This is a genomic window from Bacillus sp. SN32, from assembly GCF_002837495.1.
Lineage (GTDB): Bacteria > Bacillota > Bacilli > Bacillales > Bacillaceae > Bacillus > Bacillus subtilis.
Genome location: NZ_PJCT01000007.1, coordinates 1 through 92977, shown reverse-complemented (window position 1 = coordinate 92977; position 92977 = coordinate 1). Strand labels below are relative to the sequence as shown.

The 92977-nt window shown below is 44.1% G+C and carries 80 protein-coding genes, 2 tRNA genes, 1 rRNA gene, 2 pseudogenes and 2 riboswitches; of the genes and pseudogenes, 19 read left to right on the top strand and 66 right to left on the bottom strand.

The genetic code is table 11. The features are described 5' to 3' along the window. The 6 genes from CW370_RS21635 to srfP form a co-directional block, all read right to left on the bottom strand. On the bottom strand, positions 1-544 hold a 544-nt coding region (locus CW370_RS21635; protein ID WP_234398245.1), incomplete at its 3' end, for a hypothetical protein. Positions 545-560: 16 nt separating this feature from the next. After that, complete coding sequence (locus tag CW370_RS19620) at positions 561-1382, bottom strand: hypothetical protein (protein WP_024572636.1); 822 nt, start codon at positions 1380-1382, stop codon at positions 561-563. 97 nt (positions 1383-1479) lie between these two features. Further along, positions 1480-1863, bottom strand: coding sequence for a hypothetical protein (locus tag CW370_RS19615; RefSeq protein WP_024572635.1), 384 nt, complete (start codon positions 1861-1863; stop codon positions 1480-1482). Between the two features lie 397 nt (positions 1864-2260). Then, entirely contained in the window at positions 2261-3640 is a 1380-nt protein-coding gene (gene rlmD, locus CW370_RS19610) for a 23S rRNA (uracil(1939)-C(5))-methyltransferase RlmD (RefSeq protein ID WP_029946479.1), read from the bottom strand. A 309-nt stretch (positions 3641-3949) separates the two neighbouring features. After that, the gene (locus tag CW370_RS19605) at positions 3950-4861 is read right to left on the bottom strand and encodes a diacylglycerol kinase (protein ID WP_003233894.1); all 912 of its coding nucleotides are present in this window, start codon (positions 4859-4861) and stop codon (positions 3950-3952) included. A gap of 151 nt (positions 4862-5012) precedes the next feature. Further along, positions 5013-8171, bottom strand: a complete 3159-nt coding sequence (gene srfP, locus CW370_RS19600) for a surfactin resistance protein SrfP (RefSeq protein ID WP_024572745.1) — start codon at positions 8169-8171, stop codon at positions 5013-5015. A 131-nt stretch (positions 8172-8302) separates the two neighbouring features. Here srfP and CW370_RS19595 point away from each other — a divergent pair. After that, positions 8303-9173 (top strand): annotated as a pseudogene (locus tag CW370_RS19595) (TetR/AcrR family transcriptional regulator). A gap of 14 nt (positions 9174-9187) precedes the next feature. Here CW370_RS19595 and gatB read toward each other — a convergent pair. Genes gatB through gatC form a run of 3 tightly spaced genes read right to left on the bottom strand, consistent with a single transcriptional unit; the run spans position 9188 to position 12395 of the window. Continuing rightward, entirely contained in the window at positions 9188-10618 is a 1431-nt protein-coding gene (gene gatB / locus CW370_RS19590; RefSeq protein WP_003219444.1) for an Asp-tRNA(Asn)/Glu-tRNA(Gln) amidotransferase subunit GatB, read from the bottom strand. A 13-nt stretch (positions 10619-10631) separates the two neighbouring features. After that, the gene (gatA, locus tag CW370_RS19585; RefSeq protein ID WP_003242878.1) at positions 10632-12089 is read right to left on the bottom strand and encodes an Asp-tRNA(Asn)/Glu-tRNA(Gln) amidotransferase subunit GatA; all 1458 of its coding nucleotides are present in this window, start codon (positions 12087-12089) and stop codon (positions 10632-10634) included. Between the two features lie 15 nt (positions 12090-12104). Continuing rightward, positions 12105-12395, bottom strand: a complete 291-nt coding sequence (gene gatC, locus CW370_RS19580) for an Asp-tRNA(Asn)/Glu-tRNA(Gln) amidotransferase subunit GatC (protein ID WP_003219442.1) — start codon at positions 12393-12395, stop codon at positions 12105-12107. A 413-nt stretch (positions 12396-12808) separates the two neighbouring features. On the opposite strand from gatC, the gene opuE reads away from it, so the two are divergent. After that, on the top strand, positions 12809-14287 hold the full coding sequence (gene opuE, locus CW370_RS19575; protein WP_003233905.1) for a proline transporter OpuE: 1479 nt from the start codon (positions 12809-12811) through the stop codon (positions 14285-14287). Positions 14288-14393: 106 nt separating this feature from the next. Next, the gene (locus tag CW370_RS19570) at positions 14394-15092 is read left to right on the top strand and encodes an MgtC/SapB family protein (RefSeq protein WP_010886431.1); all 699 of its coding nucleotides are present in this window, start codon (positions 14394-14396) and stop codon (positions 15090-15092) included. A 37-nt stretch (positions 15093-15129) separates the two neighbouring features. Here the strand turns inward: CW370_RS19570 and CW370_RS19565 are convergent, their stop codons facing one another. From CW370_RS19565 to CW370_RS19545, 5 genes are all read right to left on the bottom strand, one after another. Beyond that, the gene (locus CW370_RS19565) at positions 15130-16140 is read right to left on the bottom strand and encodes a phosphotransferase enzyme family protein (RefSeq protein ID WP_101169925.1); all 1011 of its coding nucleotides are present in this window, start codon (positions 16138-16140) and stop codon (positions 15130-15132) included. Between the two features lie 161 nt (positions 16141-16301). Beyond that, positions 16302-17492: a CamS family sex pheromone protein gene (locus CW370_RS19560; protein WP_076458660.1), complete on the bottom strand. Its 1191-nt coding sequence runs from the start codon at positions 17490-17492 to the stop codon at positions 16302-16304. A gap of 15 nt (positions 17493-17507) precedes the next feature. After that, a complete protein-coding gene (gene ligA, locus CW370_RS19555; RefSeq protein WP_024573222.1) occupies positions 17508-19514 on the bottom strand; it encodes an NAD-dependent DNA ligase LigA in 2007 nt (668 codons plus the stop codon). Positions 19515-19537: 23 nt separating this feature from the next. Then, positions 19538-21757: a DNA helicase PcrA gene (pcrA, locus tag CW370_RS19550; RefSeq protein WP_101169924.1), complete on the bottom strand. Its 2220-nt coding sequence runs from the start codon at positions 21755-21757 to the stop codon at positions 19538-19540. A 61-nt stretch (positions 21758-21818) separates the two neighbouring features. Then, a complete protein-coding gene (locus CW370_RS19545) occupies positions 21819-22505 on the bottom strand; it encodes a heptaprenylglyceryl phosphate synthase (protein WP_015715449.1) in 687 nt (228 codons plus the stop codon). Between the two features lie 264 nt (positions 22506-22769). On the opposite strand from CW370_RS19545, the gene CW370_RS19540 reads away from it, so the two are divergent. After that, on the top strand, positions 22770-24347 hold the full coding sequence (locus CW370_RS19540) for an FMN-binding glutamate synthase family protein (protein ID WP_047182215.1): 1578 nt from the start codon (positions 22770-22772) through the stop codon (positions 24345-24347). 37 nt (positions 24348-24384) lie between these two features. Here the strand turns inward: CW370_RS19540 and CW370_RS19535 are convergent, their stop codons facing one another. Genes CW370_RS19535 through CW370_RS19525 form a run of 3 tightly spaced genes read right to left on the bottom strand, consistent with a single transcriptional unit; the run spans position 24385 to position 27466 of the window. Beyond that, positions 24385-24699, bottom strand: a complete 315-nt coding sequence (locus CW370_RS19535; RefSeq protein ID WP_003219429.1) for a YerC/YecD family TrpR-related protein — start codon at positions 24697-24699, stop codon at positions 24385-24387. A gap of 2 nt (positions 24700-24701) precedes the next feature. Beyond that, the gene (locus tag CW370_RS19530; RefSeq protein WP_101169923.1) at positions 24702-25697 is read right to left on the bottom strand and encodes a DUF3048 domain-containing protein; all 996 of its coding nucleotides are present in this window, start codon (positions 25695-25697) and stop codon (positions 24702-24704) included. 26 nt (positions 25698-25723) lie between these two features. Then, positions 25724-27466, bottom strand: coding sequence for an adenine deaminase (locus tag CW370_RS19525; RefSeq protein ID WP_101169922.1), 1743 nt, complete (start codon positions 27464-27466; stop codon positions 25724-25726). Positions 27467-27594: 128 nt separating this feature from the next. Between CW370_RS19525 and CW370_RS19520 the strand changes: the two genes are divergently transcribed. Further along, positions 27595-27822: a YgaP family membrane protein gene (locus CW370_RS19520; RefSeq protein WP_077671604.1), complete on the top strand. Its 228-nt coding sequence runs from the start codon at positions 27595-27597 to the stop codon at positions 27820-27822. 14 nt (positions 27823-27836) lie between these two features. On the opposite strand, the gene CW370_RS19515 is transcribed toward CW370_RS19520, so the two are convergent. Beyond that, on the bottom strand, positions 27837-29111 hold the full coding sequence (locus CW370_RS19515) for an APC family permease (RefSeq protein WP_101169921.1): 1275 nt from the start codon (positions 29109-29111) through the stop codon (positions 27837-27839). A 143-nt stretch (positions 29112-29254) separates the two neighbouring features. On the opposite strand from CW370_RS19515, the gene CW370_RS19510 reads away from it, so the two are divergent. Next, on the top strand, positions 29255-29674 hold the full coding sequence (locus CW370_RS19510; protein ID WP_101169920.1) for an Lrp/AsnC family transcriptional regulator: 420 nt from the start codon (positions 29255-29257) through the stop codon (positions 29672-29674). A 39-nt stretch (positions 29675-29713) separates the two neighbouring features. On the opposite strand, the gene purD is transcribed toward CW370_RS19510, so the two are convergent. The 22 genes from purD to mneS all read right to left on the bottom strand — a co-directional run bounded on the left by purD (position 29714) and on the right by mneS (position 53964). Further along, positions 29714-30982: a phosphoribosylamine--glycine ligase gene (gene purD / locus CW370_RS19505; RefSeq protein ID WP_024572878.1), complete on the bottom strand. Its 1269-nt coding sequence runs from the start codon at positions 30980-30982 to the stop codon at positions 29714-29716. Positions 30983-30997: 15 nt separating this feature from the next. After that, positions 30998-32536 carry a bifunctional phosphoribosylaminoimidazolecarboxamide formyltransferase/IMP cyclohydrolase gene (gene purH / locus CW370_RS19500; RefSeq protein ID WP_032722973.1) on the bottom strand — a complete coding sequence of 513 codons (1539 nt, stop codon included), beginning with the start codon at positions 32534-32536 and terminating at the stop codon, positions 30998-31000. Continuing rightward, positions 32533-33120 carry a phosphoribosylglycinamide formyltransferase gene (gene purN, locus CW370_RS19495; protein ID WP_021481301.1) on the bottom strand — a complete coding sequence of 196 codons (588 nt, stop codon included), beginning with the start codon at positions 33118-33120 and terminating at the stop codon, positions 32533-32535. Before purN ends, purH begins: the two co-directional genes overlap by 4 nt. Then, positions 33117-34157, bottom strand: coding sequence for a phosphoribosylformylglycinamidine cyclo-ligase (purM, locus tag CW370_RS19490; RefSeq protein WP_101169919.1), 1041 nt, complete (start codon positions 34155-34157; stop codon positions 33117-33119). The genes purN and purM overlap by 4 nt, the downstream gene beginning before the upstream one ends. Before the next feature lie 101 nt (positions 34158-34258). After that, positions 34259-35689, bottom strand: coding sequence for an amidophosphoribosyltransferase (purF, locus tag CW370_RS19485; RefSeq protein WP_003233947.1), 1431 nt, complete (start codon positions 35687-35689; stop codon positions 34259-34261). Continuing rightward, the gene (gene purL / locus CW370_RS19480) at positions 35665-37893 is read right to left on the bottom strand and encodes a phosphoribosylformylglycinamidine synthase subunit PurL (protein ID WP_101169918.1); all 2229 of its coding nucleotides are present in this window, start codon (positions 37891-37893) and stop codon (positions 35665-35667) included. The genes purF and purL overlap by 25 nt, the downstream gene beginning before the upstream one ends. After that, positions 37877-38560: a phosphoribosylformylglycinamidine synthase subunit PurQ gene (gene purQ / locus CW370_RS19475; protein WP_014663062.1), complete on the bottom strand. Its 684-nt coding sequence runs from the start codon at positions 38558-38560 to the stop codon at positions 37877-37879. Before purQ ends, purL begins: the two co-directional genes overlap by 17 nt. After that, on the bottom strand, positions 38557-38811 hold the full coding sequence (purS, locus tag CW370_RS19470) for a phosphoribosylformylglycinamidine synthase subunit PurS (RefSeq protein ID WP_003219409.1): 255 nt from the start codon (positions 38809-38811) through the stop codon (positions 38557-38559). Before purS ends, purQ begins: the two co-directional genes overlap by 4 nt. Beyond that, positions 38804-39529, bottom strand: coding sequence for a phosphoribosylaminoimidazolesuccinocarboxamide synthase (gene purC, locus CW370_RS19465; RefSeq protein ID WP_015252656.1), 726 nt, complete (start codon positions 39527-39529; stop codon positions 38804-38806). Before purC ends, purS begins: the two co-directional genes overlap by 8 nt. 73 nt (positions 39530-39602) lie before the next feature. After that, positions 39603-40898 carry an adenylosuccinate lyase gene (purB, locus tag CW370_RS19460; RefSeq protein ID WP_015715438.1) on the bottom strand — a complete coding sequence of 432 codons (1296 nt, stop codon included), beginning with the start codon at positions 40896-40898 and terminating at the stop codon, positions 39603-39605. Beyond that, positions 40895-42037, bottom strand: a complete 1143-nt coding sequence (gene purK, locus CW370_RS19455; RefSeq protein ID WP_024571649.1) for a 5-(carboxyamino)imidazole ribonucleotide synthase — start codon at positions 42035-42037, stop codon at positions 40895-40897. The genes purB and purK overlap by 4 nt, the downstream gene beginning before the upstream one ends. Next, the gene (gene purE, locus CW370_RS19450) at positions 42030-42518 is read right to left on the bottom strand and encodes a 5-(carboxyamino)imidazole ribonucleotide mutase (RefSeq protein WP_003244134.1); all 489 of its coding nucleotides are present in this window, start codon (positions 42516-42518) and stop codon (positions 42030-42032) included. Before purE ends, purK begins: the two co-directional genes overlap by 8 nt. Positions 42519-42659: 141 nt before the next feature. Beyond that, a riboswitch (purine riboswitch) is annotated at positions 42660-42761 on the bottom strand. A gap of 79 nt (positions 42762-42840) precedes the next feature. Beyond that, a complete protein-coding gene (locus tag CW370_RS19445) occupies positions 42841-43038 on the bottom strand; it encodes an NETI motif-containing protein (RefSeq protein ID WP_003219403.1) in 198 nt (65 codons plus the stop codon). Continuing rightward, positions 43038-43592, bottom strand: a complete 555-nt coding sequence (locus CW370_RS19440) for a DUF2179 domain-containing protein (protein ID WP_015482896.1) — start codon at positions 43590-43592, stop codon at positions 43038-43040. The genes CW370_RS19445 and CW370_RS19440 overlap by 1 nt, the downstream gene beginning before the upstream one ends. 213 nt (positions 43593-43805) lie before the next feature. After that, positions 43806-43973, bottom strand: a complete 168-nt coding sequence (locus tag CW370_RS19435) for a Fur-regulated basic protein FbpA (protein ID WP_003244066.1) — start codon at positions 43971-43973, stop codon at positions 43806-43808. Between the two features lie 158 nt (positions 43974-44131). Then, positions 44132-44935 (bottom strand): hypothetical protein, encoded by an 804-nt coding sequence (locus CW370_RS19430; protein WP_014479057.1) that lies wholly within the window; start codon positions 44933-44935, stop codon positions 44132-44134. A gap of 210 nt (positions 44936-45145) precedes the next feature. After that, entirely contained in the window at positions 45146-46468 is a 1323-nt protein-coding gene (gene pbuG, locus CW370_RS19425) for a hypoxanthine/guanine permease PbuG (protein WP_003243780.1), read from the bottom strand. Positions 46469-46603: 135 nt separating this feature from the next. Beyond that, a riboswitch (purine riboswitch) is annotated at positions 46604-46705 on the bottom strand. A gap of 143 nt (positions 46706-46848) precedes the next feature. Next, a complete protein-coding gene (gene guaA / locus CW370_RS19420; protein WP_024571783.1) occupies positions 46849-48390 on the bottom strand; it encodes a glutamine-hydrolyzing GMP synthase in 1542 nt (513 codons plus the stop codon). A gap of 162 nt (positions 48391-48552) precedes the next feature. Further along, entirely contained in the window at positions 48553-50760 is a 2208-nt protein-coding gene (locus tag CW370_RS19415; protein WP_101169917.1) for a DUF4129 domain-containing transglutaminase family protein, read from the bottom strand. Positions 50761-50781: 21 nt separating this feature from the next. After that, entirely contained in the window at positions 50782-51978 is a 1197-nt protein-coding gene (locus CW370_RS19410; protein WP_101169916.1) for a DUF58 domain-containing protein, read from the bottom strand. Beyond that, the gene (locus CW370_RS19405; RefSeq protein ID WP_024571786.1) at positions 51978-52940 is read right to left on the bottom strand and encodes an AAA family ATPase; all 963 of its coding nucleotides are present in this window, start codon (positions 52938-52940) and stop codon (positions 51978-51980) included. The genes CW370_RS19410 and CW370_RS19405 overlap by 1 nt, the downstream gene beginning before the upstream one ends. A gap of 151 nt (positions 52941-53091) precedes the next feature. Then, positions 53092-53964 (bottom strand): manganese transporter MneS, encoded by an 873-nt coding sequence (gene mneS, locus CW370_RS19400; protein ID WP_015382984.1) that lies wholly within the window; start codon positions 53962-53964, stop codon positions 53092-53094. Between the two features lie 73 nt (positions 53965-54037). Here mneS and CW370_RS19395 point away from each other — a divergent pair. The 7 genes and pseudogenes from CW370_RS19395 (at position 54038) to CW370_RS19365 (ending at position 60021) form a co-directional block, all read left to right on the top strand. Next, a pseudogene (locus CW370_RS19395) lies at positions 54038-54325 on the top strand (hypothetical protein). 37 nt (positions 54326-54362) lie between these two features. Then, positions 54363-55772, top strand: coding sequence for a GABA permease (gabP, locus tag CW370_RS19390; protein ID WP_024571787.1), 1410 nt, complete (start codon positions 54363-54365; stop codon positions 55770-55772). A gap of 151 nt (positions 55773-55923) precedes the next feature. Then, entirely contained in the window at positions 55924-57465 is a 1542-nt protein-coding gene (gene cotA / locus CW370_RS19385) for an outer spore coat copper-dependent laccase CotA (RefSeq protein ID WP_024571788.1), read from the top strand. A 98-nt stretch (positions 57466-57563) separates the two neighbouring features. Then, positions 57564-58553 (top strand): DUF4003 domain-containing protein, encoded by a 990-nt coding sequence (locus tag CW370_RS19380; RefSeq protein ID WP_024571789.1) that lies wholly within the window; start codon positions 57564-57566, stop codon positions 58551-58553. A 12-nt stretch (positions 58554-58565) separates the two neighbouring features. Further along, on the top strand, positions 58566-59381 hold the full coding sequence (locus CW370_RS19375) for an alpha/beta fold hydrolase (protein WP_024571790.1): 816 nt from the start codon (positions 58566-58568) through the stop codon (positions 59379-59381). A gap of 82 nt (positions 59382-59463) precedes the next feature. Continuing rightward, the gene (locus CW370_RS19370) at positions 59464-59673 is read left to right on the top strand and encodes a cold-shock protein (RefSeq protein WP_003234008.1); all 210 of its coding nucleotides are present in this window, start codon (positions 59464-59466) and stop codon (positions 59671-59673) included. A gap of 189 nt (positions 59674-59862) precedes the next feature. Continuing rightward, complete coding sequence (locus CW370_RS19365) at positions 59863-60021, top strand: hypothetical protein (RefSeq protein WP_003243985.1); 159 nt, start codon at positions 59863-59865, stop codon at positions 60019-60021. Between the two features lie 33 nt (positions 60022-60054). Here CW370_RS19365 and CW370_RS19360 read toward each other — a convergent pair whose 3' ends face one another. Further along, positions 60055-61101: a PD40 domain-containing protein gene (locus CW370_RS19360; protein WP_024571791.1), complete on the bottom strand. Its 1047-nt coding sequence runs from the start codon at positions 61099-61101 to the stop codon at positions 60055-60057. Between the two features lie 65 nt (positions 61102-61166). Next, on the bottom strand, positions 61167-61538 hold the full coding sequence (walM, locus tag CW370_RS19355; protein WP_003234013.1) for a cell wall metabolism protein WalM: 372 nt from the start codon (positions 61536-61538) through the stop codon (positions 61167-61169). A gap of 437 nt (positions 61539-61975) precedes the next feature. Here walM and bdhA point away from each other — a divergent pair, with 437 nt between their 5' ends. After that, positions 61976-63016: a (R,R)-butanediol dehydrogenase gene (gene bdhA, locus CW370_RS19350; protein WP_029946299.1), complete on the top strand. Its 1041-nt coding sequence runs from the start codon at positions 61976-61978 to the stop codon at positions 63014-63016. A 47-nt stretch (positions 63017-63063) separates the two neighbouring features. Here bdhA and iolT read toward each other — a convergent pair whose 3' ends face one another. After that, positions 63064-64485, bottom strand: coding sequence for a myo-inositol transporter IolT (gene iolT, locus CW370_RS19345; protein WP_019712787.1), 1422 nt, complete (start codon positions 64483-64485; stop codon positions 63064-63066). Positions 64486-65068: 583 nt separating this feature from the next. Here iolT and CW370_RS19340 point away from each other — a divergent pair. Further along, the gene (locus tag CW370_RS19340) at positions 65069-66094 is read left to right on the top strand and encodes a potassium channel family protein (RefSeq protein ID WP_019712786.1); all 1026 of its coding nucleotides are present in this window, start codon (positions 65069-65071) and stop codon (positions 66092-66094) included. Positions 66095-66140: 46 nt separating this feature from the next. Here CW370_RS19340 and CW370_RS19335 read toward each other — a convergent pair whose 3' ends face one another. The 7 genes from CW370_RS19335 to gutB form a co-directional block, all read right to left on the bottom strand. Beyond that, positions 66141-67112: an SPFH domain-containing protein gene (locus CW370_RS19335; RefSeq protein WP_003234032.1), complete on the bottom strand. Its 972-nt coding sequence runs from the start codon at positions 67110-67112 to the stop codon at positions 66141-66143. Positions 67113-67141: 29 nt separating this feature from the next. Beyond that, positions 67142-67906: a TPM domain-containing protein gene (locus CW370_RS19330; RefSeq protein WP_024573130.1), complete on the bottom strand. Its 765-nt coding sequence runs from the start codon at positions 67904-67906 to the stop codon at positions 67142-67144. Continuing rightward, complete coding sequence (locus CW370_RS19325) at positions 67906-68931, bottom strand: TFIIB-type zinc ribbon-containing protein (protein ID WP_024573129.1); 1026 nt, start codon at positions 68929-68931, stop codon at positions 67906-67908. Before CW370_RS19325 ends, CW370_RS19330 begins: the two co-directional genes overlap by 1 nt. Before the next feature lie 65 nt (positions 68932-68996). Next, entirely contained in the window at positions 68997-69680 is a 684-nt protein-coding gene (locus CW370_RS19320) for a PspA/IM30 family protein (protein WP_024573128.1), read from the bottom strand. 195 nt (positions 69681-69875) lie between these two features. After that, positions 69876-70838 (bottom strand): carbohydrate kinase family protein, encoded by a 963-nt coding sequence (locus CW370_RS19315; RefSeq protein WP_024573127.1) that lies wholly within the window; start codon positions 70836-70838, stop codon positions 69876-69878. A gap of 94 nt (positions 70839-70932) precedes the next feature. Beyond that, positions 70933-72324, bottom strand: coding sequence for an MFS transporter (locus tag CW370_RS19310; protein ID WP_024573126.1), 1392 nt, complete (start codon positions 72322-72324; stop codon positions 70933-70935). Between the two features lie 73 nt (positions 72325-72397). Then, positions 72398-73459 (bottom strand): sorbitol dehydrogenase, encoded by a 1062-nt coding sequence (gene gutB / locus CW370_RS19305; RefSeq protein WP_024573125.1) that lies wholly within the window; start codon positions 73457-73459, stop codon positions 72398-72400. 201 nt (positions 73460-73660) lie between these two features. On the opposite strand from gutB, the gene gutR reads away from it, so the two are divergent. Next, entirely contained in the window at positions 73661-76138 is a 2478-nt protein-coding gene (gene gutR, locus CW370_RS19300) for a glucitol operon transcriptional regulator GutR (RefSeq protein ID WP_029946300.1), read from the top strand. A gap of 196 nt (positions 76139-76334) precedes the next feature. Here the strand turns inward: gutR and CW370_RS19295 are convergent, their stop codons facing one another. The 4 genes from CW370_RS19295 to groES form a co-directional block, all read right to left on the bottom strand. Further along, the gene (locus CW370_RS19295) at positions 76335-76724 is read right to left on the bottom strand and encodes a hypothetical protein (protein ID WP_024573002.1); all 390 of its coding nucleotides are present in this window, start codon (positions 76722-76724) and stop codon (positions 76335-76337) included. A gap of 1667 nt (positions 76725-78391) precedes the next feature. Continuing rightward, positions 78392-80707, bottom strand: a complete 2316-nt coding sequence (locus CW370_RS19285) for a glycoside hydrolase domain-containing protein (protein WP_024573000.1) — start codon at positions 80705-80707, stop codon at positions 78392-78394. A gap of 336 nt (positions 80708-81043) precedes the next feature. After that, positions 81044-82675 carry a chaperonin GroEL gene (groL, locus tag CW370_RS19280; RefSeq protein WP_024572999.1) on the bottom strand — a complete coding sequence of 544 codons (1632 nt, stop codon included), beginning with the start codon at positions 82673-82675 and terminating at the stop codon, positions 81044-81046. 46 nt (positions 82676-82721) lie between these two features. Then, positions 82722-83006 carry a co-chaperone GroES gene (gene groES, locus CW370_RS19275; RefSeq protein WP_003155970.1) on the bottom strand — a complete coding sequence of 95 codons (285 nt, stop codon included), beginning with the start codon at positions 83004-83006 and terminating at the stop codon, positions 82722-82724. A gap of 238 nt (positions 83007-83244) precedes the next feature. Here groES and CW370_RS19270 point away from each other — a divergent pair, with 238 nt between their 5' ends. Beyond that, on the top strand, positions 83245-83979 hold the full coding sequence (locus CW370_RS19270; protein WP_003234069.1) for a CPBP family intramembrane glutamic endopeptidase: 735 nt from the start codon (positions 83245-83247) through the stop codon (positions 83977-83979). After that, positions 83976-84167, top strand: coding sequence for a YdiK family protein (locus CW370_RS19265; protein WP_003225680.1), 192 nt, complete (start codon positions 83976-83978; stop codon positions 84165-84167). Before CW370_RS19270 ends, CW370_RS19265 begins: the two co-directional genes overlap by 4 nt. Positions 84168-84399: 232 nt before the next feature. Here CW370_RS19265 and tatC read toward each other — a convergent pair whose 3' ends face one another. Genes tatC through moaC form a run of 4 tightly spaced genes read right to left on the bottom strand, consistent with a single transcriptional unit; the run spans position 84400 to position 86522 of the window. Next, positions 84400-85164 (bottom strand): twin-arginine translocase subunit TatC, encoded by a 765-nt coding sequence (tatC, locus tag CW370_RS19255; RefSeq protein WP_080262683.1) that lies wholly within the window; start codon positions 85162-85164, stop codon positions 84400-84402. Between the two features lie 6 nt (positions 85165-85170). Continuing rightward, positions 85171-85344 carry a sec-independent protein translocase protein TatAY gene (gene tatAY / locus CW370_RS19250; RefSeq protein WP_003234072.1) on the bottom strand — a complete coding sequence of 58 codons (174 nt, stop codon included), beginning with the start codon at positions 85342-85344 and terminating at the stop codon, positions 85171-85173. Between the two features lie 21 nt (positions 85345-85365). Next, positions 85366-86013 carry a redox-sensing transcriptional repressor Rex gene (locus CW370_RS19245; RefSeq protein ID WP_003234073.1) on the bottom strand — a complete coding sequence of 216 codons (648 nt, stop codon included), beginning with the start codon at positions 86011-86013 and terminating at the stop codon, positions 85366-85368. Then, positions 86010-86522: a cyclic pyranopterin monophosphate synthase MoaC gene (moaC, locus tag CW370_RS19240; RefSeq protein WP_003243499.1), complete on the bottom strand. Its 513-nt coding sequence runs from the start codon at positions 86520-86522 to the stop codon at positions 86010-86012. Before moaC ends, CW370_RS19245 begins: the two co-directional genes overlap by 4 nt. 125 nt (positions 86523-86647) lie before the next feature. Between moaC and CW370_RS19235 the strand changes: the two genes are divergently transcribed. After that, positions 86648-88576 (top strand): ABC-F family ATP-binding cassette domain-containing protein, encoded by a 1929-nt coding sequence (locus CW370_RS19235; RefSeq protein WP_024572619.1) that lies wholly within the window; start codon positions 86648-86650, stop codon positions 88574-88576. A 229-nt stretch (positions 88577-88805) separates the two neighbouring features. Here the strand turns inward: CW370_RS19235 and tsaD are convergent, their stop codons facing one another. The 8 genes from tsaD to rrf all read right to left on the bottom strand — a co-directional run bounded on the left by tsaD (position 88806) and on the right by rrf (position 92967). Continuing rightward, the gene (tsaD, locus tag CW370_RS19230) at positions 88806-89846 is read right to left on the bottom strand and encodes a tRNA (adenosine(37)-N6)-threonylcarbamoyltransferase complex transferase subunit TsaD (protein ID WP_003234076.1); all 1041 of its coding nucleotides are present in this window, start codon (positions 89844-89846) and stop codon (positions 88806-88808) included. Continuing rightward, positions 89839-90294, bottom strand: coding sequence for a ribosomal protein S18-alanine N-acetyltransferase (rimI, locus tag CW370_RS19225; RefSeq protein ID WP_003243019.1), 456 nt, complete (start codon positions 90292-90294; stop codon positions 89839-89841). The genes tsaD and rimI overlap by 8 nt, the downstream gene beginning before the upstream one ends. 9 nt (positions 90295-90303) lie before the next feature. After that, positions 90304-90993, bottom strand: a complete 690-nt coding sequence (gene tsaB, locus CW370_RS19220) for a tRNA (adenosine(37)-N6)-threonylcarbamoyltransferase complex dimerization subunit type 1 TsaB (RefSeq protein WP_003234078.1) — start codon at positions 90991-90993, stop codon at positions 90304-90306. Further along, positions 90974-91450, bottom strand: coding sequence for a tRNA (adenosine(37)-N6)-threonylcarbamoyltransferase complex ATPase subunit type 1 TsaE (tsaE, locus tag CW370_RS19215; RefSeq protein WP_015715341.1), 477 nt, complete (start codon positions 91448-91450; stop codon positions 90974-90976). Before tsaE ends, tsaB begins: the two co-directional genes overlap by 20 nt. 14 nt (positions 91451-91464) lie before the next feature. Continuing rightward, positions 91465-92442: a thiamine-phosphate kinase gene (gene thiL / locus CW370_RS19210; RefSeq protein ID WP_024572620.1), complete on the bottom strand. Its 978-nt coding sequence runs from the start codon at positions 92440-92442 to the stop codon at positions 91465-91467. 181 nt (positions 92443-92623) lie between these two features. Beyond that, a tRNA-Asp gene (locus tag CW370_RS19205) sits at positions 92624-92700 on the bottom strand. Positions 92701-92760: 60 nt separating this feature from the next. Further along, positions 92761-92837, bottom strand: a tRNA-Met gene (locus CW370_RS19200). A 14-nt stretch (positions 92838-92851) separates the two neighbouring features. Continuing rightward, positions 92852-92967: ribosomal RNA gene (rrf, locus tag CW370_RS19195) — 5S ribosomal RNA — on the bottom strand. Positions 92968-92977: the final 10 nt, after the last annotated feature.

Genomic DNA, 92977 nt, shown 5'->3' with positions numbered 1-92977 from the left:
TCCCTTTTATAAATTCTGGAACTAAAAAAACTATGTAAAGACTGGATATTAATATTATCTTGTTTTTTAATATAATTTCAAGAAAAAGTATAATCTCTCCTATTAAATAAAAACCTATAGTACATAAAACAAAACCAAGAATAATCAAACTAGTTTCTTCTAACAAAGAATTAAAATTGTTTAAGATTAAATATAGAAACATTCCAGAGTGTAGTAGGAGGGTAAACAAAAAAGAGAGACCTAGTAAAACTATACTTTTTTGAACTCTCCATGGCTTACCATTTTTAAATCTAACGAAAACCAACAAGTAGTTGAATTCCCCGAATAATTCCATAACAAAATACATATATATTGGTAAGATTAAAATAAGTAATAGAGAACTATTAAATAAAGAATGGTGTATTAAAAGATAATCATAAGAGTAATATTCTTGATTTACTTTCATAGTATTGTATAGCTGCAAAAATAAAATACCTAAAAAGACCATTAAATTCTTTTTATTATTTAGAAAATTAATAATGATTTGTTTAGTGAATCCATTCATTCATTTTTACCTCCAATTATAACTCCCATTCTTTTCTTACGCCCTTGGAGATAATTAAGGATGATGATAATACTAATAAAAAAATGAACCAAAGTATTAATCCAACCGAATCACCTATGTGTCCAGGTTTAATTTGGTCATAAAGTGAGAAACCATCCAACCTTATAATACTGAATAATATAGTAGATACAATATAAGCTCCGAATACTAGAACAATTCCTGCTATTCGATTTTTTTCTAGAGTAAAAAAGTAGACAGAATATGTTAAAACAGCTACAGCACTAGCAAAAAGACTAATTAAAAAAGCAAAAAACAAATTATAAATAATTGGGTGTTGAACTCTTAAGAAATCAAATAAATACTCGTAATGAAAATTTTGAAACCCTATATCATAAGGTGGGAGTGAATAAATATTGTCATATCCCTCAATCGGAAAGAATAGGGTACAAAGTAACTGATTTACTATAAAAGGAATAAAGAATACAAAAAATGTAGTAACGGAAATTACAACTGCCTTAGTTAACACATAAGTTTTCTTAGGGACTCTAGTTAAGATACTCTTATAAACACCAGATTTAAATTCAGTATGTATTGAATCCGAAAAAATAATACCACTTAAAATTGGTAACATAATCAAAACTGTTCCCATTATTGATACTGAATAAGTTCCCTGTATTAAACTCGATTCTGCCGAAGATCTCAGAAAAGACATTTTCTTATTATATACTGCAATGCATTCCATTAAAAACCCTATAATAGAAAGAATCATTAACAAATTAAAAATAAAATGTATTTCTCTTCTAGCTAAACAATTTTTAATCTCATATTTAAATTTCATCCCTATCTTCCTTCTTTTTCAAGTTAAATTTTCTAATAATAAAATAACATAAAGCACTTTATGAATAAAGTGCTTTAAAGAAAATTTAATAAATTACTTATCTAAAATCAGCTCGTCCAGCTACAAATGCTCTAGAACCCCACCAGTTTGCGTTTTCCATTGCTAATCTAACTTGTTTGCCTTTATTAACTGTATCATCGAATTTAATTTTAGTTGTATTGCCTTTTTTCTGGTTGTATTTAGAAGAAACAGTATCTGCACCGCTTCTTTGCGCCCAAAAATTGGCTGAAGAAGCATTTTGGAAATTTTCTACAGTATTCATAATATGTTGGTTAGAAGTTCCTTTTGTATGATATGATGTATAGTTATTTGTACTATGGGCTCCTAAAACATATCCTGTATAACTTTTGTAAGCAGCTCCAGCCCCAAGAGGCATTAATAATGTTAATCCTAAAACACCAGCTACAATTTTCTTTTTCATCTAAATTCCTCCTTTTATTTTACAATGGTTATTATTGCATATAATTCTTTTAATTTCAAGATTGCTTTTTGTATTTTCTTCAAAAAATACGAAACTATTCTCTCTTTTTCTATCCCTATGGTCAAATAGACTTCAATACGAAGGATAATATATCCTATAGTCTTTACCTAATAAAATACTACAACTTAAAATCATTTTATCGTTGATCAATAAATACACCCTGTGAGCATATATCAACTTTTGCTTTTATACTAGTTTACATTCATACTCTACATTACTTCAGTAGGTACAGCTTTTGAGGATTACCTGAATTTTTAATAAAATAAACAAACCTTAGTTTATATAAACTAAGGTTTGTTTATTTTATTATTATGTCTTTGTACTTAACAGAGTCACTTCATTGTCTGATTTTCAGCACAGCCACACACTCCACATGATTCGTATGCGGAAACATATCCACAGGCTGCACTTCGCGCGTCACGTACCCGCCATCCTCAAGCACCCGCAAATCTCTCGCAAGCGTCCCCGGATTACAGGACACATACACCACCCGCTTCGGCTTCATCTCCACAATCGTCCGCAGGAGGGCTTCGTCGCAGCCTTTTCTTGGCGGGTCGACGACTAGCGTATCTGCTGTGATGCCTTCTTCGTACCACTTTGGAATCACGGTTTCCGCTTCTCCAACAGCAAACTCTGCGTTTGTGATGCCGTTTAATTCTGCGTTTCGTTTCGCATCTTCAATTGCTTCCGGTACAATCTCTACACCGTACACTTTTTTCGCCTGCTTTGCCAGAAAGAGAGAAATTGTACCGATGCCGCAGTAGGCGTCAATGACGGTTTCTTCGCCTTTCAGTTCCGCGTACTCAAGCGCTTTGTCGTAGAGCACTTTTGTTTGCTCGGGGTTGACTTGGTAAAACGATCTGGCGGAGATGGCGAATTTGACGTCTCCAATGAGGTCGTAGATGTATTCTTCGCCCCAGATGACGTTTGTTTCGTTCCCGAAGATGACGTTTGTTTTGTTCGGGTTGATGTTTTGCACGATTGATTTAACGTGCGGGAATTGCGCTGTGATGTCTTCGATGATCTTCGCTTTGTGCGGGAAGTCGCTTGTTCTTGTGATGAAGACGATCATCATTTCGCCCGTAACAACGCCGTATCTGACCATGATGTGGCGGAGCCAGCCTTTGTGGCGTTCTTCGTTGTAGGCTTTGACACCGTAGTTTGCGCAAATGTCTTTGACAGCTTGAACGGCTTCGTCGTTTTTGGATTGCTGGATCAGGCAGGCGCTCATGTCGATGATGTCATGGCTTCTTTGCTGATAAAATCCCGCGACGAGTCCGCCTTCCCGTTCTCCTACCGGCACCTGTGCTTTGTTTCTGTAGTTCCAAGGGTCTTCCATGCCGAGTGTCGGGTGCACGGTGACGTTTGAAAGGTCCAGCTTGCCGATGCGTTCTAAGACGTCTTTGACTTGTTTCTGTTTAAACAGGAGCTGGCCTTCGTAGGTCATGTGCTGAAGCTGACAGCCTCCGCATTGCTTGTAAATTGGGCATGGGGCTTCCGTTCTATGCGGGCTTTCTTCCTTCAGCTCAATCAAGCGTCCGAAAGCAAAACCTTTTTTGACGCGTGTTACTTTGATTTGCGCTTTTTCCTCGGGCAGGGCATTCGGCACGAAGATCGGAAAGCCTTGGACCTTTGCTACGCCCGCTCCTTCATGCGTCAAATCCTCAAACGTCACGTCATAGTATTCGTTTTTTTCTACTGGGGGTTTCATTTTCATGTATGTTCACCTCTTGTTTTAAGCGAAAGAAAAACTTGGCCTATTCAAGCCAAGTTTCAGCGTGTAGGCAAACCTTCGCATTCGTTGTCAGTCCTGTGCTTCGGTGCTCACGTAAAAAGACCAGCGGCTAAAAACTAGAGCGTCCTGCTCAAACGCCGCTGTCACCGCATCCTGCGGAAGTACGCTCCAATGCTTGTCCTTCCTAGACTTCAAAGGTTTTCAATCACGCTGAAAAGATGACAAAATCCTAAAACGAAAACTGTTTTAGGATTTTGTCAACATTCTGAGCTTGGCTTACAAAGCCAAGTTTTAGTCATCCAGCTGTTCCGCTTTCTCCTTCGGCATGACGACGTGAATGTGCCGATACAGATTCACGAATTCGCCCGGCAGCATGCCGCCGTACTCGCCGTCCAGGTTCAGCTGCATCTTTTCTGATACATTGACTTTCACGCGGTTCGCTTTTGTATAAATAATGTGCTGGTCGTTGATGTGTTCGCCGCGAAGCGCCATCGTGGCGACCCTGATAAATTCAGCAAGGTTTGCTTTCTTTAGTATCATCAAATCAAACATGCCGTCATTCAGGCTGGAATCCGGCGCGAGTTTTTCGAACCCGCCGACGGAATTTGTCAGCGTGACCAAAAACAGCATGATTTCACCTTGAAACAGCTTGCCGTCATATTCAATCTCGACTTCTGTCGGACGAAGTGAAGGCAGCATTTCCATTCCTTTTAAATAATAAGCAAGCTGGCCGAGCATTGTTTTGAGTTTGCTTGGCACGTCGTACGTCAACTCGGTCAGACGGCCTCCTCCGGCGATATTAATAAAATACTGGCCGTTGACCTGTCCGATATCAATCGGGCGGGCGACGCCGTTAATGACCGTATCTGCTGCTTTTAAAATATCCTCTCGCGGAATGCCGAGCGCTCTGGCGAAGTCGTTCGTTGTGCCGACTGGAATCACACCAAGTGTCGGACGATTGTCTAAAGGCGCAAGCCCGTTGACGACCTCGTTGATCGTTCCGTCTCCGCCTGCCGCAATGATCAGGTCAAACTCACGCAATGCCGCTTCCTTGGCAGCGTGTGTAGCGTCTCCTGCGCATGTCGTCGCATGGGTGGAGGTTTCATAGCCGGCTTGTTCAAATTTTTGCAGGACCTGGGCAAGATGCTTTTTAAAGATCTCCCGTCCTGAAGTCGGATTGTATATTATGCGTGCACGTTTCATTATCTCATCATCCTACTTAAGAGTATCCGATCCATTTTTACACTAACAACCTTTAATTATACTATGAGTTAAAAAAATCGCAACAAAATGTACATAATCTTACAGGTGAAAACGCACAAAAGCCTCAGCAGAGCTGAGGCTTTTAGTTTTTTTACTCTTCTTCCGTTCCCGGTTTTTTCTTGCGGAACTTCGCCAATACTTCATATACGATTGGCACGATCAGGAGTGTCAGAAGTGTTGAACTGATTAAACCGCCGATAACCGTGACGCCGAGTCCTTTTGAAATGACTTGGCTTCCGCCTTCGAAGCCGAGTGCTAATGGAATCAAGGCGCCGATTGTCGCAATGGCTGTCATCAGGATCGGACGGAGTCGTGTAGAGCCGGCTTCCAGGAGCGCTTCTCTCGTAGACAGGCCTTCCGCTTCCTTATGAATCACGCGGTCAATTAAGACAATGGCATTCGTGACAACGATACCGATAAGCATGAGCATACCGATCATTGCGTTCAGACTGATCGTTTCACCTGATACGTAAAGTCCGACCAGGGCACCGATGACTGTGAACGGCAATGAGAACAGAATCGCAAATGGCGCTAGCGCTCCGCCGAAGGTAATCACGAGCACAAGGTAAACGATCGCTATTGCTGCCAGCATCGCTAAACCGAGCTTCGTGAAGGAATCAGCGATATCCGCTGATACGCCGCCTGTATCAATCGATACGTTATCAGGATGGTCAAGCTTATCAATTTTCTTCTGGATAGCAGCTGATACGGCTGTGACATTGTCAGATGTAACCTCACCTGTGACATCCGCATAGACTTTTCCGTCACGTTTTGACACGGTATCTGATGTTGATCCTTCTTTCACTTTTGCCACATCGCCGATTTTGACTTCCTGGCCAGTCGCGGAAGTGATCTTTTTATTCTCTAAATCTTTCACACTCTTATACTCGTCTTTTTCTGTCTTAATGTTCACATCAAGCTCTTTGCCGTCTTTTTTCACTGTGGTGAGCGGTTCTTGCGATGTTTGTGACATTAAGGCCTGAGAAATTTGAGACGCAGTTAAACCGAGTTTGCTTAGTTTTTCTTGGTCAGCGACAAATGTGTACTCATCATATGTGCTGGAAAGGCCTGAATTTACGTTTTTCAGATCCTTTTCATCTTTCATGATTTTTTCAATGTCTTTGACCGTGTCTTTAATATCGTTTTCAGAATCGCCATACACATAGTATGTTAATTCGTTGTTATTGCCTGAAGAGCTGAAGTCCTGTGACTTCCATTCTCCGCGGTCAGATTGCTTTTGGATTTCCTTCAGAACGTTATCTTTTTCTTTATCAAAGTCAGGCGTGTCGCTTTCATATTTGATATAGAATAACGCACCGTTAGAATCTCCTCCGGCAAGCGGGCTGCCAGAGCCTAATGAATACTGAACCGTATCGACATGCTTGCGGTCAAGCAGGATTTTTTCCGCTTTTTCAGCTTCATTTTCGGCTTCTTTTTTCGTTTCACCCGGTTCTGGGCTGTATGTGAGCTGCATCGTTTTTTCTTCCTCGGACGGCAGGTAGCTGGCACCGATTAACGGTACGAGGAACAAGCTTCCAAGGAGCATCAGAACAGCGATGATAGACGTGATCCATTTGTGGCTCAGCGCCCAGTTCAATACTTTTTTATAGATGTTTGCAAGTCTGCCAGGTTTGTGTTCTTTCGCTTTAACCGGCGCACCGGTTAATGATTTTTTGAACAGGCTGTGTGCGAGCATCGGCACAAGCGTGATTGAAATCACCAGGGATGCGGCAAGCGCAAAAACAATCGTTAAGGCAAACGGAATAAACAACTCACCGATTTGTCCGCCTACAAGTGCGAGCGGCAGGAATACCGCAATTGTCACAATCGTTGATGACATGATCGGTTTAAACATTTCCTTCGTCGCTTCACGAACCAAGGCTTTTCCGCGGAGCGGCTCGTCTTTGAGTCTCATTCGGCGATAAATGTTCTCGATCACAACGATGGAGTCATCGACTACACGTCCGATGGCAACGGTCATTGCGCCGAGCGTCATAATATTCAATGTGATATCAAGCTGCTGCAGCACAAGGAGTGCGATCAGCAATGATAATGGAATTGAAATTACCGAAATTAATGTTGATTTGATATCTCTTAAGAATAAGAGAATAATCACAATCGCAAAAATAGCACCGAAAATGGCTTTGCTTAACATCGTGTCAACTGACTGTGTGATCGGCTCCGCCATGTCGAGAGTTGCGCTGTAATTGAAGCCTTTATGGTCTTCTTTGAACTTTTTCAGCTCAGCTTTGACATCGTCGGCAACCTCTACCGTATTCGCATCGTTTGCTTTGACGATGTTGATGCCGATGCTGTCTTTGCCATTTGTGCGTGAAACGGATTCAGCTTTTTTCACATCTTTAATTGTGGCAATGTCAGAAAGCTTGACCGTCGGCACTGCTGTGCTTGCGCTTTGCTGCGCCTGTGCTGCCGCTTGTGCGCTTTGGGCTGCCTGTGCACTCTGCGCCGCCGCTTGAGATGCTGCGCTGCTTCCTGCACTTGAAGCAGATGCCGTCGGGATTCTCATATTCTTCAAATCTTTAATTGTTTCAATATCGCCGCTAACGACGACAGATTTTTCTTCATTTCCGAATGTGTACAATCCAAGCGGAGTTGTCACATCTGAACCTTGAATCACTTGCTTGACTGTATCTTCATCAAGGCCGTATTCCTTCAGTTTGTCTTCTTTGAAAGAGAATTCAACCTCTTCCACCTGCTGGCCTGATACTTGGACGGACGCAACGCCTTCTAAGCCTTCAAGCTTAGAAACGAGGCTGTCCTCCACTTGTTTCGTTAGCTCTTGCAGGTTATCTTTATCACTGGACACACTCAGCGTCAGAATCGGGAATGAATTCAAGCTGTAGCGTGAAATCTCCGGATCCTTCGCGTCATCAGGCAGGTTGACGTTTTCTAACGCTTCAGCTGCTTCTGTTTTCGCTTTGTCCATATCTTTCTCATAATCATATTCAATCATGACCGACGATGCGTTTTCATAGGACGTCGAAGTCACAACACTGACACCGTCCAAGTTCTGCACGGCTTGTTCAACCGGTTTGGTCACTTCATCAGCCACTTGGCTTGGTGTCGCACCCGGATATGTCGTGCTGATCGTCAAGTAAGGCATGTTCACGTCAGGAATAGACTCTTGCTTCATATTCATACCCGCATACAAGCCGGCTGCCGTTACAATAATCGTCATCAGCCATACGGCGAATTTGTTTTTCAGAACGAAATTAATAACGTGATTCATCATATCCTCCATTACATTTTTTATTGACTGACTGGTCATTCTATATAATACTAAACGTTATAACGCAACAACGTCAACTCATATACCAGAAAATTTTACTAAATTTTTCAAGGATTAAGGGGAAGCACGTCATGAATGAAAAAAAAGAGAGAATTATAAAAACCAGCATTCGTTTATTTGCGAAAAAAGGATTCGCAGCTACGACGATCCAAGAAATCGCCAGTGAATGCGGCATTTCGAAGGGCGCTTTTTATTTGCACTTCAAATCGAAAGAAGCGCTGCTGTTATCTGCCTGTGAATATTATATCGGTATGTCTATGAACAAAATGAAAAATATAGAAGAAGATCTTGCTGGAAAGCCGCCTAAAGAAGTTTTGAAAAAACAAATTGGCGCTCAATTTGAGGATTTTCGTGATCATAAAGATTTTATCGTACTTTTGCTTACCGAAAATATCATTCCGGAAAATCAAGAAATCAAGCAATATTTTTACAAAGTAACCATGGAGACGGATAAGCTGTACCGGAACGCCTTGCTGTCGTCTTATGGAAAAGGAATCGAGCAGTACATCGCAGATCTGTCCATCATGGCAAGAGGCATCGTGCATTCCTATATGAATGTGATGGTATTTAATAGTGAGCTTAATATCGGTGCAGAAGAAATCTCAGCCTTTATCATCGAGAGACTGGATGATCTTGTACAGGGACTGAGCCGTTCTGCACTCAATCCGATTGTGTCAAAAGACATTTTCAACCCGATGCCTGCGGAGAAAGACCAGTTGCTTGAGGACATTCAGAAAGTGAAAGAAAACAGCACGCTGCCCGAGGATATCACCGTGTCACTTGATGTTATCGAGGAAGAATTGACTCAGGATAAACCGCGCAAACCGATTATTAAAGGCATGCTGTCCAATTTGACCGGAACCAACGACAAAGAAGTTGAAAGGCTTCGTGCTCTCATCTCTGTCTTTATCTCAATTTGACCATAAAAAAAGCAGCCTCTAAGGGCTGCTTTTTTATTAGCGTTTTTTAATTTCTTCAAGCAGAATTTTGTTGACCATCGGCGGGTTGGCTTGTCCTTTGGACGCTTTCATAATCTGTCCGACTAGGAAGCCGATCGCGCGGTCTTTTCCGTTTTTAAAGTCTTCGATTGATTGAGGATTGTTGTCAAGCGCCTCAGTGACAAGCTTCAGAAGCACGCCTTCGTCAGAAATCTGAACAAGGCCTTTCTCTTTCACAATCTTCTCAGCGTCGCCGCCTTTTTCAATCAATTCTTTAAACACTTTCTTCGCGATCTTAGAAGAAATGGTTCCTTTTTCAATCAATTTGATCATGCCGGCAAGGCCTTCAGGTGTGAGGGCAACGTCGGCAAGCTCTTTTTGCTCTGCGTTTAGGTAAGCTGACACTTCACCCATCAGCCAGTTAGACGCTTGTTTAGCTTCAGCGCCTTTTTGAACGGTTTCTTCGAAGAAATCAGCCATTTCTTTTGTCAGCGTCAGAACCATCGCGTCATATGCAGGCAAGCCAAGCTCTTCGATATAACGCTTGCGGCGCTCATCCGGAAGCTCAGGAATGCTTGCTTTTACGCGTTCCTTCCATTCATCATCAATGTAGAGCTCGACTAGATCCGGCTCTGGGAAGTAACGGTAGTCGTCAGATCCCTCTTTGACACGCATAAGAATGGTTTTCTTCGTTGCTTCATCATAACGGCGAGTTTCTTGCTGGATGACGCCGCCGGAAAGAAGAACCTGCTCCTGGCGTTTTTCTTCATGCTCAAGGCCTTTTTGAACAAACGCAAAGGAGTTCAAGTTTTTCAATTCCGTTTTTGTGCCGAATTCCTCTTGGCCGATCGGACGAAGAGAGATATTGGCGTCACAGCGAAGTGAGCCTTCTTCCATTTTACAGTCAGAAACGCCTGTATATTGGATGATGGATTTCAGCTTTTCAAGATACGCGTACGCTTCTTCCGGCGTGCGGATGTCCGGCTCTGATACGATCTCAACAAGCGGCGTTCCTTGACGGTTGAAGTCAACAAGAGAATAGCCGTCGCCCGTATGCGTCAGCTTTCCAGCATCCTCTTCAAGGTGAAGGCGCGTGATGCCGATGCGTTTTGTTTTGCCGCCGACTTCAATTTCGATCCAGCCGTTTTCACCGATTGGCTTATCAAATTGAGAAATCTGATACGCTTTCGGGTTGTCAGGATAGAAATAGTTTTTGCGGTCAAACTTCGTATCCGTTGCGATCTCACAGTTGAGCGCCATAGCGGCTTTCATTGCGAATTCAACGGCTTCTTTGTTCAGAACAGGCAGGACGCCCGGATATCCGAGGTCAATGACGCTTGTCTGCGTATTCGCCTCCGCGCCGAATGGCGTTGGAGAGCTTGAGAAAATTTTTGATTTTGTTTTTAACTCAACGTGGACTTCAAGTCCGATTACCGTTTCAAAGTTCAATTCTTTTCACCCCTTACAGTTCAGGTTTTGCTTTATGATGGTCTGTCGCTTGTTCAAATGCATGAGCAACGCGGTATACAGTGCTTTCATCAAAGTGTTTTCCTATGATTTGCAGGCCGAGCGGAAGTCCGTCTGCTAATCCGCATGGCACGCTGATTCCCGGTACGCCGGCAAGGTTGACCGGAATCGTTAAGATATCGTTTGCGTACATTGTGAGCGGATCCTTCGTGTTTTCACCGATTTTAAACGCAGGTGTCGGTGTAGTCGGTCCAACAATAACATCATATTTTTCAAATACGTCCTCGAAATCCTTCTTAATCAACGTACGCACTTTTTGCGCTTTTTTGTAGTACGCATCGTAGTAGCCTGAGCTTAAAGCAAACGTTCCGAGCATGATGCGGCGTTTGACTTCATTTCCAAAACCTTCAGCGCGTGTTTGCTTGTAAAGGTCGATCAGGTTATCCGCGTTGTCTGTGCGGTAGCCGTAGCGGATGCCGTCAAAGCGTGCAAGGTTCGCTGACGCTTCAGAAGATGACAGCAGGTAATATGTCGCAAGCGCGTATTTACTGTGCGGAAGAGACACTTCTTCCCATGTAGCGCCGAGACCTTCAAGGACTTTCAGCGCTGCCAAGACAGATTCTCTCGCTTCTTTGCCGACACCTTCACCAAGGTATTCTTTCGGAACGGCGATTTTCAGTCCTTTGATGTCGCCAGTTAATGAAGAAAGAAAATCAGGCACGTCCACATTTGCACTCGTGGAGTCCATTTTATCTACGCCAGAAATCGCTTGAAGTAAAAACGCGTTATCCTCAACCGTACGTGTAATCGGCCCGATTTGGTCTAATGAAGACGCAAATGCGACCAGTCCGTAACGAGATACACGTCCGTATGTAGGTTTTAATCCGACAACGCCACAGAAAGAAGCCGGCTGACGGATGGAGCCGCCTGTGTCAGATCCAAGAGAAAACGGAACTTCTCCCGCAGCAACCGCAGCCGCAGATCCGCCGCTTGAACCGCCGGGAACTGTATCCAGGTTCCAAGGGTTTTTCGTCAGCTTGTAAGCTGAGTTTTCTGTAGATGACCCCATGGCGAATTCGTCCATGTTCAGTTTTCCGATTGTGACCGCTTCAGCGTCTTGAAGGCGCTGAACGACAGTAGCATCGTAAATCGGATCAAAGTTTTCGAGAATTTTGCTGGAGCATGTTGTGCGCAGCCCTTTTGTTACGATATTATCTTTTACGCCGATCGGCATACCGAAAAGAAGACCGTGCTCAGAACGGCCGTCAACCGCCTCATCAAGCTCCTTCGCGTATGCGCGCGCTCTTTCTTCATCTAATGCCAAAAAGGCTTGTACCTTATCATCAACCGCTTGGATGCGTTTATAAGATTCGTCAACCAGATCAGAAATCTTAATCTCTTTTTTATGTATGAGCTGTTTTAATTCTGTGATTTTATGATCAAATAATGACATTCTTGTGTCCCTCCTTTAGTCCAGAATTGATGGCACACGAATATAGCCGTCTTTATGGTCAGGCGCATTTTTCATGACATCCTCAACCGGAAGACCTTTACCCGCTTCATCTTCTCTCATGACATTTTTCATTTTCAGCACGTGAGTTGTAGGCTCCACATTGTCTGTGTTAACCTCATTAAGCTCCTCGGCAAATGAAATGATACTGTCGAGCTGTTCAGTGAACATTTTTGCTTCTTCTTCAGTAATCGCAAGTCTTGCAAGGTGCGCAACGTGCTTTACTTCTTCTATTGAAATTCGTGACATATGATCCACCTCCACATATTTCTCCGTTAAGTCATATAATACTGATCATATCAAAAACAAGCCCTTTAAAGCAACAAAACGCCTTAAGACAGGCCTGTGTTTTCGAAACAATACCCTATATATTTTATACTAAAATGAGGCGAAGGAGAAACGAAATATTTTTCTGAATATTTTTACTTTAATTATTTTTTGAAAGCGTTTTATTCTTTATTCCCTTCTAGGTTTGCAACGGTATTTCCAGCTTATGATCAATGTTTCATCGCTTGAATGGCCGGGAATACTTTGTTAGGTTAAGTTACCAAGTGCACCCGCAAAAGAATTTCTTTTGATTTGCACTTACGCCAGGCTGCTTAACTGGCACCATCAATTTGAGAGGTGATGCAACATTATTAGAAATGAAGAGAGGGTAAAACGTGAGTATTGAAATTATTATATCTTTAGGAATTTACTTTATTGCCATGCTGTTAATCGGCTGGTATGCATTCAAGAAAACCACTGACATCAATGATTACATGCTTGGAGGAAGAGGCCTCGGACCATTCGTTACTGCTTTGTCTGCCGGCGCGGCCGATATGAGCGGATGGATGCTGATGGGTGTTCCCGGCGCAATGTTTGCGACAGGGCTGTCCACCTTATGGCTTGCTTTAGGTCTTACAATCGGGGCGTACTCAAATTACTTGCTGCTGGCTCCAAGGCTGCGTGCTTATACGGAAGCGGCGGATGATGCGATTACGATTCCTGATTTCTTTGATAAACGATTCCAGCATTCTTCATCACTGCTGAAAATCGTATCTGCATTGATCATCATGATCTTTTTCACATTGTATACCTCTTCCGGTATGGTATCTGGCGGACGGCTGTTTGAATCTGCTTTTGGTGCGGATTACAAATTAGGCTTGTTTCTGACCACCGCAGTTGTCGTATTATACACACTGTTTGGCGGTTTCCTTGCTGTCAGTCTGACTGACTTCGTGCAGGGTGCGATCATGTTTGCAGCACTAGTGCTTGTGCCGATCGTTGCTTTTACCCATGTGGGCGGCGTTGCTCCGACTCTCCATGAAATCGGCGCTGTTAACCCACACTTATTGGATATCTTTAAAGGCGCGAGCGTCATTAGCATTATTTCCTATTTAGCCTGGGGGTTGGGCTACTACGGCCAGCCTCATATCATCGTCCGATTTATGGCGATTAAAAACATTAAAGATTTGAAGCCTGCACGCCGAATCGGCATGAGCTGGATGATCATTACAGTTCTAGGTTCCGTGCTGACGGGTTTAATCGGTGTTGCATACGCCCATAAATTCGGAGTTGCTGTAAAAGATCCGGAGATGATTTTCATTATCTTCTCTAAAATCTTGTTCCACCCATTAATTACAGGGTTCTTATTGTCAGCTATTTTGGCTGCCATCATGAGTTCGATTTCCTCACAGCTCTTGGTCACAGCAAGTGCTGTAACAGAGGATTTATACCGGTCATTTTTCAGACGAAAAGCTTCTGATAAAGAATTGGTCATGATCGGGCGATTGTCCGTCTTAGTCATTGCCGTTATCGCGGTACTCTTGTCATTGAACCCGAACAGCACCATTCTTGATTTGGTCGGATACGCTTGGGCCGGCTTCGGTTCAGCTTTCGGACCTGCGATTCTGCTCAGTCTGTATTGGAAGCGAATGAACGAATGGGGCGCGCTTGCTGCCATGATTGTCGGGGCTGCGACCGTGTTGATCTGGATTACAACCGGCCTGGCAAAATCAACCGGTGTGTACGAAATCATCCCTGGGTTTATTCTCAGTATGATTGCCGGCATCATTGTCAGCATGATCACAAAACGTCCTGCAAAAGCCTCTTACCGATTATTCGGTGTCATGGAAAAGCTGTTAAAACGCAAAAAGTAAGCAATAAGCCATCAAGCGCAGCTTGGTGGCTTTTGTGCCCTTGTTTTGCTATAAATACTGTGAGAAAATCATATTTATTTAAAAACACCATAGAGAAGGGGGAAGTTTGCTGTTGAGCTGGTATATTGATCCTGATATTTTATTGAAATTGGGCATTGCCACATTGATTGGCATGGTCATCGGGCTTGAACGCGAATTAAAAAATAAGCCGCTCGGATTAAAAACCTGTATTGTCATCGCAGTCAGCTCATGCATGCTGACGATCGTCAGTATTAATGCGGCATATCATTTCCCTAAATACTACCGCATCATGATGGATCCGCTTCGTCTGCCGGCACAAATCATCTCCGGCGTCGGGTTTATCGGAGCCGGTGTCATCCTGCGAAAAAGCAATGATGTCATTTCCGGCCTGACGACATCGGCCATGATCTGGGGGGCAGCGGGGCTCGGGCTGGCTACGGGAGCCGGTTTTTATAAAGAAGCGTTTGCCAGTCTTCTGTTCATCCTGATCAGCGTGGAATTTCTCCCATGGGTGGTCAGAAAAATCGGCCCCGACCGCCTGCAGGAAAAAGACATCCGCATCAGAATGTCACTTTCTGATAAAGACAAAATGACAGAGATTTTAAAAGAAATGAAAAGAAGAGATATCAAAGCACACTCCGTTCGGATCGACGACCTAGGCGAAAAGGATTTTCCAATTATGGAAGTGAAGGTCCGCGTCCATAAAAACAGATACACGACCGACGTCTACTATGACATTAAAGCCATTGAAGGCGTAGTCGGCGTGAAGTGTGATACATTATAAAAGCCAATGGGACTGGAATCCCATTGGCTTTTTCTATCTACACCAGTGCTGAAAAATCAAATGCTGTAATCGGCGTGCCATTCTCTATATCGTTTCTGAAACCGGCCAGCATTTCTTTTTCCTCTTCTCCTATTGTGTTAAGGTCAAACATCTGGTGCAGCAATCCGTAAATCAGCATATGGCGAAGGCGGAGGAAATCAGGTATTATCATCAGCCATGCAGGGTCAAGCTCATTTTCCTCCCAGTACCCTTTCATAAAATGCGTCATAAATTCTTCTGTAAACGCAGCTTTATCATCATATGGCACAACAGGATACCACAGGACATTGTAGAGAAGAATGCTAATATCGTTAACAAACCAGTTGTAGCCGATATCATCAAAATCAAATGCCGTGATTTTGCCATGATCCCAGTTAAAATTGCCATGGTGCAGGTCCGCATGCACCAAGCCGTAGCTGTCCTGGCTTTTCGGGAGCCTCCGCAGTTCATTCATCAAAGAATCGGCTTGCTGAAACACCTTTATCTGATCTTCAGGCACATATTTTCTCAGCTTTAATTGCTCCTCTTCATCCCATTCCTGTCTTTTGAAAGCGGGATTGCTCAATTTGTAGCTTTTTGTCAGGCTGTGCATGCTGCCTGTGTATCTGCCAAGCTCATAAAATAGCGTTTCATTCCAGTCCGATTCATCCACTTTTTGCCCTGGCGCTTTCTCATACACTCTCAATAAAAATGACCCGCCGTTTCCGTCCGGCACTGCTTCTACGTCTTTTCCGTTCAGCGACGGGAGCGGTTTGGCTACTGAAATTCCCCCTATTGCAAGGTGACGGAGCCATTCCATCTCTCCCATTATATAATCAGAAGATCTCCGAATCGTATGGGTAATCTTTAAAATATAAGGTTGATTGTCTTTCATGCATTCATATACATAGTTTTCCGCATCAGCCAGAAAACGCACCTGATCTTTTGAGAAACCGTATTTCGCTGCAGCTTCTGCCAAAACCTGCTCTTCATGAAATATTTTTTTGATATCTTTATGCACGTCTAACATCCTTTCACTGCTATAGATTTGATAATGATTGTTTTCACACGATTTCCAGCATCAACATACCTCCCCTTGATTTGTGTTTCGGCAGAAGCGGAAATATTTTCCCTTTTCCTGTTAATTGTAACATAAAAACCCTTGTGCCAATATGGCACAAGGGTTTTCTATCAGTCATAAATGTGAACAGTCGGCTCTTTATCTCCGGCATTGCGGATAATGACCGCTTCCTGTCCGTCTGAGGACGTGATATTGACTTCGACATCAACTGAGCTCTTAGAGTAGTAGTCCATCACTTCACCCGTTAAGAACTGGGTAAACGCGACAACTTCACTTTTTCCGTAGAATTGCATTGGTATGTCAATCTTCATTTTCTTCATTTCATCATTATCATACAGCGCTGTACCGACAACGCCTGTATAGTTCGGGAAATATTCTTCAATTGAATTTTTAAACCGCTTAAAGACCTCGGTGTCATCCGGGTATTTTTCTGCTGTGGTTGTATCCGCCGGATAGAATACATATTTTTCATTGATGTCATCCCAATTTGAGATATCAGTAGAGCCTGCTTTGACCTCTGTTTTGGCGATGAAGTTCCCCGGCACAATCGATGTTTTTGACGCCTGCTTGTAGAGCGCGACGGTAATCGGCACATTCTTCAAGTTATCTTTTTTACGAAGGCGGTTAATAACCTCCTGTGCGATTTTTTCTCCCTGCTGACGAAGCGTGCTGTCCTTAATCTCCACTTCTTTTTGCGGGTCGCCAGTTTTTTCACGATAGTAATACACGGAGTTTAACGCCAGTCCGATCATGACGCCGCCAAGCTGGATAGAATTCTTATCTTTTCTGACTAAATAATCGTGCTCAAGCATGGATGCTAAATAAATCGGGCTGCTTTCGTTCTTTTCTTCTGTTGAACCAGAGCTCGGGAGCGCTGGATTCAAGCCTTCATTTTTGAAGTTTTTATCTTCTTTTTCGGCTTTTTTCAAATCAGAGCCCGTTTTTTTCCGTGCCAGCCAGCTTAATACTGTATCCTCATCTAAATATTGTCCTTCTTGGAACAGATAATCGTCAGTCGAGAAAGAATCTTGGGCAAGACGCATCAGCCCTGTTTCAAACTCGTCAATGTCCAGCCTTGTGTTCAGCTGTTCCGTTGTTAAGCCGCGCGCTTTGCCTGCCTTAAACGGCAGCACCATTTTGTAATAGGAGTCAGAGATATTATATTTCGGGACAATCGCTTTTTCTGACGATTTCGCCGTCTTTTGCGTAATCTCTTCCTCCTTCTCCCCCCCGAAACCTGACGAGCAGGCAGACAGCATTAATACTGCTGCCGTTGCCGCCAATGCCAACGTCTTTTTCAATAGAAAACACTCCTCTTATTTCTTTAGCTCTCCCATTAACTGTTCTTCATTCCACACTTCAATGTTCAGCTCTTGTGCTTTTGTCAGCTTGCTTCCCGCCGCTTCTCCGGCGATGACTAAGTCTGTGTTTTTGCTGACGCTTCCAGTCAGCTTTCCGCCCAGCGCTTCGATTTGCGCTTTGGCTTCGTTTCTTGACAGCTCTTCCAGCTTTCCTGTCAGAACAATTGTTTTACCGGCAAAGTAAGAATCGCTGTCCTCTGCTTTTACTTTTTTCGGGCCTTTGTAGAGTGTGTTTACGCCCAGCTCCTGAAGTTCATTCAAGAGTTCAAGCATTTCTTCTTTATGAAAATAGGTGATCACAGCATCAGCCATTTTTTCACCGATTTCATCTACCGCGAGAAGTTCCTCTTTAGAGGCTTTTTTCAGGTTCTCCAAGCTTTCAAAATGCATGGCAAGCGTCTTTGCGGCCTTTGATCCGATAAAACGGATGCCAAGCCCAAACAGCAGGCGCTCTAACGAATTTTCTTTTGATTTTTGGATGGAGCTGATCAGGTTTTCAGTGGACTTTTCGCCCATGCGCTCGAGCTGGATGACTCGTTCCTTCGTCAGCTTATATAAATCTGCCACATTGCGGACAAGGTTTTCCTCAAACAGCTGTGTGATCACTCGTTCGCCGAGCCCATCAATGTTCATGGCATTGCGGGAAACGAAATGGATCAGCCCTTCCCGGATTTGCGCCGGACATTCAGGGTTAATGCAGCGAAGCGCCACTTCTCCTTCGATCCGGACGAGCTCACTGCCGCATTCAGGACATTCCGTCGGCATGCTGAATTCCTTTTCTTCTCCTGTGCGCTGTTCAACGAGGACATTCACAACTTCCGGGATGATATCGCCCGCTTTTTTGACGACAACCTTATCCAAAATCCGAATGTCCTTCTCTTTAATTAAATCTTCGTTATGAAGGGATGCTCTTGAGACCGTTGTGCCGGCAACTTTTACCGGCTCAAGAATCGCGGTCGGCGTGATCACACCCGTTCTGCCGACATTTAATTCGATATCGAGAAGCTTCGTCACGACCTCTTCAGCAGGAAACTTATACGCGATGGCCCAGCGCGGGCTTTTCGCCGTAAAACCGAGCTCCTCCTGTTGATCGAGAGAATCGACTTTAATGACAATGCCGTCTATTTCATACGGCAGGTCAGCGCGCTTCGCCTGAAACTCATCGACCAGCACTATGACTTCTTCTATGCTGCCGCATTTTTTTCGTTCCTGATTCGTTTTAAATCCGAGTTCGTCGAGAAAATCAAGCCCCTGGCTTTGCGTTTCAACACCCATCTCGTCAAGCTCCGCTATACTGTAGACGAAGATATCGAGGTTTCGTTTCGCTGCAATTTTCGGATCAAGCTGCCTGAGAGATCCCGCCGCGGCATTTCGCGGATTGGCGAACGGTTCTTCCTCATTTTTAATTCGTTCCTCATTAAGAGCTTCAAACGAACGCTTCGGCATATACGCCTCGCCGCGCACTTCGATTGACAGCTCACGGTTCATTTTAAGGGGGATATTGCGGATCGTCTTCAGATTCTCCGTAATATCCTCTCCCGTCGTTCCGTCACCTCTTGTGGCCCCTCTGACAAAATAGCCGTCTTCATAACGGAGAGAAACAGCAAGACCGTCTATTTTCAGCTCCACATTATACGCCACATCGTCGCCGACGGCTTGGCGCACACGGCGGTCGAAATCACGAAGATCATCAGCATTAAAGGCGTTGCCCAGACTGAGCATCGGTGTGCCGTGGGTGACTTTCTGAAACGCTTCAAGCACGGCTCCGCCGACGCGCTGCGTAGGAGAGTCAGGCGTTCTGAGGTCTGGGTGCTCATCCTCGATCGCAATCAGCTCCTGCATCAATCTGTCGTATTCGGCATCTGGGACGCTCGGTTCATCTAAGGTGTAATATTCATAGCTATACTTGTTGATGGTGCGGCGCAGTTCTTCTGCCCGCTGCTTCGCTGTTTCTTTGTCCATCTGCTTCTTCCTTTCCTCTTCAATTACTGCTTTTCAATAGGAGCAAATGCTGCTAACAGGCGTTTCACGCCGACAGGGCTCGGGAAGGCAATATCAAGCTCTGTCCCTTCTCCTTCGCCTTTCACGCTGACGACAGTTCCTGTTCCCCATTTTTTATGGCCCGCCTTATCTCCGACTGCCCAGTTCAAGGTGTCGCCGCCTGTTTTGCTGGCGTAGGATACCGGGCGTGAAACAGGGCCGCGTCTCGGCTGCATTTTTCTCGCAGACGACGCTCTCGTTTCTTTTTTCTCATTTAGGTTTTCCAATAAATCATCCGGTATTTCAGCAATGAAGCGAGATTCCGGGTTCATATTTGTCCGGCCAAACAAGGTGCGCATTTTGGCATTGGTCAGATAAAGCTCCTGTTCCGCCCTTGTAATCCCAACGTACGCAAGGCGGCGTTCTTCTTCCATTTCCGCTTCCTCCATGAGAGAACGGCTATGCGGGAAGACTCCTTCTTCAAGCCCCATCAAGAAAACAACCGGGAACTCCAGTCCTTTCGCGGCGTGCAGTGTCATCAGGGTGATCGCATCCTTGCCGCCTGACTCTTCCTCCTTCTGATCGAGCTGATCAATATCTGCGATCAGCGCCAAGTCTGTCAGGAACGCAACGAGTGTCTTGTCTTCACTTTTCTGTTCAAAGTTTTTCGTAACAGACAGGAACTCGTCGATGTTTTCTAAACGGCTTTGGGCTTCGATCGATTTCTCAGCCTTCAGCATTTCTCTGTACTCGGTCTTATCAAGAATTTCTTCTGTCAGCTCTGTAATGGATAAGTAATCCTGCATATTGGTCAGGTTTTCAATCATCTGTCTAAAGCTGTCAAGCGCGTTTGCCGCTTTGGCACTGACGCCGATAAAATCAACCTGCTGAATCGCTTGGAAAAATGACAAGCCGTTTATGGCCGCATACGAAGCGATTTTTTCAAGTGATGTCGCGCCGACTCCGCGCTTCGGCACATTGACAATGCGCGTGAAACTAATATCGTCATCCGGATTAGATACGAGGCGCAGGTACGCAAGAATGTCTTTAATTTCTTTTCTGTCATAGAACTTTGTGCCGCCGACAATGTTATAGTTCAAGCCCGCTTTGAGAAGCGTTTCCTCAATCACACGGGACTGCGCGTTTGTCCGGTATAAAATGGCGATATCAGACAGCTTCCGCTTGCCTGAGCTGTGAAGCTGATGAATTTTACCGGCCACAAACTGCCCTTCACCGAATTCATTATCACCGCGATAATAGGAAATTTTGATGCCTTCATCGTTTTCCGTCCACAAATTTTTCGGTTTGCGGTTAGAGTTGTTTTTAATGACCTCGTTTGCCGCGCGCAAAATCCGTTTCGTTGAACGATAGTTTTGTTCTAGCAAAATCACGCTTGCATTCGGATAATCTTTTTCAAATGAAAGGATGTTGGTGATATCCGCGCCGCGCCATCTGTAGATTGACTGATCAGAATCCCCCACAACGCAAAGGTTCTGGAAACGCTCGGCAAGCTGCTTAACGAGCATGTATTGCGCCCTGTTCGTATCCTGATACTCATCAACGTGAATGTACTGGAATTTGCGCTGATAAAATTCAAGCACTTCCGGCACTCGGTCAAACAATTTAATCGTCGTCATAATCAAATCGTCAAAATCGAGCGACTGGTTTTTCAATAGCTTCTTCTGATAATCAGCATATACATCGCTGACCACCTGATCGTAGTAGCCGCCAGCAACTTTAGAGAATTCCTCCGGTTCGGTCAATTCGTTTTTTGCACTGCTGATCGTGCCGAGGATGCTTCTCGGGTCAAACTTCTTCGGATCAAGATTGCGCTCCTTCAAAATCCCCTTGATCACTGAAAGCTGGTCCGCCGTATCAAGAATGGAGAAATTTCGGTTGATCCCGATCCGGTCGATATCTCTGCGCAAGATCCGCACGCACATGCTGTGGAATGTGGAAATCCAGATATCGTCCGCGCCGGGTCCGAGGATGCTTTCCACACGTTCTTTCATTTCGCGTGCCGCTTTATTTGTAAATGTGATCGCCAGAATGTTCCACGGCGCCACATGCTTTTCTGCCATTAAATAAGCAATTCTATGGGTCAGGACACGCGTCTTTCCGCTTCCCGCTCCCGCCATCAGCAAAAGAGGCCCGTCCGTTGTTTTGACAGCTTCCTGCTGAACGGGGTTTAAACCGCTTAGTAATTGATTGCTAATATAATTCAAAATTTGTTCACCCGCCTATACAAAACATATGTTCTATCATAAACCAAATCCGTACAATTTACTACTCGCCTTTCACAGCCGCTACTGTTTTCAAAGCCCTGTCAAAATCTTCATACACCGCATTGCCTACAACGATCACGTCCGCATGCTCTGCATACTGTCTGGCCGTTTCCGCATCCTTGATGCCGCCGCCATAAAACAAGGTTGACGTTTCCAATACAGCCTTCGTTTTCTTGACAGCTTCTATGTCTCCAATCATGCCGCTGTATTCTAAATAAAAAATCGGCAGTTGCAGCAGCTCCGACACACGCGCATAGGCGACAATATCATCCATATTCAGATCGGCGTCCGCTTCAGTCAGTGCCGCGGCTTTGCAATCTGGATTTGCGATGCAGTAGCCCTCCGCCACGATTTCTTCCATAGACATCAGTTCTCCGTATTCCTTCATGGCTTTCTGGTGCATTCCGACAATCCAATCCGCGTTTTTGCTGTTTAATACACTAGGAATAAAATATAAGTCAAAGCCGGGAACGATCGCTTCAATCGCTGACACCTCTAGGACACACGGCACCAAAAACCGTCTTACCTTAGACATCATCCGCAGGACATTATCCTCTGTTACACCATCGCTGCCTCCGATAATGACCGCATCCGTTCCTGATTCGCAAAGAATCTCCAGCTGTTCGTCAGGCAAATCTTTATTTGGATCGAGTTTAAAGACATGCTTCCACTCCGTTACATCGTACACGTCATACGTTCCTCCATTCGTTTGTTACCATTTAAACATTATAACAAATTCACATAGCGCGGAAAAACGGAAAAAGCCGTTAATCTCGTTATTCACTGAAAAAGGTGTTTTGATTCTTTTTTCATAAAAAAAGAGAGCATATGGCAGTACCTGCTTGCTGAGTCCTGTATCGGCAGAAGCACATATTTTTCACCAGATTCCTTCTGCTATTGTTTGGAAAGTGTTCAACTGTGGAAATGGTTACATAAAAAGGGAGGCTGAGAGATGGAAACCATCATAATAGCACTCATCGCATTTATCATAGGGATCATCGCTATCCCGATCGTCTTGTTTGCCTGGATCTACATAAAGGATGAAAAACAGCAGGAGCACTCAATCCTTCGCAACTATCCCGTCATTGGAAGGTTTCGGTATATCCTTGAAAAAATCGGGCCGGAGCTCAGACAGTATTTATACAGCAATGACAATGAGGAGCAGCCTTTTTCACGAAAGGAATATGAGCAAACCGTCATCTCCGGCAAATACAAAAGCAGAATGATGGGCTTTGGATCTGTAAGAGATTTTGATAAACCTGGCTATTATATCCGTAACGCTATGTTTCCAAAACAAAGGGAAGAAATGCATGTAAATCAAACGCCAAAAATTGAAACCCAAATCTATAAAATGGATGCTGACAATCTGTTCAAACGCAAGGAGCATGCCGAACATATCAAGGCAGACCCGTACTTTCTCCATCCTGATGATGTACAGGTGATTGGCGAGCATACATGCGAGAAGCCATTTTATGTGAAGGGCTTAGTCGGCCAGTCTGCCATGAGCTACGGTTCTCTTGGAGAACGGGCTGTTACGGCGCTCTCAAAAGGGCTTCATCAGGCAGGCGGCACCTGGATGAATACAGGTGAAGGAGGATTGTCTGAGTATCACTTAAAGGGCGGCGCCGATATCATTTGCCAAATCGGACCGGGCCTATTCGGCGTGCGCAAAAGAAACGGGGAATTTTCGTGGGAGGAATTTAAAAGAAAAAGCAGGATTGACCAAATTAAAGCGTTTGAGCTAAAGCTGGCACAAGGAGCGAAAACCCGCGGCGGCCATGTGGACGGCGCCAAAGTATCAGAGGAAGTGGCAGATATTCGGAATGTCGAACCTGGAAAGTCGATTGACAGCCCGAACCGCTTTTATGAATTCTCAAACCCTCCTGAAATGCTCGACTTTATTGAAAAACTTAGAGATGTCGGACAAAAGCCAGTCGGCATCAAACTGGTCGCAGGGCATCCTGAAGAATTGCATGAGCTTTTCTCTCATATGCAGAAAAGCGGAAAGCATCCGGATTTTATCACGATCGACGGAAGTGAAGGCGGTACCGGAGCTTCCTTTTACGAGCTCGCGGATACAGTCGGCCTTCCGATTATGACAGCGCTGCCTATTGTTGACACGCTTCTTAAACAATACGGCTTGCGCAGCCAGCTGAAAATCTTTGCTTCCGGAAAGCTCCTGACTCCTGATAAAATCGCGGTCGCCTTAGCCCTCGGCGCTGACTTTGTCAACATCGCACGCGGCATGATGTTTTCCGTTGGCTGCATCCGCGCTCTCGTCTGCCACACCAACACCTGTCCGGCAGGTGTGGCGACGACAGATCCGAAATTGCAAAAAGCGTTGAGCGTTGAGGAAAAACAGCATCGTGTCTGCAACTACGTCATTTCCCTGCGCGAGGGGCTGTTTAATCTTGCAGCCGCAGCAGGGATCAATTCGCCGATTCATTTTTCCAAGGAGCATGTTGTCTATCGGAAAGAGGATGGCAGTCTCATCGATATCGACAACCTGATCCATCAATTTGTTTCATAAAGAAACCGCCCTTGCCGAACGGCAGGGCGGTTCTATGTTATTTTGAAGAAGACTCAGTTTCCGTTTCCTTCACACGGTCAAGCGCCATTTCATAAGCGTCATTCCCGTAATTTAAGCAGCGTTTCACACGGGAAATCGTAGCCGTGGAAGCGCCTGTTTCTGTTTCAATCTTATGATACGTGTTTCCTTCGCGAAGCATGCGCGCCACTTCAAGGCGCTGAGCCAGCGATTGAATTTCGTTAATTGTGCATAGATCATCGAAGAATCGGTAACATTCCTCCAGGTCTTTCAGCGATAAGATCGAGTTAAATAACTGGTCCAGCTCTTTGCCGCGTAATTTATCGATTTGCATCGTTACACACCTTCTCCTTTACTAATGGAAGCCGCATCAAGATCAGGTACGATATTGATCCAAGTCTTTCCTGGCACAAACGGAAGCCACTTGCCGTCTTTTACCGGCACAATTCTGCCATTCACTTGTTTCCAGTCTGTTTCAATGACGTTTCCGTGCTGAAACAACAGACCTTTTCCCCCTGATTCCAAGTCGATGTCCCGCCTTCCATCTTGATCAATAATATGATGGCTGGCTTCAACAATGAAAATATTTTGCATTGCAACCGGCTTTCCGGTTTCCCGGTCTGTCGTTATGACACCATCAGAGCTTCTTGTATAAGATTCAGCTTTTTTATCATAGTTGTATTCGACAAGATTTGTAACGTTTTTTGTTCCATAATCTACCCGAACATTGTAAGATTCATTTGCAGGTTTTGCATCTGATGTTTGAAACAGCAGCAGATTTGTTTCCTGCTTCAGCTTATAACCCTTTTGTTCCGCCGCCTTTTTTATGTAATCATAAGACGTATAGGAATTGTGGGGCGGTTTGTTGAAATCAGCTCTCCAAAATAAGCTTCCGTCAAAATCCAATCCGTTCATATAATCGGCAGCTCCGGATTCCAGCTGCTCTTTGGCGCCGGGACTCCAGCCGTGATGGACAAATATGCTGTCAAAGCCATTGCTGAGAGTGACGAAATATTCCCGCGCGCTCCGCACAGGTCCGACAGTTTCAGGCATCTGGCTTTGGAAAATGGCCAGAAATCTTGTGATTTGCCCTTCGGCTAGCGCTTCTATGACAATGTCGGCTTTAGACAGACCCGACTGCGGCCTCGCCTTCGGGTGATTGTTCACCACAACAGCAACAGGCCGGCGTTCAGTCACCTTCTGTTCAGTCTTTAGCCCCGTTAAAGGAGCTTTCAGCTTCTTTGCAGTATCCGGGACAGCATCCTTCTGCTGGCAGGATACCAGCAGAAAAAACACGAAACACAGCGCGCAAACTGTCATCCATTTTTTCATATGTCGGCTCCCTGCTCTTTTATATTTTAACGCATTATCGATGGAAAGAGTACAGTTTTTTTCATGACGTCGAAGATTCCTCTTGGCGTAATACGTATATACGGAAGGTGCGTACTTTGCAAAAAGAGCAGCGTATAGATAGGATCGCAAAACTCATAGCCTCTTTCAGTCAAAAGATCTCTCAGCTTTTGTTCCTTCTCAAGCACGTCTTCATACGCTTCCGAAGAGGCGCAGCCGCACAGCGCAAGCGGGATTTCATGCAGAATGTTTCCGTTCTCCGCTAAAACAATTCCTCCTCCGATTTCTTTCATGCGGGCGAAAGCGAGCAGCATATCTGCTTTATTTTTTCCAATCGCGACAATGTCGCCCGTCGTCGTAAAGGAGCTTACAAATCCCTGCACGCTTGAGGCAAACCCTTTTATCATCGTATTGACGCGCCATTTCCCGTGTCTGTCGAGCATCAACAAATAACTTTCATCATGGTCAAACGAGAGCTGTTCCATCGAATTGTCGATCTCAATCATATATGGCTCCATAATAACCGCATTCCGCATTTTCACGCCCATCGGCATAGAAAACTGCAAGTCATCCATCGTCATATCATATGAAAGCTCAAGCGGGACAAGACCGCCTTTGTGCCAGTCCGTCTTTGTAAACGCCTTCAAATCACAGCCGTCTTCACGCAGAATAGTCCCTTTTGACAGAACAGTCACTGGATTCGGATTTAACGGATCTTCCAGTATGTTGAGCGATGCCAGTCTACCCGGTCCGACAACTCCTATATAATCATCCATTTGGTAATACTTTGCGATATTAAATGATGCCATATTGTAGGCGTCGATTGCAGGTACGCCTTCTTCTAACGCGATGCGAATCAGCTCGTTTGTCATGCCGCCTTTATAGAAATTCGGGGTTGCGCCATCTGTCGTGTAAAAGAAGTGGTCATAATAGCGGAAGCCCTTCTCATGCAGCTCCTGCAAGATTTTTCTTACATCAGGGCGAATGGAAGAGTTCCGAAGGGAAACATAATAGCCCAGTTCCAGCCTTCTCATCACTTCATCACCTGTCATCGCTTCATGATCACAATCCGCACCGAACAGCTTCATTTTTGTAAGCGTTTTATCAGAAGCGCCGGGAAAATGCCCTTCAATGCGTTTTCTCTGTTTCTTTGTAGCTTGCATGCAGTGGAGCATTAAATCATCACCATCTACCAGGCGAGGCCATCCGGTCATTTCTCCGCCTTGAATCACATCCGGATGTTCAATCCACTGTTTTCTGACGTCAAATGGAAGGACGTGGTCCTCGTTCAGAACCTCGGTCTGGAGGTCATAGCGTGACCACCAAAAATACTGGACAGGCTGCTTTTTGAGTTCATTCAAAATCGTAAGCGCTTTCTTTTTTCCGCTTTGCAAAAGCAAAAATAAGTTATCATTCACGAATGTCGTTGTTCCATATTGAGACACATATTCCGCCAGTGTTTGGGGATTATATATTTGAAAAGGATGTGCGTGCGGTTCAATATAACCTGGCACAATGTATTTTCCTTCACAATCAATCGTATGAATTTCTTCGGCTCTATTCGGAAGTTCATGACCCACATAAACAATGCGGTCCTGATAAATCCAAATGTTTTTTTTCAGCCATTGTTTTACATATGGATTTAAGACGAGAGCATTCCGTAAAAGGAGCGTTGGAAGCAGCTTTGAGTCTACAACATCAACCTGTGCCCTGATGTCTTTGTTTTTCCAGTTAAAGGTGCGTTCGGACATTCACATACTCTCCTTTACATGTATTAGACTCATGGTATCACATCCTTCCTCATCACGCACGATAAAAACGTTACAAATTTTTGAAGGTTAGGTTAAAAAACTTTTTTAAGTAAAAGGAGCGGATTTCCTTGAAGCCAAACATCAGTCTCATCAATGCCGTGTTCAGAATCGCCTGCGGATTGACGATTATGTCAGCCGCCAGTGCAAAGTTTACGAAAAAACCTTGGTGCAGAATGCATCTTTTTTACATCTTTATGGGGGCCATGAAAGCGGGTTCGGGAATCTTGCGCTTCTGCCCTGTGACCTACATGTTTCAACACAGTGATTCTGGAAATAACGGGCATCAAAACGGATAAATGGAAAAGCTTGATCACAAAACGTGATCAAGCTTTTTTTTATGCCCTCCCCTTGTTTTCATATAGAGATATCCTGCAGCTGCCAGCACTGCCGGATAAAGAAGCGCCCAGCCGCTGAATGAATAAATCACCGCGCACGCCACAAATGCCCCGAGCGCCATCCACCAGCCCGAATCTCTCCAGCTCAGGAGTTTCAGTGCTGCCGCCAATGTACATATGTAAGATGCGATGAAAGCCGCGCTCGGCCCTTTCAACAGAGTCGTCAAATCGATTTGAAACAGGCCATGCGCCGCAAGCACTAAGCCAAACACTGCGGCCATCGCTGTCAAAACACGGATAGGCGTACGTTTTGTCGCACTGAGTTTTCCAAAAAATACGGGTATGTGCCCCTCTCTCGCCAATGCGTACACCATTCTTGAAAAACCAGCAATATTGGCATGGATGGTAGCGAATGTAATAAACAGCGCTAAACATACCGTGACGTATACACCGCTTTCCCCTGCTCCTTTTGAGATGAGCATGGCAAGCGATGCAATTTCTCCATTCTCTCCATATGAATGAGTACCCACGGTCACAAATGACAGCATGATATACAGTCCCGCAACACAAGACGCTGCCAAAAACAAGCTGAGCGGGACATCTTTTTCAGGGCGATGAAATTCCTCAGCTAATGGGGTAATCATTTCCCAGCCTACAAAGGAGAAAAAAATCATGACAGAAACAGATCCCGCGGCAGACCAGCCATGCGGAAGAAACGGTTTGAATTCTGCTATCGTGACGTGTGGCAATGACACAGCAATAGAAGTGACAAGCAGAAATACGATGACACAAATAACGAGTGTACTGATGTTTGCGGATAGTTGAATCCCTCTCATATGAAGCAAAATAGATATAGCCAGCATACAACCAGCAATCAATGTAATCTGCCAATCAGCCGCCTCTGTGATGTAACTGACGTAATGCGCGCCAGTCAAAGCGATGACGGGAACGCCGATCGGAACGGACCCTAACATGATCCAGCCCAAAATAGCCCCTGCTTTTTTCTGAAAGGCCAGCTGCACATAAGCCGTGATTCCTCCCGCGCTGGGCGCTATTTTCACAAGCCGGGCCAGCGTGCCGACAAGAAGAAAGGATAAGAAGGACATGAATACCCAGACAAATAAAGAAGCCGGACCGGCCGTGTCCGCGGTGACAGACGGCAAGATTAATATCCCGCAGCCTAAAACCGCCCCAATCGTTAACGCCGTTCCCTGTATCCAAGTGATCGAACGCTGCAATTCTGGCAACATGATGCCTCCTCTCTGATTGATGGCTTTATTATAGAAAAAATAAGACGGCATCCATATGCTACAATGAAGTTAAATCAACAGCATTACCTTACGATCAAAGGAATTTTCATTCATTCACCTAAATATGTAAAGGAGCCAGACAAATGGACGATACAGACCTTCAGATTCTCTCGCATTTGCAGCGAAACGGCAGATTAACGATGGTTGAGCTGGGAAAGCTTGTCGGACTCAGCTCGCCAAGCGCGGCGGAGCGTGTCAGGAAGCTGGAAGACAAAGGAGTGATTACCGGGTACAGCGCGAATATCTGTTACGAAAAACTAAACAAGCATGTCACCGCTTTTATTCTCATGGAGCCAAAAAGCTGCAAGCACTACGCCGCCTTTGCAAAAGCGCACCCTGATGTAGCAGAAAACCACCGCATCACGGGGATGTACAGCTATGTGACAAAGGTCGTGACAGAATCGGTACATACGCTTGAGGATTTTATTGACGCCTCGATGGCCCATGGAAAACCAACCACGCTTGTTGTGCTTTCTTCTTCCAGCTGCCATCCCGCTCTTTGATAACAAAAAACCCGCAGCTAATCTGCGGGTTTTCCTCACTTATTTTTGAGCAGCCTGTAAAGCGCGTGCCCCAATGTCTTTTCTGAAAAAGAGTCCCGGTTTGAAAATTTCATCAACCGCTTTGTACACTCGGTCTCTAGCCGCTTCAAACGATTCATCAAAAGCTGTCACATTGGCGACGCGCCCCCCGTTTGTAACGAACTCTCCGCCTTCTGCTTTCGTTCCGGCATGGAAGACCACGACCTGCTCAGTTTCTGCTGCAAGGCTGCCGATCGGCGTGCCTTTTGCGTAGCTTTCCGGATACCCTTCTGATGCAAGCACAACACTCACTGCCGCGGTATCCTTCCATCTTAAGTCAACTTCCTTATCATCTAAAAGATCTAGAAGCACCTGTACCAGATCAGATTCCATGCGCGGAAGCACGACCTGTGTTTCCGGATCGCCGAAACGGGCATTAAATTCAATGACCTTCGAGCCGTTTTCAGTAAGCATCAATCCAGCGTACAAAACGCCAGTGAAGGAACGGCCTTCTTGTACCATTGCTTTTGCGGCCGGCTTAACGATCGTTTCTACAGCATGGCGAACCGTTTCTTCCGAAATTTGCGGAACTGGAGAGTAAGCGCCCATTCCGCCCGTATTCGGGCCTTTGTCTCCGTCAAACGCACGCTTGTGATCCTGGGCAATCACCATCGGATACACCTTTTCCCCTTTGACAAAGGCCATCAGAGAAAATTCTTCACCAGAAAGATATTCTTCAATGACAACGGACGCGCTCGCATCACCGAACTTTTCATCTTCAAGAAAGTCATGCAGACACGCAATTGCTTCTTCCTCTGTCATAGCCACAGTAACGCCTTTTCCAGCTGCAAGTCCATCTGCTTTTATCACAATCGGAGCACCTTTTTCCTGCACATATGCCTTCGCCTCTTCAAAGGATGTAAACGTGTCGTATTCTGCGGTCGGAATGTCGTATTTCTTCATTAAATCCTTAGCGAACTGTTTGCTTCCTTCGATGATCGCCGCGGCTTTTGACGGGCCGAACACACGAAGACCCGCTTTTTCGAATTCATCCACCAGACCTTCAATTAAAGGAACCTCAGGGCCGACAATGGTCAGGCCGACCTGATTTTCTTTTGCAAATGAGACAAGCCCTGCGTGGTCGCTTTCCTCAATGTTTACAAGCTGTGCGGAAGCTGCCATGCCGTCATTTCCGGGAGCGGCAAATACATTCTCGACGAGGCTGCTTTGCGCTGCCTTCCACGCCAGTGTATGTTCTCTTCCGCCTTTACCGATAATTAATACATTCACGTCGTTTTCATCCCCTTAATGTTTGAAGTGTCTGATGCCGGTGAATACCATGGCAATGCCGTATTCATCCGCTTTTTTGATGGAATCCTCATCTCGGATCGATCCGCCTGGCTGAATGATGGCTGTAACGCCCGCTTTTGCCGCTTCTTCGACAGTATCTGGCATTGGGAAATATGCATCCGAACCGAGCGCGCTGCCCTTCGCTTTTTCCCCTGCTTGCTCGATTGCGATTTTTGCCGATCCAACGCGGTTCATTTGGCCTGCTCCCACGCCGACTGTCATGTTGTCCTTCGCGAGAACAATCGCATTTGATTTCACATGCTTCACGACTTTCCAAGCAAGCTTCAAGTCTTCCCACTCTTGCTCGTTCGGCTCTCTTTTTGTCGGAATGCTAATCTCAGCATCATCAAAGCCGTGCATATCTAAATCTTGAATCAGCAGCCCGCCTTGAACAGATGTCAGCTGTTTTTCCTTTTGAACAGCGGCGGATACGTCAAGCGTCAGCAGACGGAGATTTTTCTTCGCAGTCAGGACGTCGAGCGCTTCTTGGCTGAATGAAGGTGCAATGATGATTTCTAAGAAAATGTTGTGAAGCGCTTCGGCAGTTGCCTTGTCCACTTCACGGTTCAGCGCGATAATGCCGCCGAAGATAGATGTTTTATCCGCTTCAAACGCTCTGTCAAACGCTTCGGCGATCGTTTTTCCTGTTCCTACACCGCACGGGTTCATATGCTTCACAGCAACAGCAGCCGGCTCAGTGAATTCACGAACGATTTGAACTGCCGCATCCGCGTCTTTAATGTTGTTGTAAGAAAGCTCTTTTCCGTGAAGCTGTTCTGCTTGCGCAATGGAGCCTTTGACAGGAAGAGCTGTTTGATAGAAAGTTGCTTCCTGATGCGGGTTTTCTCCATAGCGAAGCGATTGTTTTTTCTCAAATGTCACAGTGAATTGCTCTGGTTCTTTTTCACCGACAACATTTGTCAGATAGTCAGCGATCAGTGCATCATATGCCGCAGTATGACGGAATACTTTTGCCGCGAGCTCGCGTTTTTTCTGAAGAGATACGCTGCCTTCTTCTTTGATTTGATTCAGCACTGGGCTGTAATCGGCCGGATCGACGATAACCGTGACATCCTGATGGTTCTTTGATGCCGCACGCAGCATGCCAGGTCCGCCGATGTCGATATTTTCGATCGCTTCTTCATACGTGACGTCTTCTTTAGAAATCGTTTCTTTAAATGGATAGAGGTTGACGACAACGAGGTCAATCGGCTGAATCCCGTGTTTATTGATCTGCGCCATATGCTCTTCATTGCCGCGAACCGCCAGAAGACCGCCGTGAATATTCGGGTGAAGGGTTTTTAACCGGCCGTCCATAATTTCAGGAAAGCCTGTCACTTCAGAAATTCCGATCACATCTACACCGTTTTCTTGAAGCAGCTTTTTCGTTCCGCCTGTGGAGATGACTTCAACGCCAAGCTCTGTCAGTTCTTTTACGAAAGGAACGAGATTTGTTTTATCTGAAACACTGATTAACGCACGTTTAATGGTCATGCCTTTTCACCTCTGTTATTTAATCCTAATAGCTGTTTAATCACACTCGGATACCATTTATGCTCAAGCTTGTGAATCCGCTGTTCGATTGTTTCCAATGTATCATGTTCATCAATTTCGATTGCCTTTTGAGCGATGATCGGACCTGTATCCATTCCTTCATCGACATAATGCACAGTGATTCCGGCCACCTTCACACCCGCCCGGTATGCCTGTCCGACTGCGTCGATTCCAGGAAACGCCGGAAGAAGCGACGGGTGAATGTTAATGATTTTTCCTCCATATGCTTGAAGGAGCGTATCACCGATCAGCCTCATATAGCCGGCAAGAACAATCAATTCAACCTCGTGAAGACGAAGCTGTTCAATAATTGCTTTTTCAAATGCAGCCTTGTTTTCATAAGACTTCGGCTCAAATGCAAAGGATGGAATGTGGAATGCTTCCGCCCGTTCGATGACTTTCGCCTGCGGTTTGTCGCAAACGAGAAGCGCTGCTGACGCATCCCAGTTCTCCTCCTTCAAACGCGTGACGATTGCTTCGAAGTTTGAACCGTTTCCTGATGCAAATACCGCAAACTTTTTCATGAAAGTGCCGCACCGCCGAATGTGACGCCTTCACCTTTTTTCACACGCCCGATTAAAAAGGCTTTTTCGCCATGTCTTTCAAGCGTTCCGATCACATCTGTCAGATGCTCTTCTTTGACAGCCAAAACAAAACCGATACCCATATTAAAAACGTTGAACATGTCTTCTTCCTTTAGCTTGCCATACTCTTGCAAGAAAGAAAAAATTGGCGGGATCGGCCATGAGCCATGATCAATTTCCGCACTTAAGCCTTCCGGAAGCATACGCGGAATATTTTCTATAAATCCTCCGCCTGTCACGTGCGCCATGCCGTCGATTTTTCCGCTTTTGACCGCGGCAAGCACAGGCTTCACGTAAATCCTTGTCGGTTCAAGCAATTCCTCGCCAAGCGGGCGTTCAAACGGCTCATATGTTGTATCAAGGTCCAGCTCCGCATCATCCAGAAGCACTTTTCTGACAAGGGAAAAGCCGTTGCTGTGAAGGCCGCTGGAGCTGAGGCCGATCAAAAGATGGCCCTCTTCGATGTTTTCTCCAGTCACGATTTCGTCCTTTTCTGCCACTCCGACCGAGAAACCGGCAATATCGTATTCATCAACTGTATAGAGTCCCGGCATTTCAGCCGTTTCACCGCCGACTAAGGCTGAACCTGACTGCTCACAGCCTTCCGCCACACCTTGTACAATCTGTTCAATTTTCACTGGGTCCGCTTTGCCGACCGCTAAATAATCGAGGAAAAACAGCGGCTCTGCACCTTGTGCCAGCACGTCATTGACACACATTGCAACAGCGTCCACGCCAATCGTGTCATGCTTATCCATGGAAAAAGCGAGCTTTAATTTTGTGCCGACACCGTCCGTTCCCGAAATGAGAACTGGTTTTTGATAAGAAAGCTCAGACAGGTCAAACATGCCGCCAAAACCGCCAAGGCTGCCCATAACGCCAAGCCGTTTCGTGCACTCCACGTGTTTTTTCATTCGTTTTACAGCTTCATATCCGGCTTCGATGTCAACTCCTGCGTTTTTATATGCTTCAGACATCCTATTCACTCCTTTAAGGCGCTTTTCAAAATATCTCCCCGAAAGAGGGCAGAAAGAGAAAGGCAGCCTAACTGCGCTGCCTTTATGTCATTTTTCAAGTTTTATTTGGTTAATACTGCTTCTTTTACGTGAGGAAGCACTGTATCCTGGTAAATTTCAGTCGGATATTTTCCTGTAAAGCAAGCGAGACACTGTCCGCAATTCGAGTCATCGTATTTTCTGCCGATGCCTTTCAGCAGCCCTTCCACACTCAAAAATGAGAGGGTATCGGCTCCGATTTCCTGACGGATTTCTTCAACAGAATGCGAAGACGCGATTAATTCTTCATGTGTGGAAGTATCAATGCCGTAAAAGCACGGATGAGCGATCGGCGGTGAACTGATTTTCACATGCACCTCTGTCGCACCCGCTTCTCTAAGCATCGTGACAATCCGGCGGCTAGTTGTTCCGCGTACGATAGAGTCATCCACCATCACGACGCGTTTGCCTTCTACAACCCCGCGCACCGCAGACAGCTTCATTCTAACGCCTTGCTCACGCAGAGCCTGGGACGGCTGAATAAACGTTCTGCCAACATAACGGTTTTTGATTAAGCCAAGCTCATACGGAATGCCTGTTGCCTCTGCATAGCCGATCGCCGCTGAAATACTGGAATCCGGAACCCCGGTTACGACGTCAGCTTCAACTGCGGATTCCTGAGCCAGCATTTTCCCAAGGTTTTTACGGGCACTGTGCACATTAATACCGTCAATATTGCTGTCTGGTCTGGAGAAATAAATGTACTCCATGCTGCAAATGGAACGATTGATATTCATGGAAAAACGCTCTGATTTCATGCCTTCATCATTAATGATCAGCATTTCCCCCGGCTCTACCTCGCGAAGGTACGTTGCGCCGACGACGTCAAATGCGCATGTTTCTGATGCGACCACATAAGCATCGCCCATCATGCCGATGGATAGCGGTCTCAGCCCGTTTGGATCAAGTGCGACAATCATTTCTGTTTCGGTCATGATCAGGAACGCATAGGCGCCTTTCAGCATAGAAAGCGAGTTTTTAATTTGATCCTTCAGCGTGAAGTGTCCGCTTCTTTTGATCAGGTGAGCCAAAACCTCTGTATCCGAAGAGGTTTGAAAGATGCTCCCTTGATTTTCGAGCTGCTGCTTCAGCTGAGTGGCATTGACAAGATTTCCGTTATGAGCAAGCGCCAGGCTGCCGTTGTTTTGGGAACGGAAGAGGAGCGGCTGAACATTTTCGTATCCGCCGCCTCCAGCCGTTGCGTACCGAACGTGCCCGATAGCGCCTTTTCCCTTTACTTTGCTGAGTTCGCCATTTTGAAATACTTCAGTGATCAGACCTTGGCCTTTGTGAGCCGTCAGCTTTTCACCGTCAGTCGCTACGATGCCCGCACCCTCCTGTCCTCGGTGCTGAAGGCTGTGGAGACCGTAATACGTGATCTGCGGGGCTTCTTCATGTCCCCAAATCCCAAAAACGCCGCATTCTTCATTTAAGCCTTTGATTTCAGCAAGCATGGGATAGCTCCTTTCCATACGCGTTCAAGCTCTTTCGTTTGCGCATGAATCATTTGTTGTCCATCTTGGTTTTGAATCGCCAGAATTCCGTCAGCTGTTACCTCACCAATATGAACCGCATCTTTTACAGCTGCTTCAAACGCTGCTTGATGTTCTTTTTTCACTGAAACGACGAAGCGGGATTGAGATTCAGAGAATAATAACGCCGCTCCCCCTTCTACAGTCACATTAGCGCCAAGGTTTTCCGTCGTCATGACACTTTCCGCAATCGCTACGCCTAAGCCGCCTTCAGACACATCATGCGCAGATTGAACGAAGCCTTTTTTAATCGCGTCAAGCAGTGCTTTTTGACGAGACAGCTCTACATCAAGATCGATTTGCGGGGCTTTGCCGTAAATACGGCCTTCTGTCATTTTTTGCAGCTCGCTTCCGGCAAACTCTGGTTTTGTTTCGCCGATCACATATACGAGATCTCCCGCTTGTTTGAAATGCTGTGTTGTAATGTGTGCTGTATCTTCAATTAAGCCGACCATGCCGATAACAGGTGTCGGATAGATCGCCGTGCCGTTTGATTCGTTATAAAGCGATACGTTACCGCCGATAACCGGTGTGCCGAGAACATTGCACGCTTCGCTTATGCCGTCTGCCGCTTTTTCGATCTGCCAGAAGATTTCCGGCTTCTCCGGGTTACCGAAGTTAAGGTTATCTGTGACCGCAAGCGGTTCTGCGCCTGAGCAAATGATGTTGCGCGCTGCTTCAGCGACAGCAATTTTCCCTCCGACTCCAGGATCAAGATAGAGATAACGCGCGTTACAGTCTGTCGTCATCGCCAGCGCCTTTTTCGTTCCGCGGATTCTGAGAACACCAGCATCAGACCCAGGAGCGACAACTGTATTCGTACGCACCATGTAGTCATACTGATCATAAACCCACTCTTTACTCGCAATCGTCGGCTGCTGAAGAAGGGCCTTCAGCGTTTCATTCGCATCTTCAATTTGCGGAGCCGGAACGTCCGTTTCCAAAAACTCGCGATAGTAAGCAGGCTCTTGAGAAGGCTTATGGTAAACCGGTGCTTCTTCTGCCAAGGCATCAACAGGCAGCTCGCACACAACCTCTCCTTTGTGTGTCAGGCGAAGCATTTTATCATCTGTCACATGTCCGACAGAAACCGCTTCAAGATCATACTTGTCAAAAATATCGATGATTTCCTGCTCACGTCCGCGCTCAATAACCAAAAGCATCCGTTCTTGTGATTCAGAAAGCATCATTTCATACGCGGTCATGCCTGTTTCGCGCTGAGGAATCAGGTCAAGGTTCATTTCAATACCAGAACCGGCTTTACTTGCCATTTCTGCACTTGAGCTTGTTAAACCGGCAGCTCCCATATCCTGAATGCCGACCAAGGCGTCGCATTGGATGACTTCCAGACATGCTTCAAGCAAAAGCTTCTCCATAAACGGATCGCCGACTTGGACAGCAGAACGCTTTTCTTCAGACGAGTCTGACATTTCTTCAGAAGCAAACGTAGCGCCATGGATTCCGTCACGCCCTGTTTTCGCTCCTACGTACATTACTGTGTTGCCGACACCCTTTGCCTGGCCTTTTTTGATGTCTTCATGGTTGATTAAACCGACGCACATTGCGTTGACGAGCGGATTTCCTTCATAGCTGCTGTCAAACTGCACTTCTCCGCCGACTGTCGGGATGCCGATACAGTTGCCGTATCCGGCGATACCCGCTACTACTTCTTCAAACAAGTACTTCACGCGGGGTGAAGTCAGTTCACCAAATCGAAGAGAGTTCAATACAGCGATTGGACGGGCACCCATTGAGAATACATCACGGATAATTCCGCCTACGCCAGTCGCAGCGCCTTGGTAAGGCTCGAGAGCTGATGGGTGGTTATGTGATTCAATTTTGAACACAACCGCTTGGTTATCACCGATATCAACGATTCCGGCGCCTTCCCCAGGCCCCTGCAGCACACGCTCGCCGCTTGTCGGGAATTTACGCAGAATCGGCTTTGAGTTTTTATAGCTGCAATGCTCAGACCACATGACAGAAAAAATTCCGATTTCTGTGTAGTTCGGCAATCTTCCAAGAATGGATTCTATCAATGCAAACTCATCATCACTGACACCCATTTGCTGATATAGTTTCTCTTCTTTTATTTGTTCTTTACTTGGTTCAAGCAGTAGTGACATGAGTTTCCCTCCAATTTTTCACGATAGACTGGAACAATTTAAGACCGTCGGCGCTTCCAAGCAGTTCATCGACCGCGCGCTCAGGATGAGGCATCATGCCTAATACGTTGCCTTTCTCATTGACGACACCGGCAATGTCGCTTACACTTCCATTGATATTAGATCCGTATGTGAAAGCAATTTGATTGTTTTCCTTTAATGAAGCAAGCGTCTCGTCATCACAATAGAAATTTCCTTCACCGTGGGCAACCGGGATTGTAATCGATTGTCCCTTTTCGTAGGAAGCTGTGAATAATGTTTCGTCGTTCTGAACAATTAATTCAACCGGACGGCAAATGAACTTCAGATCTTTGTTGCGTCTCATTGCGCCTGGCAGCAGCCCAAGCTCCTGTAAAATCTGGAATCCGTTGCAGACGCCAAGAACAGGTTTTCCTTCAGCCGCTGCTTGTTTGACAGCTGGCATAATATTCGCAAATCGGGCGATGGCGCCGCATCTTAAGTAATCGCCGTAAGAAAACCCTCCCGGAATTAACACGCCGTCGAAGCCGTCAAGACTTGTTTCCTCATGCCAGACGTATTCCACTTCATGGCCGAGCTCATCCTTTACAGCATGATACATATCGATATCACAGTTGGAGCCGGGTAACACAATCACCGCAAATTTCACTGTGCGACTACCTCCTCAACCTCATATCTGTAATCTTCAATCACTGTGTTCGCAAGAAGTTTTTCGCACATTTCTTTCACTAGCACGTCAAGATCACGGTCAGATTTTTCAATGGTAAGCTCCATGTATTTCCCGATGCGCACATCTTGAACTTCGTTGTAAGTCATACTGTGCAAGGCATGCTGGACAGCGCTCCCTTGTGGATCTAGTACACTTTCTTTTAAGCTGACATAAACTTTTACTTTATACATGATGAATGCCTCCCAGTCTTTTGAAAATCTCTTCGTATGCGTCGGTTAAGCTTCCCAGATTGCGTCTGAATAAATCTTTATCCAGCTTTTCGTTCGTGTCTTTATCCCACAAGCGGCATGTGTCAGGAGAAATTTCATCCGCCAAAAGCACTTGCCCTTCTGCATCTAAACCGAATTCAAGCTTGAAATCTATTAATCTGACATGACAATCGTCGAAAATGCTTTGAAGCTCTTCATTTACTGTTTTTGTAATGGACTTAATGGTTTCTACCTGCTCAGGAGTCGCCGCTTTCAAAAGCCAAATATGATCTTCTGTGATGAGCGGATCACCCAGCGCGTCATCCTTGTAGTAAAACTCGATAATCGGCTGCTCAAGCTCCGTGCCTTCTGGAATGCCGAGACGTTTGGACATGCTCCCTGCCACAACATTTCTGACCACGACTTCAAGCGGCACAATCGTTACCTTTTTAATGAGCTGTTCCGTTTCCGAAATGCGCTCGATAAAATGATTGTTAATGCCCTTTGCATGAAGGTGTTTGAAAATTAAGCTTGAAATCTCGTTATTTAAGCGCCCTTTCCCGCTGATTTCTGCTTTTTTCTCGCCGTTAAAGGCAGTGGCGGAGTCTTTATACACGACATACAGCGTGTTTTCGTCATCGGTTTTGTAGATCTTTTTTGCTTTTCCTTCGTATAAAAGTTCATTCTTCACAATATTCACGGAAGGCCTCCTAACCCGAATGTTGGGAATTTTCAAACTGCGGCGGCTTAGAAGAAGCCGCTAAAAGCTTCTTCTATGCTAAACCTAAACGTTCAAAGATCAGATCAACATTTTTCAGATGGTAATTGTAATCAAAGCAGTCAGCAATTTTTTCTGGAGAAAGACGTGACGTGATTTTCTCTTCCGCTTCAACAAGTTCGCGGAACGGCACTTGTTTTTCCCACGCTTCCATTGCTTTCGGCTGAACAGTATCATAGGCTTCTTCACGAGTCAGGCCTGTGTCAATCAAAGCAAGCAGCACACGCTGAGAATAGATAAGGCCGAGAGTGCGGTCCATGTTGCGCTTCATGTTTTCCGGGAAGACCGTTAAGTTCTTCACGATGTTGGAGAAGCGGTTCAGCATGTAGTTCAGCGCAATTGTCGCATCCGGAAGAATAATCCGTTCTGCTGAAGAATGAGAAATATCGCGCTCATGCCATAATGGAACATTTTCGTAAGCTGTCATCATGTAGCCGCGGATCACGCGCGCCATGCCTGTCATGTTTTCAGAGCCAATCGGATTTCGTTTATGCGGCATTGCAGATGAACCCTTTTGCCCTTTCGCGAAAAATTCCTCTACTTCACGTGTTTCACTCTTTTGCAGTCCGCGGATTTCCACAGCGAATTTCTCGATGCTTGTCGCGATCAAAGCAAGTGTTGCCATATAGTCAGCATGGCGGTCACGCTGAAGGGTTTGAGTGGAAATCGGTGCTGCTTTCAATCCGAGCTTCTCACAGACATATTGTTCAACAAATGGATCAATGTTCGCATATGTGCCGACAGCGCCGGAAATCTTTCCAACCTCGATGCCTGCTTTCGCTTGTTTGAAACGCTCAAGATTACGTTTCATTTCTTCATGCCAAAGCGCAAGTTTTAAGCCGAAAGTTGTAGGCTCAGCGTGTACGCCGTGCGTGCGCCCCATCATGACTGTGTATTTATGTTCTTTCGCTTTTTCTTTTATAATGTCAACAAATCTCTCAAGATCCTTGAGCAAAATATCGTTTGCCTGTTTTAATAAGTAGGAAAGAGCCGTATCAACAACGTCAGTTGACGTTAAGCCGTAATGCACCCATTTTCTTTCTTCGCCCAGTGATTCGGATACAGCGCGGGTAAAAGCGACAACGTCATGGCGCGTGTCCTTTTCGATTTCTAAAATGCGGTTGATGTCAAATGACGCATTTTCGCGCATCAGCTTTACGTCTTCTTTTGGAATAACGCCAAGCTCCGCCCACGCTTCACAGGCAAGAATTTCAACCTCTAACCATGCTTGAAATCTGTTTTCATCCGTCCAAATCGCGGACATTTCAGGTCTTGAATAACGTTCGATCATTCTGCTTGTCCTCCGTCTCTATTCATCCATTTATTTGTGATCTCCTGAATCCATTCGTCTTCAGGCTGCTTCATAAATGTAATATGCCCCATTTTGCGGCCTTTTTTGATTTCATGTTTTCCGTATATATATAGCTTTGCCTCTTTTAAAAGCTCCGGGTCCTCCTCAACAAGCTTTACTTCATCGCCGAGAAGATTCACCATCATGCCCGGCTTCAGCAAATCTGTCTTCCCAAGCGGAAGCCCGCATACTGCTCTGATATGCTGCTCAAACTGGCTCGACTCGCAAAGGTCCAGCGTATAATGCCCAGAATTGTGCGGTCTTGGCGCCAGTTCATTAACCAAAAGCTCTCCGTCCTCTGTCAGGAACATCTCAACAGCAAGCGGTCCGACAAGGTTAAGTTCATCTGCAAGCTTAACTGCGAGATCAGCAGCCTTCTGCTGAATCCCTTTCTCTACCCGTGCGGGCACGATGCTTTGGAAAAGAATATTGTTGTGGTGAATGTTTTCAGCTGTCGGAAATGTTGAAATTTCACCGTTTACCGATCTGACGACGATCACCGACAGTTCCATTTTAAAAGAAACCCAGCTTTCAAGAATGCAAGTTCCGTGTTCTAACAGAGCGGCTGCCTGCTCCATTTGCGCCTCTTCTTTTATCACAAATTGGCCTTTGCCGTCGTACCCGCCGCGGCATGTCTTCAGAACTGCGGGTAACCCGAGCTCCTGTACCGCCTGTTTCAATTCATTCTTTGTTTTGACGATGCTGTACGGTGCGACTTCACAGCCCGCGGATTGAATTGCTTTTTTCTCTGTTTCACGGTTTTGGGTAATGAGCAGCAGCTCACTTCCTTGCGGGAGATACGCATGATCTTTTAGCCAATGCAGCGCATCATAGTCGATGTTTTCAAACTCATATGTGATGATATCGCTGATTTCAGCCAATTTTCGAATCGCTTCACGGTCATTATAATGAGCGGTAATTTCGACATCCGCAACCTGCCCGCACGGCGAATCTTTCACCGGATCAACGACCGCGACTTTATACCCCATTTGTTTGGCGGACACAGCCATCATTTTCCCAAGCTGGCCGCCGCCGATAATGCCGATTACAGCTCCCGGATAGATGATTTGTTTAGACAAGCTGATCACTGCTTTCTAACACTGTCTGTTTTGTATTTTCTCTTCTCTCATCCAGCTTACGGGCAAGGTCTTCGTCAAATGCTGACAAAATTTGCGCCGCTAACAGGCCTGCGTTCACAGCACCCGCTTTGCCGATGGATGTTGTCGCAACAGGCACGCCTCCAGGCATTTGGACGATGGAAAGAAGTGAATCCATTCCGTTCAGCGCCTTGGACTGAACCGGAACTCCAATGACTGGCAGTGTTGTTTTCGCAGCCGTCATCCCTGGCAGATGCGCCGCTCCTCCGGCACCGGCAATAATCACCTTGATGCCTCTTTCTCTAGCAGTTTCAGCATATTCAAACATGAAATCAGGCGTCCGGTGAGCGGAAACGACCTTTTTTTCGTACGGAACATTGAGTTCGTCAAGTATGTCGCATGCGTGTTTCATTGTCTCCCAATCGGAAGTGCTTCCCATGATGATTCCTACTAGCGGCTGCATTCTGTTCCCCACCTTCTAATGCTTTTGTTTTCAGAAAATAAAAAATACCCGCTCTGCATTGCACTTATGAGGAAGCAATACAAACCGGGCATGGTACATGTATCGTCAGTCGTTCGCTTCTGCGATATATCCATGTCAGTTTTATCGATCACTTTCCTGCATAGTCCGGCAATTTACGGTTGCCGGGTAGAAACTTATGGGCCATATTCCCAAGATTATATGAGGTCGTGTTTTGATTTCATGTTTATCTTAACAACGGACATGGATAATGTCAACGATATTATCGAACGATACAAAAATTCATTCTACTAATGTTCGTGTTTTAGATCAATTTCCCTTCAAATACGATTTTTTTCCCGCACGGAACGATCTGAATTGACCCATTTTCCTTTTTTTCCATAAAAATAGGTTCTTCCATTCGCCTTACAGGCAGATATCCTTCTTCTTTCATTTGCTGAAGCACCGCATCAATCGTTTGCTGCTCTGTCACTTCAAACTTTTTCTTCTTCGGCTTTGCCATTATTCTTTAATTCTCCTCTTCTTCACCGCTTTGACCCAGAAGCCGCCGTGGATTGTTTTTGGTTCGTACGCAATAATAAAGGCTTTTGAATCAAGTGTTTTAATCGTATCATATAGCTGGAGTTCATATTTTCTCGGCGTCAGGATCTGAAGGGCTGTGCGGTCGCCTTCAAGCCCGCCTGCCACCCAATTTGTCACGCCGTAGCCTTTTTCACGGAGCTGCTTCGGAAGATCAAGATCGAGCTCCTTCGTAATCACATTGACCATAATATAGCCAAGCGCCAATTTTTCTTCTATTTTCATGCCGACAATTACGCCAAGACCGTAACCGAGCGCGTACGCGATCACATTTTGAATCTGGTCTAAGTTATCGAGCACCAGACTCAGCCCTGTCACATAAACCAGTATTTCAATCGTACTGATGCCGGCCGCTAAATAACGCTGTCCTTTCAGCGTTAAAATCATTCTTATCGTAAAAAATGACACATAGACAATATTAATAATGAGAATTATGAGAACCATGGCTATCCCATTTGATAAGATGGTTTGCATCATTTTATTCATCCCCCTACTCTTCAGCTTGCACAAAGCATTCATATTCTACTAGAGAAATGAGCCGTTTACAATCAGCTTCGCCCGTAAGCTTAAGCAAAATATTTCGACATGCTTTTATGAGTTGAACAGTAGTAGTTTACCCTCTTTCTCGCCTTTTCAAAATCAAAACAAAAAAGCCCGCTTTTCAGCAGACTCACCTCTTTATATCTATTGTCAGATCTCTTTTTTCATTTTCTGAAGGGACTTGTATTCTTTCTCAAGCTCACTCAGCGTGTAGTCAGCAAGCTGTTCCCCTCTTCCTTGATAAAATTCCGAGAGCAGTAATTTGGTTTTTAAAAATTGCTTCTTTTGATTAATTGCTCGGCGAAGCACATCAGCCATGTCCATCATCCTCCTTAAACATAAAGGTTTTTGCGCTGGACGTTTTCAGCATTTTCCCCATCATACACGGGTTAATCCTACAAATCAACTATGTTTTTTAGATATATTTGTAAAAAGTGTGACATAAAAAAACCGGCTAGGATTAGCCGGTTTTTTCATTAAAGCGGAATCAGCGACGCCGTAAAATATTCAGAAATAAACGGCCAAGTCACTGCCGTAAACAGCAGCGCTATCGCAACCACTGCAAATACACAATAGATATAATCAATTGGTGCATCTTGTGCCGCCTGGTACACACGCTGTACATACAGCGCGATGATAAAAAAGATGGAAAACAAGATCAGCACCGTAAACAGTACTGTCAGCATTGGGATATTTACGATCGCAAAGATCAGCCAAAGGATTGAAACAGCAATTACGGGTACAAGCAATGAACCCAATACGGCAGCCGCTTCTCTGAACGTCACCTTCTGCTTCATCATATAGCGGGAGACAGCCCATATAGCAAAGACCATTACCGCGAAAAAGATCAGCAAATACACAAGAACAACTAAAAACCCGTCATAGAAAGCATGATGGCGTTCTCCGAAACCGAGCGGCCGATTCCAGCTTGCCTTTAACTGAAACCAATTCCCAATTGAAAAAATGATACTGAATATAAGCATTGAAATCAGACCGTACTTATAATGAGAAAAACCATCCGTTACGACAGTTTTCGCCGGTGATTTTAAAATCGAGAACGCAAAACCGCAATATCTGTTGATGGCTGCCCAAACAGACGCAAGCTTGTCTTTAACAGTTGATTCACCGCGTTCCTGGCGCGGTTTCTGCTTTTGTTTTTGCTTCTGCTTGCTTTGCCGGCTCGCCTTTCTGGACATTCTCGATAGCGGTTCTTCATCTGCATCTATTCTTTCACTCTGGTTAATTTCTTCTTCAAACGTTTCTTTTCTTTCTTCCGTCATGTCAGCAACTCCTATCAAAAAAATACGGCGGAATACCATTCAGCAAGAAAATAAAACACTTATATAAGGTACCGAAGCCTTCCTGAACAGTCAAGTCATTTCCATTTAAGTAAAGCATGGCGGCACATCTACATGACGGTATATCGTATGAAATGGTTTTATCTTTTGCAACAAAAAAACCAGCTGCCGCTGCAGCTGGTTTTTCAATTCTTATTTTAAGAAGATAAAGTACAGGATAAATACGACAAACAGCCCGTACATGATTGGGTGAACCTCTTTTGCTTTTCCTTTGCACACCATTGTAATCGGATAGAAAATAAATCCGATGGCAATACCAGTCGCGATGCTGTACGTTAACGGCATCATGATCATGGTAAGGAAAGCAGGAACAGCCACTTCGAACTTATCCCAAGCGATTTTGCCAAGCGGCGCCACCATCAATGCACCAACGATAATAAGCGCCGGCGCTGTTACATTTGACGTAACGACTGATAGGAGCGGAGAGAAAAACGTAGCCAGTAAAAAGAGAATCCCTGTTACAATTGCGGCAAATCCTGAACGGGCACCCGCAGCGACACCTGAGCTTGATTCCACGTAAGAAGTTGTTGTAGACGTACCAAGCACGGCACCGATCACAATAGAAGATGAATCAGCTAAAAGCGCACGGCCCGCACGCGGCAATTTGTTTTCCTTCATTAAACCAGCTTGTGTTGCCACAGCAACAAGTGTACCAGCTGTATCAAAAAATCCGACAAACAAGAATGTTAAAATAACGATCAGCATTTGTACAGAGAAAATATCCGGGAGGTGAATCCACGCTTGTCCGAAAGTCGGCGCAAGGCTTGGCACACTGCCTATAATTTGAGTCGGAACCGGAACCAAACCGAAAATCATGCCGGCTACCGCTGTTAATAGCATCCCGATAAACACGCCTGCGTTCACGCGAAGCACCATTAAAATAACCGTGACAATCACACCGAAAATCGTTAACAGCACAGGGCCGCTGTGAATGTTTCCGATCGTGACGAGCGTAGAAGGATTTGCAGTAATGATTCCTGAGCCTTGTAAGCCAACGAATGTAATAAACAGGCCGATCCCCGCACCGACTGCCAATTTCAGCTCAGGCGGAATGGCGTTGATGATTTTTTCACGAAAACCTGTTAAAGAAAGAGCAACGAAAATAAGACCTGAAATAAAAACACCGGACAAAGCTGCCTGCCATGAAATACCCATACCAAGGACAACAGAAAACGCAAAAAACGCGTTCAGCCCCATACCCGGCGCAATGGCAATCGGATATCTCGCTATTAATCCCATTAAGATACAGCCTGCTGCAGACGCCAGCGCTGTCGCCGTAAAGACCGCACCCTGATCAATTCTCAGCGCCTCGGGAAAATCTTTCACGCTCTCCAAAGCAAGCGTAATCGGATTGACGAACAAAATATATGCCATAGATAAAAAAGTCGTTAATCCGCCAATGATTTCATTGCGATAGCTGGTGCCCAGCTCATCAAACTGAAAAAACGTTTTCAAGCTATTTGACTCCCTTCACTCTTTGCTATTTATTCTGTCCTGAAAACGCCAAATAAAAAACGCCCCAATACATTTTGGGACGCTTGACTACAGACGGATTTCAGTTCGAATAAATAAACGTGTTTTATTTATATCAAACGAAAGAAATGTTTACGTAGTCAAGCCATTTACGGTAGCTTGGTAGAGACTTGCGAGCCATATTCCCGCGATTATACGAATTCATCTTATTTGATTTCTGTGTCTATTGTACCAACTTCATTTTGAAAAAACAATACAAAAAGCGAACAATAGTCACACAAAATCGGATTTTGTTCGTAATAAACAAATAAAACCATCTTCCCGGCAAAATTGCCAAAAAGATGGTTTCCATTAATTGATTCTTATTCCCACTCAATCGTCGCAGGCGGCTTACTTGTAATATCGTACACCACGCGGTTAATGTGCTTCACTTCGTTTACGATACGTGTCGAAATAACTTCAAGCACATCCCACGGGATACGCGCCCAGTCAGATGTCATGCCGTCGATTGATGTAACGGCGCGGATTCCGATTGTGTAATCATATGTTCTTGCGTCACCCATAACACCAACGCTGCGGATGTCAGGTAGAACAGTGAAGTATTGCCAGATATCACGCTCTAAGCCGTGATTTGCAATTTCTTCACGCAAGATTGCATCTGATTCACGAACGATTTCAAGTTTTTCTTCTGTTACTTCGCCAAGAACACGGATTCCGAGTCCCGGTCCTGGGAACGGCTGACGCCATACGATTTCATCCGGAATGCCGAGCTCTGTGCCAAGCGCGCGCACTTCGTCTTTGAAGAGCGTGTTTAATGGCTCGATCAGCTCAAACTGCATGTCTTCAGGAAGTCCGCCGACATTGTGGTGAGATTTGATCGTTTGTGCCGTTGCTGTACCGCTCTCGATGATATCTGTGTAAAGCGTACCTTGTGCAAGGTAGTCGATGCCTTTGAGCTTGTCCGCTTCATCATCGAATACGTAAATGAATTCATTACCGATGATTTTGCGTTTTTGCTCAGGATCAGAAACGCCTTTTAGTTTATCTAAGAATCGATCTTGTGCGTCTACTTTAATCACGTTCATGTTAAAGCCTTCGCTGAATGTTTTCATAACACCCTCAGCTTCGCCTTTACGGAGAAGACCATGGTCTACAAAGATACAAGTCAGCTGGTCGCCGATCGCTTTATGAATCAAAACAGCAACAACAGAGGAATCAACGCCGCCGCTTAGCGCGCAAAGAACCTGTTTGTCCCCGACCGTTTCACGGATTTTTTGCATTTCGATTTCGATAAAGTTCTCCATTGACCATTCGCCTTCGCATTCGCAAACACCGAATACAAAGTTTTTCAGAAGATCATTGCCGTATTCGGAGTGGCGCACTTCCGGGTGGAACTGAACGCCGTACCATTTTTTGTCTGCTTTGCTCATTGCTGAGTTCGGGCAGTGATGGCTTGTCGCGTCAACAGTGAAGCCTTCAGGAACTTCTACAACCAAATCGCCGTGGCTCATCCAAACCACTTGTTCATTCGGAAGATCTCTGAACAAATCAGGTGTGCCTTCGATGTGGATGTTTGCTTTTCCGTATTCACGCTGGCTTGCCGCTTCAACTTTACCGCCAAGGTAATGAGTCATCAGCTGCATGCCGTAGCAAATTCCCAAAACAGGAATATCAAGCTCGAAGATTTTCTCGTCACAGCGGAAAGAATTTTCATCATACACACTGTTTGGACCGCCGGATAAAATAATTCCTTTTGGATTCATTTTTTTAATTTCTTCAGCCGTCAATGTATGTGGATGCAGCTCGCTGTATACACCGAATTCACGGATACGGCGTGTAATCAGCTGGTTATACTGACTGCCGAAATCAAGGACAAGAATCATTTCATTCACTAACTTTGTCATGGTTGTCACCTAATCTCCTCTAAGTTTTTTGACACAGAAAAAAACGAGGACAGATATGAAGCTCGCTCCGCCCTCTTTGGCAAGGCCGTTTGCCGGAGTCAGGCCAACTCGCTCCCAGACTCCGATAATATTCACTAATTCTAACAACACGTCGATAAGTGGTCAAGACCATCTTCTTTTAATTAAATTTTCCCATAACTCTCTGGAATCATTCCAAAGCGCTGAAGAATCTTCATTTCTGTAAAGCGCCCTTTCATAGCTTAATGTCAGCTTTGACATGTCTTCTATGTCGTATTTTTCATCGATTCGTTTTGCATAATCACGCAGCGTTTCACTGTCTCGTTTCGGCAGTCCTTTTCTCTTCAGTTGTTTCAGCAGCGCGCCATATGCCTCAAAAAACGCGTGCTGATCGCTGCGCCGCTTCAGTTTCCTCACGGCGAAAACAGGAATCCATAACGAGCGGAAAACATACAGCAATACAGCTGCCACCAGGAGGACTGCAAGAATCGCAAGCGCTGCATACAAGCCCGCACCGGCATTGGTATGTGAAGCGGACGGCTTTTTAGAAACAGCTGGCTCCCGCTTTTCCTTTTGTTTTTCCTCTTTTTGCGGCTGTTTTTTCTCTTCTTTCTGTTTTGCTTTCTTCGGCGAGCTGCTGTTATCGCTGCCGGAGTCCTTTGTGTCAGAAGAAGTAAATTCAGCCGGATTTGTAAACCCTTTAGTCGGCTCAAATGTAACCCAGCCCTGTTCCGGGAAATACACCTCTACCCAGGAATGGGCATTGTTATTTGTCACTTCGTAGATGTTGCCATTTTTGTTTCCTGCTTCTTTGTATTCGCCGGACGTATAACCCTTTACCCAGCGGGCCGGAATCCCGGCCGAGCGCAAGAGCACCACCATGGCGGAAGAAAAGTTATCACAATAACCCATTTTCGTTTCAAAGAGAAATTGATCGACATAATCTTCATCATTCTTCGGAATGGTCACGTTTTCTGTTTCATATGTGAACGCATTTGACCCTAAATAGTCCTCAACCGCTTTCACCTTATCAAACATATTGTCGTGATCCTGAGTCAGTTTGATCGCAAGGGTTCTCACCCGCTCTGGAAGTGAATCTGGAAGCTGCATGTAGCGATCGCTGAATGTGTACTCCTCACTGTTTTTTCTCACTTTTACCTTTCTCAGTTCATCCAGCTTATAGACCGGGGAATTGTACGTTACAGTATAATTCCCCATATTTCTGATTTCACCGGCTTGTTCACTGATCGGAGAAATTTGCTCCGTGTTGCCGTTCATTTCAAGTGAGACAGCCTGCTTTGGCTGAATGATTTCCGCACCAATCGGATACATCAGATGGTTATACCCGTAGTGCTTATCGACTTTTACACGGACGGTGCGGCGCTCTGTCGCAACCTTATGGTCAAACCACAGATTTTCAACTTTTCCATTGCTAAGCTGATACGACATGCCTGTGTCTGTTTCAATCCAGCCTTTCCCGGTATACGTATCCTTCGTTTCCACACGGAAATACGTACGCTCTTTTCCCTGCCATGTAAAAACAGGTGTAGCATCCTGCTGGAACGGGCCGCCGAGTGATTCATCATGATTCCCGTATCCGATTTTGCTTTCCCCTGCAGACACGCGGTCTTGATGAGTGATTTTTTTAAGAAAAGGCACCGGATCAGGCCAGGCCGGATCTGATTTTGGAGCGGCGAGTCCGAATCCCGTTGCAGCCAAAACCAATACAGATAAAGGAAGAAACCATTTCAGGACAGATGTTTTTGGCAGTGTGATTCTTTCCATCAGCTTAATGCGTTCCAAGTATAAAAGGCCCAGCATAAAGAAGCCGATCAGCACGATACGGATGACGGCAAAAGTAGCATCATATGGCGTAAAGGTATCAAGAATCGTAATATACGCTACTGTCATCATAAAGAAAAACAAAATTCTTCTCTGGTAAATCACCCAATAATGCAGGAGATAGACCAGCAGCCACAGCAGCACAAAAAACAGCAGGGTCCGAAATGAAGGAATCATGTCATTCCATTGCCCAGATTGAATCAGCGTGATATTCAGATAGACATCCTGCAAAAAAGAGCTTACCCAGCTCAAGTCGAATATAGATCCTTGATAAAACAGGATGTGTATCGAGATCAATGTAAATATGACACAAAAAGGAACGGTGACAAACCACCTCATCCTGAAAAAAGTCAGCAGAAACGTCAAGCCGATAAAGACACTAAAAAAGCCTGTATGTTTCGTTTCAGTAAAACTGTCAAGCGGCCTAAGCCACTCCCACAGCAATAAAAAAGCCAGAAAATAAAATAACAGCAAGCTCAAACGGCTTCCCTTGTGATCATCGTGCGGCATGTGAACCAGTCACCTCTCTTTCTAAACAACACGCGAAACTCGCCCGCCCCTCATGACCCGAACTCTGATTTGGCGTTTCATCATGCGTTCAATCATGATATTTTCAGCTTGAGAGAGCTCAGCATCTTTCTCTTTTGCCAGTATCACCGTAACCCGGCCACCTCCTATTTCTGCGAGGTGCAGCATATCTTCCGTTAACTGTCCCGTGACAACAACTTGATCAGCTTGGCGAACAGATGGCTTTCCCAGCTCTTCCCGTGCATATCGGCTTATCGGGTCTGCCGCATCACAATGAGCGATGGCTAAATGCCGAAGCATGTGCTTAAAATGCTGATCCCCTTCCTGAATAGGGAAAATGTTTTTTTCCTTTCCGATGGAAGCCAAGCCAGCACCCGCGCCGTTTTTTAAAACAGAATGAAGAATCGAAGCTGTCACTGAAACGACCTCTTCGAATGCGTCTGAGGAAAAACGGTCCATCAGCAGAAATAGATTTTTGCTGCGAGAAGGCTCAAATTCCTTCGTCATCAGCTGGCTCCGCCGTGCAGATGTCTTCCAATCTAACGCAGCAAATCGGTCTCCCGGCTGATAATTCCGCACACTTGCTGCGACTGAGGAATGGTGCTGATGAATAGGAGAAGAACCGCTTACACCGTCTTCCTGATGCCTCTCATTCACCTGATAGGAAAAACGCTGAAAGAATGGATAAACAAACAGGGTGTCATCCAGCTCAAAAAATGCTGTTTTTTCAATCAAGCCAAGAACATCCCCGGTTCGCACCCTGACAGAATGAAAGTGATGCTCTCCGCGCGGTACCCGAGCTAATTCATAGGACATCGTCATGCTCCGTTTAAACCAAGGAAAAACGAGCCGTTTGGCCGCGGTTTTGTCTCGGTTGAAGGACTCAATTCCTTCTGGCAGGCAATCTTCAATTACCATATACATCAGGGGAAACGGCAGCTTCCTTCTCAGCGTAACCGTTACGCCCAGCCTGTCCCCGGCATGCGATTGTGTTTTATCCATTTGCCGTGAAGCCTGAAAAGAACGGAGCGGATACAAGGCCAGCAGCCCGGCATACAAGACAAAAGGGAGAAACGCGTAAAACAAAAACCAGCTGACAAAGCCGCCCTGAAACATCGCATAAGAAAAAACAGCAGCCGTCAATAAAGTTAATATAATCAGCTTCCAACCATAAACGAGCCATTGCCATTTCTTATTCATCAGCGGACCGACGACCTTTGAACCGGCACCTTCACAGCTGACATGATCTCCCTTACAATCGCTTCTGCCTGAATCCCTTCAAATTTCGCCTCAGGATGAAGCATCATCCGGTGCGGCAGCGTGAAAGGAGCTAAATATTGAATATCATCCGGGATGACATAGTCGCGATAATGCAGCAGCGCGTATGCCTGTGCCGCTTTCATGAGGGCGATTGAGCCGCGCGGACTGACGCCTAATTGAACAGAAGGATGCTGTCTCGTGTTCTGCACGATTTCAACGATATATTCCTTAATGCTGTCATCAGCACGGACATTCTGCACTTCCCGCTGTAAACGGATGAAGTCTTCTTTTGCAATAACCGGCTCAAGCGTCTCAATCGGATGGCTTTTTTCCTGAAGAGATAAGACGTCAAGCTCTTCATTAAAGGACGGATAACCCATCCGAAGTTTGAATAAAAAACGGTCAAGCTGGGCTTCCGGCAAAGGATAGGTTCCTTCATATTCGACCGGGTTTTGCGTTGCCATCACAAAAAACGGATCGGCAAGCTGCATCGTATGGCCATCTACCGTGACGCTTCCCTCTTCCATCGCTTCGAGCAAAGCCGACTGTGTCTTCGGAGAGGTACGGTTGATTTCATCGGCCAGCACGATATTTCCCATAATCGGGCCGGGACGATATTCAAACTCCATCGTTTTCGCATTATAGATAGATACCCCTGTTACATCAGATGGCAGCAAATCCGGAGTGAATTGGATTCTTTTGAAATCGGCGCCGATTGATTTTGCCAGCGCGCGGACCATCATCGTTTTTCCGACTCCGGGTACATCCTCAAGCAGCACATGCCCTTTGGCAAGAAGGGCTGCTAAGCTGAGTATGGCGATGTCTCGTTTTCCAACCATTACTCTATTAATATGTTCAACTGCTTTCCCCAGCAAAGGATGCAGGTCTTCTTGATATGCCATTCTTTTCCTCCTAGTCATCTACAAAATTCATCATAATGTAACCTAACTTTACCACAAAAAGCAATCTGTATAAAAAAACGATTCTAGCAAATTGTTTCCAATAAAGCTGGCCAAAACACACAAAAAAAGCTTCCTGTGGCAGGAAGCTCAATTATTTGTGTTCTAAAGGCTCCATATGAACATGCGAATAATCAATCGCATGCTCCTCCTTCATTCTCCGCTCAATTTCATTGGCTATATCGTGGCTTTCCGTAATATTTAAATCTGCCGATACCTCAACCACCACATCAACATGAACCGTACTGCCCAAGTATCTTGCTTTTATGTCTTTTAAACGGCTCACACCGGAGATTTTTTCGATTGTCTGTTTATAAGCGGAAATGTCCTTTATGTCGAATCCATCTGTCAAAGAGTGAGATGACTCTTTAAAAATATCCCATGCGGTCTTGCAAATAAGCAGACCGATCACAAACGCAGTGACCGTATCAATCCAAGCAAGATGGAATTGAGCAGCCACAATGCCGATAAATGTGCCGATACTGACGAATGCGTCTGATTTATTATCAGCAGCCGCAGCAAGGAGCGCCTGGCTCTTCACCTTTTTGGCCAGCCTTTTATTGTACCGATAAACGATCAGCATCAGGACTGCCCCGCCCGCTGCCGTCCAAGCCGCAATCATATCTGGCGTCTCTTGTTTAGCAGAAAAAATAGATTCTCCGGCGCTGAACAGCACTTGCAGTCCGACAACCATCATAATAAACGATGCGATAAGCGATGCAATCGTTTCCGCTCGAAAGTGGCCGTATGGATGATCTTCGTCAGGAGGCTTTTGAGAGATGCGCAGGCCAATCAGCACAGCAACAGAAGCAATAATGTCAGTTGTGTTATTTAACCCGTCTGCCGTAAGTGCTTCCGAGTGAAAAAGATAACCGATGATCAGTTTAATTGCGGAAAGAACAAGATACGCGGCAATGCTGACCAGCGCCCCGGATTCTCCCTTTTTCAGTTCATCATATCTCTCCATACAAAACCTCCTCCCCGCTCACATTTTCCTATTATTATCTTACAAAGCTGAACCGCAGTGGGTCTACAGAAACATGATTCACCCGCCACAGAAAAATAGTGATGATGGAACACTTTTTCTCTAATCCAATTTATTTGCTCCGCCAAAAAGCCCATCAAACCCAATGACACCAGCGCTTCTCGCATTCTATAGAATTGTAAATATTACGCAAAATCACACAGCGAATAAAAAACGAAACATTTTTTCCACACATTCGCTGAAAGCGCAAACAAAACACTACAAATTTGAAATAAAACGTTATATTTTCTCACATGAATTTTCGACAAACTGTATATTTATGATAGAGTTTCAATTATCATAATATTCAGTAATGATTGCATTTTAAAAGGAGGTAACTTATGAACCAATCTCAATCAGGATTAAAAAAGGAATTAAAGACCCGCCATATGACAATGATTTCGATTGCCGGTGTAATCGGAGCCGGCCTGTTTGTAGGCAGCGGTTCAGTGATTCACTCGACTGGTCCGGGTGCCATTGTTTCTTACGCGTTAGCCGGATTATTGGTGATTTTTATTATGAGAATGCTCGGTGAGATGTCTGCCGTAAACCCGACGAGCGGATCGTTTTCTCAATACGCTCATGACGCCATCGGACCGTGGGCAGGATTTACAATCGGCTGGCTGTACTGGTTTTTCTGGGTGATCGTCATCGCGATCGAAGCCATTGCCGGTGCTGGCATTATTCAATACTGGTTCCATGATATTCCGCTGTGGCTGACAAGTTTGATCTTGACCATTGTGCTCACCCTGACAAACGTCTACTCCGTTAAGTCTTTCGGTGAGTTTGAATATTGGTTCTCCCTCATTAAAGTTGTGACTATCATTGCTTTTCTAATCGTTGGTTTTGCCTTTATTTTTGGCTTTGCACCGGGCAGTGAGCCAGTCGGTTTATCGAATCTTACAGGCAAAGGCGGATTTTTCCCGGAAGGCATCAGCTCCGTATTGCTCGGCATTGTCGTTGTCATCTTCTCTTTTATGGGAACTGAAATCGTTGCCATTGCAGCAGGGGAAACATCCAACCCGATCGAATCTGTGACAAAAGCCACCAGATCCGTTGTATGGCGCATCATCGTCTTTTACGTGGGCTCAATCGCCATTGTCGTGGCGCTTTTGCCATGGAATTCAGCAAATATTTTAGAAAGCCCTTTCGTCGCTGTACTTGAGCATATAGGAGTGCCGGCAGCCGCACAGATTATGAACTTTATCGTCCTCACAGCTGTACTCTCTTGCCTGAATTCAGGTTTGTACACCACATCCAGAATGCTGTATTCACTAGCAGAAAGAAACGAAGCGCCGCGCCGTTTTATGAAATTGAGCAAAAAAGGCGTTCCCGTACAAGCCATTGTGGCCGGGACATTTTTCTCTTATATCGCGGTCGTAATGAACTATTTTTCACCGGATACCGTCTTTTTATTCTTAGTCAACTCATCAGGCGCAATCGCTTTACTCGTCTATCTTGTCATCGCTGTTTCCCAGCTGAAAATGCGGAAAAAACTCGAAAAAACAAACCCGGAAGCATTGAAGATCAAAATGTGGCTCTTCCCTTTCCTAACCTACTTGACCATCATCGCCATTTGCGGAATTTTAGTGTCCATGGCGTTTATTGATTCCATGAGAGACGAGCTGCTGCTGACAGGCGTCATCACGGGAATCGTTCTGATTTCTTACCTTGTGTTCAGAAAACGCAAGGTGAGCGAGAAAGCGGCTGCCAACCCAGTTACACAGCAGCAGCCCGATATCCTGCCTTAATGCTGATCAAATCCTAAACGGCCTGCCGTTTAGGATTTTGTTATTTTCTTTCTCGGGCAGTCTGCAGCACGAAGATTTTTTGTAACCATCACGTTCTTATTGTCATTAACTATAGTACCAATTTGGAAAATTTAGATAAGGACAGATGAAAATGACACTTGAAAAATTTGTGGATGCTCTCCCAATCCCAGATACACTAAAGCCAGTACAGCAATCAAAAGAAAAAACATACTACGAAGTCACCATGGAGGAATGCACTCATCAGCTCCATCGCGATCTCCCTCCAACCCGCCTGTGGGGCTACAACGGCTTATTTCCGGGGCCGACCATTGAGGTTAAAAGAAATGAAAACGTATATGTAAAATGGATGAATAACCTTCCTTCCACGCATTTCCTTCCAATTGATCACACCATTCATCACAGTGACAGCCAGCATGAAGAGCCCGAGGTAAAGACTGTTGTTCATTTACACGGCGGCGTCACGCCAGATGATAGTGACGGGTATCCGGAGGCTTGGTTTTCCAAAGACTTTGAACAAACAGGACCTTATTTCAAAAGAGAGGTTTATCATTATCCAAACCAGCAGCGCGGGGCTATATTGTGGTATCACGATCACGCCATGGCGCTCACCAGGCTAAATGTCTATGCCGGACTTGTCGGTGCTTATATCATTCATGACCCAAAGGAAAAACACTTAAAACTGCCTTCAGACGAATACGATGTGCCGCTTCTTATCACAGACCGCACGATCAATGAGGATGGTTCTTTGTTTTATCCGAGCGCACCGGAAAACCCTTCTCCGTCACTGCCTAATCCTTCAATCGTTCCGGCTTTTTGCGGAGAAACCATACTCGTCAACGGGAAGGTATGGCCATACTTGGAAGTCGAGCCAAGGAAATACCGATTCCGTGTCATCAACGCCTCCAATACAAGAACCTATAACCTGTCACTCGATAATGGCGGAGAGTTTATTCAGATTGGTTCAGATGGAGGGCTCCTGCCGCGATCTGTTAAACTGAATTCTTTCAGCCTTGCGCCTGCTGAACGTTACGATATCATCATTGACTTCACAGCATATGAAGGAGAATCGATCATTTTGGCAAACAGCGCGGGCTGCGGCGGTGACGTCAATCCTGAAACAGATGCGAATATCATGCAATTCAGAGTCACAAAACCATTGGCACAAAAAGACGAAAGCAGAAAGCCGAAGTACCTCGCCTCATATCCTTCGGTACAGCATGAAAGAATACAAAACATCAGAACGCTAAAACTGGCAGGCACCCAGGACGAATACGGCAGACCCGTCCTTCTGCTTAATAACAAACGCTGGCACGATCCCGTCACAGAAGCACCAAAAGTCGGCACAACTGAAATATGGTCCATTATCAACCCGACACGCGGAACACATCCGATCCACCTGCATCTAGTCTCCTTCCGTGTATTAGACCGGCGGCCGTTTGATATCGCCCGTTATCAAGAAAGCGGGGAATTGTCCTATACCGGTCCGGCTGTCCCGCCGCCGCCAAGTGAAAAGGGCTGGAAAGACACCATTCAAGCGCATGCAGGTGAAGTCCTGAGAATCGCGGCGACATTCGGTCCGTACAGCGGACGATACGTATGGCATTGCCATATTCTAGAGCATGAAGACTATGACATGATGAGACCGATGGATATAACTGATCCCCATAAATAACCCGACAAACTTGCCTCTAGCAGGCAAGTTTTTTCTTTATGAAACCTTTGGCCCTATTTATCGTAATACGTAAAAACAGCAAAAAGGAGCTGCTTTTTATGCTGACACACGACCTACATGAAAAAATAAAGCAATACATTTCCATTTATGCTGAATTAAAATCAAAATTAAAATGGAAAGTTTCACACGATCAGATATTAATGCTCATTTCTTCTGCATATATTGTGAATAAAAGAGAGTTTGATTTTCAGCGCTTTTATGATTTGAGCAGCTATATCAAATCAAACATCGGCAGCTTCTCAACACTCAATTCACACCACCGCTTTACTGTTGCATCTATTCTGGACATTCATTTTCAGCATAAGGCAAAACAAACATTTCATACTTTCATCGATGTATACAATGAAATGGTGAAGCTAGGATATAAGCGGGATATGTTCACATACCTTTCCGCTCTGATCTTGCTCACCGGCAAATCTGAAACGACAAACCAAAAAGAACAGATGAACTTGGGGCTAGCTGTTTATCAGCAGATGAAGAAAAATCATTATTTCCTCACTTCAACTCAGAATGTTCCGCTTGCCGTACTGCTTGGAGAAAACGGAAAAGGTTTGCAGGCGCTACAGAAGGCGGAAACATGCTATCAGCTGCTGGCAGCCAACGGATTTAAAAAAGGACAGTACTTACATCAGGTCAGCCATATTCTGGCCTTGCAAAGTGAAAAAGAGCCCGAAATGCTTGTTTCCGCTTGCAAACAGATATATCAATCGATCACTGAATCTGTCAAAAAACCAAAGGATTATCATTATCCAGACCTTGCTCTCCTCACATTTCTGGAAGAGCCAGATATCAAAACCGTTTTGTGCATCACTGACGAATTAAACATGGAAAAAGCTTTTAAATGGCAAAAGGAAATGAATTTTAAAATTGCTGTCAGCCTCTATCTCAGTGAGCATATGGAGAAAAATCTGCTGATGGAATCAGGACTATACACCGCTATCGAAACAGCCATTCAAGCGCAGCAGGCAGCCGCGACAGCTGTCATCATCAGCTCAACAGCAGCCAGCCATACTCATGATGGAAACTAAAGGAGGAGAAACATGCCATACATCACATTAGAAGATCAGACACGCCTTTACTATGAAACACACGGGAGCGGGACGCCGATCCTGTTTATACATGGGGTGCTGATGAGCGGACAATTTTTCCACAAACAATTTTCGGTGCTTTCTGCCAATTATCAATGTATTCGTCTTGATCTTAGAGGACACGGCGAATCTGACAAAGTGCTTCACGGCCACACCATTTCCCAATATGCCCGTGACATAAGGGAATTTCTAAATGCAATGGAGCTTGATCATGTCGTTCTTGCCGGCTGGTCAATGGGTGCTTTTGTCGTATGGGATTATCTCAATCAGTTTGGGAATGATAACATTCAAGCCGCTGTGATCATCGATCAATCCGCTTCGGACTATCAATGGGAGGGCTGGGAACACGGTCCATTTGATTTTGACGGCTTAAAAACAGCGATGCACGCCATTCAAACTGACCCGCTGCCTTTCTACGAAAGCTTCATCCAGAATATGTTCGCAGAACCGCCTGCCGAGACCGAAACAGAATGGATGCTGGCAGAAATCCTCAAACAGCCGGCTGCCATTTCTAGCACGATTTTATTTAACCAAACGGCCGCTGATTACCGGGGCACCCTCCAAAACATCAATGTGCCGACATTGCTGTGCTTCGGGGAAGACAAGAAATTTTTCTCTACAGCAGCTGGGGAACACTTGCGCAGCAATATTCCAAACGCGACACTCGTTACCTTTCCTAAAAGCAGCCATTGCCCGTTTTTAGAAGAGCCAGATGCTTTTAACAGCACACTCCTCTCCTTTTTAGATGGGGTTATTGGAAAGTCATAAAGAAAAAGGAATTAGGAGATTAGGGAAAAGTATGAGACAATAAGAAGTGTGCAGTAAAATACATGAGGGAAGAAGTGACTTTATGTCTTACTATAACAAACGAAATCAAGAACCGCTGCCAAAAGAAGATGTGAGTACTTGGGAATGCACAAAAGAAGACTGTAATGGCTGGACCCGAAAAAACTTCGCCAGCAGTGATACGCCATTGTGCCCTTTATGCGGAAGTAAAATGGTCGACGGCATCCGTTCATTAGTGAATCTCCAAAACAACAGCCAAACGAAAACAAGCTAGTTCTTCCCTATAACAAATGCAGTCTCCTGCAAGCAAACAAACCCCGAACGGAGACAAAATTCTATATTTCAGAATAAAAGCCTCTCATTGCAAGAGGCCAAATACGAAGAAAGAAGCCCAAAACTGTAAACGTTTAGGGCTTTTTTGTCTGTTTCGATGGTATAATATGGATATAAGAGGAGTGATAACGTGATCTCAAACCAGCAGCAAAAAGACTTGAAAAAAAGAGCTGCGTTCAAAAAGCTGAATGTTGCAATGAACTCATATGTTGAACTTCTGTTTTTGTCAGTACCTCTGATTCATATCTTTAAATGGCTCGGATCATTAGCTCTGCACCTCATCCATTAAAAAAGCCACTCAGCTCATGCCGAGTGGTTTTTATTAGTTAATCACAGAAAAGCTGTTGATGATGCCGTTCGGATTTTCCCATACTTTTTTGAAGGTCTTATTTTCAAGGCTATAGGAATAAATCGTCCGCACCTTAGCTTCACGCCCTGTTTCATCCTTCAGTTTTTTAGCCCCCTTGGCTTCGGCAAGAAAATAAATGTTCTTCCCATCCTTAGAGAACTGCGGCTGTGCGTCAATTAACAGCTTAAATGATTTTTGATTTGAGATGATGCTTTCATATTTTTTCGTATCCGCATTGAGCATTTGAATAGAAGCGGTTTGCTCCGTTCCTTTTTGCGTATATGATGTGAATAAAATACGTTTATCATCATCAGAAACAGCAATATCGCTGATAAATTGGTTCAGGCTTTTCAGCTCATTAAATTTATTTTGTCGGCCTTCCGCAAAATGAATCGTTGTCGGTTCAGGGTCGATGCCCTTTTCGTTTGCTTCATCTGTTTTCTTGTAGTCTTCTTCTACAGAATAATGAAGCAATGCAAATGAATCGTTTTTTTGGTTATAAAAGAAGCTGCTGACGGTGTCATCCTGATCATTAGCGGCTGGATAAAGATTTTTATACTTTTTCGTCTTCAGATCAAAAGCGGCGATCCGAAAATTGCTTTCGTCCGCTTTTCCTAAGCGGAAATAGATGGTTGAACGGTCCTTTGATAAAAATAAACTGTCCGCACTCTCCGCGCCTTTATAAAGCATCGTTTTTTTATGAGACTTCAGATCCAATTTAAAAAGCCTCATTTCATTCTGTTCATTATTGCCCGTATAATAGAGCACCTGCTGTTTTTGATCCAAGGCAAATGCCGGATAGCTGGTCAGCTTCTCCTCATGGATCACCTTGTCATTTTCATAATACTTTGTCAGCAGATCCGTATCTGTAATTGAAACCAGCAGCTCATCACCGCTTTCGGTATTGACTGAAACATCAGCAGCCTTCTCATGGCCTTTATCCTTTGTAACATAAAATGCAATCCCCGCGGCAGCTGCCGCTATTATCACTGCTAACAATAATATGATTCTTTTTTTCATCTTTTATCTCCACCAATAGAAAAAGCAAGAATGTGACTTCTTGCTTTCCAGATTATATATGTACATTAATAGCTGTAATGCCCCGCTACTTTACCTTTGCTTAATGGATATCCAAGCGCTTTAAACGCTTTAGGGCTAACATCCAGCACTGCATTAGGCATTCTGCCAACATCATTTTTATAAACCGTAATCACCTTTTTAGGCTTCGCTTTTGCATAAGCTCTGATTTTTGTCCCGTTTCTAGGAACATCAAATCCGATTTTGGTCGCACAATCCCAATGTCCAAGTTTCTTACCTGAAGAGCCTTTTTTCCCGACTCCATTATACCAAGTAATATTTCCGTTCACATGTTTCGCACTGGCATCTGATGAAAAACTAAAAGCTCCCAAAGTACTTCCTACTAAGATAAAAGCGGCTAAAATGACTTTCTTCAACATTTCGTCCCCCTGTTTGTTAACATCTAGGAAGATTATACACGATCAACCAGCTATTTTTTATTTCAATATCCTTACAGTAATGTTACAAAGTCAAAAAAGTTACCTCTGCTAAAATAAACCATGGAAGATTATCCTATTATAATAGCAGTATTAGCGTTATAATTATTGATAGAGTAGTTGTCGCATTCAATATGAACGAACCATTACCGTATTGTTCAAACCAAATTCATAGCTATGTAAACGATTGATACTCTCATATAAAGAAAAAAGAGTGTGCGAGACCCTTTTTTCTTCAAAGTTTCTTTTTTCAAAAAAACGTAGATTATATTATATAAAAATTTCATTTCTTTTTTGGTTTTAAAAATGGCGATTTTGTGAACAGTTCATATTGACCGGTGCGGAATTACTCACATCAAAAGTTATAGGAGTGGTAATCCATGAAGGCAGCAAGATGGCATAACCAAAAGGATATCCGTATTGAACATATCGAAGAGCCAAAAACGGAGCCGGGAAAAGTAAAGATCAAAGTCAAATGGTGCGGCATCTGCGGAAGTGATTTACACGAATATCTAGGCGGCCCGATCTTTATTCCGGTTGACAAACCGCACCCATTAACAAATGAAACGGCACCTGTCACAATGGGGCATGAATTCTCCGGTGAAGTTGTCGAAGTCGGAGAAGGCGTTGAAAATTATAAAGTTGGAGACCGCGTCGTAGTCGAGCCGATTTTTGCTACACACGGCCACCAAGGCGCCTACAACCTTGATGAACAAATGGGATTCCTCGGCTTAGCCGGCGGAGGCGGCGGTTTCTCTGAATACGTCTCTGTAGATGAAGAGCTTTTGTTCAAACTTCCTGATGAATTATCATATGAACAAGGCGCGCTCGTTGAACCTTCTGCAGTTGCTCTATACGCTGTCCGCTCAAGCAAACTCAAAGCAGGCGACAAAGCGGCTGTATTCGGCTGCGGCCCGATCGGACTTCTTGTCATTGAAGCGCTGAAGGCTGCCGGTGCAACCGATATTTACGCTGTTGAGCTTTCTCCTGAACGCCAGCAAAAAGCTGAGGAGCTTGGCGCGATCATCGTTGATCCGTCTAAAACAGACGATGTAGTCGCTGAGATTGCAGAACGTACAGGAGGCGGTGTTGACGTAGCATTTGAAGTCACTGGTGTCCCAGTGGTGTTACGACAAGCCATCCAGTCCACTACAATCGCCGGTGAAACCGTCATCGTCAGTATTTGGGAAAAAGGTGCTGAAATCCATCCGAACGATATCGTGATCAAAGAACGTTCAGTAAAAGGAATTATCGGATACCGCGACATCTTCCCGGCTGTACTGTCATTAATGAAAGAAGGCTATTTCTCAGCTGACAAACTCGTAACGAAAAAAATCGTACTAGATGATTTGATCGAGGAAGGCTTCGGGGCTCTTATAAAAGAGAAAAACCAAGTTAAAATCCTTGTCAGACCTAACTAATTTGAAACCAAAAAGAATCCGCACTCGGGTGCGGATTCTTTTTTAAATTATCCAATCACTTCAGCCCCAGAATCCTTCTTCGCCCCGCCGTGATCATAAGCGCGGAAGTTTTCCTCCAGCTGCTCAAGCGAAAGTCCTTTCGTTTCCGGTAAAAACTTCTTCACAAATAGAACAGAGCAAATTCCTAATCCAACAAAGATAAAGAACGTTGTGGACAGCCCGATGGCTGCCAGCAATATCGGAAACGTGAAACTGACTGCAAAATTCACCATCCACAGACAGAATACCGTAACACCCATTCCCAGTCCGCGAAGGCGAAGCGGGAAAATTTCAGATAACATCAGCCAAGTCACTGGTGAAATGGCCCCCTGCTGAAAAGCAAGGAATGTGACCGTTAATGACAGGACTACATATGGAAGTGCCGGAGATCCTTCAAGTACAAGTGAGAATATCCCGATTAGCAATAACGCTGTTGTCGTACCGATCAAGCCTGTCATCAGCATCGGCCGGCGCCCCACTCTTCCCAGCAGCCAGATTCCGACGAATGTTGCCAATACCGAAATCACGCCATTCGCAATATTTCCGATTAAAGCGGCTTCCGTTTGGAAACCGGAATTTCTTAGAATTTCAGTCCCATAATACATAATCGAATTCACACCTGTAATTTGCTGTACAATCGCAATCCCTAATCCAATAAACACAATACGGCGCACCCATGGGACCGAAAGATCTTTAAACGTCGCTTTTTCAAGCTGATCTTCTTTTTTGAAAGCGAATTCGATTTCTTGCAGCTCAGCTGCTGCCCGCTTTTCGTCTCTGATTTTTTTCAATACACGCAAAGCATCTTCTTTTCTTCCTTTAGAAACAAGCCAGCGGGGACTCTCGGGCATTCTGATCATGCCGAAAAACAGGAACAAGGCTGGAAGTGACGCAATGACCAGCATAAACCTCCACACATGGGAGTTGTCTCCCATTGTTGTGCCAAGGATCGCATTAAAAACAAAGGCCAAAAGCTGTCCTGATACAATCATCAATTCGTTCTGCGTCACCATCCGTCCCCTGCTTTCCACAGGAGACATCTCTGCTAAATAGGCAGGCACCGTTACGGATGCACCCCCGACCGCAATACCAAGCACAAAACGGGAAATAATCATGACCGTAACATTTGGAGCAAACGTACACCCGATCGTTGAAATAAAAAATATAACAGCGAGGAACAAAATATTTTTGCGGCGGCCGTTAAAATCAGACATCCTGCCGCCAAACACAGCACCCAGTGCCGCTCCAAAAAGAAGTGAACTGGTGACAAGACCCTCTGTGAAGGCATTGAGATTAAGCTGATCCGGCTCTCCCATATACGGCAAAGCTCCATTGAGCACACCGGTATCATAGCCAAAAAGAAGCCCGCCGAAAGTGGAGACTAAAATAATTGTACGTAAAAATGACATTTGATTGCCTTGTTTATTCATACTGTTTCCCCCAGTCTTTTTCAAAATGCGTATGTCAAAAACTTATTCCAGGGCTGCTGCCTTCCTCACATTTCGTAAGCAGGCTTCAGAAAATAGTTGTTCATGTTTTTATCCAATAACCTCATAACCTTCCCTTCTTCTTAGCATGTCAATCCTGATGGAAGCGATTTCATTTCTCATTAAAAGAACAATGGTCATTTCTTTGTGCATAACCTCGTTCATTGGTATTTATTAGTCACCTAATAGTTCAATTGTAGTGATGTTATAGTGACATTTTTGTTATATCTGATATTATCATAATTATAAAAACGCTTTCAGTCAATATAAATTTCTGAAAATTTTTTACTCTATAAAAGGAAAATCACCAATTCAAGGGGAAAATGAACGTTTTTCTTCATGAAAATGTGTGAATCAAGTCAAAAATCCTGTGATTTTCTGTTCATATCGAAAAATGAGTAAGTGTTGGGTAACTCCCACCTATTTTTCTCTGTAAAATCAAACATTCGTTCAATTGTTTCAGACTCAGGATAAAAGGAAATAGAGAAGAAAATAAAAGAAGGCTGACTTAAGGGAGGCAACCAAAATGAATGAGGGTTATATCATTGCAGGCCTTTTATTATTGACAGCGGGGATGATTGATTTTTTATGGACCACGTTATGGTTAGAGAGCGGTGCAGGCCCGATCACAAGATGCCTGTCTGCCTGGCTGTGGAAGGGCTGCCGCAAAATCAGCGGTGACCACGCAAAGGTTCTAAGTATGGCTGGTCCTCTGCTGTTATGCCTGACGTTAGTGATATGGATCAGTCTATTTTGGGGCGGGTGGGTTTTGATTTACTCGAGTGACCCTCACTCACTTATGGAAACTCAATCAAAAGAACCGGCTTCCTGGTCAGACCGAATTTATTTTTCCGGCTATGTCATGTTTACATTAGGAAATGGCGACCTCGCTCCGAACGGAGGCCTATGGAAGCTTGTCACGATTATTGAAACAGCTCAAGGACTGCTTACGATCACGTTTTCTGTCACGTATTTGATTTCCGTCTTGAGTGCGGTTAATCAAAAACGCTCCTTTGCCCAAAGTGTATTAAGTCTAGGGCATGACGGAACAGAAATCGTCCATAATGCATGGAATGGCAAAGATTTTCACGACATTGATTTTCTTCTTGTCGCTGCCTCATCAGAACTGGGAAAGCTGACCGCTCAGCATAACGCCTTCCCCATCCTTCATTTTTACCACAGCACGCAGCATCAGGAATCATCCATTATAGCTGTTGCTGTATTGGATGAGGCTCTAACCATTTTCAAATACGGAATTCCTGAACAATATCAGCCGAATCAGCTTCATATCAAAGAAGCGCGCTCAAGTATCAAAAACTATCTGGATACCGTTCATACTGCCTATATCCATCCTGCAGAACAAGCGCCGCCGGAACCAGACATCTCAAAGCTTCAACAATCAGGCATACCGGCTTTATCAAAGCAAACATTTCAAATTGCCGTAAATTCAATAAAGGAACGTCGTCAATTGCTGCTGGGAATTATCCAAGCGGGGGCTCGAAAATGGCCTGTTCAGGAGCAAGCAATAGGTAACGCTTATTCTCCTAAATAAAAAAGTCCCGAGTGCTGATCACTCCGGACTTTTCACTGTATGAGTCTTATACAAGCTTCTGGCCGCAATTCGGACAAAAATTGGCTTCGCCCGTTTTTGTTCCGCAGTTTGGACAGAAATTCGGTTTGCTTCCGCTGCCAGTTGACTGTGGGCCTGATGACTGTGCCTGCTGATTTTGATTCATTTGGTTCATCATCTGATTGGCCATATTCATTCCCATCATCATTCCAGCCATATCCGAAGCCGCTCCGCCTCCGCTCATCTTTCCGGATGCCATTCCATCCGTCATTGATATTTGCTGGTATCTGTTCACATCCCCAACCATACCGTAGGAAGCGTTCTTTGTAATCATATCTTGAACCTCTTGAGGATAATTAAAGCTCATGATTTGAAAACCAGTGACCGTCATCCCGTCGCTTATTAATTGCATATCTAAGTCCTCTTGAATTCCCTTGGCAATATCAAAAGCGTTTGCTTGAAGATTAAACATATCTTTCCCTTCTCTTGTGATCCACTTCATGAGAAGCTGATCCAGAATAGAAATGATACGGGTTTTAATATCCTCTACAAAATATTGATCTTTCACGCCAGCGATTTTATCAATCAGGCTGATATAGTCCTGCACCTTGAAATTAAATGTGCCGTTTGCGCGAATGGGCATCCCGCCTGGCATTCCCGCTGCCGGAATATTTATCGCCTGTTTTGTTCCCCATCTTACGGTAAATTCCTTCGTATTGACAAACAGCACCTCAGCTCGCATGCCGCTGTTAAAGCCAAACTTAAAGCCCTTTAACGTTGAAAGGAATGGAATAATTTCTGATTCAATATCATAATCGCCATCATCTTGAAAGACTCCTTCAACCCGCCCATTGTTCAAAAAGACAGCATCCTGTCCGGGACGAATGATTAAACGGCTCCCTTTTTTGATTTCACGATTGTTCCATTTATAAAAAATCATATCATCTCTAAATTCTTCCCACTCTACTACATTCGCTAATTGATTTCTGAAAAACGACATTACGCCTCTCCCTTCTCTATTTCTTACATTTAAAAACTGCCCCGGCTCCCACTGTATGACGTGCCGCCTTTCGTAACACCGCCATCGCTGCCGCTGTCTTTATCTGATGGTTTTCTTTCTCTTGTTACAGTCGTTCTAATATAAGTGTCGTATTGATCAATCACATCAGACGTACGCTGATCCATATATGTATTTCCATTAACCGTTACTTTGCCGCCTGCATGATAAAGCATGATTGAAACCGCAATTCCCCCGACTGCGATGGCAGCAATCAGCTGAAACCACCATGTAAAGAATATGTTGTCAGGGTTTACTCCCGGTTTTATGCCCATATCTTTATAGGAAAGCTGAATATATGTCTCAAAAGCTTTAAAATAATTTTCATTGGATAAATCAGATGAAATCGTATTTCTGATGCTATTGAGCCTGCTGTTGTCCAAATACTGTTCGGCTTTTTTGAAGCCTGCGATAAACACTTCTCTGTTTGTCATATCAATGGTCAAAATGGCTGTACTGCCTTTTCCGTAACGATCATAAAAATCGCCGGTATAGTCGGCAATATCTTCACCGTTTGTGCTTTTGGTCGTAATAATGATGAAATCAGTGTCCCTCTTTGCACCCAGCTCTGCCGAGAGAGATTCAAGTTTTCCGATCTCCGTTTTTGACAATAGATGAGCGCGATCGTACACATGCTGCTGCGATTCAGAGGCTCTTGCCGCTCCGATACCCAGTAAAGGCATCATGATGAAGACAGCCAGCACACCAAAGATCGCTTTCCCTAAAAATCCCCGCATCAAAATCCGCCTCCCATCATCAATGAGACGAGCTTCAACGAAAGAAATGTCCCGCCTGCTATTCCGCTAAACCATGCTGCCACTTTTCCTCGACTGATCGGCGGCTTTCCAACAACCTTTCCTGTTTGCCCGTTCATCGCAAAGATATGCTCCGCTCTTTCATAATCGTAACTGACCATCCAAACGGGAAGCAAAACGTAAAAGCTGTTCACGTTTTTCGTGTGAATATGTTTGTCCCTCACATTGACTGACGTATATCCGGAAAAAGTAGAATGGATGTATGAATCTATATAACTGCTTATTTTCTCTTTTGCCCTTGGAAAAAGCTCCTCATCGGTATAATTGTACTTTTCCGCAATATAACCGGCCAAATATGCCGTTTGAAAGTCCTTCAGCTCTTCGTATGAATAAGGCTCCAATTTGTCCATTAATTCGTCTTTCATTTTTTCAGAGGCATCGACAGGGATTTTCAAATAATCGAGATTGATATCACGAAACGCTTCAAAGTGCTCTGTTTCCGTGCAAATATAATCCCCTTCTTCATATTGATGGACTCTGGTACAGTTTGCTCTCACCTGTACTTCACTATTTAAATCAAACATCCAAAACGGAATATACATGCCGGTGATGCTTTTAATGCGATCGGCAGACATGAAACCTCTTGGTGTCAGAAGGCCTTTTTTGCACCACTTTCGAAATGCCTGCTCGGCTTCTTGCTTGCTGATTGTAAATGGGATGACTTTCGCCGGTGCCAAATGTCCCGATAAACGATCGGCAAGTATTGCAGCACCTCCGCAGAAGCTGCACGTCGTTGCTGTCGTTTCAGCTTCCGTGATCAAAACGGCGCCGCAGTTTTCACATTGATATTCTTTTGCTTCATCATCAGAAAACCGTGCCGCAATGTTTTCTTTCGGAAGGCTTTCAATATTGTCCTGTCTTCCGCAGCTGCCGCAGGATAACGAGCCGGTTTCACTGTCAAATGCCATATCACTGCCGCAGTTCGGACACTTATAAGATATTATCATTACCGTTCCCTCTCACATCTTATGATAAAATGACGCCGCAGCCGAAAGCTGCGGCCTCCTATGTATTACTTATCGAGCATCATTTTCGCTTTTAACGCCGCAAGTTCATCATCAACCTGGCTTGAACCGCCAGTATCATACTTTGCAGTCAGATCAGCCATATCATCCTGCGGAGCGCTGTTCAGTTCAGCCATTGCATTGGCCTGATCAAGTGCCTTATTTACTTTGTCCTCCATTCGGCCGAATGCAGACATTGATTGGCTTGTACTTGAAACAGAAGCGCCCAGTTTGTTCATTCTTTCTTGCGTTTTCGCTACTGCCCACTTCGCCTTGATCATATTTTTACGTGCTTCCAGCTCTCCAATGTCAGATACCAATTTGTCATGCATCTTTCTCATCTGTGCGGCATTGGTTACAGCAATTTGATTCGCCGCCTGCAGCTCAGAAAGCTTTGACTCCAAAGATGTTTTTCTTTCAAGAAATTTTCTCGCATCGCCCTCATTCCCGGCTTGCAGCGCCTTCATTGCATAGCTTTCCATCTTTTCCATATCCGCCTGGCATTCGTGATATTCTCTTTTTGCTCTCTGTTCCTCGGCCATAACAGCTGCTGTTTCTGCCTTAACCTTAGCCAAATCGCTATTCATATTTCTTAAATATTGATCTACCATTTTCTCCGGATTTTCAGCCTTGTCCAATAAAGCATTGATATTCGCAGACATAATATCTTTAAATCTTCCAATTATACTCATTATATCGTTCCTCCTAAAGCTAATTCGGTAACCCTTGTTACATATACTATTTATTATCGTTAAAAGTTTCACTTTTTTAATAAAAAATGACATTTCAAACAAAAAATATACAACTTTTTACCTGAACAAAAATGTAAGCAATAAAAAAAGATGCCCCCAAAAGTCCAAAGACTTTCAAGAAACATCTTCAATGATTTACAAAGAAACTTCGATCTCATCCAAGCTCGGCAGTGCATCAATCGCTCCAATTTTAGTGCACACAAGAGCTCCGACCTTATTGGCAAACGACACAATCTCACGCAGTTTCACAAAATCAGCATCTACAGATTGAATCTGATCCGTGTTTGCCAATTGATATAAAGCCGCACCGACAAAAGCATCTCCCGCCCCTGTTGAGTCAATTGATGTCACTGGAATGCTTGGAATGATTTCACGGTCTTTTCCATTGGAAAGAAGCGTTCCGCTTTTCCCAAGTGTCACAGCGACAATGTTGGCTCCGATCTCATGAAGGATCGCAACTCCCTTTTCATGATCCTTCACACCGCTTATAATCTCAAGCTCCTCGTCACTGACTTTCACAAAATCACTTACAGCGATCGCTTTTTTCGCAACACTTACAAACTCTGAGTGTCTTCCCCTCCATAAATCTTCACGGTAGTTAGGGTCAAACGAAATAAACTGTCCATTGTCTTTCGCAATCGACATCAACCGTAAATAGGCTGAGCAAAACGGATCCGATAACAGTGCCGTCGCAGAGCCGAAATGAAGGATTTTCGCTCCGTTTAGTTTTTCCTGGTCAATATCCTCCAGCGTAAACAAAGCGTCCGCGCCTCTATTAAAAACAAAGTCACGCTCTCCATTTTGTTTTAATGAAACAAAAGCAAGCGTTGTAGGCGCTTTCTCATCCATCACCAGCATAGAGGTATCGACATGTACAGCGTCCAATGTTCGCTTCAGAAAATACCCAAACGGATCCTTTCCTACTTTTCCGCTGAAAGCGGCGTCTCCGCCCAGCTTGGCAATCGCTGCCGACACATTCGCCGGTGCCCCGCCGGCACTTTTCAGGAATTGGCGCCCTTCCATTAAATCAACGTCAACATCGGTACAAAAGAAATCAATCAACAATTCCCCAATACAAACTACAGAATGACTACGCATATTATCACACTCATTTATAAAGTCTAGATTACAGTCTCAGTATATTACTTTCTGCCATAAATACAACATTGAATATTAAAAATTTTACATATATTTATCTCGCAGACCTTTGCTCCAGCTCAGAGATGATGTGTTTATATCTTTTTTCCGTTAAAGGATAGAAGGCGATAAGAATAATAGAAAGCAAAATGAAAAATCCCGGAATCAAAGCATTCATATTTTTAATCGCATTCAACGACGCAACTGTCTGGTCTGTATTCGCCACATACCCGGCGATTCCTAAATAAATGGCCGAAAATGACCCGGCTAACGCAACACCCAGCTTATTAATAAAGCTCATGCTCGAAATCACCACACCATCCGCGCGAATTCCGGTTTTCCATTCCGCATAATCGACACAATCCGCAACCATTCCCCAAGCAAGCGTATTTAAAGGCGTTGTGAAAAATCCCGAAGCGAAAAGCCAAATGAAAATGAGTGGAATTGAAGAATACGGCGTAAAATGCAGGCCGGCATAAGAAATAAGCGATAGAGCTGCCGTGATGATCATGACTTGTTTTCTGCCCCACTTCTCAGAAAAGAAAGGAATAAACAAATTGCTGATCAGCGCTGCCCCGAAAAATAAAACGGTGCCCATAAACACGAACTCTTTATGGTTTACGTTATACGTAAAATAATACACCATCGTGCTGAGCTTAATATTAAACCCGATCGCAAAAGCCAAAAATGATGAAATTAACATAAGCAAGGGTTTGTTTCGGAATAAAACGGATAACGTCTTTTTGATCCCTTGTTTTTTTCTCTTTTTAGGCTGAATTCGCTCCCGTACAGTAAAGAAACTGAATAGATTCAAAACGATGCTGACCGCCGCGTAGATGAGCGCCGTCATTTGAAATCCAAACGCCTGATCCTCCCCTCCGATAGCAGTTGCAAGCGGTGTCGCACAGGAAATGGATAAAAGAATGCCGATATACACCAAAATCATCCGGGTTGTGGTCAGAACCGTTCGTTCCTCCACAGAATTCGTCATCCTCCCCGTTAAGCTGTTCACCGGGATCGTTTGCATACTAAAGGACATCCCAAGCAGAATATAGGTGACGTACGCATATACCATATTTCCGGTCTCACCGAAATGAGGCGTCGTGAAACATAAGAATGTGAATAGCGCAAAAGGAAATGCCACCCACAGCAAATATGGCCTTGCTTTTCCCCACCTTGTATTTGTTTTATCTAAAATCAATCCCATGATCGGGTCAAAAATAGCATCCAGCACACGCACAACAAGAAACAAAGTTGCGATCACCGCAGGCTGAATGCCGCCGACGTCTGTATAATAAAATAATAAGTATGCGTTTACAAACTGAAAGATTATATTATACGACATATCGCCGAATCCATAGCCGATTCGTTCAAACCAGGACAGTCCGGTGCTGGATTTTGACTGACGCTTCACTTTCATTGCCGTTACTTTTTCTGTTTCAATCATCATTTCCCACCCCAAGAATCCGTTTTCATTTCCAGTAAACAAGAGGGAGAATACAAAGATCCTCCCTGTTCACTCAGCGATTTGGATACACCATCACTTTTAAACATTCATTCTTAAATTGATGCGCCCGCTCCATCGCCTCTTGCGTCTGCTCCAGCGAATATTGGTCCGTTACTAGATGCTTCGTGTCCACAATGCCTGAAGCAAGAAATTCGATTCCCTTTGGATACGTATTGGCATAACGGAAGATCCCGTAAATATCAATCTCATTATCCGCAATAAACGGCACGTTGAGCGGAATCTCGTTCTGGGAAGGCAAACCGACAATCGCCAATTTTCCGCCCCGGCGCACAGAAGCCAGTGCGGATTGCAATGCCGCTGGATTCCCTGCTGTTTCCCAAGCAACATCAACGCCTCTATCATTCGTGATCGTTTTAATCTCTTCAAGTGCATCCTGTTCACGTATATTAATAATGTGAGTCGCTCCCATTTTTTTCGCAGCTTCTAACCGCAGCGGCTCTAAGTCGGTGACAATGATTGTGCCTGCCCCAAATGCTTTAGCTGCGGCAACAGCCATTAACCCAACAGGGCCCATCCCCATAATCGCAATCGTTGATCCGGGCTGTAGCTTCGTTCTGGCCGCCGCATGGATGCCGACAGAAAACGGCTCGATCAAAGCAGCATCTTCATAAGAAAGTGAGTCTGGGATTAAAAAAACAAAGTCCTGACGCATTTTAATATATTGGACAAACGCGCCGTCTACCGGCGGTGTAGCCAAAAACTGTACATCCGGGCAAAGATTATAGCGCCCTTCTTTGCACGCTTCACATCGTCCGCACGTAACACCCGGCTCTACAGCGACGCGGTCTCCCACCTTGAATTGATCGACAGATGATCCGACAGCGGCAATTTCACCCGCGCATTCATGCCCAAGGATAAATGGTTTTTCCACTACATAGTTGCCGATTCGGCCATTTGTATAGTAATGAAGGTCCGATCCGCAAATTCCGACAGCCATCACCTTAATCAACACTTCATCATGATTGATGTCAGGCACAGGTACTGTTTCGATTTTGATCTCTCTTGTGTTGTGCATAACAGCCGCTTTCATGTTCTGAGGTACTGTGTGAGTCATTTGGCAAATTCCTTTCTTCAGAAAATAAAATGTAAGTGCATACATTTTTGTTTTCTCTGTTACTGCCCCCATTTTATCTGCTTTTCAAGACGTTCAACAGCCTTTCCTGCTGTATAAAAGGACAGCGGCACTGTACTTTTATTTTTTCATATACAAAAAACGCTGGATTGATAAAATAGTACTAATAGGAGGTGCAGGCTTATGGCTGAACTTGAAAACCGAAAACAATTTGCACAACTGCTGGCACCTGGCGTCAAAACGCTAAAACTTCATCCTGATTATAAAGTCAGAAGGAAAAAGAACGAAAAAACAGGACAGTCTTACATAGATAAAATCGCACTCCAGCTGGGAGTCTCCCCAAACACGATCAAAAGCTGGATCGGACAGATGGGGGCAAACTACATTCCCGGAAGAATTGACGACGGAAAACTGTTCGGGATGATCTGGATCATTCTCGAAAAGACCGACTTGGATATCGAGTGGTTGACCGACCTGCTGGAAGCCACCACTATCCCAGTCATCAAACCCGCATTGCCTGTATGGGCAGCATCTTGTTTGAAAAAAGCGAAAATACTGCGAAAAGACGGATTATTCGGGGCTCCGAGTGAAGACGAAATTGAAAATGTAGTAAAACGGCTGTTTCATGACAGACCCGGCCATGAAGAGAATGCGCTTACAGAACAGCCTATCACGCATAATTTACCCTCACGCTGGTCCGGACGCTTTATCGGACGCAGCTTTGATATGGAAGCGATACGGCAATGGATGCTTTCTCCATCACCAGTCTGTTTAATCACCGGCTGGGCCGGCATGGGAAAAACCACAATCGCTCTTGAAGCCGCCTATTCCTGTGTCGACGATACTTCAGTTTGGCCGGCGTTCAACAGTATCATTTGGGTTAGCGCTGATTGGAAAGGATTGAGCTTTAGCGATTTTTTAAATACGATCGCCTATCAGCTCGGACGCACAGAACAAATCGATAAATCAATCAATGAAAAACGGTTTGTCGTCCGCAATGCGTTAGCCAATTACACTAGAGAAAAACCGATCCTGCTGATCGTTGACAGCATCGATACCGCAGAACGTGACATTCATGAATTTATCACCAGCCTTCCGCAAGGAGTGAAAGTCCTCCTCACAGCGCGGGAAAACGTAAAGCAGACCTATCTGGAAAGCTTCGGAGAAATGGTGGCCATCCAGCTAAGCGGTCTTGACCAAACAGATGCCTTGGATTTTTTTCAACAAGAAGTGCATCACTGCTTACAAACATGCAACCTCCCACGTAAACGGGAAAAGCTGGAGCAGCTGTTACATCTATCATCTGACCTGAAAAACGAATTCATTTCAGCGACTGCCGGAAACCCGAAAGCCATGGCACTCAGCATTGCCTATATGTCAGACGATGACATCCCCGCTCAGCAGCTGATTCATGAGCTTGGAAAAGCAGGCTACTCACTGCTGGAATTGTTTGAATTCCTCTTTGGCCGCACCTGGGATAGATGCAATGAAGATACGCGAAAGCTATGGCAGACGCTTTGCTTTTTCAGCAAGCCGCCTGATGAAAAAAGCCTGGCGGCAGCAGCCGGATTAGACGCCCGCCGTTTTCATTACGCTATGGAACAAATGCGGTCATATGCGCTGATTCAGCCGGAACGAAGCCAAGGCAGGACACAATACTTAGCGCACCAAACCGTTGTCGCTTACGGAGAACAGCACTTGTCCGAACAGCACGAATATGAAAAAGAAGCCCGCAATCGCTGGGCTAACTATTATATTGATTATGCCGAAACCCATTTAAAGCGGGAACAGCCAAACTCTATCTATTGGAGCTACCTGCTGGGACGGAATTTAGATCAAATGAAACAAGATTGGCCAAACATCTTAAAGGTCATCCAATGGGCAAGCGACACCGATCAAAAAGAAATCCTAATCGAACTCATCACCCGAATTAGCCATTTTCTAAGCAGAATCAACCTGCCCCTGCGAATCGAATACGGACGTAAAGCGGCCGACGCCGCCCATCAATTAGGCCAACACACACGAGAAGCGTTCTTCCGAATCGACACCTCAGGCTGGGCATTGATGGAAGTCAATGATTTAGACGGAGCGCTTCAGCAAATAGAAGCCGGCCTGAAGATTCTGGAACAATCTGACGCTCACGATGCCCATGATCTAAAGGTTTGGGGACACGCACTCAAAGCAAGGCTGTTTTTAAAAGCCGGGCAACAGGAAAAAGCAGAGACCATTTTAAACGAAATCGAAAATCAACCGATTTCCCCTACCATTCAACACAGAGTTCTATTGGTTCGCGGTGACTTAAGCTTTGCGAGAGGTTATCATGTAGAAGCCATTCAATTATACGAAGCGGCAAATGAAATCAGCTCCACATACGGCGGCGAAAAAACGATAGAAGCCTATTTCAATCTGGGTGTCGCTTACGTGAAGTCTGATCAGTTTGAGAAAGCAGAAGAAGCCTTTGAGCAAATGCTCTATGACAAACAAAACGCGAATCAGGTTGAGTTGATCTATTATTTTTACGGGATGGCGCAGCTGTTGAACCGTAAAGGAGAGAAAACGAAAGCGATGGAATCTAATCAGAAGGCGATTCGTTTGATTGATTCGTGGGAGCCTGCGATTGGGATTCGGGGAGAGGTGGAACGATTGGATATTGTCTTTTAAAAGATAAATAAATTGTAGCTAGTTGTATGAGCTTTAAAAAATACCCATGTCCTGGTTGTTATTAAAGATAAAAAAGGTATCTTATCAGTACAGCAACTGATTAAGCTACCTTTTTTGAATAAATAAACATTTCACAGAACACAAATTCAAAAGTGAACTTTTTAACAACAAATGGTTAATACTTATTACATCAGCATTAATGCTGTACTGTAATATAATGTTTTAGTTCACCTGACCAATATCTTCCTCCCCAATCTTGTGCAACATGCACATCATACTTTCCTGCTGGAAGATTTTTCGTTGAAAAACTCACACGAAAATTGCGTGAACCAATACTATGCCAGAATTGCTTTCTGGTTATTTCTTTTCCTTTATTGTTTGATAAAATTACTGCAAAACCATTATCTAAATCCCTAGCCAAAGTACCAGTAACCACAATAGAAGTAGCTCTTTTCGTATATGTATTAGCATCTGTTTTAAATTTGATTGTACCTTTCGAATCCATAGCTAATGCTTCTGACCCACCTGCAAAAATGACAACCCCTAAAAGAGCTGCTGTAAACAGGATCATTACTAACTTTTTCATCTTTAGAATTCCTCTTCTCTTTTACTATTTTAAATCCACACTTACAATAACATATTTTTCTAAAAAAACGAAGGTTTTTCCACATCTTTCTTCTAGGATATAATTAAGTTTGATAGAAATATATCGATATTAATGCAAACTTAAGATTCTTTTTGAACAAAATCTGCTTTTATTCTATTTGAAATGAAGCTTAAAATTTGAAGTATCATCTATAAAGCTTTGACGAGGTGTCCAATAAATCCATATACACGAATAAAAGAAAGTGCTAGACAAATACACTTTTATAAATTTCGAAAATTTACCCACTACTTCCTCATGCTCTCTATTGAAAAAATTAAATTTATAGGTTTCTTATATTTCATGAACCTTAATATAGAGTATTTCTGAGTTGTAATAATATCTTTAAACAAAAATGGATTTTAACAGATTTATACCTGCTTTCAAAGTTAAATTGCAAATACATGCTAAAAAAATAATACAGAATAATTCCTAAAACATATAGGTATCTAAATTCATGAATAAATGTTATCTTAGCATTCGGATGAAATCAACAGCCATACTTCGGTATATCTAGAGTCATTCAATTAAACGGAACTTAGTACAATAAAACCCAAATTGGTAAACTCAGCTTGTATAGAAACAATTTCTCCACAAGCCTTTTTGTTTTATAAAGATTTCTTTAATTGAAACAGAAAAAAGCTCCCATATACTAAGATCTGCTTGGTTAGGGAGATGTGAGTAATCACGTTAGGCGGATGTGAGGAAGAATTTGTTCGCACACATTTCATTAGCCTGCTCGTAATAAAGAACAAGTGATTGTTTTCACCTGCAAAATGCGCGCTATTTTTTCATAGAATTTTTTCCTGAGACTTTAAATTGGTTTTTTCCAACCTCTTCTTTTCTTATGGTCTTCTCATACATGCTGGGTGATGAATTTTCGACAGTTCTTTGACTTTGTGCGGCTCTAAAGCAGCGGGTATTGAACATATTTTAGAATTGATCTATATCATCGATAGCCTTTTCGGTCAGTTATTGTGTATGTGATTTTTGTGTATCTTTTCGATTGTTTACCTTGTGCATTTACTCTTGTTGGACATTGGCTTTAAGATAAGTGAAGACATGTCCGCCCATTATATTATGATTGATGGCCTAAAGTAAAATTTTATCAAAAACATCTTGTAAGTTGGTTGTATTTTTATAAAGCTAGTGTATTTCTTCCAGTTTATAGTAAGCGGTGCAGAATATTATATCGTCGTTGATATTCAAATTCAAGAAATCATCTGTTACGCCCTATTATCGTTACTTCCCCACTAACCCCGCCATCAAAAGGCCTGCTACAATCAATAATAAGAGTAAAAGAATACAAAGTGCTAGGATAAAAATAGAAAGATACTTAGCAATCCCTTTAGGTGCTTTGAATGCTAGAATACTCCCCACAACTATTCCGAGAATTCCAAGCGCCCAATGGATGTGGGGTAGAAAACACAATGTGAATAACAGGATGATAAATGACACTATCCCTAAATATTTCCTCATGTCTCCCCCTTTCTCTTTCCTTCCATTAAATCAAAAAGAAATTTTAACTTATAATTTGTTGTATATTCTTAAGATCTTAAAATATAGAGTACCATATTTTTTGAGATGTATGGTACTCTACTCTAAGTTTTCTATTCACTTGCTACAAGGTCTAGTATTTTATCAGCAAAAGCATTTGCAATAATTTCTCCCTCTTCTTTCGTATAATAAGGGACTTCCATTTGCATTGAACCCCTTAGGGCTACCCTTGCCGCTGTAATATCAGGATTATCTCCAATCATGATATTACTCGCATTCAGTCTCAAATTATTTTCATTACTATTAAATTTATTTTTATAAAATAGCTTATATCTTGAGAAAACAAGACTATTATAATACTCTTGAACTGCATTTAAAATTGGCTTAGTGTCATTATTAAATAAAATTTGTGAGATGTTAATAGCATCAATATCTCCAAGGAAATCCGAATTATCAAAGTTACCAGCCGATGTTTTTGTACCAATCAAGTCGTAAGCAGCTTTATATGTTCTTGTTTCATTGTCGCCGCTATACTTATCTCTATTTTTATATACATCTGCAGCAACAGTAAATAAATCACCACCCCACCCTGCTAAATCTTGCTGTGTAGTTCCAACTAACGGAAGATTCGCATACAATAAAGCAGATAATGTAGCCATAAGATGAGGAAAATCAATAACTTCAGATTTTGAAACGGGATCAGTTGCATAGACAAAACTATTTTCTCCTACAGCATTAATAACATACTCCTCAAAGTCTCTATCAAATTGTCCAGAAGTTAATGTCCATATTAATGATTCATATCTTTTGCGGCGATAATAGTTGGTTGTAAGCTTATTCGCTTGATTAATGTCATTGTTTGTAAATTGAAGTCCTAAAAGTTGAATTTCATATAATTGCTTGTATAGCTCTTGATTGAGATCAGTTGAGAAATCAAGACTTGAAGCCCCATTATCCAGTCCCGACTTAATATTATTGTCTATTTCAATTTTACTGTCTTCTGAACCAACACTAATAGTTGAAATTTGATCAAATGCCCAATTTTTTGGCAATGGATAGCCTAAATTTGCACTAAATCCCGTGGACATATCACTTACAAAACTGGTTGTTGCCCAACCTTTCTCCGATACTTGACTGCAAACATTCCGGGCTCCATATATTCCAACTTTGTAACGGTTCCCCAGATATTTCATTTGTTCATTAATACCCTTAAAGTGTGGAAGAATTTTGTTAGTTATATCATCTCCTAAAGCGTCAAAATCCACGGCAAAATATATTGTTGTTCCATTTTTAAATCCATAATTTTTGGCAGCTGTAAAAGCATCTTGAGCATCTCTTTTCCCTTGAGCTTCACTGAAATGTCTTGAATTATTCCCATAAGCTTGATATATCGGAAAAACAGTTAAACCAGCATTAAAAATAGTTTTTAATTCGCCAGGTTTTATTTTTTTCTCCAATCCTCCTGGAATGTCTACAAGATAACGACCAATAGTTTCATAGCCTGCATTTTTTAAAGCTTTAGCTCTAGCAGGCGTAACTTCTGTTATACAATCACAAGCTGTTCCCTTGCGATTAGGATCTCCTTTACTCTGCAACAAAGAAAGCCAAGTTTGTTTTCCTGTAACTCCATCGGCTGGCAACTTAACAAACTGTTGGAATTCACTTACTACATTTTTTAATAGTGTGCTGTACTGTCCATTGAAATCTCCTGGATTGAAATCATTTACATATAATGCATATTGAAGGAGCTTAACGAAGTTTGCATTAGTATTCCCTATGCTCAGAGTTGGTAAAAGGTTGGTCGTAGAAGGCCCTATTGATCCCGTTTGTAGAGAGGGAGCAATTCCCTCTTCTGTTTGAATACCGTATATTAAAGCTTTATTAGTCCCTCTTTGGTAGTAACCATCACATGGTTGGACTCCAGATGTTTTGTAATATTTTGAATTAAGATCTCTTTGCATTTCTCTAATTCTAGAATTACCACCAGATGTGAGCACATAAGCATCCATAGTTAAAAATGCTTTAAATATATAGGAATAAACTTTCCCGTCACGAATAGGCAGTCCCGCATCAGTTTGTAATTTAATTACTGCAGCTTTAGTCCCTTCTCCAAAAGTTCCTGTAAATCCAGTTGGATTGTAACCTTTACAATACATTGCTCCTTGAAGAATTAGTACAATTCTTTTTCCTTTGTCATCAGTAGGCACACGCCCAATTTCCATTTCTCCCCATGATTTGTACGCCACTTCAGTTCCTGGTCCAAAATTATCAGCAGGTGTAGAGATTCCAAGTTCAATCTGCAAAGCCCTAGTTAAAGCATACATCGTGGACCAACCAGTTTTCCCACTTTCAGGAGCTGGAACGAAGCCAGGCTTTCCTGAATAAGCAGCATTTACCCATAGTTGTACTTTCTGAATCATTTCATCCATTATGGTCACCTCTTTCATAGTATTCATATCTAGGTGGCAAGCGTATGACAAGAAAACCCTTCTCAGTTGAGAAGGGTTTCATCATAATATGGCAAACTTCATCAATAAGCTTTTTTGCAAGACATTTTAAATTAATACCTGCAATTATTGAAAAAGTAAGCGGAGTCAACAATAAAATATATACCTACTTTTCACCTTATAAATAAAAAAGATGCTTCCTCTAAAGTCCAGTAGACTTTTGGAAGCATCCTCAATGAATGTTATCTTTTTGTTATTTGTGCACGGGTGATGAAAAACGCTCAAACCCTTGGTATATCAAGGGTTTTCGCCGTTTGATTACATCATACCGCCCATACCGCCCATGCCGCCCATGTCAGGCATTCCGCCGCCAGTGTTTTCTTCTGGCTTGTCAGCGACAACGGCTTCAGTTGTTAAGAACATTGCAGCTACAGACGCAGCGTTTTGAAGAGCTGAGCGTGTAACCTTAGTTGGGTCAACGATACCTTTTTCGATCATGTTTACCCATTCGCCAGTTGCAGCGTTGAAGCCTACGCCGATTTCTTCGTTTTTGAGGCGCTCAACGATGACAGATCCTTCAAGACCAGCGTTATGTGCGATTTGACGGATTGGCTCTTCAAGCGCGCGAAGCACGATGTTGATACCTGTTTGCGCATCGCCTTCAGCTTCAACTGCAGCGACTTTGTTATATACGTTTACAAGCGCTGTACCACCACCGGATACGATGCCTTCTTCAACAGCTGCGCGAGTTGAGTTCAAGGCGTCTTCGATGCGAAGTTTACGCTCTTTCAGCTCAGTTTCAGTCGCAGCTCCGACTTTGATGACAGCTACGCCGCCAGCAAGTTTCGCAAGACGCTCTTGTAATTTTTCTCTGTCGAATTCAGAAGTTGTTTCTTCTACTTGAGCGCGGATTTGAGTCACGCGGGCAGAAATTTTGTCTGTTTCGCCAGCGCCTTCAACGATTGTTGTGTTTTCTTTAGTAACGACAACTTTAGAAGCGCGTCCCAATTGAGCGATTTGAGTAGATTTCAGGTCAAGGCCAAGATCTTCTGTGATGACTTCTCCGCCAGTAAGGACAGCGATGTCTTCAAGCATTGCTTTACGGCGGTCACCGAAGCCAGGAGCTTTAACAGCAACTGCGTTGAATGTGCCGCGAAGTTTGTTCACAACAAGTGTTGCAAGTGCTTCGCCTTCAACGTCTTCTGCGATCAAAAGCAATGGTTTGCCTTGCTGAACAACCTGCTCAAGCACAGGAAGGATTTCTTGAATGTTTGTGATTTTTTTGTCTGTGATTAAGATGTAAGGATTGTCAAGAACCGCTTCCATCTTATCAGAGTCAGTTACCATGTAAGGAGACGCATATCCGCGGTCGAATTGCATACCTTCAACAACTTCAAGCTCAGTTGTGAAGCCTTTAGACTCTTCGATTGTGATAACGCCGTCGTTTCCTACGCGCTCCATTGCTTCAGCGATAAGGCTTCCGACTTCCTCATCAGCAGCAGAGATCGCAGCAACCTGAGCGATAGACTCTTTGCCTTCGATTGGCTTAGAAATTTCTTTTAAGTTTTCGATCGCAACCGCTACAGCTTGTTCCATCCCTTTACGCACGCCTACAGGGTTAGCGCCTGCTGTTACGTTTTTAAGGCCTTCACGGATCATTGCTTGCGCAAGAACTGTTGCAGTTGTTGTACCGTCACCGGCAACGTCGTTTGTTTTGCTGGCTACTTCAGCAACAAGCTTAGCACCCATGTTTTCAAACGCGTCTTCTAGCTCGATTTCTTTAGCGATTGTTACACCGTCATTTGTGATTAACGGAGAACCGAATTTTTTCTCTAGAACCACGTTGCGTCCTTTTGGTCCTAAAGTTACTTTAACAGCATCAGCAAGTGCATCGACACCGCGAAGCATTGCGCGGCGAGCTTCTTCACTAAACTTAATTTCTTTTGCCATGTTTACAAGACCTCCTCAAATGTTTTAAGTATTGTTTATTTAAGAATTAGCCGATAACAGCTAAAATGTCGCTTTCACGTAAGATTAAGTATTCAGTACCTTCGTATTTCACTTCAGTACCTGCGTATTTTGAGAAGATAATGCGGTCGCCCTCTTTTACTTCTAAAGCAACGCGCTCTCCGCTTTCTAACACGCGACCTGAACCAGCTGCCACGATTTTGCCTTCTTGCGGTTTTTCTTTTGCAGAATCCGGCAACACAATTCCGCTGGCAGTTTTTTCTTCAGATTCTACGAGTTCAATGACAACGCGATCACCTAATGGCTTTAACAATGTAATAACCTCCTCAATAGTATGAATATGTAATTTTAGCACTCAGCACTAAAGAGTGCTAACACAATTCTTATAATAAAGAATCTCCCTTCCAATTTCAAGTGATAAGATAAAAAATTTTTCACGCTTACATCATTCTTTTCCGCTCCCTTTTCCGTTAGCTTTTTCACCCCCGTACCGATTATGTTACAATAGCTGTAGATGAACGAAACCCACTTAACAAAGGAGTACATACCATTTGAGAAAACAGTATTGGTTTATTATTTTGACATATATCATCATGCAGTTTTCCGCATTAATCGCGATTCCCTTGTTATTTAAATTCGGTTATGCCGGAGGACAGCCTACAGATGAAAATATGCTGCATGCACAAGGATTATGGTCCGTTATCAGCTTTATCGCCTGTCTCGTTGTTGTTCTGCTCATTCTGAGAACCGTTCCGAAAGAAACGCTGCGAAACGGACAGAAGGACTCAATCGGACTTTCTATCCTTTGGGCGATAGCCGGTTTTTTCATTGCCCTTTTCTCTCAAGGAATAGCAGGCTCTATTGAATATTATGTTTTTGGCATCGGAAGAGAATCAGAAAATACACAAGCGATTCTGGATGTCATTCAGGCAGTCCCGCTCATGATTATCGTTTCTTCCATCGTCGGGCCTATATTAGAAGAAATCATCTTCAGAAAAATCATTTTCGGCGCGCTCTACGAAAAAACGAATTTCTTTTTCGCAGGACTGATCAGCTCGGTTATCTTCGGTATTGTTCACGCTGATTTGAAGCATCTCCTTCTATATACAGCAATGGGTTTTACCTTTGCCTTTTTATATGCGAGAACAAAACGGATATGGGTGCCGATTTTCGCCCATTTAATGATGAATACATTCGTCGTCATCATGCAGCTTGAGCCTGTTCGGAATTACCTTGAACAGCAGAGCACACAAATGCAATTGATTATTGGAGGATTATTTTTATGAGAAACCCGGTAGTTTGGGGAATGATCTACTTTGCCGTAGGGTGCATCTTTACTTATCTTGCCGCAAGCTCGCCAGGCAGCATGTGGTCATTTTACTCCATCCTGCTGATGGTGTTCGCCGCTTACAACATCAGCATTTCTTTTAAGATGTTCGCCTTTTCATTTAAAATCAAAAAGAACCAAAAATAAAGAAAATCCATTTCTGAATGAGAAATGGATTCAAATTAAATCCTAAAACGGCTTTCGTTTTAGGATTTTGTCATTTTCAGCGTGGTTGAAAACCCTTGAAGTCTAGGAAAGGCGAGCATCGGAGCGGAGCGAATGTTTTCATTCGTGAGCACCAACGCACAGGCTTGACAACGAATGCGGGGGGTTTGTCAACACGCTGAATCCATTTCTCTCATGAGAAATGGATTTTTTATTATTGCCCCGAAGACACGTTCTGATCGGCAGCACTGCTTTTCTGCGCTTTCCGATAGGCGGCCTTCGATATAAGGATACTGATTTCATATAAAATCAAAAGCGGGACTGTGACCATCATATGGGACAGAAGCTCAGGCGGTGTAATCAGGGCTGCGATCACCAGCAGCGTAAAATACGCATACTTTCTGATTTTCGCCAAGAACATCGGTGTCACAATTCCGAGCCTGGTCAAAAACATGAGGATGACCGGCATTTGGAACAGAAGTCCAAACGGAATCGTCAGCTGCAGAAGAAAATGAAAATATTCATTAATTCCGATCACCTGATTGACATTCAAGTCCTGAGAAATCCGCTTCATAAAATCAACAACAAAAGGAAATAAAATATAATATGAAAAAGATAAGCCCGCTAAAAACAGCAAAATAGAGATCGGAATGTAGCTGAGCGTTACTTTGCGCTCTTTCTCATAGAGACCCGGACTCACAAAAGCCCAAAGCTGATAAAGAATAACCGGCGAGGTCAGGACTATGCCGATGATAAACGCAAATTGCATAAACACATAAAGCGGGTCTGTCAGGTTAAACGCGTTAAGCGTAAGCTGCTTCGCTTCATCTGTTTCTTGCAGATACACAATAATCGGCTTCGCTAAAAAAAATCCAGCAATAAAGAAAACGACAAACGCCAGCGCTACAATCAGCAACCGTTTTCGAAGCTCAGCAATATGCTCCAGCAGCGACATTTGATTCACTTTCATTCGTGTCATCCTAACTTACTGATCTTCTTTCTTTTTTTCCTCTTCATCACTCGTTAATCCTTTTGTAGCGTTTTTGAATTCACGAAGTGTGTCTCCCGCTGCTTTACCCAATTCAGGCAGCTTTTTGGGACCGAAGATAATCAGAGCAACGATTGCGATAACAGCAAGGCTTCCAGGACCGATCGGCATATTTGGGCTCCTCCTTTCCCTCTATTCGATTTCCTCTAAAACTGAATAATGCTTCAAAAAATAAACCAGTGACTGAAGCTCAACTGCTAAATCTATATGATGAATTCGAATGTGTTCCGGCACATTCAAACGGGCCGGCGTAAAATTAAGGATTCCCTTGATTCCTAATGCGACCAATCTGTCTGTAATGGATTGAGCGGCAACTGCTGGCACTGTAAGAATGGCAACTGATTCATCTTTTACGTGTTGTTCAAGGTCATCAAGGTTATAGACGGGCACGCCGCCTACCTCAGTTCCTATTTTACTCTCATTTATATCAAAAGCCATAGAAATTTTTGTGTTATTATTTTTTGTGAAATTATAGTGAAGAAATGCCGTTCCCAAGTTCCCGACACCAATCAAGATGACGTCTGTCATCTCATCCTGATCAAGCGTTTTCCGGAAAAAAGACAGCAAATAATCCACATTATATCCGTATCCTTTTTTGCCAAGAGCTCCAAAATAGGAAAAATCCCTCCGAATCGTGGCAGAATCAACCTTTACGGCATCACTGAGTTCAGCGGATGATACACGCTGTTTTCCTGACGCATGAAGATTCTTTAAAAAGCGATAGTAAAGCGGCAGCCGTTTCGCCGTCGCCTGCGGAATTTTTGATTGATCCTTATTCATTTTTGGTCCTCCAAATTATACTCGGATAGTTCTCTTTTAAAGTCACCGTTTTTCCCGCCTGTCTTCTCCAGCAAGAAAGTAGGGCCGATGACCATCCCCTTATCAAGGGCCTTGCACATATCGTAAACGGTAAGAGCGCACACCGATGCAGAAGTGAGCGCTTCCATTTCCACACCTGTACTCCCTTTCGTTTTGACCTGTGCTTTTATATGAAGTATAACTTCTGCTTCTTTTATTTTCCAGTCAAACGATATATCTACCCCGCTCAATGAAAGCGGATGGCACATCGGAATGATATTCGACGTTTGCTTTGCGGCCATAATGCCTGCCACCTGTGCGACAGCCAGTACATCTCCTTTGCCGATATCGTGACTTTGTATTTTCTCGTACACTTCATTCTTCATGTGTACGCTTGAAACAGCCGCCGCAGTACGGACAGTCGAAGATTTTTCGCTAATATCCACCATCTGGGCTCTGCCCTGTTCATTAAAATGAGAAAATCCATTCATATTAAAACGCTCCTTAAACAGATCATACACTATTTTCTTCTCTATGTCTTATATGGCCAATGTATTGTTTGCTGACTTCTGGTTCATAAGCTACACTTAACTTATTATAGCAGAGGTGAAATAATATGATGATCTTACAAGTTAATCAGCTGTCCAAATCATTTGGTGCTGATACTATTTTAAACAATATAAAGCTGGAAGTCAGAAATCGTGATCGCATCGCCATTGTAGGAAGAAATGGCGCCGGAAAATCCACGCTCCTTAAAATTATCGCAGGCCAGCTTTCGTATGAAAAGGGCGAAATTATTAAACCGAAAGATATTACAATGGGATATCTCGCCCAGCATACTGGCTTGGATTCTAAGCTTACCATAAAAGAAGAGCTGCTGACTGTTTTTGACCACTTAAAAGCAATGGAAAAGGAAATGCGGGCTATGGAAGAAAAAATGGCGGCAGCTGACCCGGGTGAATTAGAAAGCATCATGAAAACCTACGACCGCCTTCAGCAGGAATTCAAAGATAAAGGCGGCTATCAATATGAAGCGGATGTAAGATCTGTGCTGCATGGTCTCGGCTTCAGCCATTTTGACGATTCTACACAGGTTCAAAGCCTCAGCGGAGGCCAGAAAACAAGACTGGCTTTAGGTAAGCTTCTGTTAACACAGCCTGCTTTGCTCATTCTCGATGAGCCGACAAACCATCTGGATATTGATACGCTTACCTGGCTTGAGCATTATTTACAAGGCTATTCAGGCGCCATCCTCATCGTTTCGCATGACCGCTACTTTTTGGACAAAGTAGTAAACCAGGTGTACGAGGTATCAAGAGCAGAAAGCAAAAAGTATCACGGCAACTACAGCGCTTATCTCGACCAAAAAGCCGCGCAGTATGAAAAAGATCTTAAAATGTATGAAAAGCAGCAGGACGAGATTGCAAAGCTGCAGGACTTCGTAGACCGAAATCTGGCGAGAGCCTCTACCACCAAAAGGGCGCAAAGCCGCAGAAAGCAGCTTGAGCGAATGGAAGTCATGTCAAAACCGCTTGGCGATGAAAAATCTGCAAACTTTCATTTTGATATTACAAAACAGAGCGGAAATGAAGTCCTCCGTGTTCAGGATCTCACAATCAGCTATGAAAACCAGCCGCCGCTTTTAACAGAAGTGTCATTCATGCTCACAAGAGGAGAAAGCGCAGCGCTTGTCGGCCCTAACGGAATTGGTAAATCGACATTACTGAAAACATTGATAGACACCCTAAAACCAGATCAAGGAACGATCTCATACGGCTCAAATGTCAGTGTCGGCTATTATGATCAGGAACAGGCTGAGTTGACTTCCTCTAAACGTGTCCTTGATGAGCTGTGGGACGAGTACCCCGGGCTCCCAGAAAAAGAAATCAGAACGTGTCTCGGAAATTTCTTATTCTCCGGAGATGATGTGCTGAAACCAGTTCATTCACTGAGCGGTGGCGAAAAAGCAAGATTGGCTCTAGCTAAGCTGATGCTTCAAAAAGCCAACTTTCTCATCCTTGATGAACCGACGAACCATCTGGATTTAGACAGCAAAGAAGTTCTCGAAAACGCGCTGATTGATTATCCAGGCACACTGTTATTTGTCTCACATGACAGATATTTTATTAACAGAATCGCCACAAGAGTATTGGAGCTTTCTTCAAGCCATATAGAGGAGTATCTGGGAGATTACGATTATTATACAGAGAAAAAAACAGAGCAGCTTGAATTGGAGAAAATGAATCAGCAAGAGGAAACTGATAAAACGCCAGCTACAGTGAAGTCTGACTCCAAACGTTCCTACGAGGAAGAAAAAGAATGGAAAAAGAAAGAGCGCCAACGACTCCGTCGGATTGAAGAAATTGAAACCACTGTTCAAACCATTGAAGAGAACATTAGCCGCAATGATGAATTGCTATGTGACCCTGAAGTCTATCAGGATCATGAAAAAGTACAAGCTATCCATGCAGACAATGAGAAGCTTAATCAGGAGCTGGAATCTCTTTTGTCCGAATGGGAAGAACTATCCACAGAAGAAGATTAAAAAAGTCAAGCACCTCTTTTTAGAGGTGCTTTTTATCCACAGAACATCCCCTAATAAATAAACAAAGTAAGCGCTTTATACACACTATCCACAAAATATTCTGAATTTATCCACTTTATTAACAGTGACCTCAGCCCTTTATCCATCAATATCTCTATAATTACTCACAGATATGTGGATAAATTGTGAATTGTCTGTTAATAACAAACATATAAAAAGTCTCACGCTATTATCTCGTGAGACTTTGATAAGAAGTCAATTCAAGGCCGGGCTGGCCATTCATATCATATGCACCGCGAATTCCTTTTTCAAAAGCAATTGTACCAGCAGCAGCAATCATCGCAGCATTATCCGTGCATAAAGCTAATGGAGGAATGACAAGCGTAATCCCTTCATGCTGGGCAAATTCCTTTTCTAATGCAGCTCTGAGGCCTCTGTTTGCAGCTACTCCTCCGGCTAAAAGGACCTGTTTGACATCATATTCCTTTGCCGCGCGCGCCGTTTTGGTTACCAAGACATCGATCACACTATTTTGGAAACTGGCAGACAAATCTTCCGGAGCAATCTCTTGCCCTTTTTGGGATGCATTATGAAGCGTATTGATCACCGCAGACTTCAATCCGCTAAAGCTGAAGTTGTAAGAGCCTTCTTCAAGCCATGCGCGAGGAAGCGGAATATTGTCATTCCCTTTTTCAGCTAGCTTGTCAATTTGCGGTCCACCCGGATATGGCAATCCCATCGTCCGCGCCACTTTGTCGTAGGCTTCTCCTGCCGCATCATCAAGGGTTTCCCCAATGACTTCAAATGATCCATGTTCCTTCATATAAACCAGTTCTGTATGGCCTCCTGAAACGACCAATGCCAGTGCCGGGAACACGATGTCTTCTACAAGACGGTTCGCGTATATATGACCGGCTATATGATGAACGCCTACTAACGGAATGTTATGTGCAAAGCTCAATGCTTTAGCGGCATTCACTCCGATAAGAAGCGCTCCCACCAGTCCCGGACCTTCTGTTACTGCAATCGCATCAATATCACTATACGTCATGCCAGCTTTGCGAAACGCCTCTTCTATAACCAAAGTGATTTGTTCAACATGATGTCTTGAAGCAATTTCCGGAACAACGCCTCCGAAGCGCTTATGGCTTTCAATTTGAGAGGCTACTACGTTTGAAATGATCTCTTTCCCGTTTTTCACAATAGCTGCAGCAGTCTCATCACAGCTTGTTTCAATTCCTAATACGTACATGTCTTTTTGCTCACTCATTTATCGTCACCCACATAATTAACGCATCTTCCCCGTTATCAGTATAATAGTTCTTTCTTATTCCGCCGGGCTGCATCCCGAATTTCTTATATAAGCCTTGAGCAGGATGATTCGAAACCCTCACTTCAAGCGAAAGCCGCCTTGCGTCTTTTTCTTTGCACAGTTCAACAGCTGAGCGAAAAAGCGTTTCTCCTAAAGACTGGCCGCGATACTCTGGTTTTATCGCTATATTTGTAATTTGGGCATCGTCCATCACAATCCAAATCCCGCAATACCCAGCAAGATGGCCGTCCTTTTCAATCACGAGATAATGAGCATACGGATTTTCCAGCAGCTCATGATAAAACGAATCCTTCGTCCAAGGAGACGTAAAGGAGGATGCTTCGATTTCGTATACGTGATCTATATCTTCAAGCCGCATATTTCTGACCGCTGCTTTTGTTTTCATCCTATCACCCTACTTTTGACTTTCAATCCATTTCGCTTCAGCTTCTGCCAGCCGCAAGTAATCCGGGACAAGCCCATGAACATCAGCTGCTTCCTTTTCCTTCCCGAGAAAAGCCAATTCTGAAGGACGCGGGTTATGCTGGGCGGCAGTTCCAATGAACCCTTTTGTTCCAAGCACATCCTCAATCATCTGCTTGTGAAGAGAAGTATCATGGCCTAAAAACAAAACAGGGCGGTCCTTTTCTTTTAGCATCTCCAGCCAATCTGCCAGCATCACATTTTGATCTGGAACAACTTGCTCTAAAAGCCCATTTTTATATTGATACAGACCTGTGTACACCTGTCCCCGTCTAGCATCAAAGATTGGGCTGATCAGACCGTCAAAATGCCGGCCATTTGCCGCAAGCGTCTCAAGACTTGATACAGCACTTATTGGAATGTCTAAAGACCAGGCAAGTGTTTTGGCCAACGTCACACCTATTCTTACTCCTGTGTATGAACCAGGGCCTTTTGCAACGACAATTTTAGAAAGGTCCTGCGGTGCCATATCACAATCATTCAGCAATGAATGAACAGCAGGCATCGCTCTTACAGAGTGGTTCTTTTTCAAGTATGTAATGTATTCTGCTATAACGGTGTCTTCTCGAAGCAGCGCAATGCCCAATGTATAATTTGATGTATCAATTGCTAATATTGTCATGTCTACTTAACTCCTCACAAAGCATTTCATACCGATTCCCGACAGCAGTAAAGGTAATTTCCCGCTCATCATCACCAGCTCTTTTGATGACAATTTGCAGTCGCTCCTGCGGCAGCTGTTCTTCAATTAAATGAGCCCATTCAACGAGACAGACACCTTGTCCGTGAAAATATTCATCAAGTCCCAAATCTTCACTTTCATCTTCCATTCTATACACATCCATATGATAGAGAGGAAGTACGCCATCGTTATATTCTTTTATAATTGTAAAAGTCGGACTGTTTACAACACGTGTAATTCCCAGCCCTTCTGCAAAACCTTTCGTAAAAGTCGTTTTTCCTGCACCTAAATCGCCCTCTAATGTCAGGACGTCTCCCGGTTTAGCAAACGATGCCGTCAGCTTGGCAATTGCTTTTGTTTCTTCTGGATTTACAGTTCTCCATTTTAATTGCTTCACACGAGTCACCCGTCTTATTTAAAATGATTATATCCCTTTTTCTCTAAGATCATTGATGTTTGATCTGTTTTTAGGATCACTTTAGATTTTGTTTTTTCCCTGACATGGCCAATCTTTGTAATGGGAAGTTGACGTGCTGCGCACTGTTGCTTCAACACTTCCCACTCCTCTTTTGAAACCGTCCCTGTCAGCTCAAAATCCTCACCGCCAAACAAAGCCCATTCTTTCCAGTTAGGATGAAGCTTAGGCAAATCAGAATGAATTGGAAGCATGCTTTCATCAATTTCAATTGAAACACAGCTGGCTTCTGCAATCTCGTTCAGTTCACTAGCCAATCCGTCACTAACATCATTTAAAGCTGCCCGCTTAAAAATCGAGCATAATCTGCCGACGCTTACTCTTGGCTCAGGCCGTTTATGCCTGTGGATAAAGTAATCCGTTTCCACAGATGAGTTTTGAGGATTAGTCTCTTCCAGCAATAAAGAAAGCCCTGCTGCAGAAGAACCGATTTCACCGGTTACAAACACAATATCATCCGGTTTTGCCAAGCTACGCAAACAGGCCTGTCCCTTTTCAATTTCACCGATTACAGTGACTGTAACGACTAATTTGTCAGCGGTAGAAACTGTATCGCCGCCAATCAGATCCATATGATATAGTTTCGCCAGTTCATTCATTCCTTCATACATCGCCTTGATTTCAGATTCAGTCCATTTTGAAGGTACCGCAAGTGATACCAGATAAAACTTAGGAATGCCTCCCATCGCGGCAATATCACTTATATTAACGGCTAACGCCTTGTACCCGATATCTTCAGGTGAGGAATAGTGTAATTTGAAGTGCACGTCTTCTACCATAGTATCAACACAAACAATTTCCTGAACGCCGTGTTTCGCAGTGTAGAGCGCTGCATCATCACCTATTCCTACATCAACGGAAGAATGGTGAATGGTCCGCGGAGTAATGCTATGTATCAAATCAAATTCATCCATGAACCAAAACCTCCTTTCAACCCTGCTTATGCCTATTTGTGCTCTTCCTAGTTTATCGAATTTTGCTGGAATATCCAAGATGTTCCCGATATAAAGAAAGCTTGGCTATGACACCAAGCAGAAGATACAGTAAAAGAAAACACAAAAAAAAACGAAAACATGATCGTTTCGTTTACATTAATGGCGGTCCGGACGGGACTCGAACCCGCGACCTCCTGCGTGACAGGCAGGCATTCTAACCAACTGAACTACCGGACCATATTTGTATAAGATTATTTTGGTTGTACCCTTAGGGCACTCCTTATTTAATCATATATTTGGTTGCGGGGGCAGGATTTGAACCTGCGACCTTCGGGTTATGAGCCCGACGAGCTACCGAACTGCTCCACCCCGCGATGATAAAAGTAATGCTTGGCGGCGTCCTACTCTCACAGGGGGAAACCCCCGACTACCATCGGCGCTGAAGAGCTTAACTTCCGTGTTCGGTATGGGAACGGGTGTGACCTCTTCGCTATCGCCACCAAACAAATTGAGA

Excerpts from the sequence above, each read along its gene's own strand:
- CW370_RS19620 (WP_024572636.1), bottom strand. The coding sequence starts at position 1,382 with ATGAAATTTAAATATGAGATTAAAAATTGTTTAGCTAGAAGAGAAATA.
- CW370_RS19615 (WP_024572635.1), bottom strand. The coding sequence starts at position 1,863 with ATGAAAAAGAAAATTGTAGCTGGTGTTTTAGGATTAACATTATTAATG.
- rlmD (WP_029946479.1), bottom strand. The coding sequence starts at position 3,640 with ATGAAAATGAAACCCCCAGTAGAAAAAAACGAATACTATGACGTGACG.
- CW370_RS19605 (WP_003233894.1), bottom strand. The coding sequence starts at position 4,861 with ATGAAACGTGCACGCATAATATACAATCCGACTTCAGGACGGGAGATC.
- srfP (WP_024572745.1), bottom strand. The coding sequence starts at position 8,171 with ATGAATCACGTTATTAATTTCGTTCTGAAAAACAAATTCGCCGTATGG.
- gatA (WP_003242878.1), bottom strand. The coding sequence starts at position 12,089 with ATGTCATTATTTGATCATAAAATCACAGAATTAAAACAGCTCATACAT.
- gatC (WP_003219442.1), bottom strand. The coding sequence starts at position 12,395 with ATGTCACGAATTTCAATAGAAGAAGTAAAGCACGTTGCGCACCTTGCA.
- CW370_RS19565 (WP_101169925.1), bottom strand. The coding sequence starts at position 16,140 with ATGTTAGACGTGCATAAAGATATCAAAAAAATATTTCATGAAGAGCAG.
- ligA (WP_024573222.1), bottom strand. The coding sequence starts at position 19,514 with ATGGACAAAGAAACAGCGAAGCAGCGGGCAGAAGAACTGCGCCGCACC.
- CW370_RS19540 (WP_047182215.1), top strand. The coding sequence starts at position 22,770 with ATGGAAACCATCATAATAGCACTCATCGCATTTATCATAGGGATCATC.
- CW370_RS19535 (WP_003219429.1), bottom strand. The coding sequence starts at position 24,699 with ATGCAAATCGATAAATTACGCGGCAAAGAGCTGGACCAGTTATTTAAC.
- CW370_RS19530 (WP_101169923.1), bottom strand. The coding sequence starts at position 25,697 with ATGAAAAAATGGATGACAGTTTGCGCGCTGTGTTTCGTGTTTTTTCTG.
- CW370_RS19525 (WP_101169922.1), bottom strand. The coding sequence starts at position 27,466 with ATGTCCGAACGCACCTTTAACTGGAAAAACAAAGACATCAGGGCACAG.
- CW370_RS19515 (WP_101169921.1), bottom strand. The coding sequence starts at position 29,111 with ATGTTGCCAGAATTGCAGCGTTCGATCACTTGGATACAGGGAACGGCG.
- CW370_RS19510 (WP_101169920.1), top strand. The coding sequence starts at position 29,255 with ATGGACGATACAGACCTTCAGATTCTCTCGCATTTGCAGCGAAACGGC.
- purH (WP_032722973.1), bottom strand. The coding sequence starts at position 32,536 with ATGACCATTAAACGTGCGTTAATCAGTGTTTCAGATAAAACAAATCTC.
- purN (WP_021481301.1), bottom strand. The coding sequence starts at position 33,120 with ATGAAAAAGTTTGCGGTATTTGCATCAGGAAACGGTTCAAACTTCGAA.
- purM (WP_101169919.1), bottom strand. The coding sequence starts at position 34,157 with ATGTCTGAAGCATATAAAAACGCAGGAGTTGACATCGAAGCCGGATAT.
- purF (WP_003233947.1), bottom strand. The coding sequence starts at position 35,689 with ATGCTTGCTGAAATCAAAGGCTTAAATGAAGAATGCGGCGTTTTTGGG.
- purL (WP_101169918.1), bottom strand. The coding sequence starts at position 37,893 with ATGTCACTACTGCTTGAACCAAGTAAAGAACAAATAAAAGAAGAGAAA.
- purS (WP_003219409.1), bottom strand. The coding sequence starts at position 38,811 with ATGTATAAAGTAAAAGTTTATGTCAGCTTAAAAGAAAGTGTACTAGAT.
- purB (WP_015715438.1), bottom strand. The coding sequence starts at position 40,898 with ATGATCGAACGTTATTCAAGACCTGAAATGTCCGCGATTTGGACGGAT.
- purE (WP_003244134.1), bottom strand. The coding sequence starts at position 42,518 with ATGCAGCCGCTAGTAGGAATCATCATGGGAAGCACTTCCGATTGGGAG.
- CW370_RS19445 (WP_003219403.1), bottom strand. The coding sequence starts at position 43,038 with ATGGCAAAGCCGAAGAAGAAAAAGTTTGAAGTGACAGAGCAGCAAACG.
- CW370_RS19440 (WP_015482896.1), bottom strand. The coding sequence starts at position 43,592 with ATGATGCAAACCATCTTATCAAATGGGATAGCCATGGTTCTCATAATT.
- CW370_RS19435 (WP_003244066.1), bottom strand. The coding sequence starts at position 43,973 with ATGGCTGATGTGCTTCGCCGAGCAATTAATCAAAAGAAGCAATTTTTA.
- CW370_RS19430 (WP_014479057.1), bottom strand. The coding sequence starts at position 44,935 with ATGACGGAAGAAAGAAAAGAAACGTTTGAAGAAGAAATTAACCAGAGT.
- guaA (WP_024571783.1), bottom strand. The coding sequence starts at position 48,390 with ATGACAAAGTTAGTGAATGAAATGATTCTTGTCCTTGATTTCGGCAGT.
- CW370_RS19415 (WP_101169917.1), bottom strand. The coding sequence starts at position 50,760 with ATGCCGCACGATGATCACAAGGGAAGCCGTTTGAGCTTGCTGTTATTT.
- CW370_RS19410 (WP_101169916.1), bottom strand. The coding sequence starts at position 51,978 with ATGAATAAGAAATGGCAATGGCTCGTTTATGGTTGGAAGCTGATTATA.
- CW370_RS19405 (WP_024571786.1), bottom strand. The coding sequence starts at position 52,940 with ATGGCATATCAAGAAGACCTGCATCCTTTGCTGGGGAAAGCAGTTGAA.
- mneS (WP_015382984.1), bottom strand. The coding sequence starts at position 53,964 with ATGGAGAGATATGATGAACTGAAAAAGGGAGAATCCGGGGCGCTGGTC.
- gabP (WP_024571787.1), top strand. The coding sequence starts at position 54,363 with ATGAACCAATCTCAATCAGGATTAAAAAAGGAATTAAAGACCCGCCAT.
- cotA (WP_024571788.1), top strand. The coding sequence starts at position 55,924 with ATGACACTTGAAAAATTTGTGGATGCTCTCCCAATCCCAGATACACTA.
- CW370_RS19380 (WP_024571789.1), top strand. The coding sequence starts at position 57,564 with ATGCTGACACACGACCTACATGAAAAAATAAAGCAATACATTTCCATT.
- CW370_RS19375 (WP_024571790.1), top strand. The coding sequence starts at position 58,566 with ATGCCATACATCACATTAGAAGATCAGACACGCCTTTACTATGAAACA.
- CW370_RS19370 (WP_003234008.1), top strand. The coding sequence starts at position 59,464 with ATGTCTTACTATAACAAACGAAATCAAGAACCGCTGCCAAAAGAAGAT.
- CW370_RS19360 (WP_024571791.1), bottom strand. The coding sequence starts at position 61,101 with ATGAAAAAAAGAATCATATTATTGTTAGCAGTGATAATAGCGGCAGCT.
- walM (WP_003234013.1), bottom strand. The coding sequence starts at position 61,538 with ATGTTGAAGAAAGTCATTTTAGCCGCTTTTATCTTAGTAGGAAGTACT.
- bdhA (WP_029946299.1), top strand. The coding sequence starts at position 61,976 with ATGAAGGCAGCAAGATGGCATAACCAAAAGGATATCCGTATTGAACAT.
- iolT (WP_019712787.1), bottom strand. The coding sequence starts at position 64,485 with ATGAATAAACAAGGCAATCAAATGTCATTTTTACGTACAATTATTTTA.
- CW370_RS19340 (WP_019712786.1), top strand. The coding sequence starts at position 65,069 with ATGAATGAGGGTTATATCATTGCAGGCCTTTTATTATTGACAGCGGGG.
- CW370_RS19335 (WP_003234032.1), bottom strand. The coding sequence starts at position 67,112 with ATGTCGTTTTTCAGAAATCAATTAGCGAATGTAGTAGAGTGGGAAGAA.
- CW370_RS19330 (WP_024573130.1), bottom strand. The coding sequence starts at position 67,906 with ATGCGGGGATTTTTAGGGAAAGCGATCTTTGGTGTGCTGGCTGTCTTC.
- CW370_RS19325 (WP_024573129.1), bottom strand. The coding sequence starts at position 68,931 with ATGATAATATCTTATAAGTGTCCGAACTGCGGCAGTGATATGGCATTT.
- CW370_RS19320 (WP_024573128.1), bottom strand. The coding sequence starts at position 69,680 with ATGAGTATAATTGGAAGATTTAAAGATATTATGTCTGCGAATATCAAT.
- CW370_RS19315 (WP_024573127.1), bottom strand. The coding sequence starts at position 70,838 with ATGCGTAGTCATTCTGTAGTTTGTATTGGGGAATTGTTGATTGATTTC.
- CW370_RS19310 (WP_024573126.1), bottom strand. The coding sequence starts at position 72,324 with ATGATTGAAACAGAAAAAGTAACGGCAATGAAAGTGAAGCGTCAGTCA.
- gutB (WP_024573125.1), bottom strand. The coding sequence starts at position 73,459 with ATGACTCACACAGTACCTCAGAACATGAAAGCGGCTGTTATGCACAAC.
- gutR (WP_029946300.1), top strand. The coding sequence starts at position 73,661 with ATGGCTGAACTTGAAAACCGAAAACAATTTGCACAACTGCTGGCACCT.
- CW370_RS19295 (WP_024573002.1), bottom strand. The coding sequence starts at position 76,724 with ATGAAAAAGTTAGTAATGATCCTGTTTACAGCAGCTCTTTTAGGGGTT.
- CW370_RS19285 (WP_024573000.1), bottom strand. The coding sequence starts at position 80,707 with ATGGATGAAATGATTCAGAAAGTACAACTATGGGTAAATGCTGCTTAT.
- groL (WP_024572999.1), bottom strand. The coding sequence starts at position 82,675 with ATGGCAAAAGAAATTAAGTTTAGTGAAGAAGCTCGCCGCGCAATGCTT.
- CW370_RS19265 (WP_003225680.1), top strand. The coding sequence starts at position 83,976 with ATGAGAAACCCGGTAGTTTGGGGAATGATCTACTTTGCCGTAGGGTGC.
- tatC (WP_080262683.1), bottom strand. The coding sequence starts at position 85,164 with ATGACACGAATGAAAGTGAATCAAATGTCGCTGCTGGAGCATATTGCT.
- tatAY (WP_003234072.1), bottom strand. The coding sequence starts at position 85,344 with ATGCCGATCGGTCCTGGAAGCCTTGCTGTTATCGCAATCGTTGCTCTG.
- CW370_RS19245 (WP_003234073.1), bottom strand. The coding sequence starts at position 86,013 with ATGAATAAGGATCAATCAAAAATTCCGCAGGCGACGGCGAAACGGCTG.
- moaC (WP_003243499.1), bottom strand. The coding sequence starts at position 86,522 with ATGAATGGATTTTCTCATTTTAATGAACAGGGCAGAGCCCAGATGGTG.
- CW370_RS19235 (WP_024572619.1), top strand. The coding sequence starts at position 86,648 with ATGATGATCTTACAAGTTAATCAGCTGTCCAAATCATTTGGTGCTGAT.
- tsaD (WP_003234076.1), bottom strand. The coding sequence starts at position 89,846 with ATGAGTGAGCAAAAAGACATGTACGTATTAGGAATTGAAACAAGCTGT.
- rimI (WP_003243019.1), bottom strand. The coding sequence starts at position 90,294 with ATGAAAACAAAAGCAGCGGTCAGAAATATGCGGCTTGAAGATATAGAT.
- tsaB (WP_003234078.1), bottom strand. The coding sequence starts at position 90,993 with ATGACAATATTAGCAATTGATACATCAAATTATACATTGGGCATTGCG.
- thiL (WP_024572620.1), bottom strand. The coding sequence starts at position 92,442 with ATGGATGAATTTGATTTGATACATAGCATTACTCCGCGGACCATTCAC.